This is a genomic window from Actinoplanes oryzae (assembly GCF_030757795.1).
Lineage (GTDB): Bacteria > Actinomycetota > Actinomycetes > Mycobacteriales > Micromonosporaceae > Actinoplanes.
The window spans coordinates 1-112,140 of sequence record NZ_JAUQWH010000005.1 but is presented as its reverse complement, the minus strand read 5'-3'; the positions used below and the strand labels follow the sequence as shown (position 1 = coordinate 112,140).

The window sequence follows — 112,140 nt, the reverse complement described above, 5'->3', positions numbered from 1 at the left end:
GAAGACCCGCAGCGTCTCGCGCGGCACCGGGTCGGCGTGGCGCAGACCGTACACAGTGGCGAAGAGCACCGGCCACAGCGCGGCATAGGTCACCAGCGTGACCTCCGACCGCAGCCCCGCACCGAGCAGCAGCCCCGCGAGCGGGATGAGCGCCACGGACGGGACCGGGCGCAGGAACTCCAGCACCGGCCGCACCGCGTCGTCGAGCGCCGGCACGCTGCCCAGCAGCAGCCCGGCGCCGATGCCCAGCCCCACCGCGCACGCCAGCCCGGTGAGCCACGCCCGGACCGTGTGGGCGACGCCGAGCAGGAACTCCCGGTCGCCGGTCAGGTCGGCCGCACGCGCCAGCACCGTACCCGCCGGCGGCAGGAAGTCGGCCCGGATCGCTCCCGTCGCCGCCAGCACCTGGCTCAGCGCGACGACCGCGGCGAGCCCGGCCAGCCCCCGCGCCCACCGCCCGGCCCGGCTCATCGTGCCGCGTGGTAGATGATGTCGGCGGCGTTCAGGTCGGCCTTGAGCAGGCCCTGCTGCCGCATCAGATCGATCAGCCGCTGCAGGCGGGCGGGTTCCAGCTCCGACGGGTACGCCGGGAGCCTCAGCGCGGCGGCGGTCGGCCCGTCGACCTTGGCGAACGTCGGCAGCACCCGCTCGACCTGCTTGCGATCGGAGTTGGCGAGGTTCTGCGCCCGGGTGATCGCCCGCTGGAAGGCGGCCGCGGTTTCCGGGTTCTTCGCCACCCAGTCGGCCGTGCTGAGGTAGCCGCTGACGGGCAGGTCGGTCACCGGCTCCTGCCCCGCGTCGAGCAGCTGCGTCGCCTGCACCTTCCGCTTGATGACGGTGCCGAACGGCTCGGCGGTGTGCACCGCGTCGACGTCGCCGCCGGCGAGCGCCTTGTCCATCACCGCGAATTGCACCGCTCGATATCTGATCGTGGCCGGGTCGACACCGTTGGCGCGCAGCACCGCGTTGAGCGTGAGCGACTGGATATTGTTCAGAATGTTGACCGCCACGGTCTTGCCGGCCAGGTCTTTGACGGTCTTGATCGGGGATCCCGGCGCCACGAGCACCTGCATGAATTCCGGGGCGACGGCCGCGCCGTCAGCCACGATCCTCATCGCGAGCGTGCCCTGCTGGTGGGCCTGCAGAAAGGTCACGTAATTGCCGTTGATCACCTCGAGCTGACCATTCTTCAGCGCGGGCAGCGCGGCCAGGCTCTGCGCCACCGGCTGCAGCGTGACCTCGAGGTTCTCGGCGGCGAAATAGCCCTGCTCCTGGGCGATGTAGAGCGCCGCGGCGTCGACCACCGGCAGCACGGCAACGGTGACGTGCTGCTTGCCGGACCCGCCGCCGCCGTCGTCGTCCGGACCGCCGCAACCGGGCGCGGAGATCACGAGAACGGCGGCACACAGAATTGCTGCGATGCGATGCGGTCGCATGGGTCACAGTCAATACCCGAAAGCCGTTCCCGGGCAAGAACTATCGCATCGTCGACACGGATGGCGTCCATTGAGGATCGAGCGGGTCCGGGCGGGCGGGTGATCGGGCCCATAGTGCCGCCGCCCGGCCGGGGCACGCGCATGGCCGGGCGTACGTTGGCCTCGTGACACAGACGTGGTCCCTGCGCCCGGCGACCCATGCCGACGCCCCCTGGCTCGCCGCCCTGCGCGCCGTCGGCCTGCGCCCCGACCTCGAGCGCCTGGGCCGCTGGGACGACACCGCCGAGGCCCGGGTCCGGCAGCGCTTCCTCACCGAGTTCGTGCCCGCCAACACCGACGTGATCGAGCACGAGGGCCGCCCGGTCGGCGCCATCGCCGTCCGCCCCGAGCCGGGCGAGCAATGGCTCGAGCACTTCTACCTCGACCCCGCCGTCCGCGGCCTGGGCCTGGGCAGCCAGGTCCTCGACCACGTCCTGCGCGAGCACCGCGACGACCGCCCCTACCGCCTCGTCGTCGTCCGCGGCAGCCGAGCGGTCCGGCTCTACGAGCGGGCCGGCTTCGTCCACGAATCCGACCACCCCAACGGCGTCGACCTCATCATGTGCGCCACGGGGTCGCGAGGGGTCCCGCACCGGCCCTAGACTCGCCCTCTCCCGGGGCGAGGAGCAGCCGATGGACGAAACGCCGGCCGGACGCTACCTGTTCGAGACGGCCAGCCTGGTGCTCGGGCTCGTGACCGGCATCATCTCGTACGTGTTCCGCCAGGACCTGCAGCTCTCCCTGATCCTCGGCTTCGTGGTGGGCGTCGGCCTGCTGACCGTCAAGGTGCTCGCCGAGCTCACCCGCGTGACCGGCGCCGGGGACCGGGCCGAGCGGACCCTGGCCGGGATCGAGACGTCCCTGCGCCACCGCGACCGCTACCTGACCACCCTCGACCACGTCGGCGGCGACCTGCCGCGGTCGCTGGAACGGATCCACGCCGGGCTGGCGACCGTACCGCCGGAGCTCTTCGGGGTTGCCGCCCAGCTCCTCGAGGACCCGCTCGACCAGCTCGAACGACGCCACATCGTCACCTCGGCCGAGTCCTCGTCGCTCAACACCCACCTGGTCCGCACGTTCCGCTCGGACGTCTTCACCACGTCCGTCCTGCCGATGCACTTCTGGCTGACCCCGTACGGGCAGAACTACAACGACGCCATCTGCGCCCGCCTGGCCGAACTCGCCGCCACCGGGCACCCGGCCCGCTTCCGCCGCGTCTACATCGTCCGCGACTCCTGGGCCGATCAGGTGCACCACGGCCCCTACGCCGACGTCATCCGCCGCCAGCAGGAGGCCGGCATCAACGTCCGCGTCACCGTCGAAAGCCTGCTCCCCACCGACCTGCGCCGCGACTTCGGCGTCTGGGACGCCCGCCTCGAGGTCGAACTCGAGGTCGACGGCGACGGCTACCTGATCCGCCGCCACTACCGCTACTCGGCGGACGCGGTCGCCGCCGCCGAGCGCCGCGCCGAGCAGATCTGGGACCGCAGCACCGACTTCGCCACCTGGACCACCCTCCTGCCCCGCCCCGGCGACACCGGCTCATGACCCCAGCGCACGCTCCTGGCGCGCCGAGACGGTCGCGCCAGCGACCAGCGCCGGTGCGCGCCCGGCGCTGTGTTGATCATGACCACCCCGTCGCACGCCTTCCGCCGTGCATTCCAGCGGGCCGCGGGCAGTCGCCGCTGCGCTACCGCGCCGTGTCCCGGATGGCGCCGGAGCAGCCACCCGGGACCGCGCCGGCCTCAGTCGCTGGTCGCCATGACGAAACCGCGCGGCTCGCCGGCCGGCGAAGCCTTGGCCGCCGCACCGTAAGCGTCCGCCACGATCTCGATCCGGATCTGGTCCAGGTCGCCCTCGACGAGGTTCTGCTCAGTGAGACGCCCGCATTGTTGATCAGCAGCGTCACGTCGCCGGCGGCCTCGGCGGCCGCTGCCACCGACGCCGGGTCGGTGACGTCCAGGCGCAGCGGCACGACACCGGGTAGATCGACGAGCTCGGTGCGTCGCGCGGCCGCGTACACCTTTTTCCCCCGGCCGCAGCAGGTGCTCGGCGAAGAGGCGACCGAGGTCCCGACCGGCCTGCGACCGGCTGCAGCTGGATCCCGCGCCGGACAGTACGGATGCCGCGCAGGGCGACGGGCCGCCCGCCGCGGTGAACGGCTGGAAGGGCGGCGGGATCAGCGCGGAGGCCGCCGTCGTCGAGCGTGACGGCGCCCTGCTCGTGGCGAGCGACGCCGGGCTCACCCGCTATCACGGGACGCGGGACGAGCAGCTGGCGCGCGCCGACTGGTCGACGAGCGGGCTGGAGGGGCAGGGGTCGCGCAGCCTGGTGCGGGGGCTGGCGGAGACCGGCGACGGGCGGATCGTCGTCGACGCCGGCCTGGGTACGGACGCCGGGCCCGCCCTGGCCCTGTCGACCGATCGCGGCCGGACCGTCCGGACGGTCCGGCTTCCCAGCGATCCTGCCCGGACTGAGGCCGAGCGGGGCAGCCGTCAGGTCGTCGGGGCCATCGCCGCGCACGACCGCACGATCGTCGCCGTGGGCTCTGTGCTGCGGCGCGCCACCGTGTAAGTATCCGGCACCCCGCCCGGCGCCGATCGACGCGCTCCGTGCGGATCAGCACGCCAGGAGCGCTGGATCGGCCGATCATGCGTGGCGGGCTTCGGGCGGATCAGGGCGCCCGGAGCCTGACCGTCCGGGCCCCGGGTAGGGGGAATCCGCTCTCGCTCGGGGACGCCGAGCGGGCGGCGATCGGCGGGCGCCTGGCGGGGTGAGCGGTCATGGGTTCGACCGGCGGCCGACGCGGAGGTGGGTGAGGTAGCGGCGGGGGACGCGATCGCCCAGGCGGGTGCGGATGCGGTCGGCGACGGCGTCGAGGAGGGGTTCGCGGACGGCTGGGTCCAGGCGGCGGTAGATCGAGTTCGTGCGCATGAGGTCGGCGTAGTCGGCGCCGGAGAGCCATTGCACGTACGGGTACCAGCGGACCTCCGGCCGCTCGAAGTGGGGGCCCCAGCCCTGGTCGGTGCCGAGGACCGACTCTTCGAGGGGCGGGTGACCCCAGGACGGGTCGCCGGGGGAGAAGTGCTCGTGCAGGTCGGCGGTCTCCGCGTACACCTCGGGCTCGCCGGGGCGGCGGACGACGACGTGGCTGAGCAGGGCCAGGTGGCCGCCGGGGCGGAGCAGGTCGTGGGCCTTGCGCCAGCCGGTGGCCGGGTCGACCCAGTGCCAGGACTGGGCGGCCACGATCGTGTTGAAGCGGCGGCCGCGGTCGTCCCAGTCCTCGAAGGTGGACGACTCGACGGTGAGGCCCCGGGCCCGGGCGTGGGCGGCCAGCGCCGGGCCCGGCTCGAGGGCGAGGAGGGAGCCGGCGCGGGCCACGAGCGACCGGCTGGCCTGGCCGGTGCCGCAGCCGATCTCCAGGACGTCGCCGAGCGGCGGCAGGTCGGCGAAGAGCTCGGCGGGGTAGCCGGGGCGCACCCGGTCGTACAGCGCGGGTACCTCGTCGAAGACACGGCCGAGGTTCATGCGTCCATCCTGCCGCGGGGCGCGGCTAGCATGAAGGCGTGCCGACGATTTTCACCCGCATCATCTCCGGGGAGCTGCCCGGCCGCATCGTGCACTCCGACGAGCAGGTGGCCGCGTTTCTCACCATCGCGCCGCTCACGCCCGGGCACACGCTGGTCGTGCCGCGCGCGGAGGTCGACGAGTGGACCGATCTCGAGCCCGAGCTGGCCGCGCACGTGCTGGCGGTGGCGCACACCATCGGGCGTACGTTGAAGCGGGTCTTCCAGGCCCCGCGGGTGGGCCTGATCATCGCCGGCTTCGAGGTGCCGCACGCGCACGTGCACGTCTTCCCGGCGTCGGACATGGCCGACTTCGACTTCGCCCGGGCGAGTGGCGACGTGCCCGCCGAGGAGCTGGACGCCGCCCACAAGAAGATCCTGGACGCGCTCAGCGGGTAGCCGCCAGGCGGCGGACCGCCTCGTCCATGAGCTCGGGCGGCGCGGCGGCGTAGGTGAGCCGCAGGAACGGTCCGGGCGGCTCGGCGGCGAACCACGGGCGGCCCGGGAAGACCACGACGCCCGCGGCGGCCGCCGCCGCGGTGAGCGCCACGTCGTCCGTGTCGTCGGGGAGCCGCACCCACAGGTGGAGGCCGCCGCGCGGGACCGTCGCGGGGGCCAGCTCGGGCAGGTGGCGGGCCAAAGCGGCCAGCAGCGCCTCGCGCCGGGCGCGCAGGGCGGTGCGCAGCGAGCGCAGGTGGCGAGCCCAGGCCGGGGAGCTGACCAGCTCCATCGTGGCCTGTTGCAGCGGGCCGGCCACGAAGAAGTCGTCGAGCAGCCGGGCCGCGCGCAGCCGGGCGCCGGCCGGGCCGCGGGCGCCGATCGCGGCGACGCGCAGGCCCGGCGCGGCGGGCTTGGTCAGGGAGCGCAGGTAGACGACGTGGCCGTCGGGGTCGCCGGCGGCCAGCGGGGGCGGGGCGTCGCCGTCGATCGTGAGGTCGCGCGCGTAGTCGTCCTCGATGAGGAACGCGCCCGCCTCGCGCACGGCGGCTGCCACGCTGGCCCGGCGATCGGCGGCGAGGGTGGCGCCGGACGGGTTGGCGTGCAGCGGCTGACAATAGAAGACCCTGGCGCCCGTACGGGCGAAGGCCGCACGCAGCTGATCAGGCAGCACCCCGTCGCCGTCCGCGGGCACCGGCACGACCCGCAGCCCCGCGGCCCGGGCGGCGGCCAGCGCGCCCAGGTAGGTCGGCGACTCCACGAGCACGGTGTCGCCGGGGCCGGTCAGCGCGCGCAACGCCGAGCCGATCGCCGCCTGCCCGCCGGAGCAGATCACGAAGTCGTCGGCGCGCAGCCCGGTGCCGCTCTCGCGCGCGAACCAGGCCCGCAGGTCCTCGCGTCCCTCGGCCGGGCCCCGCTGCCAGGCGGCGCTCTGCCGGGCGGCCCGCGTCAGGGCGGCGCCCAGGGCGGCGACCGGCTGCAGCTCCGGGTCGAGATAGCCGCCGGACAGCGGGATCGCGCCCGGCGGCGGGCCGGCCAGCAGCGCCCGCATCTCGTCCTCGCCCGCCGGGCGGGGGCCCAGCGCGACGGTCTGCCAGGACAGGTCGGGCGCTCCGCCGGTCGCGGGTGGCGCCGCCACGAACGTGCCCCGGCCCGGCCGCGCCTCGATCACCCCCTCGGCGACGAGCTGCCGGACCGCCGCCGCCACGGTGACGGGCGAGGCCTGGTGCCGGGCGGTCAGCTCGCGCACGGACGGCAGCCGCGTGCCCGGCGCCGCGGCCGCGGCCGTCGCGCGCAGATTGTGGATAACACGAGCCGCTGCGTTATCGTCATCCATGAGAAGCAAGAGTAACGCTACTGTCCCCGCCGCGGTAACGGCGGGGCTGGGCGTCCTCGGGTTCAGCCTGTCGCTGCCCATGACCCGGCTCGCCGTGGCGGCCCTCGACCCGTGGTTCGTGGCCTTCGGCCGCTCGGTGGGCGCCGCCGTGCTCGCCGCGCTCTATCTGCTGGTGACGCGGGCGGCCCGGCCGGCCGGGGCGCAGTGGTGGCGGCTGGCGGTCGTGGCGCTCGGCGTGGTGGCCGGCTTCCCGCTGTTCACGTCGCTCGCGCTGACCACGCAGACGTCCTCGCACGGTGCGGTCGTGATCGCGGCGCTGCCCGCCCTGACCGCCGTCTTCGCGGTGCTGCGCGCGGGTGAGCGCCCGCCGCCCGTCTTCTGGGCCGCGAGCCTCGCCGGGCTGCTCGCCGTGCTCGTCTTCCTGGCACTCGGCGGCGGGGTCCGCGGCGCGCTGTCCACGGCGGACGGCTACCTGCTGGCGGCGGTCCTGCTCTGCGCCCTCGGGTACGCCGAAGGCGGCGCCCTGGCCCGCGACCTCGGCGGCGCCGGCACGATCTGCTGGGCCCTCCTGCTGGCCCTGCCGGTGACCGCGCCCGTGGCGCTCGCCGCCGCCCGGGGCAACGCGGCGGACCCGGGCGCCGTGCCGTGGGCCGCCTTCGGCTACCTGACGGTGATCTCCATGTTCCTGGCCTTCGTCGCCTGGTACGCGGGGCTGGCCCGGGGCGGCGTCGCGCGCGCCGGGCAGCTCCAGCTCGCCCAGCCGGTCCTCACGCTGGCGTGGTCGGCGCTGCTGCTCGGCGAGGCCGTGACGCCGGCGACGCTCGGGGCCGCGCTCGCCGTCCTGGCGTGCGTGGTGCTGACCCAGCGGACCCGGGCTCAGGTGGCGTCGGCGTGAAGCATCGCCCGGGCCTCGTCGGCGGCCCGGGCGATGGCCTCGGAGACGTACTCGACGAAGCGGGCGATGCTCTCCAGGCGCGCGGCGGCCGGGGTGCCGGGGCCCAGGACGCGCACGCCCTGCCGGGCGATCTCGCCGAGGTGCGCGGTGCCCCGCGCGCCGGACATCGTGGACTGGTACATGACGTCGTCGTCCACGACGTAGCGCTCGCGCCGCCGCTCGTCGCGCTCGCGGCGGACGAGGCCCTGGCTCTCCAGGAACGCGATCGCCTTGGAGATCGAGGCCGGGCTCACCCGCAGCCGCGTCGCCAGCTCGGCGGCGGTGAGACTGCCGGTGTCGGTGCTGTAGAGGGCGGCGAGCGTGCGTGCCGTCATCGTGGGCAGGCCCTGCTGCGCGAACGTGGCGGCGAACGTCTGCTCGTACTCGTGGACGGCCTCCGCGTCGCGCCCGGCGGCCTGCGCGGACACGCCGCCGGGCCCGGGCGACCGGCGGCGGCGGGCGCGGCGCTCGGTGGCGTGGTGGGCCAGGTCGCCGCGATAGGCTCCCGGGCCGCCGTTGCGCATGATCTCGCGGGTGACGGTCGAGGTGGGGCGGCCGAGACCCCGGGCGATCTCCGCGTACGCGAGCCCGTCGGCCAGCCCCGCGGTGATCTGCTGCCGTTCCTGCTGGGTGAGCCTGCCTCCCGGCATCGCGGCCTCCTTCGTGGTCGTGGTCGCCGCCAGCGTAGCTTTCAACCTCATCCCATTGCAACGAAGGCCGACGCCTCGTTGCATTGACATCACACTCATTGCAATGATTTCAACGCTTTGAGCTGCTTAAAGGGAGCGCCAGAGCAACGACGGCGTTGCCCGATGCGTGAAGGCAACGTAGCGTTTCCGGCATGAGAAAGCAGACGTTCGATGCCGTTCTGGACATCCCCGCCGGCCGGATCCACCTCGTCGCCGCCGACCGCACCGACGCCACAGTCGAGATCCTGCCCGCCGACCCCGCCACGAGCCGCGACGTGCAGGCGGCGGAGCGCCTGGCGGTCACCCGCGCCGACGGCGTTCTGCGGATCGAGGCCGCCAAGCCCGCGAACCGGCTCCTCGGCTCCCCGGGTGCCGTCGAGGTCACGGTTCAGCTGCCCGCCGGCTCCCGGGTCCAGGCCAAGGTGGCCGCCGGGGAGCTGCGGGGCGCCGGGCGCCTCGGCGACGTGACCGTCGACAGCGCCCAGGGCTCGATCGAGCTCGAGGAGGCCGGGAGCGCCCAGCTCACGCTGCAGGCCGGCGACATCGTGGTCGGGAGGCTCACCGGCTCGGCGCAGCTCAGCACCCAGAAGGGCGACCTGCGCGTCGCCGAGGCCGTGGCGCCGGAAGGCAGCCTGACGCTGCGGACCCAGGACGGCGACATCACGGTCGGTGCGCGCACCGCGTCGCTGGACGCCTCCACCGCGTACGGGCGGATCGACAACTCACTCACCGGCTCCGGTCTGACCATCCACGCCACCACGTCCCGCGGTGACATCACCGCCCGCGGCATCTGAGAGGGACACCACGATGACCGATCTGCAGAAGGCCCTCGACGCGTTCGTCGCCGCCGGCTTCGCGAGCATCCAGGTGCGCGTCCACGACGAGCACGGGGAATGGGCCGGCACCGCCGGGATACGCGAGCTCGGATCGGCCGAAGCGCCGCCGGTCGACGGCCGGTTCTGGGCGGGCAGCGTCGTCAAGACCTTCACCGCCACCGCGGTCCTGCAGCTGGTGGCCGAGGGCAAGCTGGAGCTCGACGCCCCGGTGGCCGGCCACCTCCCCGGCCTGGCGCTGGACGGCCGGATCACGGCGCGGATGCTGCTGCAGCACACCAGCGGCCTGTTCAACTACACGGGCGAGTACTTCCCGGACGGCACGATCGTCCCGGGCATCCCCGCCACCGGCAAGGAGTGGGTCGAGGCGCGGCTGCGGAGCTATCGGCCGCAGGAGCTGGTGGAGCCGGCGCTGGCGCACCCGGCACGCTTCGAGCCCGGCGCCGACTGGAGCTACTCCAACACCAACTACACCGTCGCGGCGCTGCTCATCGAGCGGGTGACCGGGCAGTCGTACGGCGAGGCGATGCACCAGCGGATCCTCGGGCCGCTCGGGCTGCGCGACACCGTGCTCGACGGCGACGTCACCGACCTGCCCGAGCCGTACGCCCACGGCTACTACCGCTACCAGGACGGCGACGAGTGGAAGGTCGCCGACGTCTCCCGCCAGAACCTGTCCATGCTCCTCGGCGCCGGCGGGCTGATCTCGACCACGCGGGACCTGCGCACCTTCTTCGCCGCGCTCAACGGCGGCCGGGTGCTCCCGGCGCCGCTGCTGGCCGAGATGCGCTCGCCCGTGGGCCCGATCGGCTACGGGCTCGGCGTGTTCGTGCAGGACCTCGGCGCGGGCCTGGGCACGGTGCTGCACCACAACGGCGGCGCCCCCGGCGGGTACGGAGCCCTCATGTACAGCACGCCCGACGGCAGCCGGACCCTGACCGCCGGGCTGACCACGGGCGACGCCGAGGTCAACCCGGCGGAGGCCATGCCCGCCGCCCTGGACGCCCTCATCAAGGCGTGGATCAGCGCGGAACCGTTGCCGGACGCCCCGGATCCAGCCAGCGCAGCGTGACCCGCGCCGCCGCGAAGGCCCGCTCGATCTCCGGGCGGCCTTCGTGGAAGTGCCCCCAGCCGTCGTAGTGCACCGGCACGACGGTGTGCGCCCCGAGGTGCTGCGCGAGCCGGGCGCCCTCCGCGGCGGTCATGGTGTAGCGCAGCGGGCCGGTCACCGGGAACCGCACGGCACCGAAGTGCAGCACGGCCGTGCCGACGGCCAGCCGGTCGGCGACCTGACGCACCCCCGCGTACGGGACCGTGTCCCCGGAGATCCACAGTGCGCCGTCCGCCTGGCCCGGCCACCGCAGCGCGAAGCCCGTGGTCTCGCCGACGACCGGGCGGCTCAGCGGCGGCCCGTGCCGGGCGGGCGTCGCCGTGATCTCGATCGGGGGCCGGTCCGGGTGCTCGAGCCGGGTGGTCGCCCAGGGCCCGAGCCCGGTGGCGCCCAGCCGCCGGCCGCCCGCCCGGGTGGTGATCACCCGGCCGGCGCGGGGCAGGAACGCCCGTCCCGCGTCGTCCAGGTTGTCGGCGTGCTGGTCGTGGCTGAGCAGCACCGCGTCGATCGGCGGCAGGTCGGCCACGGCGACGGCCGGCCCCGCGTGCTTGTGCGAGGCCGTGCCGAGGCCGAACGTGTAGCGCCGCCCGGGCGGGTCGAACGTCGGGTCGGTGAGCAGCGACCACCCGCCGGTCTGCACGAGCAGGGTCGGCCCGCCGATGTGGGTGAGGATCATCGGGCGTGCTGCAGCGCCCAGTCGAGGGCCTTGTCGGCGACCTGCTCCCAGCCGGGCTCCGCGCAGGTCCAGTGCGAGCGCCCCGGGAACTCGAAGTACTCCGTGACGGTCGTCTCGCCCTTGTAGTGGTGGGCGTTCGACTTGTTCACCGACGCCGGCATGATGTGGTCCGCGCCGCCGGCGATGAAGAGCAGCGGCGCCCGGTCCTCGTTGTGGAAGTTCACCCACGTCTCCTGCTTGCCCGGGGTGAAGTTCGCCAGCAGCCCGTACGACCAGACCCAGTTGCCGGGCGCCGGGATCGCGTACCGGTCGTAGACGGCCCGCGACTCCTCGGCCGACAGCGTGTTGGTGAAGGCGTAGTGGAACTGCTCGGGGGTGAAGCCGGCCGCCTGGTGCCGCTTCGCCGGGTTGCTGAGGATCGGGAAGAGCGACTTGATCTGTGACGGCGGGTTGACCCGGATGCCCTCCGGCGGCGCCGAGTCGATGACCACGCCGGCGCTGCCGTGCCCGCGGTCGAGCAGCAGCTGGGTCAGGGTGCCGCCGAACGAGTGCCCGATGATGACCGGCTTCTCGGGCAGCGCCGTGATGACCTTCTCCAGGTGCGCCACGGTCTCCGGCACGGTCACGGTCGCGATGACCGACGGGTCGGCCCGCAGCGCCTCCACCTCGACCTCGAACCCGGGGTACGCGGGCGTGACCACCTGGTGGCCCTTGCTCTCGTAGTAGGGGACCCAGTGCTCCCAGCTGCGCGGGGTCATCCAGAGTCCGTGCACCAGGACGATCGTGCTCATGCGTCGCGCTCCTCGCGTCGGTCAAGGCGGCCGGGTACCCGTGGAGTCGAGCACCCGGGCGGCGGGCGGCGGAAGCTCGGCTGCCCCCTGTGCGCGAAGTCGCACACCGTCCAGATCGGACCCGCCACCGCAGACCGTACGGAGGGCGGCGCCCCGGTCGCGTACGTAGAACTATGTATTCCCGGGCCGGGACAGGCCCGCGCGGGAGCGGATGCCCAGCTTCGGATAGATGCGCGACAGGTGCGTGGTCACCGTGCGCGGGGAGAGGAACAGCCGCTCGGCGATCTCCCGGTTGCTCAGCCCGGCGGCGGCGAGCTCGGCGATCCGCTGCTCCTGCGGGGTGAGGGCGGCGGCCGTGCGGCGGATCGTCTCGCCGGAGGCGCGCAGCTCGGTGCGGGCCTGATCCGCCCACGGCGTCGCGCCCAGGCCGTCGAAGGTGGACTCGGCGGCGCGCAGCACGGCCCGGGAGGCGGCGACGCGGCGGTGGCGGCGCAGATGGGACCCGTACGCCAGCTGCAGCCGTGCCCGCTCGAACGGCCAGTCGTCGGGGGCCTCGGCGAGTGCTCGCTCGTACGCCTCCGCGGTGCCGGCGAGCGCGGCGTGCGCGTACCGGAGTCCCGCCCGCAGCGCGGGTGACTCGCACAGCTCGGCCACCGGGGTCAGCTCCGCGACGAGCGCCCGCAGGTCGTCGTGGGCCCGGCAGCGGACGGCCGCCTCGGCCAGATGCGCCAGGGTGACGAACCGGACCGAGGGGTGATGGGCGATGTCCGCCGGGTCGAAGATGCGGCGCAGCTCCCGGTACGCCTCCGCGGGCTGCCCCGCCCCGAGCGCGGCCACGCCCCGGATCTCCTGCACGCACGCCAGCATCGGCAGCCGGCCCGCGGGCAGCAGGACCTGCTCGGCCTCGCCGGCGACCCGCAGCGCGGCCTCCCGCTCGCCCCGCAGCGCCCACGCGTGCGCCAGCGTCATGCCCGCCGCGAGCCGGTGCCCGATCTGCCGGGTCTCGTCGAGCAGGGCGATGGCCTCGTCGCTGAGCGCCACCGCCCGGCGCGGGTCGCCCCGATAGACCGCGTTGGTCGCCTGGAAGAACAGCAGCTGCCCGAGCGTGGCGATCCGCCCCTGGGCGCGCAGCGCGGGCCCGCAGCCGGCGAAGAGGATCTCCGACAGCACCGGGTCGCCGAGCCAGGACGTGCTGACCCCCGCCCAGAAGTGGTCGATGGGGCTCAGGTCCGGCCGGGTCGCCAGGGTGCGCATCCCCGCCAGCACGGGGGCGCCTCGCTCGATCGGCGCCAGCAGGCCGAGCGCGGCGAGCAGGCGGGGATGCCCGGGCGGGAAGCCGAGGCCCTCCGCCGTGGTCACGAACAGGGCGCGGGTGGCCGCATCGGGCGCAGCCCAGTAGAAGCGCGTCGAGTCGAAGCACAGCCAGTCCAGTGCCAGGTCCTTGTCGTCCTCCTCGCGCAGCGCGGCCGCGTACGCGGCGAAGGTCTCCATGCTGGTGTCGGCGTCCCAGTTCGACCCGATGTGGTGCTCGCGCAGCGCCGCGAAGCGGGCCCGGTCGACGCTGCGCAGGTGCGCCGGCTCCACGGCGTCGAGCAGGCGGCGCACGGTCGCCAGGTCGCCCATGTCCCCGGCCTGGTCGGCGGCCCACAGCAGGCGCCGCCCGCGCAGCGCCGGATCCAGGCTGAGCTGGGCGGCGCGTTCCAGGGCCAGCACCGCGATGCCCGCCGCCTGCCGGCCCTCCGCCCGCACCGCCGCCTCGGTGAGCTCCCGGGCCAGCTCCTCGTCCGGACCGTCCGTGGCGCTGGCCCGGTGCCAGACCCGCCGGTCCGCGCCCACGACGACGGCGGCCAGCGCGGCGTGCACCTCGCGCCGGCGCCCGGGTGCGGCACCCTGCTGCAGCGCCGAGCGCAGCAGCGGGTGGCGGAAACCGATCCGGTACGCCGTCCCCACCCGCACCAGCCTCGTCAGCACCGCGGGCTCGATGTCCGCCGCCCCGACCGGCCCGTGCACGATGCCCGTGGCGGCCAGCGCCTCGGCCAGGTCGTCGCCGTCGTTGAGCGCGGCGCACAGCAGCAGCGTCCGGGTCGCCGCCGGCAGCTCGGCGACCAGGCCCGCGAACGTCCGTTCGACCCGCGTGGTCAGCGGCAGGTACGCGGGCAGCAGCGCCGCGGCGCCGTCGCGGGCGGCCACCGCGCCCAGCTCGGTGAGCCCGAGCGGGTTGCCGGCCGCCTCCTCGAGCACCCGCGCCCGCAACGCCGGCGTCAGCCCCGGCGCGACCGTGTCGAGCAGCGCGCCCGCGTCGGCGGGGGAGAGCGGCTCGACCGCCAGGTCCGGCAGCCCGGTGCCGATCAGCCACTGCTCGACGTCGCCGCCGTCCCGCGCGGTCAGGACCATCGCGACCGGCGCGGCGCCCACCCGGCGCGCCAGGAAGGACAGGACCTCCCGCGACGCCGGGTCGAGCCACTGCACGTCCTCCACGGCGAGCAGGGCGGGGCCGGCGGTTTCGAGCCCGCGCAGCAGCGCGAGCGCGACCCGGAAGGGCGGCAGCTCCGGGTCGTCGCCGGGCCACACCGGGTGCAGGGCGGCGTACGGGACGTGGACCTCGGCCTGCACCCCGGTGACCGTCAGCACCCGCAGGCCGGTCTCCGCCGCCCGCCGGGAAGCCTCGAGCAGCAGCGCGGACTTGCCGACGCCGGCCTCGCCGCGCAGCACGAGCGCCTCACCCCGCCCGCCGGCCGCCCGCTCCAGCAGGGCCGTGAGGGTGCGCGTCTCGTCGTCCCGCCCGATGAGCACGCGTCCACCATAGAGGTCAGACTTGCGCCAGCGGTCGCACCTGCAGCTGGTTGACGACCACGTGCGGGGGCTGGGAGACGATGTGGACGATCGCGGCGGCCACGTCGGCGGCGTCGAGGTTGCGCTGGTTCGCCATGACGCCCTCGACGCTCTCGCGGACGGCGGCGACGGTGATGCCCGCCGGCAGCTCGGTCGCCGTGAAGCCGGGCTCGACGATGCCCACCCGCACGCCGCTGGGCTGGAGCTCCTTGCGCAGCGACTCCGAGAAGCCGTTCACCGCGAACTTGCTCGCGTGGTAGACGGCCGCCCCGGGGAAGGTCTCGCGGCCGCCGATCGAGGAGATGTTGACCAGGTCGGCGGCGCCGGCGGCGAGCAGGTGGGGCAGCGCGGCGTGGGTGACCAGCAGCACCCCGAGCACGTTGGTGTCGAGCGTCCGGCGCCAGTCGGCCACGTCCGCGCCGAGCACCGGGCCGACCGGCATCACCCCGGCGGCGTTGACGACCAGGTCGAGACCGCCGAGTCCGTCGGCGGCCGCGGCCACGGCGGCGCGGACCGAGGACTCGTCGGTGACGTCGAGCGGGAGCGCCACATCCGCGTCGAGGCGGCCGGTGCGGCGGGCTCCGGCGGCGACCCGGGCGCCGGCGTCGCGCAGGGCCCGGACGGTGGCGGCGCCGATGCCGGAGGAGGCCCCGGTGACCAGGGCGCGGCGGTGCTGCAGAGGAAGGGTCATGACGTCGAGCCTGGGCCCGGCGGCGGCGTTTCCCCAGGCCCTGCCGGGGCCACCTTTTCCGGGGCTAGATTGGGGCGATGCGCGGTGACCTGGCGGAGTTCCTGCGCGCCCGGCGGGCGCTCGTCGGCCCGGCGGCGGTGGGCCTGGTCGCGGGCGGCCGGCGGCACGTGCGCGGGCTGCGCCGCGAGGAGCTGGCGCTGGTCGCCGGGATCAGCGTCGACTACTACGTGCGGCTGGAGCAGGGCCGCGACCGCCGCCCGTCGCCCGAGGTGGTGGGCGCGCTGGCCCGGGCCCTGCGGCTCGGCCCCGACGCCACGGCGCACCTGCACCGGCTCGCGGCGGGCGCGCCCCCAGCGGGCACCGGGCAGCGGATCCGGCCGGCCGTGGCCCGGCTCGTCGACACGTCGCCCTGGCCCGCGGTGCTGCTCGACGCGACGCTGACCGTGCTGCGCGCCAACGCGGCCGCCCGGGAGCTCAACCCGCGGCACGAGCCCGGGCGCAACCTGGTCCGCGACGCCTTCCTGGACCCGGCGACCGCCGCGCTGCACGCCGACCTGGCGGCGGTGCGGGCGGAGTGCGCGGCGGCGCTGCGCTCGGCCGGCGGGGCGGAGGAGCTGGTGACCGAGCTGCTGGCGGCGAGTGCGGCCTTCCGGGAGCTGTGGGCCCGCGCGGACGTCTCCTACTGCCGCACGGGCACCAAGCTCTTCGATCACCCGTCCGCCGGCCGGCTCCGCCTGGACTACGAGACCCTGGAGGTCGGCGACAGCGGCGGCCAGCGGCTCCTCGTCTACTCCCGGGCGGGCGGGGATGATCTGATGATCGGATGACCACCGACGATCGGATCGGGCCGCCGCTCACCGGCACCGAGCGCGAGACGCTGCGCGCCTTCCTCGACTACCACCGGGCGACCCTCGCCTTGAAGTGCGCCGGGCTCACCGACGAGCAGCTGCGCGAGCGGTCGTCGCCGCCTTCCACGCTGACCCTGCTCGGGCTGGTGCGGCACCTGGCGGAGGTCGAGCGCACGTGGTTCCGCCGGGTGTTCGAGGACCACGACATTCCGCTGGTGTGGTCGGACGAGATGGACTTTCAGGCCGCGTACGACGCCACCGGCGCCACCCGCGCCGAGGCGTTCACGGCGTGGGAGGCGGAGGTGGCGCACGCCCGCCGGATCGAGCGGGCGGCGGCGTCGCTCGACGTGGCGGGCTACCAGCCGCGGTGGGAGAAGGAGGTCTCGCTGCGGATGGTGATGGTGCACGTGCTGCTGGAGTACGGGCGGCACAACGGGCACGCCGACTTCCTGCGCGAGGGCATCGACGGCGTCACGGGCGCCTGAGGCTCAGGACCGGTTGCGCTCCGCCAGGCCGGCCTTCACGGCGCGGGTGACCTCGTCCGCGATGATCTCGGGCCGGCCCGCGGCGACGCCGTCGAGGGCGAGCTTGGCGACCAGGTCGGGCGCGATCTTCTGGTCGGCGGGGATGTGCGCGGCCATGTCGGTGTCCATGTAGCCCACGTGCAGCGCGCTGACCTGGATGCCCTGCGGGGCGAGCAGCTCGCGGACGGCGTCGGTCTGCGCCCATTCGGCCGCCTTGGCCCCCGCGTACGCGCCCGCGCCGCCCGGGTGCAGCCACGAGAGCGCCGACAGGACGTTGAGGATCGCGCCGCCGCCGTGGCCCGCGATGATCGGGGCGAAGGCGCGCGTGACGGCCAGCGTGCCGAAGTAGTGCGTCTCCATCTCGGTCCGAACGCCCGCCAGATCGCCGGTGAGCAGGTGCGTGCCGGTGGCGCTCCCGGCGTTGTTGATCAGGAGAGTGACGTCGCCGGCGGCCGCGGCGGCCCGGGTGACCGAGCCGGGGTCCGTGACGTCCAGCTGCAGCGGGACGACCCCGGGCAGGTCGACGGTTTCCGGGTTGCGGGCGGCGGCGTAGACCTTGGCGCCGCGCTGCACGAGCTGCTCGGCGAGGTGGCGGCCGAGACCGCGGTTGGCTCCGGTGACGAGGGCGACGGCGTTCGTGATGTCCATGCCGAAAAGATTATGCCCGTCATCTAATCCCGGCAAGATTGGATGACGTACGTCATATATTTGGCCCGGAACCCGGAAAAGTGCTCACGATCCGCGCGTCCTGGCAGCTCAGCACCGTGATCGTGTGTCAGGATCACGCCCGAGAGAGCACCCGGAGGGGAGCGGTCCGTGAAAAAGGTCGTCGGCTGGATCGTGCTCGGCCTCGTCGTCTTCTACATCGGCACCAATCCCGGCCCGGCCGCGGACATCGCGCGGGGCATCGGGGACGGCGTCGCCGAGATGTTCGGCAACATCGGCACGTTCTTCTCCGAGCTCGCCGACTGAGCCGTGGCGCGGCCCCGGATCGTGTGCGTCGGGCTCGCCACCGTCGACCTGATCCAGCGGGTCGAGCGGCTGCCCGGCCCCGACGAGAAGGTCGAGTCGCTGCGCACCGACACCGCGGCGGGCGGCCCGGCCACGAACGCCGCGATCGCCGCCGCGGCGCTGGGGGCCGACGTCACGCTGGTCACCGCGGTCGGCCCGCATCCGCTGGGCGGTCTGATCAGGGCAGACCTCGCCGAGTACGGGGTGAGCCTCGTCGACACGGCGACGGGCGGGGCGCCGCCACCCGTGTCCGCCGTGACGGTGCTGGACGGCACAGGGGAGCGGGCCGTGGTCAGCCGCAACGCCCGGGGCGCCACTGTGGACGTACCGGATGATCGGGTCTTCGCCGGGGCGGACGCCGTGCTGGCGGACGGTCATCACCCGGCGCTCGCCCGGGCGGCGGCGCGCAGTGGACGGCCGCTCGTCCTCGACGCGGGCAGCTGGCGACCGGTCTTCGCCGAGCTGTTGCCGGTGGCGGCGGTGACGGCCTGCTCGTCCGTCTTCCGCCCGCCCGGCACGGACGACGCCGAGGCGGTGCCCGGCCCGCCCGGCGCGCCCGGCGCGCGGGGCGTCGAGGCGGCCTCCGCCCCGCCTGGCGCGCGGGGCGTCGAGGCGGCGCTGCGCCGGCTCGGGGTGGGGGTGGGCGCCATCACGCGCGGACCGGACCCGGTGCGGTGGTGGTCGGGGGCGGAGGCGGGCGAGCTCGCCGTCCCCGCGGTGGAGGCCGTCGACACGGCCGGGGCGGGAGACGCCTTCCACGGCGCGCTGACGGTGGCGGTCGCGCGGGGAGCGGGGCTGACCGATGCCCTGCGCTTCGCGATCGAGATTGCCACCGTGCGCGTCCAGCACCGGGGGCCGCGGTCGTGGCTCGCAGCTCTCCCTGCCTCTTGACCATACCCGGGCGGAGGGGGCTTGCGGCAAGACCCCCCGGTTCGTCCAGAATCGGCCCTCCAGCTGCGGAAACGGGGGATATCGGTGACGGATGCGCTGATCGTGGGGGCGGGGCCGGCGGGGCTGATGCTGGCGGCCGAGCTGTGCCTGGCCGGGGTGCGGCCGCTGGTGCTGGAGCGGCGCTCGGAGCCCTGGGCGGGGGCGCGGGCGGGCGGGCTCGGCGGCCGGGTGCTCGACCTGCTGCGGATGCGGGGCGTGCTGGAGCGGTTCGAGGCCGCGGCGCACCAGCCGCATCCGGCGCCCCGGTTCCCGTACGGCGGGGTGCATCTGGATTTCACCGGTCTGGACGATGCGCCGGTGCGCGCGATCGGGCTGCCCCAGGCGCGGCTCGAGCGCCTGCTCGCCGACCGGGCCCGGGAGCTGGGCGCGGAGATCCGCCACGGGCACGAGCTGACCGGTCTGCGGCAGGACGAGCACACCGTGACTGCCGAGGTACGCGGCCCCGCCGGCCCGTGGACGGCCGAGGTGCCGTACCTCGTGGGCTGTGACGGTCCGCGCAGCCGCGTGCGGGAGCTGGCCGGCATCGGGTTCCCCGGCACGACGTACCCGGAGGTAAACCGGATCGGTCACGTGACCGTCCCCTGTCTCGACGGCGGCGAGCTCGACATCCCGGGGCTGGGCCGGCTGGCGGCGGGGTTCACGCGGACGGACAGGGGCGTGTTCGCGTTCGGCCCGGCGGGCGAGAAGGAGATCTTCCTGTCCGTGACGCTCGACGAGGAGGACACGTACGACGACGACACCCCGATGACCCTCGCCGAGCTGGGCGCCGCCATCCGGCGCGTGCTCGGGGCGGAGCTGCCGATGACGGGCTCCACGCGGCTGTCGCGGTTCACGTTCCAGGCCCGGCAGGCATCGGCGTACCGCAGCGGACGGGTCTTCGTCGCCGGGGACGCCGCCCACCTCTTCCCCGCGACCGGGGTGGCCCTCAACGCCGGGCTGCTCGACGCGGTCAACCTCGCCTGGAAGCTCGCCGCCGCGGTGCACGGGTCGGCGCCGGCCGGGCTGCTGGTCACCTACCACGCGGAGCGGCACCTCGCCGGGGCGCGCACGCTGCTGCACACCCAGGCGCAGGTGGCGCTCCGGCGCGGGCTCGACCCGGCGGCCGACGCGCTGCGCGAGGTCTTCCAGGAGCTGGTCACCGACGAGCAGCCGCTGCGCCGGATGGGCGCGCTGCTCGCCGGCGACGTCCGCTATCCCATGCCCGGTACGCATCCGCTCGTCGGCACCTTCTGGCCGGGTGAGCCGGGCCTGCTGCGCGCGGGCCGGCCGGTGCTGCTCGGTCCGGAACCCGTGCTCGCCGCCGCGGCCGGGTGGAAGGACCGTGTCGATCTGCGGGCCGGGGAGACGCCCCTGCTGCTGCGGCCGGACGGTCACGTCGCCTGGGCCGACGGGCCCGGGCTACGCGAAGCGCTGGCCTACTGGTTCTGAGCCTCGCCGGCGAGGGCGAGGCGGGCGTTGCGCTCGGCGGTCAGGACGCGGTCGGTCGCGGCGGGGGTGAGGCCCGGTTCGCCGGCGGCGACGTCGTAGGCCTCGCGCAGGGCCGTGAGCTGGGCGGCCAGCAGGCGCTCGGCGGCGCCGGGCCGGGTCTCGCGGGCGCGGGCCAGGCCGGCCGTGGTGTGCTCGCACGCGGCGACGGCCAGTTCGAGGTGCTTGGCGGCCACCCTGGTGCGCACCGCGGCCGCGCACAGCAGCCCGATCGCGCAGCCGAGCACGGTCTGCACCAGCCGGTCGCGGAGCAGGTCGAGCGGGGGAGTGGCGGCGCCCAGCTCGCCGACGAGCAGCGCCAGCGGGGTGACCGCGAGCATCGCCAGCCCGTAGTTGCGGATGACCAGCAGCTCGGCGATCACCTGGGCGACGACGATGCCGGCCACCAGCGTCCACGTGTCGCCGGGGACCGCCAGGGCCAGCGCCGCCACGAAGAGGCCGGCGACCGTACCGAGGGCTCGTTGCAGGCCGCGGTGCAGCGAGACCAGCAGGTTCGTGCCCTGCAGCACCGCCACGGCCGACACCGCCGCCCAGTACGGGTGGCCGAGCCCGGTGACCTGGGCGAGCAGCCCGGCGGCGGCGCCCGCGGCGAGCGCGCCGAGGGCGACCCGGGCGGCGGCGATCAGGAGCGGGCCGCCGAGCGCGGTGGTGCGGACCGGGCCGCGGAGCAGGTCCCGGTACGCCGGGGAACCCTCGGCCTGGTGCCGCCCGGTGATCCCGGCCGCCTCGGTGGCCGTGGACGACACCGGCGGTACGGGTCCGCGGCGCGCCACGGCCTCCGCGAGCCCGAGCAGCTCCTCGCGGCTCCCCGCGCCGGCCAGCGCCGACTCGGCCCGGGCCACGAGCGCCTCCAGGTCGCCCGCGCCGCGGGCGGGCATCGCGGCCCAGGCCTGGGCGACGGCGGTGGCGGCCTGGTGGCGTACGCGCAGACCCGCTTCCCCGCCGGGGGCGTCGAGCACCGCGGCCGCGCGGCGCAGGGCCCGGGCCACGGCGAGGCGGCGCGGGGCGTCCCGGTCGATCGCGGCGCCGGCCATGGCGATCACCCAGGCGACGGCGGCCGACCCGGCGGTCAGGGCGGTGTGGCGCCCCAGGTCGGCGGGCGTGGCGGGGACGGCAGCGGACACGGCGGTGGCGAAGGCGAACATGAGCCCGGCGGGCGGCCCGACGCGGAACACCGCGCACAGCCAGGTGGCGGCGGCGCCCACCAGCGAGACGGCCACGATCGCGGGGAGCTCGGGGGCGGCGGCGAGGCCGGCGAGCGTACCCAGGAAGACCGCGAGGGTCAGGCCCGCGCCGGCCGCCGCGACCACCCGCCCGCGCGAGCGGTAGTGCACGTCGCGGGCGTAGAGCGCGGCGAACGAGCCGAACGTGGCGATGCCCGCCCAGGCGGTGTGCCCGGCGAGGACCAAGACGACCAGCGGGAGGGCGACGGCGAGCCCGGCCCGCAGCGCGAAGGCCCAGGCGGCGTCGGCCGGGCGCAGGCGGGCGGCATCCCGTACCCACGACCCCGGCCTGGCAAACGGTTGACCGCCGGCGCGTCTGGGTACGGCCGCGGCATGCCTGATCACGTCCTCGCCGCGGAGGCGATCACCTCCGCCAGTGACGGCCACCTCGTCCTCGCCGCGGTGCTCGGCATCGCGGCCGTCATCCTCCTCATCGCCTGGGCCAAGTGGCATCCGTTCCTCGCTCTCATCGTCGGCGCGGCCGTGCTCGGCCTCACCGCGGGTGCCGCCGCCGGCGACACCGTCGACTCCTTCACCGCCGGGGTCGGCAGCACGGTCGGCAGCGTCGGCCTGCTCATCGCCCTCGGCTCCATGATCGGCGCCCTGCTCGCCGAGTCGGGGGGCGCCGACGGCATCGTGGGCACGATCGTGCGCCGCTTCTCGGGCAACGCGCTGCCGTGGGCCCTCGCCGGCGTCGCCGCGCTGATCGGCCTGCCGCTCTTCTTCGAGGTCGGCGTGGTGCTGCTGGTGCCGATCGTGCTGCTCGTCGCCCAGCGTACCGGGATGAACCTGCTGAAGATCGGCATCCCCGCCCTGGCCGGGCTCTCCGTCCTGCACGGCCTCGTGCCGCCGCACCCGGGCCCGCTGGTGGCGGTGTCGAGCCTCGGCGCCGACCTGGGCCTGACCCTGGCCTTCGGCCTGATCTGCGCGATCCCGACGGTGATCGTCGCGGGCCCGGTCTTCGGCAACTTCATCACCCGGTACGTCCACGTGCCCGTCCCGCCCCGGGTGGCCGACCCGGTCGACACCGTCAAGGAGGAGGGTGTCGCGGAGCCCGCCCGGCGCCGGACGCCGAGCTTCTGGGCGGCCGTCGGAACCGTGCTGGTGCCGATCGTGCTCATGCTGCTGCGGGCGATCGCCGAGCTGACCATGGACGAGGGCACCCGGGTGCGGACCGTCTTCGAGATCCTCGGCGAGCCGGTCGTCGCCCTGCTGCTCGGCCTGCTGCTCGCGATGGTGACCCTGGGCCGCGGCGCGGGCTTCAACCGGGCGGAGACCTCCGCGGTCATCGGCGGCTCGCTGCCCCCGATCGCGGGCATCCTGCTGATCGTGGCCGCGGGCGGCGGCTTCAAGCAGGTGCTGGTCGACGCGGGCGTCGGCAACGTGGTGGCCAACGCGGCCGAGTCGGCGAACATCTCGGCCCTGCTGCTCGGCTGGCTCGTCGCGGTCGGCATCCGGATCGCCACCGGCTCCGCCACCGTGGCGACGATCACCGCCGCGGGCATCGTCGCGCCGCTCGCCCAGACGCTGGACAAGCCGGAGGTCGCGCTGCTGGCCCTGGCGATCGGGTGCGGGTCGCTCTTCTTCTCGCACGTGAACGACGCGGGCTTCTGGCTCGTCAAGGAGTACTTCGGGATGACCGTGGGCCAGACGATCAAGACCTGGTCGGTCATGGAGACGATCATTTCGGTCGTCGGATTCGGGTTCGTCCTGCTCCTCAACCTCGTAGTGTGATCTTCGGCTCGCCCGTTTCTCAAGGTCAGCACAGGTAAACGGGCAAGACTGTCGGCATGCGTAGACGGACTCTGTTGCTCGCCCTGGCGGGCGCCGCGGGGGCGGGCAGCCTCACCGCGTGCACGGCGGAGACCGACATCGGGATGTCCGGCGCCACCGTCGCGTCGGCGTCGGCCCTCCCGATCCTCGCCTCGACGACCTCCTCGTCGCTGGCCGCCCAGGACATCACCGCGACCTACACGCCGTTCCCGGGCGCGGCGCCCGCCCGGGCGTACGCGCTGGGCCGTCGCGTGCTGGACTTCAGCCGCGACGGCCGGGCGCTGCCGACGACCGTCTGGTATCCCACGGCCGGCACCGCCCCGGCCGCCGGCCCGGCGCCGGTCGCCGATGCCACGCCGCTGGACGGGCGCTATCCGCTGGTGCTCTTCAGCCACGGGCTCACGTCGCAGCCGGCCGACTACGCGGACATGCTCACGCGCTGGGCCCAGGCCGGCTTCGTGGTGGCGGCGCCGACGTATCCGTACACGTCCTACGCCGCGGACGAGGCCGGCCGGCTGAACGCCGACGACATCGTCAACCAGCCGGCGGACGCCTCGCACGTCATCGACCTCATGCTCGCCCAGGCCGGCACGGTCACGTCCGTGATCCACCCCGGGCGGCTCGCGGCGGCCGGGCACTCGGCGGGCGGCATCACCACGGTGGGGCTGTTCAGCGCGCGCCGCGACGAGCGGCTCAAGGCCGGGATTGTGTTGAACGGCACCGATTTCCAGGGCGCCGAGTTCACCGGGCCGGCCGCCGCGATGCTGTTCGTGCACGGGCGCAAGGACACCACCGTCACGTACCGGGCGGGGCACACGGTCTTCGTGGCGGTGCCGTGGTCGCGGGCGATGCTGTCGATCACCGACGGCGGGCACGTGACCGAGAGCGCCGACTTCGAGGCCACCACACAGACGTCGGCCGAGTTCCTGCGGTACGCGCTCTACGGCGACGCGGCGGCGAAGGCGCGGCTGCCGGCGGCGGCTGCCACCGACGGCGTCGCCACGTTCGAGAACGAGCTGTGACGAACGCCGCACAGCCCCTCGCCGGGCGAGGAGTGACGGGGCTGAGCAGCGGGGCATAGAGGGCCGCGGCCGGTCTCCCGTGGCGCAGGTCACGCGGGGCGCGCGGACGGTAGCAACAAGTGGGCAAAAGGGGTGACCCTGAGAGGTGGTGCTGGATCTCCGTGGCTAACGTGGATCGGGTGACTTTCTGGACCCGAAAACGCGATCGCTCCCTTTTCGCCAACAGTGGATCGTTGGTGATCTGCGGGCTGCTGGCCGGCGTGGTGGTCGCGGCCGCCTCGTTCCCGGCCGTCGCGATGTCGGGCCTGGCGGCCAAGGCGGGCTCGGAGGGCTTCGCCGAGCTGCCGAGCCAGCTGGCCCAGCCGGCCGCCCCGCAGGTGACGCGCATCTTCGCCGCCGACGGCAAGACGCAGATCGCGGTGATGTACGACGAGTTCCGCAGCGATGTCGCGCTCGACGACATCTCCAAGAACATGCAGAACGCGATCGTCGCGGCCGAGGATCACAAGTTCTACGAGCACAACGGCGTCGACTTCAAGGGCGTGGCCCGCGCGTTCGTCAACAACAACAAGGGCGGCTCGCAGCAGGGCGCCTCGACGCTGACGATGCAGACCGTGCGCATGACGCTCGCCTACACGGCCAAGACGCCGCAGGAGGCGATCGACGCCACCAAGGACAGCCCGGAGCGCAAGGTCACGGAGATCAAGTATGCGATGCAGCTCGAGAAGGAGCTGACCAAGCAGGAGATCCTCCAGCGCTACCTCAACATGGCGCCGTTCGGCAACGGCGCCTACGGCATCTACGCCGGCGCCCAGGTCTACTTCCAGAAGAAGCCGAAGGACCTGACCATCGCCGAGTCCGCCCTGCTGGCCGGCATGGTGAAGGCGCCGACGGCGTTCGACCCGACCACCGCCAGCGGCTATCCGCAGGCGCTGGACCGGCGCAACTACATCATCGACAACATGCTGAGCCTGAAGATGATCACCGCCGACCAGGCGGCGCAGGCGAAGAAGGTCAAGCTCGGCCGCGACACGAAGCGGCCCGGCAACGGCTGCGTGTCGGTGGCGAAGAACAACTGGGGCTTCTTCTGCGACTACTTCTCCCGCTGGTGGCTGAGCCAGGAGGCGTTCGGCGCCAACTCCTACGAGCGGGAGCGGCAGCTCAAGACCGGCGGTTACCGGGTCGTGACCTCGCTCGACCTCAAGGCGCAGGCCTCGGCGCGCACCGAGATCCTCGACGTCACCAGTGACAACAGCAAGAATGCGCTGCTGATCGCCGCGGTGCAGCCGGGCACCGGCCAGGTGCAGGCGCTCGCCGCCAACCGGAAGTACAAACTGGACGACCCGTCCGACCCGAAGAACCCGCTGAGCTCCAACCCCGAGCTGGCGGACCAGGGCGTGCGGGCGACCTATCCCTACACGACCAACCCGATCATCACCGGCGGCACCGGCCTGCCCGGCTACCAGGCGGGCTCGGTCTTCAAGATGTTCACCATGGTGGCCGCCCTGGAGAAGGGCATGGGGCTCGACCACTCGATCACGGCCGGCTCGACGTACAAGTCGATCTACCCGATCTCGCCGAGCTCCGACGCGGCCTGCCCCGGCACGTCGTACTGGTGCCCGAGCAACGCGTCGGCCAAGGAGGCGGGCACGTTCAACATGTGGACGGGCTTCGGCAAGTCGGTCAACACGTACTTCGTGCCGCTCGAGGAGCAGGCCGGCGCCGAGAACGTCGTCGACGTGGCCAAGCGCTTCGGCATCCAGTTCCGCGCCAAGTCCGACGCCGACCTGGTCGCCACGAAGGAGTCGGCGCACCTGTTCGGCGCCTTCACGCTGGGCGTGACGCTGTCCACGCCGCTGGACATCGCGAACGCGTACGCGACGCTCGCCGCCGACGGCATGTACTGCAAGCCGACCCCGGTCAAGTCGATCACCGCGGCCGACGGCTCGAAGGTCGCCGCCGGGCAGCCCAGCTGCACCCGGGCCACCACCAAGGACGTCGCCCGCTCGGCGCTCGACGCGGCGCGCTGCCCGCTGGGCGACCAGGCGCAGCTCGGCAGCTGTGGCGGCGCCACCGCGCCGCAGGTGCGTGACGTCGTCGGGCACCCCGTCTTCGGCAAGACCGGCACCACCGACGGCGACAAGACCGCCTCGCTGGTCGTCGGCACCAAGGACACGGTCATGGCCGGTTACCTGGTGAACCCGGACTACAGCAACCACAGCGACCGGATGGACCACGATGTCGTCAACCCGGCGGTGTACCGGACGGTGGCCGACTACATGAAGGACAAGCCGGAGGAGGAGTTCAAGAAACCCGGCGAGTGACCTCCGGAAGTTTCGGACGGCGGCGCCGGTGACCTGCATGGTCACCGGCGCCGCTTTTCTGTCTTGCGCCGTGGCGACCGGACGGGAGAGACTGCGGGCACCGTCCGGAAGATGTCCGGAACTTTCGGTGGGGAGTGTCATGACCGCAGTGCAGCCGGCGCCCGTGTGGGCCGATCCGGACCGTTCGAGCGCCGAGCGGGCCGACGCGCTCCTCGCCGTGATGACCCTCGAGGAGAAGCTCGCCCAGCTGGGCAGCGCCTGGCCCGGCTTCGCCACGGAGAGCACCGGCGAGGTGGCGCCCATGCAGGAGGTCTTCGCCGCGGGCAACCGGCCCCTGGCGGAGCTCGCCGAGCACGGCCTCGGCCACGTGACCCGGCCCTTCGGCACCAACCCGATCAGCGCCGCCGACGGCCGCAAGCGGGTGGCCGAGCTGCAGGCCGTCGTCATGGCCGGCAACCGCTTCGGCATCCCGGCGATCATGCACGAGGAGTGCCTGACCGGCTTCACCACGCTCGGCGCCGCGGTCTATCCGACGGCGCTGGCCTGGGCCGCCACGTTCGACCCGGCGCTGGTCGAGCGGATGGCCGCCGCGATCGCCGCCGACCTGCGCGCCGTCGGCGTCCACCAGGGCCTGTCGCCGGTCCTCGACGTGGTGCGCGACTACCGGTGGGGGCGGGTCGAGGAGACGCTGGGCGAGGACCCGTACCTGGTGGCGATGCTCGGGGCCGCGTACGTGCGGGGGCTGGAGACCCACGGCATCGTCGCGACCCTCAAGCACTTCGCCGGCTACTCCGCCTCCCGCGCGGCGCGCAACCACGCGCCGGTCCCCATGGGCCCCCGCGAGCTGCGCGAGATCATCCTGCCGCCCTTCGAGACCGCGATCCGCTCCGGCGGTGCCCGGTCGGTCATGCAGTCGTACGCGGAGGTCGACGGCGTCCCGGCGGCCGCCGACACCGACCTGCTCACCGGCATCCTGCGCGACGAGTGGGGCTTCACCGGCGTGGTCGTCTCCGACTACTGGGGCGTGCCCTTCCTGCACACCATGCACCGGGTGGCGGGCGACTTCACCGAGGCGGGCGCGCTGGCCCTGACCGCCGGCGTCGACGTCGAGCTGCCGCACACCGCCGGCTTCGGCCCGGACGTGCTCACCCTCGTCGACCCCGCCCTCGTCGACCGCGCCGCCCGCCGCGTCCTCATCCAGAAGGCCGACCAGGGCCTGCTCGACCCGGACTACGCCGTCCCCGGCGGCCCCGTGCCGGACCTCGACGCGCCGCACCACCGCGCCCTGGCCCGCGACCTCGCCGAGCGCTCGATCATCCTGCTCGCCAACGACGCCGGCACGCTGCCGCTGACCCTCGGCGCCGCGCCGCGCCGGATCGCCGTGGTGGGCCCGTGCGCCGACGACGCGCAGGCGTTCATGGGCTGCTACTCGTACCCCAACCACGTCCTCGGCGACTACCCCCAGTACGGCATCGGCGTCGAGGCGGACTCCCTGTGGGCGGCGCTGCGCGCGGAGCTGCCCGACGACTCGTTCGTGCTGGAGGCCGGGTGCCCGGTGCGCGACGAGGACCGTACGGGCATCGAGGCCGCCGTGGCCGCCGCGCGGGACGCGGACGTCTGCGTCGCGGTGGTCGGCGACCGGGCCGGCCTCTTCGGCCGCGGCACCTCGGGCGAGGGCTGCGACGTCCCCGACCTGACCCTGCCCGGCGTCCAGGCCGAGCTGGTGACGGCCCTGCTGGCCACGGGTACGCCGGTCGTCCTCGTCGTGGTCTCCGGCCGCCCCTACGCGCTGGGCGACTTCACCGGGGCCGCCGCGATCGTGCAGGCCTTCATGCCGGGGGAGGAGGGCGGCCCGGCGCTCGCGGGCGTGCTCAGCGGCCGCGTCAACCCCAGCGGCAAGCTCCCGGTCCAGGTGCCGCGGCTGGCGGGCGGGCAGCCGGGCACGTACCTCCAGCCGCCGCTCGGCACGTGGAGCGAGGGCGTCAGCAACCTGGACCCCCGCCCGCTCTTCGGCTTCGGCCACGGCCTGTCCTACACCCGCTTCGAGTACGCCGACCTGGGCCTGAGCGCCACGGAACTGGCCACGGACGGCACCGTCGACGTGTCCCTCGTGGTCCGCAACACCGGCCCCCGCGACGGCGCCGAGATCGTCCAGCTGTACGTCCACGACGTCCAGGCCTCGGTGACCCGCCCGCTGCGCCAGCTCGCCGGCTTCGCCCGGGTGCCCCTCGCCGCCGGCGCCACCGCCCGGGTCACCTTCACCCTGCACGCCGACCGCACGTCCTTCATCGGCCGCGACCTGCGGCGCGTCGTCGAGCCGGGCGCCCTCGCGCTGTTCGCCGGGCCGTCGGTGACCGACCTGCCCCTCTCCGCCACCGTGACCCTCACCGGAGACCGGCGCGTCGTGGGCCCGCACCGGGTCCTCGACACGCCGGTCACGATCACGCCGGCGCAGTGAGCCCGGCGCTTCGGTCTGCTACCAGAAACGGCGCTTCTTGTAGTGCCCGTGGTAGCGGTAGTGGCCGTGATAGCCGCCGCGCTGCCGGTAGTGCCCGTGGAACCCGCCGCCCCGCTGCCGGTAGTGGCCGTGATAGCCGTGCTGGTAGGGGCCGGCGGGGCCGCCCTGCCAGCCGGGGTGCCCGTACTGCCCGTAGTGGTGCTGGCGTCCGAGGCGGTGATTGACCTCGCGCAGCATGCCGTTGACCACCGGGTTGTGCCCGTGGTGGGCCTTGCGCTCCAGCTTCGAGGCCACCATGCCAAGCACGAACCGCTTGAAGAAGCCGCTCACCGTTCCCTCTCCCTCGGTCTAGCCGTCCATCACCCAAGGTAACCCCGGCTGTCGAGCCCACCCTGAAACCGGCCTGGCACTTTCCTGAGAGCCCTACGCTGAGGCGGTGCTCATAGCCGCCGTGGTCGTCGCCGCCGTCGTCCTGGTGACCGATCTCGTCCTCGTCGTCCGCCGTGGCGGCGGCGAGGACCTGGTCGGCGCCCAGATGACCAGGGCCGCCACGCCCACGACGCGCGCACAGCCGCTGGTTCTGGAGGACGACCTCCGCCGGCAGGTCGCCGAGCTGGCCCTCCGCGGCCACCGCCTCCAGGCCATCGAACTCCTCCGCGCCGCCACCGGCTGCCCGATGACCGAAGCCAAAGCCGTCGTGGACAGCATCCCGCGCGGCGACTCCTACGCCCCGGCGGAGACCGTCCTCGCCGCCAACCGGGTCTTCGACGAGGTCCGCGAGCTGATCCGCCAGGACCGCCGCCCCGAAGCCGTCCTCCACCTGCACCAGGCCGCGGGCCTGACCCTCGCCGAGGCCGAAGCGGCGGTCCGCCGCCTGAGGTCTCGCTAGCCGGAGAGGTTTCCCGTGGCGGTGCGAGCCAGCCGGAGCACGTCCTCGGGCGGAGCGAAGCCTCGCGGCGGAGTCACAGTGATGTTACGGTGAGGACGCGGGTCCCGCGCAGGACGATGACCCAGCCGGGTAGCTGGCGAGCCTGGTCGCCGAGCCCCGGAATCAGGCTGGGCGTCTGCAGAGGCGCAACTCCCTCGTTGGCATTGCGCACGACCGACTCGAACATGATGGACGCGTCAGCGCTGGTCCGGGTCGTGAGCACCTCGATCTGCACCTGCGGTCCCAGCGTGCACCGGTCGTCCTCGTAGGGCACGCCCTCGACACCCATGATCCGGTCGATGTGACCCGAAGGCGCGGCCCAGGAACCTCCGGCCGCCTCCACGTCCTTCCTGGTCACCAGATGGCACGAAGGAGTCGGTCCGGTCGCCTCCGGATGACCGACGGAGACCGAGGGGCTCGCCGCTACCACTGCGCCGGAGGTCTCGGCCGCTGCGGGAGCACGAGACGAGGAATCGGTGCAGCCCGCCAAGCTGAGCATGGCGGCGCACGGAAGAAGCCATCCTCGCCAGGCGTCGTGGCCTGAGGTCACGGGAGTTCCTCCCATTTTCCGTTGCGGAACTCGACCCGGACGGAGCCGATGCCGGCGGTCGTCTCGAAGGGTTTCTGCGACGGATGGTCCGCGCCCGAACCGATCGAGTGGCCCTCCGGGCCGATGGTCAGCTTGTGGTCGGTCTTGTCGTCGATCGTCAGCTCGAGGCGCCATCTCAGCCAGGACCGGCTGAGGTGGGCCGAGATGAGGAAGGTCTCCGTGGTGTGCGGGGCGATGCGGACGTTCATCGTGGTGGGCGGCTTCGCCTCGGCTTCCAGGAAGAAGACTTGGAGGCTGTCGAGGTCGACATCGATCACGTGGGGCGGCTCGTTACCGCCTCGCCCCGGGCAGGTGATCAACGTTCCGGCGAGAGGCTGGGAGCTTGCCTTGTCGACGTGTACCTCCGCACCTGTGACCCGTACGGGATGGTCATGGGCGGTCAGGGACAGGAGCGCGAGGGTGCTGTCGGCGTCGACGCCGTTGACCGGCTCACCATGCGCCCAGTCGTGACGTCCGACGCAGGAATTGGCGTCGAGCGGCGGATCCGGGAGAGCGTCCGGCGCCAGCCCGGTGACATACGAACCGCCGGGCCGGGCGAAGGCCTCGCTGAGGATCAAGGTGTCAGGATCGGCATTGAGATCGACCTCATAGGTCGGCTCGGCGGGGCGCGGCGTCACGAGATGCCGATAGGCGGTGAACCCGGTGCCCGTCAATACGACAATGGCAAGCGCGGTGAGGAGTACGGGCCCGGAGCGGCTCCGCCTCGTGGATCCCGCTGCCTCCGGCCGCGCGCGGGGAGGCCCTTCCGGCGCAGGGGTTGCGCGGGGCGCCTGCCGCTGCTCCGTCGGCGTGATGTGGTGACATTTCCCGGCGGTCACGGGCTGCTCACCTCGATCGGAGCTGCGGAGAACTATCTCCGGACGCTGTTAGCCGAATACGAGTCCTTCTTGCCGACCGCGAAGCCGGGCAAGGAAGTCAAGCTGGCAGAGCTGCCGGTGCTCGCCGATCTGGTCGGTCCGTACGACGAGTCCGTCGGCTTCCGTCTGACGTTCGTCCATCCCGTCCAGCAGGCGATGCTGGACCTTCGGAAGCTTGTGCTGACGCGCGAAGACCGTTGATGGCGGAATTGCCGTCAGGCGGGACGGTACTCGACCTCGGGGCGGCCCGGGGCGCCGTAGCGGGAGTGCCGGGCCACCCGCCCGGCGTCGGCCAGGTGCTCCAGATAGCGGCGGGCGGTGACGCGGGAGGTGCCGATGCGGGCGCCCAGCTCCGCGGCGGACAGGCCGGTGTTCGGGGCGAGGCCGCGCAGGGCGGTCAGGACCAGGTCGAGGGTGTGGGCGTCGAGGCCCTTCGGCAGGGAGACGTGGGCCGGGCCGCGCAGCGTGGCGAAGGCGCGGTCGATCTCGTGCTGGGCGGCCACCTCGCCGGTGCCGGGCAGCTGGGCCCGGTAGCGCGCGTAACTGTCCAGCTTGTCCTTGAAGGCCGCGAACGTGAACGGCTTGAGCAGGTAGTGCGTCACCCCGAGGGCCACGGCCTGGCGTACGGTCGCCACGTCGCGGGCCGACGACACCGCCAGCACGTCGGTGTGGCTGCCGGCGGCCCGCAGCGCCCGGGCGATCTCGAGGCCGTGCTTGTCGGGGAGGTGGAGGTCGAGGAGGACGAGGTCGACGTCGCCGGCCCGCAGGAAGGTCATCGCTTCCCGGGCGGTGTGCGCCACGCCGACGACGGTGAAGTCGTCGAGCTTCTCCGTGTACGCGCGGTGGGCCTCGGCGATCAGTGGTTCGTCCTCGACGACGAGCACCCGGATCTCCGTCATGAGACCGGCAGCCTGACGGTCAGGGTGGCGCCCCGCTGGTCGCCGCCCGTGGCGATCGCGTAGCTCCCGCCGTACCTGTCGGCGACCTGCCGGACCAGCGACAGGCCGACGCCGCGTCCCGGACCCTGCTTGGTCGACCAGCCGCGGCGGAAGGCCGCGTCGGCCTGGTCCGCCGGGATGCCGGGGCCGGTGTCGCTCACCCGGACCAGCACCTCGCGCTCGTCCTGGCGGACCAGCACCCGCACCCGGCGCGGCGGTTCGGCGAGGGCGACCGCCTCGAGGGCGTTGTCGACCAGGTTGCCGACGACGGTGAGCAGGTCGCGGGTGGGGACGCGCTCGCTGTCCAGCCGGGAGTCGGGCTCGACGGTGAGCTCGACGCCGCGCTCGCCCGCCTGCGCCGACTTGCCGAGCAGCAGGGCGGCCAGGGCGGGCTCCTCGACCGCGCCGACGACCTGGTCGGTGAGCTGCTGCGCCAGCGCCAGCTCGGCGGTGGCCAGGGCGATCGCCTCCTCCGTACGCCCCAGCTCCACCATGGTCAGCACCGTGTGCAGCCGGTTGGCGGCCTCGTGCGCCTGGGCCTGCAGGGCGGCCGTGAGCCCGCGCACCGACTCCAGCTCGCCGGTCAGCTCGCGCAGCTCGGTGTGGTCCCGCAGGGTCAGGACCGTGCCCAGGCTGCGGCCCTCGAAGCGGGTCTCGCTCTGGCTCGCCACGAGCACCCGGTCGCCGGCCAGCACCGGCTCGTCGACGGTGGTACGGCGCGAGGCGATCAGGTCGGCGGCCTCGGCGGGCAGGTCCAGCTTCCCCTCCGGTACGCCCAGCAGCCGCCGCCCCTCGTCGTTGATCAGCGCCACCTGCCCGTCGCGGTCGACGACCACGAGACCCTCGCGCACGCTGTGCAGGACGGCGTCGTAGTACTCGTACATGCGGGTCATCTCGGCCGGGCCCAGCCCGTGCGTCAGCCGCCGGAGCCGGCGGCTGAGCAGCCAGGCGCCCAGGCCCGCGAGCAGCAGCGCGACGCCGGTGGCCACGGCGACCGCGGGCACCTGGCGCAGCAGGCTGCGGTTGATGGTGTCGGTCGTGATGCCCACCGAGACGAGACCGATGATCCCGTCGTCGCCGCGTACCGGCACCACGGTGCGCCAGGAGTCGCCGAGGCTGCCTTCGTACTCCTCGATCACCGTGCCGCCGGCGAGCGCCGCGCCGACCGTACCGGCGAAGGGTTTGCCGATGAGGGACACCGTCGTGTGCGTGTAGCGGGTGCGGTCGGGGGCCATGACGACGATGAAGTCGGTGCCGGTCGCCTTGCGGGTCGCCTCGGTGTAGGGCTGCAGCAGGGCCGTCGGGTCGGGGCTGCGCAGCGCGCCGGCGACGAACGGGGAGCGGGCGATCGCCTCGGCCACCCCGGTCACCTCCTCCACCGCCGCGTTGCGGGCGTCGCGGCGGGCCAGCAGCACGGCGCCGGCCGTCCCGGCGGCCACCAGCAGCGTCACGATCAGCACCTGCAGGGCGAACAGCTGCCCCGCGATGCTCCAGCGTCGCCTCATCGGACTCCCGTGTCTCGCCGCTCTTCGTTACGCCGCGAACTTCGCGGCGTTTCCGATCGATGAACAGAATGAACGCAAGCGTGCCTCGTAGTGAGACCCAGACCACAGTCTGCGGCATGGCATACCAGACCACCGCTCCGGCCAGGCGGGACCGCACGCACTTCCTCTATCTGGCGGTGATCGCTGCCGTCCTGCTCGGCATCGCCGTCGGCTTCATAGTCCCGGACTTCGCCGTCGAGCTGAAGCCGATCGGCACCGGCTTCGTCAACCTGATCAAGATGATGATCAGCCCGGTCATCTTCTGCACGATCGTGCTCGGCGTCGGATCCGTGCGGCAGGCCGCCAAGGTCGGCAAGGTCGGCGGTCTCGCGCTCGGCTACTTCCTGCTCATGTCGACCGTGGCGCTGGCGATCGGCCTGGTCGTCGGCAACATCATCCACCCCGGCTCCGGCCTGCACCTGAGCCCCGAGGCCGCCGCGGCGGGCCAGAAGGCGGTCGGCGACAGCGGCGGCGAGGGCACGGCCGACTTCCTGCTCGGCATCATCCCCACCACCCTGGTGTCCGCGCTGACCGAGGGCTCGGTGCTGCAGACCCTGCTCGTGGCGCTGCTCGTCGGCTTCGCCATCCAGAGCATGGGCGAGCGGGGCGAGCCGATCCTGCGCGCCGTCGGCCTGTTCCAGCGGCTCGTCTTCAAGGTCCTCTCCATGATCATGTGGCTGGCCCCGATCGGTGCCTTCGGCGCCATCGCGGCGGTGGTCGGCGAGACCGGCGTGGACGCCCTCAAGAGCCTCGCCGCGATCATGCTCGGCTTCTACCTCACCTGCGCGATCTTCGTCTTCGTGATCCTCGGCGCGCTGCTCTGGCTGATCGCCCGGATCAACATCTTCGCGCTGCTCAAGTATCTCGGCCGCGAGTTCCTGCTGATCCTGTCGACCTCGTCGTCGGAGTCGGCGCTGCCCCGCCTGATCGCCAAGATGGAACACTTCGGCGTGAGCAAGCCCGTGGTCGGCATCACCGTGCCGACGGGCTACAGCTTCAACCTCGACGGTACGGCCATCTACCTCACCATGGCGTCGCTGTTCATCGCCCAGGCCCTGGACGACCCGCTGTCGGTCGGCGAGCAGATCTCCCTGCTGCTCTTCATGATCATCGCGTCGAAGGGCGCCGCGGGCGTCACGGGCGCCGGCCTCGCCACCCTCGCCGGCGGCCTGCAGAGCCACCGCCCCGAGCTCCTCGACGGCGTCGGCCTCATCGTCGGCATCGACCGCTTCATGTCCGAGGCCCGCGCCCTCACCAACTTCGCGGGCAACGCGGTCGCCACGGTCCTGATCGGCACCTGGACCGGCGAGTTCGACCGCGACCAGGCGCAGCGCGTCATGGGCGGCGGCGACCCCTTCGACGAGTCCACCATGAACCCCGACGCCCACGGCGGCGACCCGATCCCCCCGAAGGTCGAAGCCGCAGCTCCGTCCGCGTCTTCCGCGCCGGCCTCGCCCTCCGCGCCGTCGGCGCTGTCCTCGCCGTCCTCGCCGTCCTCGCCGGAGAAGCCGCCGGCCGCTTCCTGAGCGTCACCCCCGCCGCGCGGGCCCCTCGGGCGCGGCAGCAGGCCCTGGGCGACCTCGCCCGGGGCCTGCCCTCATCAGCCGCTGTTCCTGCCGGTCAGCCACACCGACGCCTTCGCCCCGATGACGGCCCCGAGCAACAGCCCGGCGACGAACAGCGTCTGCTCGTTCAACAGGCCCACCAGGAACCGCGCGGTGGCATCGTCGATGGTGACCACGAAATAGCTGTCCGGCTGAGCCGTGCCCACCTCCCACAGCACCGACCGCGGTTTCGGGCGGCCGTCGGGGTCGGGGGCCGCCTCGGCGATCCGCTCCCGGTCGGCGTCGAACTCGACACCCAGCGTGCGGAGCGAGGCATCCACCTCGGCGATGTCCAGACTGTAGGCGTGGGCGCCGTCGAACGCCGGATGGCTCTTCGTGTACGCCATGCGCAGCTTGCGCCGCCCGATGCCGGCGTCGATCAGCGCGTCGTCCGGGCGCCAGAGGAAGTCGACGCCGAAGAACAGCGAGGTGTCGATGGCGGGAACGGTCAGCACGGTCGCGACCGACTCGGCGCCACCCGCGCGTACCACCTCGGTGGACATGGTGACTTGCGGATCCGTCTCCTCGAGCAGGGTGACGTCGCTGGTCCCCCCGGGCGTGACGAGCACGATCCGCGCCGGATCGGTGCCCGCCTGGCGGCCGGTGAGGGTGCCGAGGAGCTTGCCGACCAGCAGCTCCGGGTCCGAGCTGTCGTACTGGAGAAGCAGGCTGTTGGGACAGGAGGTCGAGCACGACAGCTCCTCGAAGGAGCCCTCGTCCATGCCGACGCTGAAGAACTGGCCGGCGGAAGTCGCGTCGCCGGAGTCGACGGGGTCGACGTCGAGCGGGCGGTCGAGATAGCGCAGGGCGATGCCCGCGACGAAGAGCACCACCCCCAGGAACGCCAGGACGACGATGTGCCTCGGCCGGTGATCCCCGCTCGGCCTCGCCATGGCATGTCCCCCTCGCTCAGCTCCGCCTTCCCTCGACTTGCCTCGCCGCAGGAGGGTCGCTCGCCGGCGCCGCGAGTCATGCCGGCGCCGCGAGTCATGCCGTCGCCGCGAGTCATGCCGCGTCGCCGCGCCGAAGGCACGAGGATAGGTCCGCCCGCACCGGGTCCGACAGCGCTGCGGTGGCCGATCCCCCCAACTGATGAAGATCCTCCCCGCGGCCCTACGCCATGGTGTAGACGACCACGCGCAGGTCGCCGGGGGTGAGCGTCAGGACGTCCAGGTCCAGGTCGAGGTGGCCGTGGACCGGGCTCGGCACGCGCAGCCGGTCCGCGTGGCCGCCCTCGGCCGGCGGGGCGTCCCACAGCCGGCCGAAGTCGGGGCTCCGGGCGTGCAGGTCGGCGATCATCGACGCCAGCTCGGTGTCGGCCGGGTAGCGCCGGGCCGTGTCGCGCAGCTCGGCCACGACGGTCGCCCGGAAGCCCGCCAGTCGCTCGGGCGCCCGGAACACCGAGGGGCCGGCCTCCGTGAACGCGCGCCACACCACGTTGCGCTCTCGCCCCGGCGTCTCCGGCACGGTGCAGACGTCGGTGTGCCAGAGCTTGTTCGCGTCCAGCACCGTCCAGCTCGCGTCGCAGACGCACACCGCGACCTCGGTCAGCCGGTCCAGCATCCGCCGGGCCGTCTCGGTGACCTCGTGCGGCACCAGGCCGTCCGGCTCGGGAGAGGCGGCGAAGCCGGCCAGCGCCCGCAGCCGATCGTGCTCGCCCGGGGACAGCCGCAGCGCCCGGGCGAGCGCGTCGACCACCCCCGGCGACGGCCGGCGGCGGCCCTGCTCGAGGCGCTTCAGGTGCTCCTCGGAGACGCCCACCAGGCCGGCGAGCTCGTCCCGGCGCAGGCCGGGCACGCGACGGACGGCGAGCGACGACGCCGGGATCCCGGCCGCCGCCGGGGTGAGCCGCTGCCGCAGGGACCGCACCGCGCTCCCGAAGTCGTCGTCCCTCCGCACCGCCCCATGATGTCAGTCGCGGGCCAGCCGGGGCCCGCCCGGCACCGCGGCGTCCGCCGCGTCGACCGGCTCCATGTAGAACCGCGACCGCCGGATCGACCCCTCACGCACGGTGATGACGATGACCCCCTTGAGGTCCTGCCCGGCCGCCCGCGTGTAGTGCCACTCACCCCACGTCTCGTCGCCCACCTCGACCGCGTTCGTCATCGCGATCGTGATGTCCGGCGACGTCGCGAAGATCATCTCCCAGTTCCGCCGGACCTGCTCCGGCCCGTGCACGTCCCGGGCCGGATGCGCCGGCCACTCACCCACGAAGTCCGCGCCGAAACAAGAGGCCACGGCGTCGAGGTCACGGCCGTTCAAGGCGCCGATCAGGCGCTCCACCACAGGATTGCTCATGACGCCCGACGCTAGTCACGAAGCCGCCGCCCCGCCTGGTCCAGGATGTACCACCTGCGAGCCGGGGCGCCCCGCACGGCGCGGGATCAGGCTCAGCACGGGAGCGGACCGGGGCTGGGACGGAGAAGAAGCCGGGCGACACGCCCGGCTTCTTCCCGCGCCCAGCCCCTCAGCCAGGCACCCCTCACCACAAGGGTCTGTGTCCTGCCCTACTTGCCGAAGCCGGCCGTCAGGCCGCTCAGCAGCTGCCGCCGCCCGAGGGCGTAGAGCACCACGATCGGCAGCGTCGTCAGCACCACCGACGCGGCGATCGCCGGGACGTTGATGCTGTACTGGCCCTGGAAGGCCGCCAGGGCCAGCGGGAGCGTCCGCTGGTCCGGGCTCTGGGTGAGGATCAGGGGCAGCAGGAAGCCGTTCCAGGTGAGCAGGCCCTGATAGATCGTCACGGTGACCAGGGCGGGCCGGGTCAGCGGGAAGACCAGGCGCCAGAGGGTGCCCCATTCGGTGGCGCCGTCCATGCGCATGCTCTCGAAGAGCTCGCGGGGGACGTCGCGGATGAAGTTCGCCAGCACCAGGACGCTCAGCGGGATGGCGAAGGCGATGCTGGGCAGGATGATCGCGAGCAGGGTGTCGTACAGCTGCAGGCGGATGATGATCAGGTAGACCGGGATGATCACCGCCTGCAGGGGGATGGCCAGGCCCATCAGGAGCAGCGAGTTGACGCCGCGCAGGAAGCGCTGCCCCGAGCCGCGGACGACGGCGTAGGCGGCCATGAAGCTGATGAGCACGGCCGGGACCACGGCGCCCACGACGACGATCACGCTGTTGACGAAGTAGCGCGGGAAGTCGGACTCCAGCACCATCCGGTAGTTGTCCAGGGTGGGCTCGCTCGAGGGCGCGAGCGGGTTCTGGACGAAGTAGTTGCTCTGGGTCTTGAAGCTGGTGACGACGATCCAGTAGATCGGCACCAGCACGATGACCAGCCAGATCAGGCTGCTCACGCCGGCGGGCCAGTTGCCGGGCCGCCAGCGGCGGGCACTCCGCGCCGGCGGGGGCGACTCGACGCGGGTGGGACGGCCGGTGGTCATGGTCGCCACCTCAGGCTCCTTCCAGCTGGCTGTCGTCGGCCTTGCCGCCGAGCCGGCGCAGCAGCAGCGCCAGGGCGAGTCCGACGAGGACCAGGATGACCGCGATGGCGCTGGCCGGGCCCATGAGGCTGGCCTTGAAGCCGCGCTGGTACATGTCGAGGGCCAGGGCCCGGGTCGCGTCGCTCGGGCCGCCGGCGGTCAGCACGTAGATGAGATCGAAGAAGGTCAGCGACCCCACCACCATCAGCGTCGACGAGGTGATGATCGTGTACTTGAGCTGGGGCAGCGTGATCCGGAAGAACTGCCGGACCGTGCCCGCGCCGTCCAGCTGCGCGGCCTCGTACAGGGACACGGGGATCTGCCGCACCCCGCCCTGGTAGATCAGCGAGTGGAACGGGATGAACTGCCAGGACACCACGAAGACGACCACGCCCAGCGCCAGGTTGCCCCGGCCCAGCCAGTCCTGGGTCAGCAGGGACGAGCCCAGGCCCGGCCCGAGGCCGAAGTTCGGGTCGAGCAGCGCCTTGTACGTGATGGCGAGCGCGGCGGAGCTCAGCAGCAGCGGCAGGAAGTAGAGCACCGCCAGCACCTCGCGGTAGCGCTGCCGCCCCGCGAGGAACGTGCCGATGAGCAGGCTCAGCGGCGTCTGGAAGAGCCACGACAGCGCCATGATCAGGAAGGTGACCCAGAGGGCGTGCAGCAGGCCCGGGTCGCCGAGCACGGCCCGCCAGCTGGTGAGGCCGGACGGGTGGATGTCGCCGAGGCCGTCCCAGGTGGTGAAGCTCAGCGCGACGACGCCGAGCAGCGGCACGACCCCGAAGGCGAGGAACATGAGCAGGGCCGGCACCGCCATCCAGGCGACCGGCCCGCTCCGCCCGCCGTTGACGGTGGTCTTTGTCTCCCGTACGGCGGGCGGCGCGAGGGTCGTCATTTGCCGATGACCGCGTTCATGTTGGTGATGAACTGGTCGGGGGAGATGCTGACCTGGAACAGCTTGGCGATGTTGTCCAGCAGCGCCTCGGCGGCCGTCGGGCTCAGCGCCTGGTCCCACGACTGCGCGAAGGTCTTGGCGTTGGCCGACGTGTCGTAGATGAACTTGAGGAACTCGGCGTCCTTGGAGCCGGCGAAGGACGCGTCGGCGCCCTTGACGATCGGCACCTGGCCGGCGTCGACCCAGCCCTTGACCTCGGTGTCGTCGAGCACGCCGTTCGCGAAGAACTTCTTGGCCAGCTCCTTCTGCTCGGGCGTGGCCTTCGACGAGATCGAGTAGTACTGCCCCGGGTTGCCGACGGTGTCGCTCGGGTCGCCCTTGCCGCCCTCGACCGGCGGGAAGTTCATCCAGCCCAGCTTGCCGTCCTTGACGAAGCTGCCGCCGTCGTTCTGCATGCTGCCGTACGTCCACGCGCCGTGCACCATCATCGCGGCCTTGCCGGTGTAGAGCAGCGCCTGGTCGGCGTTGGAGTCGGCGGTGATCGACGAGAAGCCCTTGATGAAGCCGTTGGCGTTGATCAGCTTCTGCATCTCGGTGAGCGCCTGCTTGGCCGCGGGGTTCGACCACGCGTCCTTCTCGCCCTCGAAGACGGCCTGGAAGACCTCGCTGCCGCCGATGCGGTCGAAGAGGAACTCGAGCCACATCATGTTCGTCCAGCGGGACTGCCCGCCGAGCGAGAACGGCGCGATCTTCTTCGAGTTGAAGAGGGTCACCAGGTTCATGATGTCGCCCCAGGACTGCGGGGGCGTGGCGCCGGCCTTGTCGAAGACCTCCTTGTTGTAGAAGAGGACGATCGGCGCCACCGTCTCGGCCGGCATCGCGTAGATCTTGTTGTTGATCGTGGCCGGGCCGAAGGAGGTCGGGAAGAGCCGGTCCTTGACGGCGGCGTTCTGGCCGAACCAGTCGGTGAGGTCCTCGACCTGACCGGCGTCCACGTAGCTCTTGAGGCCGCCGCCGCCCCAGCCCCAGATGATGGTCGGCGCCTGGCCCGCGCCGATCGCGGTCTTGATCTTGTCCTTGTACGCGTCGTTCTGCACCGCGTTCGGCGTGATCTTGCCGCCGTTGTCGCCCTTGTTGAACCGTTCGACGGCGCCGCCGCGGATGGTCTCGCCGGGGGCGCCGCTGAGGAACCAGTAGGTGGCGTTGGCGCCACCGTCCGAGGTGGTGCCGGGGCCGGAGCTGCCACAGGCGGCCAGGGCCGCCGCGGCACCCGTGCCGGCGGTGAGGGTGAGGAACGAGCGCCGGGACATCGGTATGCGTGTCACGAGAGTCTCCATACGAAGGGCGGCACGGCCGCTGGCGGACGGTCTCCGGAAGTTCCGAAAGAAGCCCGTAAGTTATCGGGAGGTTTCGTTAACGTAGGGTTTCGCCAGAGGTGTGTCAAGAGTCTCAAGGGCGGTTGTGCGCGGCTGCTGAAACGCCATCCCGGTACGTTTGGGAACGCTCCCACGCGAACCCGCTCATCCTGCGGTTCCGTACCCCGGGAGATCGACAACCGCACTCCGAAACTTCCGACCGCAACGGACGCCCACCCGTCATGCCGTGGTCGCCATGTGGACACGCGGCGGCCGGACACGATCTATTGGATCGGCATCGGTCTATCTCTTCTCGAGTGGGAGACACGCATGTCCGTACGGAGGATCGCGGTGGCCCTGGCCGTCGCCCTCGGCTGCACCGGCCTCGCCCTGCCGGCCCCGGCCCACGCCGCGGTGAGCCGGTCGCAGCTCGCCCTGCGCTGGGCGCCCATCCACTACCAGGACGTCGACGCCACCGGCAGCCACGCGCTCGGCGGCAGGAGCGACTACCTCACCAAGGTCGACTTCGACGGCGACCTGACCGGCCGGAACAACTGGGACAACGCGGCCACCGCCGGTGCGAGCTTCGGCGCGGCGGCCTACTACTCGGTCGTCGAGACGAGCAGCCACTGGTACATCACGTACTTCTTCTTCCACCCGCGCGACTGGGTCGACCACCCGTTCTTCGAGACCGAGCACGAGAACGACGGCGAGGGCCTGCTGCTGGCGATCGAGCGCGACGGCAGCGACTACGGTGTGCTGCGGTCGGCGGTCACCGTGGCGCACAGCGACTTCTACTCGTACGCCCCGGCGGGCAGCACCTGGACCAACGGCGGCGAGACGATCGACGGCACCCTGCAGCTGCAGTCCTCCCCGCACGACTCCTTCCAGCACCCCGTCACCGCCCAGGAGGCGCAGGGTCACGGGCTGAAGGCCTACCCGCAGTACACGATCAACGGCGACGGGCTGGTCTACTACCCGTCGACCACGAGCGAGACGCCGGGCAGCACCAACGACCGGGACGTGCAGTACCAGCTGATCGACATCTTCGCGACCGGCGGCCTGTGGGCGCAGCGCACCAACACGAACCTGTTCGCCTCGCTCGGCACCTTCGCCGGCGACACGTCCGGCGACTGCGGCGTCGGCACCTACTCCTGCGGCACCAACTCCGCCAACGCGCCGTGGGGCTGGGACGACGGCAACGACGTCCCGGCGCGCGGCGAGATCGCGACCGACCCGGCGAAGCTGTCGGCCGCCTACTTCACGGTGCCGGGCACGCTGTCGCGGACGTACACCTACAACCCCTACTCGGCTGCGGCCGCGGCCCTCAAGGAAGCGGCGAAGACCCTCCCGCGCACCATCGACTGACCGGGCGGTCCCGCCCGGGGCGATGCGAAGCGAGCCCGGGCTGACCACTCACGCACGTGGCCCGGTGGGGCTCAGTGCTCTGGACGCGTCAGCGGCCAGCTGAGTCCCGCCGGGCCCTCGGCGTGAGCGACGGTCTGCACCATGCAACCAGCTACGACATCCGCATTTTGATCTTGATCTTCTGCCTCACGAAACGGACGCCGTGCTGTCGCGGACGACCAGGTCGGTGGCGAGCTCGAGACGCGGGGTCTCGATCTCGCCGCCGGCGGCGAGCCGCAGCACCGTGCGCGCGGCCAGCGCACCCATGTCCGCGAGCGGCTGCCGCACGGTCGTCAGCGGCGGCGACGTCCAGCGCGCCTCGGGCAGGTCGTCGAAGCCGACCACACTCACGTCCTCGGGCACCCGCAGGCCCGTGCGGCGCGCGGCCTCGTAGACGCCGAGCGCCATCGTGTCGCTGGAGGCGAAGATGGCCGTCGGGCGGTCGGGGCGCCGGAGCAGGGCCAGCGCGCCCTCGTAGCCGGACTTGTAGTCGAAGTCGCCCTCCACGATCAGGCTCTCGTCGACGAGGGTGCCGAGGGCGGCGCGGAAGCCGGCGAGCCGGGCCTGGCTGCACACCATCTGCATCGAGCCGGTGATGAAGCCGATCCGCCGGTGGCCCAGCGACGTCAGGTGCTGCGAGGCGGCCATCCCGCCGGACCAGTTGGTCGCGCCCACGACCGGGATGTCCGGCGGGGCGCCGCCGGCCGGGTCGACGACGACCACGGGGATGTTGAGACGCTGCAGTTCCCCGTACGCCGCGGTGTTCGGGCTGGAGATGACGAAGATGACGCCGTCGGAGCGCCGGGCGTACAGGTTCTGCAGCCACCGCCGCGTGTCGGCCGAGCGCTTGTGCACCGCGGACAGCACGGTCCCGACCCCGGCGCCGTGCATGACGTCCTCGACGCCGCGGATGAGCTCGACGGCCCACGGGCTGTCCAGGTCGTTGAAGACCAGGTCGATCAGGTTGGCGCGGCCGGTCTGCTGCCGGGAGGTGCGCCGCCGGTAGCCGTGCTGCTTGAGCAGCTTCTCGACCAGCTCACGGGTCTGCGGCGCCACGTCGGCCCGGCCGTTGAGAACGCGGGACACCGTGGGCACGGACACGCCGGCCTCCTCGGCGATCGCGGCGATGGTCACGCGGGCCACGCGTCCTCCTCGGAAGTTTCGGGGACAGTTCCCGGAAGTATTCCACACCGCGCGCGGCTTTCCCCGCCACCCATTAACATCAGCGCATATCAATGTGGAGGTGGCCGGTGCGCCTGCTCAGTGTTCTCCTCTCCGCCGTGCTCGTGCTGACGCCGGCGCCCGCCGCGGAGGGATACGAGGTCGGCGTCGGGATCGGCGACATCACCGGGTCGCCGGCCGAGGTGGGCATGCTCGGGTATGCCGACCCGGCCCAGACCACCGCCGGGCTCGCCTCCCGGCAGTGGGCCCGGGCGTTCCTCGTCCAGGACGCCGGCGGCAGGCGCGTCGCCTTCGTCAGCGCCGAGGTCGACTTCATCACCCAGGCCGTGCACACCGAGGTGCTGCGCCGGCTCGGCCCGCCCTACGACGTGTCCAACCTGGTCCTCACGGCCACGCACACGCACTCCGGGCCGGGCGGCTTCGACGAGCATATCCTCTACAACCTGACGACGCTCGGCTTCGAGGCGCAGACCTTCGAGGCCCTGGTCGCGGGCATCGTCCGGGCGGTCGAGGAGGCCGAGGCCGGGCTCGCGCCGGGCACGGTCAAGATCGCCGAGGGTACGCTCACCGGCGCGAACGTGAACCGCTCACTGCCCGCCTTCGAGGCGAACCCGGCCGCCGACCGCGCGAAGTTCCCGGGGGCCGTCGACACGCGCATGTCCGTGTTGCGGTTCGAGCGGGGTGGCGTACCCGTCGGGCTGCTCAGCTTCTTCGCCACGCACGGCACGTCCATGCGCCCGGACAACCACCTCATCAGCGCCGACAACAAGGGGTACGCGGCCCACGTGGTGGAGTCCCGCCACGACGGCCTGGTCGCCGCCTTCGCGCAGACGAACGCCGGCGACATGTCGCCGAACCTGCGCAACGGCGGCGCGCAGGGCCCGACCGACGACCAGTTCGAGAACACGCGGATCATCGGACAGCTGCAGGCCGACCGGGCCGAGGAACTGTTCGACGGCGCGACCGAGGAGCTGACCGGCCCGATCGACGCGCGCGGCCGGTACGTCGACTTCTCGGACGTCGCCGTCGGCGAGCACCACACGTGCCCCGGCGCGCTCGGGCAGAACTTCACCGCGGGCGCCGAGGACGGCCCCGGCCCGGACATCGTGGACGAGGGCGACCTGACCACCAACCCGCTGCTGCTGGTCGCGGGCATCGTGGTCAACCCGACGCCGCCCGCGGTCCGCGCGTGCCAGGCGCCGAAGGACGTGTTCCTCGGCTCCGGCAGCCAGCACCCGCCGTGGACCCCGCAGATCATGACCCTGCAGCTGCTCCGGATCGGGCAGCTCGCGATCAGTACCGCGCCCGGCGAGTTCACGATCGTGGCCGGGCAGCGGGTACGCGAGGCCGTCGACGCGCAGCTCGCCGGGGTGACGACCCACCAGATCCTGGCCGGCTACGCGAACGCCTACGCGGGCTACGTCACGACCCCCGAGGAGTACGACCGCCAGCACTACGAGGGCGCGGCCACCCACTTCGGGCGGTACACGGGTCCCGCGTACGAGCAGGAGCTGGCCCGGCTGGCGGCGGCCCTGCGCGCGGGGGAGCCGACGCCGAGCACCGCGGGGCCGGCGTCCTACCCGCAGAACCGGATCAGCGTGCGCCCGGGCGTGGTGCTCGACACGCCGCCGCTGGGCAAGTCGTTCGGCAGCGTCCTCGTGGAGCCCGCCGCCTCCTACCGGCCCGGCGCGGCGGTGGAGGTGGCCTTCGTGACGGGACACCCCAACAACAACCTGCACACCGAGGGTACGTACCTCGAGGTGCAACGCCTCGACGGCGACGCCTGGACGACGGTCGCGACGGACTCGGACTGGCAGGCCACGTACGAGTGGAAGCGCGAGTACCTCGGGGTGTCTACGGCCACGATCACGTGGACGGTGCCGGGGGACGCGCGCGCCGGGACGTACCGGATCATGCATCGCGGGGACGCGAAGGGCGTGACCGGGGCGATCAAGCCCTTCACCGGCACCAGCCGGCCCTTCACGATCATCCGATAGGGCGCTTGTTCTGCCCGTTACGGGCATGTCCGGATTTGTGCCGGGACCGTTGAAGCCCTCGTGCGCAAACTGACTTCAGCCCTACGCCGGACGCTGCTGATCGGCACGGCGACCGCCCTGGTGTCCGTGGGCGGCGTCGCGCTGGCCGACATCGTCGCCGGCACGCCGACACCGTCCCCCTCGTTCAACGGTCCCGTCTACGCGATCGCCCACCGCGGCGACGTCGTCTACGTCGGCGGCTCGTTCACCGGCGCCCTCGTCGCCGGCAAGACCGTGGCGCGGCCCCGGCTGGCCGCCTTCGACGCGCGGACCGGCAAGCTGCTCGACTGGAACCCGGGCGCCGACGCGACCGTGCGCGCGCTGGCCGTCGAGGGCGGCACCGTCTACGCCGCGGGCGACTTCGACCGGGTCGCCGGGATGTCCCGCGACGCCGTGGCCGGCCTGGACGCCGCGACCGGCGCACTCACGCCGCTCAAGCACACCGTGCTCGGCCAGCCGAACGCGCTCGCCGTCGGCAACGGCCGGCTCTACGTCGGCGGGCGGCTGACCTCGGTCGACGGTGTCGCCCGGGCGAACGTCGCCGCCTTCGACACCGCCACCGGCGCGCTGTCCTCGTGGGCGCCGACCACGGACGACACCGTCAACGCGCTCGCCACCGCGGGGACCCGCGTCTACCTGGGCGGCAGCTTCCACAAGACCAACGGCGTCAGCTCCACGCTGCGGCTGTCCGCGGTCGACGGGGTCACCGGAGTGCTCGACAAGACCTTCCTGCCCAAGCCGGTCTCGCAGGTGTTCGCGCTGGCGGCCGACGCGAACGGCCTGTACGCGGCGCTCGGCGGGCAGGGCGGGCGCGCGGTCTCGTACACCTTCGGCGGCCAGGCCCGCTGGACCCGCGTCTTCGACGGCGACGCCCAGGCCATCGCCGCCCTCGACGGCACGGTCTACGTCGGCGGCCACTTCGACAAGGCCTGCACGACGACCAACAACGGCGCCAAGGGCCTGTGCACCGACGGCTCGGTCCCGCGCGTGAAGCTCGCCGCGATCGACGCCGCGGGCAACCTCACGCCGTGGGCGCCGATGGGCAACGGTGTCGTCGGCGTCCGTACGCTCGCGTCCGCCCCGGCGCTGAAGCTGCTCAGCGTCGGCGGCGACTTCACCACGATGGGCGGCAGCGCGCAGAAGCGCTACGCGTCGTTCACCGTGTCCGCGACCGAGGGCACCAAGGTTCCCCCGGCGCCGCCGTCACCGTACGCGGCGTCGTACAACTTCGACTCGACCGTCCCCGACGGCAGCTGGGACGACGGCTCCGGCAACCGCCACACCCTCAGGGCCGCCGCGGCCAACGGCGGCGCGGTGCGGATCGGCAAGCACGGCTCCGGCCAGGGCGTCCAGTTCCCCGCGAAGTGCACCGGCGCCAACTGCCCGCGCGTGGTCCTGCAGGCCGCGTCGGCGCCCGGCCTGAACCCGGGCACGCGCAACCTGCGCTACGGCGCGTACATCCAGCTGTCGCAGGCCGAGACGTCCGCCGGCGAGAACATCCTGCAGAAGGGAACGTCCACCGCGCCCGGCGGCCAGTACAAGCTGCAGGTCGACGGCGTCTCGGGCAAGCCCAGCTGCGTGCTGTCGGGCAAGGGCTCGAAGGACCTGCACGTCGCCAAGAGCCCCAAGTCCATCGCGGACGGCGAGTGGCACACCCTCGAATGCCGGCGCACCGGCGACAAGCTCGAGATCGTCGTCGCCGACCAGGTCGAGGGCAGCGCCACGGTGCCGGCCGACCTGACGATCGACAACACGCAGCCGCTGAGCCTCGGCGGCAAGGGCACGGGCGTCAACAACGACCAGTTCCATGGCGGCCTCGACGACGCCTGGGTCGCGATCGGCTGACCCCTGGCCCCGGGGCGGCCCACCGGCCGCCCCCTTACTTCGGGGCCGGTCGCCCGTTCCGCGCCGCCGGTCGCCCTAGGTTGCCGCCTGTCTCGGGCGGTTGCCTCGGACCGTCGCTCGTCCCGGCCGCCGTCAGCTGATCTGCGTCAGATAGCTGATGCCGGTCAGCAGGAAGGACAGGAGTGGCCCCGATCCCGCTCGCCGGTGCCGGCACCGGCGCCGGCGTAGCGGCGCTCGGCCTCGCGCCTCGGCATGATGCGGGTGACCAGGCACATGACGGCGCTCGTGATCGACGCGGCCAGCGCGACGGCCAGCAGGGCGAGGGCGCACCAGGTGTGCCACGCGAAGGCCTGCACGGTCTCCCGGGTGTCGCTGCTCTTCACCAGCACCGAGCCGGTCAGGAACGACGTGAAGATCCCGGCCGGCGAGAGGATGACCTGCGCCTTGGTCTCGGCGACCTGGTACCAGTCGACCACGTTGGAGTAGAGACGCCGGGAGTACTCGAGGGCCGCGTCGCCGGGCACCTCGTTGTCGTCCTCGCTCATGCGGGGGTGCTTGCCCGCGATCGCGGCGGCTCGAAACGCGGCCCCGAGCTCCAGGGACACCGGGGGGTGCTTGCCCGCGATCGCCGCGGCTCAGAACGCTGCCCAGAACTCCAGGGACACCGCCTCGGTCGGCAGGTTGCAGCCGGCGAAGGCGCTCGGCATCGGGTCCTCGTCGAGCAGACGGAAGCGCAGCGCCAGCCGGATGAACTCCTGCTGCTGCTCGCCCAGCTCGCCGAAGCTCGCCGTGTCGGGCAGCGGGCCGCCGGGGAAGAGGGTGCCCAGGAGCAGCTCGACCATCGAGTAGTAGACGCGCTCGGGGCGGTGGTTGCGCAGCTGCTCGAGCAGGATCTCGGCGAGCAGCGGGTTGTCGGCCGGGCACAGCGTCTCGAGGGCCCAGTAGGCGCCGCGGGCGGGCTCGCCGAAGAAGGGCCAGTCGTCGGCCGGGTCGTCCGGCTCGACGACGCGCTCGGCGAGCTCGGTGAGCAGGTGGACGTCGGGGGAGTCGGTGAGCTGGGCGATGCCGGTCAGGGCCGAGAGGTGGGCGAGCGGGTGGGCCGTCTCGCGCCAGCGGCCGAGGACGTCGAGGAGCGCCGCGTCGCCGGTCTCGCCGCACTGGCCGGCCGCCACGCACAGCGACGCCGCGGCCATCGGGCTCGTCTCGGCGGCGAGCTGCGCGGTCAGCGCCGGGACCGCGGCCGGTGACGGGTGGGCGGCGACCAGGTGGGCGGCGCCGATGCGCAGGCGGGGGTCCGGGTCGTGCAGCAATCGCACGTACGCCGACAGGCCCGCACCCACCGCCTCGTAGGCCCGCCGCTCCCAGCCGTGCGCCCCGCTCGACGGCGGGTCGAAGTGCCACGGGTAACGGTCCGCCGGGTCGTCGGGCGCCCGCGACAGGCGCCACTCGAACCGGCTGCGCGTCAGCTCACCGAGCGCCGGGCCCGACCGCCGCGTGCGGTGCCGGGGCGGCTGATCGTTGTCGGAGATGAGCGCCAGCAGCTCGTAGGCCTCGTGCCGCCCGTGCCCCTCGCCGCCGAGGATGTCGACGAGGAACGGCACCGCCGCGACGCTGGCCTCGAACTTGGCACCGTGCTGCGCCAGCATGTGCTCCAGCTCCGAGCGCGCGAAGCCCCGCCGCCCCGGGTCGTCGGAGCGCAACGCGGTCAGCAGGCCGGGGACCTCGGTCGCCGGCCCGTAAGCACTCGTCAGCGAATCGAACACGGCCAGAAGCTATCAGCCCCCTGCGACAGAATCCGCCGGGGTCAGGACGCGCCGGCGAAGCGGCGGCGGTAGTCGGCCGGGCTCACGCCGAGGTGGCGCTTGAAGAGGGCGCGCATGGTCGCGCCGGTGCCGAGGCCGGCGCGGCGGGCGACCGTTTCGAGGCCGGGCGTGCCCTGCTCGATCAGGCGGCAGGCCAGGGCGACGCGCTCGGTGGTCAGCCAGGCCAGGGGAGTGGTGCCCAGCTCGGCGCGGAACCGGCGGTGCAGGCTGCCCACGCTCATCCCGCCGCGGCGGGCGAGGTCCGCGACGGCGATCGGCTCGTCCAGCCGCTGCTGGGCCCAGGCGAGCACCGGCGCGAGGGACTGGTCGCCGGCCGGCGGCATCGGGCGCTCGACGAACTGGCGCTGGCCGCCGTCGCGGTAGGCGGCGAAGACCAGGCGGCGGCTGACGTGGTTGGCGATCTCGGCGCCGTGGTCGCGCCGGACGATGTGCAGGCCCAGGTCCAGGGCGGCGGCGCTGCCGGCCGACGTCAGCAGCTCGCCGTCGTCGACGAACAGCACCTCGGGCTCCAGGCGTACCGCGGGAAAGCGCTGCCGGAACTCCTCCGCCAGCGTCCAGTGGACCGTCGCCCGGCGCCCGTCGAGCAGGCCCGCCTCGGCGAGCGTGAACGCGCCGGTGCACAGGCCGACCAGCCGGGCGCCCCGGGCGTGGGCGCGGCGGAGGGCGGCGAGCAGGGCCGGGCGGGAGGGCGTCTCCACGTACGGGCGGTTCGGCACGATGACGGTGTCGGCCCGGTCGATCTCGTCGAGCCGGCCCACTGCGCCGATGCTGAACAGCGCGTCGCGCATGGGGGTGGACCGGCGCGGGGCGGCCACGCGGAGGTCGTACAGCGGAAATCCGATCTCGGGCCGCAGCGGGCCCCCGAAGATCTCGCAGGCGCACCCCACCTCGAAGGGGTTGGACTGCTCGTCGACCACGAGCACGACCCGGTGCGAGGATCCTTGCGGCATCGGTCATTCCTACCACTGCTGTCCGCGCCGGCGCGCGGGCACGATCAAGGCATGCTCACCAAGTACGCCGTGGCCGGCGAGGCGGCCGCCCTCACCGAGTTCTGGTCCCAGAAGGTCCTCGCCGCCGCCAACGGCAACCTCCTCAAGGTGGCCAAGGGCACCCGCTCCACCACCTGGCACTCCCACGACGACCAGGACGAGACCTTCCTCCTGCTCGCCGGCAAGCTGACGATCCAGCTGCGCGACGGCGACGTGCCGCTGGAACCGGGCGACCTCCTGGTCATCCCGCGGGGCGTCGAGCACTGCCCCCGCGTCGACGGCGACGAGGCCCACTTCCTGCTCATCGGCCCCGACGTCACCTCCACCGCCGCCGGCGGCAAGCCCGCCTGGAGCTGAGCCGGGGTATTCGGTTGACAGGCCGGGGCGGGCTGGCGAACGTGGGGGGCGACCGGGACGGACGAGGAGGCCGGCATGAGGACGACAGGGATTCTTCCGACCCTCAGCCGATCGAGTGCCCCGGAGGGCATCCTTGTTGTTCCGACTTCTCGAGCGGGCGGACGACCCGTTCTCGGACCCTGATCTCAGCACGCCCCCGGCCGGGGTGCGTGCGTTCCTGCTCCACGAGCTGCGCCCGCTGCGGCGGGTGATCGCGGCCGGCCTGATTCTCACGGTGCTCGGGCAGGCCGTCGAGGTGTGGCTCATCGGGTACGCGGGCCGCCTGGTCGACACGCTCGCGTCCACCGTCCCGGGCCGGTTGTGGGCCGAGCACGGCGCCGGGCTCGTGGTGGCCGCCGGGCTGATCCTGGTCGTGCGGCCCCTGCTCGGATTGCTGAACGAGGGCGTCGACGACATCGGCTACCGGCCGAATGCTCAGGCCCGGCTGCTGTGGCGCCTGCATCGGCACGTGTCGCGCCAGTCGGTGGGGTGGTTCCGGCGCAGGCTGGCCGGGACTGTGGCCACGGACGTGCGGGAGGGGGCCGCGGCGGCGACCGATGCCGTCTACAGCGTCATGCACACCGTGGCGGCCGTCACCGCGTACATCGTGGGGTCGGTCGTGCTGCTCGGCGCGACCGATCCTCGCCTGATCCTGCCGCTGCTGGGGTGGATTGGGCTCTATGCGGGACTGATGGCGTACGTGATCCCGCGCTACCGCGACGCCTCGGACCGGCTGCAGCTCCGGAACGCGGCGGTCACCGGGCTGCTCGTGGACTCCTACGCCAACAGTGACACCCTCGCCCTCTTCGCCGACCGGGCCGGGGAGGACGAGCACGCGCGCCGGGTGCTGGCGGCGGCGCGGTGGGCCCGGTGCGACGTGCAGCGGGTCGAGGTGACCATCAACTCCGGGATGCTCTTCCTCAGCGGGGTGCTGCTGGTCAGCCTAGCGGGGTGGGGCATCGCGCTGTGGCAGACGGGCGCCGCGCCGCTCGGGCTCGTGGCGGCGGCCCTGGCGCTCAGCTTCCGGATCACCGGCATGGCGGAGTGGCTGATCGACGGCGTGTCCGGACTGTTCGGCTCGGTGGGGACGTTGCGGCGCTCCCTGCGTACCGTGGCGCAGCCGTGGCTGGTCGCCGACGCGCCCGGCGCCCGGGCACTCAGCGTGCGCGGCGGCGGGATCCGGTTCGACGGGGTCTCGCACCACTACGGCCGGGCGGGCGGCGGCGGCCTCGACGGGGTGAGCCTGACCGTGGCGCCGGGCGAGCGCGTCGGGCTCGTCGGGCGCTCCGGGGCCGGGAAGTCCACGCTGGTCGGCCTGCTGCTGCGCTTCCACGACGCGGAGGCGGGCTCGATCACGATCGACGGGCAGGACGTCCGCGGCGTCACCCAGGAGAGCCTGCGCCGGCAGATCGCGGTGGTCACGCAGGACACCATGCTGCTGGCCCGGTCGGTACGCGACAACATCGCCGGCGCGGCGCTCAACGGCTCGGTGCGCACCGCCGCCCGGCGCGCTGCGGCCGACGGCTTCATCGCGGGGCTGCGGGACACCGACGGCAACACGGGGTACGACGCCCAGGTCGGCGAGCGCGGCGTGACGCTCTCGGGCGGCCAGCGGCAGCGGGTCGCGCTCGCGCGGGCGTTCCACAAGGATGCGCCCATCCTGGTGCTGGACGAGGCCACGTCGGCGCTCGACTCCGAGGTGGAGGCCGCGGTGCACGAGACGCTGGACGAGGTGCTGAGCGGGCGTACGGTGATCGCGATCGCCCATCGCCTGTCCACGATCGCCCGGATGGACCGCATCGTCGTGCTCGACGCGGGGCGGGTCGCCGAGGAGGGCACGCACGCCGAGCTGCTCGCCCGCGACGGCTTGTACGCGGCGTTGTGGGCGCGGCAGTCGGGGGGCTTCCTCTGACCGGCTAACGGAACGTGTCGATGAGGTCGGCGGACCAGCCTTCCGGGGGTACGGCTCCGGGGCCGATGACGTTCATCGCGCCCAGCACGGTGAGGAGCATGCCCGTGGCCATGAACTCGCCGGCCTCCTCGACGCTCGCCCCGGTCAGCTCGCGCACGGACGTGTAGATGCGGCCGAACAGCTCGCGCACGACCGGGCCGAGCGCCGGGTCGGAGCCCGTCGTGAAGCCGTGCAGCAGGATGACGATGACCTCGCGCTCGCCGAGCAGGGCGGCGTAGGCCTCGCCCAGGGCCTTGAGCGTCGGATCCTCGTCGGCCACGGCCCGGAAGTGCTGCTCGACCCGGCCGCACGCGTGCTGCAGGGCGGCGACGAAGAGGTTCTGCTTGCCGCCGAAGAGCCTGATCACGTACGGCTGGGAGACGCCGGCGAGCCGGGCCACCTGGTCGGTCGTCGTGCCCTTGTAGCCGCCCTCGGCGAAGGCGGTGACGGCGGCGCGGACGACCTGGTCGTAGCGTTCCTCGGCGGTGAGGCGTGACCTGGTCATGGTGCCAGGTTATCAGCCGATGACTTGCTTAAGTAATCAGCCGATGCTTAACTCTGGTTATCAGCGAATAACAACTTCGTCGGGGGTTACGATGTCCGTCCTCGAGACGCCTGTCCCGCAGCAAGAGCACCGCCGCCGCGCCGCCCCTCTGGCCGCCGTGATCGCCGCCGTCGGCATCCCGACGTTCATGGTCACGCTGGACAACCTGGTCGTGACGACCGCGCTGCCCGTCATCCGGTCCGAGTTCGGGGCCTCACTGACCGACCTCCAGTGGTTCGTCAACGCGTACACGCTGCCCTTCGCCGCCTTCCTCCTCACCTTCGCCGCCCTCGGCGACCGCCTCGGCCGCCGCCGCATGTACCTGGGCGGCATCGTCGTCTTCACCCTCGCCTCCGCCGCCGCGGCCCTCGCCACGGAGCCGTGGATGCTCACCGCCGCCCGCGCCGTCCAGGGCCTCGGCGGCGCCGCCGTCGCACCGCTGTCCCTCACGCTGCTGTCGCAGGCCGTCCCCGACAGGATGCGCAACGCAGCGGTCGGCATCTGGGGCGGCATCAGCGGCCTCGGCGTCGCCGTCGGCCCGGTGGTCGGCGGCGCGGTCGTCGAGGGCCTGCACTGGTCCTTCATCTTCTGGATCAATGTCCCGGTCGGCGTCGCCGCGGTCGTCCTCGCCTTCACGGTCCTGCGCGAGTCCCACGGCGGGGCCCGCCGCCTCGACCCGCTCGGCCTGGTCCTCTCCGCCGCCGGCATGCTGCTGCTCGTCTGGGGTGTCGTGGACGGCCCCGACCGCGGCTGGACCTCCGCCCGCATCCTGTCGATGCTGATCGGCGGCGCGGTCCTGCTGCTCGCCTTCGTCGCCTGGCAGCGCTTCTTCCGCGACCCGATGCTGCCGCTCGGCCTCTTCCGCTCGCGCGGCTTCAGCCTCGTCAGCCTGGTCACCCTGACCTTCTCGGCGGGCGCGTTCGGCGCGGTCTTCCTGCTCGCCCAGTTCTTCCAGGTGGTCCAGGGCCTCAGCCCGCTCGACGCCGGCCTGCGCACCCTGCCCTGGACGGCCGCCCCGATGATCGTCGCCCCGCTCGCCGGCCTGGTCGCGAGCCGCGTGGGCCTGCGCACCCTGATCGTCGCCGGCCAGCTCTTCCTCGCCGCGGGCGTCGCCTGGATCGGCCTCGCCACGACCACCACCGTCCAGTACGGCGACCTGGTCACCGCCTTCGCCCTGGCGGGCATCGGCATGGGCCTGACCTTCGCCCCGATCAGCACCATGGCCCTGGCCAGCGTCACCCCCGAGCGCCGCGGCGTGGCCTCCGGCGCCAACAACACCATCCGCGAACTGGGCGTGGCCGCCGGCGTCGCGGTCCTGGCCAGCATCTTCGCCGAGCACGGCGGCTACACCACCCAGCAGTCCTTCGTGGACGGCCTCCGCCCCGCCGTCCTGGTCGGCGCCGCCATCATCGCGGTGGGCGCCGTGATCGCCTGCTTCCTCCCCAACCGCCGCGACTGACCCCTACCCCGGCCGCTCTACCTTGAAGAAATGAGCGACGAGCTGCGCCAGTCCGTCGTCCGGGCCACGATCCCGCTGCTGGGTGAGTACGAGACACTCACCACGGCACGGATCGCCCGGGCGGCGGACATCGCCGAATCCGACCTCCTGGCCCACTTCGCCGACAAGGAAGCAGTCGTGCAGGCCTGCGCCGCCTGGCTGACCGGAACCGTACGCGAAGCCATGAACCCCGCCCCGGAGATCCAGCGGCTGATCGCGATCCCGCCCGGCCGCCCGCTCGACGCCCGCCTCGTCGCGGTGATCGACATCCTCGACGACTACCAGCGCCGCGTCCGCGCCGAGCTGGACGAAATCCTCACCGGCCCGGCGGCACCCGAGGTCACCGGGAGGCGGCCGGCCATCCCCGACGGCGAGCTCCGCCAAGCGGTCGCCACGGTGCTGGAGCCGGACGAGCAGCACCTGCGCCTGCCCGCCGGCGTCCTCGCGGAGGCGTTCGTGGGCATGGCGTACGGCGGAATGCGCCCCGTCGACCCGCAAGCCCCGCCGATCCCCGCCACGCAGCTCGTCGACCTCTTCCTGCACGGCGCCCTGCGGACCCGGTGACCAGGGTCGCCGCCTGTCATCATGAGGTGATGGCAGGACGGATCATCACGTTCTACTCCTACCGTGGCGGCGTCGGGCGCACCATGGCCTTGGTGAATACGGCCTGGTTGCTGGCCGGGGCCGGCTATCGAGTCCTTGTCATGGACTGGGATCTCGAAGCGCCGAGCCTGCACAATCACCTCCATCCCTTTCTGCGCGACAGCAACTTGCGCCGCACGACGGGCCTGCTCGACCTGATCCTCGGATCGGCTACCGGGCCCACGCCGCTCTGGACGTCGGCGGTCGCCATCGACTGGGAATTCCCGGAAGGGGGCATCATCGATCTCGTGCCTGCCGGCTTGCAGGATGCCGGTTATGCCCAGAGCGCCAGCGAGATGGATTGGGACGCACTGTGGCAGAGCGAACGCGGTCGCGGTTTCCTGGACGACCTCCGCACCCAGATGGTTGATCACTACGACTTCGCGCTGCTCGACTCCGCTACCGGAACAGCGGCTGCCGCGGGCATCGCCACGATTCACATGCCAGATGCCGTCATCATTCTGTTTGGACTCAGCCGCGGGGGCATCACCGGCACGGCGGCTGTGGCGAACTCCATCCGCCGTCAGGAGCCCGGCATCAGCATCTTTCCCGTGCCGGCGATGCTCAGCGCGGACCGGGCCGACGCGGTGAGCGTAAACCCCGAGGGCCCTGTCCGGCGGATGCTCGACGGTGTGCTGACGGGCACGGGTGTGCCGGACGTTGCGGATTACTGGCGATCGATGGCCGTTCCGTACGACCCGGAGTATGCCTACGGCGAGGTACTGGCTTCCTTCGTGGAGCCCAAGGTCCGACCGGGGTCGGTGCTCGCCGCGTACAGCCGGCTTGCCGAGGCGATCGCAGGTCATCCGGTGCCGATGGCCGCCGTCGACGACGCCGCGCGGACCAAGGTGCTGGCCGAGTTCCGGGCCTTCTCGGCGGGTACTCAACCGCGCAGCCGCGTGTTTCTGTCCTACATCCGTGACGACGCAGTCCCGGTAGACCGGATCGCGGCCGAGTTGAGGCGCGTCGGCGTCGATGTGTGGATGGACCGCACCCATCTTCGTCCCGGGCAACGGTGGGCGGACGTCATCAGGAACGAGATTTCCGAGCGCGACTTCTTCATCGCGTGTTTCTCGACGTCGTACACGAATCGGTCGAGTACCTACATGAACGAGGAACTGCAGCAGGCTATCGAGCAGATCCGGCGCCGGCCACGAGAGCTCAGCTGGTTCATTCCCGCGAAGCTGGACGACTGCACCGTGCCCGCCGTCCCGGTCGGCGGAGGCGACACCCTGCGCGACTTCCAGAGTGTCGACTTCGCCGCGGACTGGGAGGGAGCTCTCGAAGCGCTGACTCTGGTGCTGATCAACGCCAGGTGACGAGCGGCCGCTCGGCGGGTAGCGGAACCGGCGGCCAGCAGCGGCACCCGGCGGCCAGCAGCGGCACCCGGCGGGCAACGGCACCGGCGGGCAGCAGCGGACCCGGCGGGCAGCGTCGCGTGGCGACGGCGGAACCCGGTGGCAGCGGAACCCGGTGGCGGCGGGACTGGGTGGCGGCGGGACCCGGCTGCAGCGCGTGGCGGCTCGCCGGGGCAGCGGCGGCAGGGGGAGCGTGTGGCGGGCTAGGGCTGGGTGACCTCGATGACGACCTTGCCGACGGCGTGGTTCTCGACGGCTTCGTGGGCCTCGGCGATGCGGTCGAGGGGGAAGCGGAGGATCGGCAGGCCCGCCTCCGGGCCGCTGCGGAAGGCGCCGGCGTTGACTGCTTCGGCGACGGCGGCCACGGCGGCGTCCTTCGCGGCGGCCGGGGTCGTGTAGGTCAGGACGAAGTGGATGCCGACGTTCTTGAGCATGGCCTTGAAGGCGGGGGCCTTGATCTCGCCGGGGGCGTAGAGGGCGATCGTGCCGTGCGGGGCGATGAGGTCGAAGTCCTGGCGGAGGTTGTCGTTGGCGACCTCGACGATCAGGTCCGGCGCCTGGGCGTGTTCGCGGACGCGGGCGGCGACGTCCTCCTCGCGGTAGTTGATGACCACGTCGGCGCCGGCGGCGGTGGCGAGGGCGGCCTTCTCCTTGGAGGAGACGGTGGTGAGGACCGTGGCGCCGGCCCACTTGGCCAGCTGGATCGCCGCGTTGCCGACGGCGCCCGCGCCGCCGGTGACCAGGACGGTGCGGCCGGCCAGGGCGCCGGGAGCCAGCCGGGCCGGGCCGTCGGCGGCCAGGGTGAGGCACCGGTGGGCGGTGAGCGCGGGGATGCCCAGGGCGGCGCCGGTCTCGTACGACACGGTGCCGCTCATGCGCACGACCTGGCGCCGGGGCAGCACGACCAGCTCCTGCGCGGTCCCGTCGGCCCGGCCGTAGGCGGCGTCCCACACCCACACCCGGTCGCCCGGGGCGAGGCCGGACACCCCCTCGCCGATCGCGTCGACGATGCCGGATCCGTCCTGGTTGGGGACGCGGGGCGGGGTCACGCCGTCGGGCACTCCCCGGCCGGCGCGGGTGCCCGTGTCGGTGGGGTTGACGGCGGACAGGACGATCCGGACGCGCACCTCGCCGGGCCCGGCGGGCGGCACCTCCCGGTCGGTGATGCTCAGCACGGACGCGGGACCCGGGGAGGTGAACACAGCAGCACGCATGAGCCCCACACTAGGCCGGTTCACGCCATGTTGTGGCGGGCGTAGGCGGGAGGCCGCCAGCCGAGCATCGCCTCGGTCATGCGGACCGCGTCCACGGTGGCGCGGACGTCGTGGACGCGGACGATGCGGGCGCCGTTGAGCACGCAGAAGACCACGGCGGCCAGGGTGCCGGCGAGCCGTTCGTGCTGCGGGGCGTCGAGGGTCTCGCCGATGAAGTCCTTGTTGCTCACGGCGGCCAGCAGGGGGTGGCCGATGTCGGCGATCTCGCGCAGGCGGCGGGTCAGCTCCAGCGTGTGGAACGTGTTCTTGTTGAGGTCGTGACCGGGATCGATCACGATCTGCTCCGGGCGTACGCCATGGTCGAGCGCGACCGCCACGCGCGCGCGCAGGAACGTCACGATCTCGGCCGTCACGTCGGCGTAGGACGGGGCCGGGTAGGGCGTCCGCGGCGGGGCGAGGCTGTGCGTGATCACGAGCGTGGCGTCGGTGCCGGCGACCGCGGCGGCCAGGCCGACGTCGCGCAGGCCGGACGTGTCGTTGACCACCCCGGCGCCGGCCTCGATCGCGGCACGGGCGACCTCCGGACGGTACGTGTCCACGGACACCACGGCGAGATCGCGGGCCGCCTCGACGACGGGCAGGACGCGGTCGAGCTCCTCGGCGACGGAGACCGGCTCGCCCGGGGCGAACGGCACGCCGCCGATGTCGATCCAGTCGGCGCCCGCCTTGGCCGCGGCGCGCACCGCGTCGATCGCCTTCTCCAGCCCGTACGTCCGGCCGCGGTCGTGGAACGAGTCGGGCGTGCGGTTGACGATGGCCATCACGGCGACGCGGCGGGCGAAGTCGAACGACCGGCCGCCGATGATCCGGTCCGCGCCGATCAGCGGCGGCTCGTAGTGACTCACGCGGTGAGCGTATACGGGGTGTGGCGAAGGGCGGCCGGGCGTCGCCGTCGGCACAGGCCCCTCGGGTCGCGGCGGGCGGCGAACACGCCCGGCGACGGGATGGTTGCAAACGGGGCTTCCGGTGGATGATCGCGGGGTCATAGGGTGCAACGTGTGACGGATTCGGGACTCGCGGTGTCTGCCCTGCGAGGTCCGGCCCGGTACCTGTGGTGGCTCGTGCGGTGCCAGAAACCCCGGATCGCCCTGGGCGCCCTGGTCGGGTCGGCGTGGATGGCCGGGCTCACGCTTCCGCCGTACCTGCTGTCGCAGGCCGTGGACAACGGCCTGCAGCGGCGCGACCTGCCGGCGCTGACCGCGTGGGTGGCCGTGCTGTTCGCCGTGGGCGTGGCCAACGCCGTGCTGGCCATCCTGCGGCACCGGACCATGACGCTGATCCGGCTCGACGCCGCCTACCGGACCGTCCGCGCGGTCGTCGCGCACGCCACCCGCCTCGGCGCGGCCCTGCCCCGGCGCGCCGGCACGGGCGAGGTGGTCACCGTGGGCATGGCCGACGCGTGGGTGCTGGCGCAGGCGCTGACCGCGACCGGCCCGGGCCTCGGGGCCGTCGTCGCGTACGCGATCGCCGCCGTCCTGCTCTTCGGGATCTCCCCGCTCCTCGCCGTCGTCGTGCTCGCGGGCGTGCCGGTCCTCGCGGCGGTCGTCGGCCCGATGCTGCGCCGGCTCCAGCGGGCCGGAACCAGCTACCGCGAGCAGCAGGGCGTCCTCGCCGAGCGCCTGCTCGACATCGTCGGCGGCCTGCGGGTGCTCAACGGGCTGGGCGGCAAGGAGCTGTTCGCGCGCCGCTACCGGGCGGAGTCCGGCAGGCTGCGCCGCGAGGGCTACCGGGTGGGCGCGGTGACCAGCTGGATCCAGGCGCTCGGCGTGGGGCTGCCCGGCCTGTTCCTGGCGGTGGTCATCTGGCTGGCCGCGCGGATGGCCGCCGACGGGCGGATCACGGCGGGCGAGCTGGTCGCGGTGTGGGGGTACGCGGCGATGCTGGCCGTACCCGTCGCGTTCTTCATCGAGGGCGGCTTCGACATCGGGCACGCGCTGGTCGCCGGGCGGCGCGTCGTGGCGTTCCTCCGGCTGTGCCCGGACCCGCAGGGTGCCGCGCTGCCCGCCGGGCCCGCCGAGCTGTGGGACCCCGAGTCGGGCGTGGTCGTGGCGCCCGGTCTTCTCACCGCGCTGGCCACCGCGCGCACGAGTGACGCCACGGCTGTCGTGGACCGGCTCGGCGGCTACGGGCCCACCACCGCGATGTGGGGGGACGAGCGGATCGACACCCTGGCCGTACGGGATCGGATCGTCGTCGCCGACAACGAGTCCTACCTGTTCGCGGGCGCCCTGGGCGGCGTGGTCGCCGGCCGGCACGAGCCCCGGGAGGCCGCGGTCGAGCGCATGCTGGCCGCGGCGGCGGCCGGCGACATCGTGGCGGGACTGCCCGGCGGCGCGACCGGCCTGCTCGACGACCAGGGGCGCAACCTCTCCGGCGGCCAGCGGCAGCGGATCCGGCTGGCCCGCGCCCTCTACGCCGACCCCGAGGTGCTGCTGGCCCTCGACCCCACGTCCGCCGTGGACGCGCACACCGAGGCGGCGATGGCCGAGGGGCTGCGCCGGGCCCGCGCCGGGCGCACCACGCTGGTGACGACGACCTCGCCGGCACTGCTCGAACGCGCCGACGTGGTGCACTGGCTCGTCGAGGGCCGGGTCGCCGCCGCCGGCCGGCACCGCGACCTGCTCGCCACCCAGCCGGGCTACCGCGCCCTGGTCGACCGGGCCTCGGGCCTGGCGACCGGCTCGTGATCTCCCTCCCCGCCGCCGGGCGTGACCAGGTCCGGCGCGCCGCGCTCGGCCTCGTGTGCCGCGACGGCCGCAGCGTCGCCCTCGTCATCGTCCTCAACGCGCTCGCGGCCTTCGCGGGCCTCGCCGGGCCGTGGCTGCTCGGCGGCATCGTGGACGCCGTCGCCGCCGGGCGCGCCACGGCGTCGGCGGTGGACCGCGCGGCCCTGGCCATCCTGTTGTGCACGATCGCGCAGATCGTGATCGCCCGGACCGCGCTGATCACCGGCTACCGGTTCGGCGAGCGGACGGCGGCCCGGGTGCGCGAGCGCTTCCTGGACCGGGTGCTCGGCTTCCCCGCGGCGGTCGCCGAGCGGGTGCCGGCCGGCGACCTGGCCGTCCGCGGCACGAGCGACGTGAACGCCGTGGCGACGACCCTGCGCGACGCGCTGCCCGAGGTGCTCATCGCGGCCGTGCAAGCGCTGTTCGTCCTCGTGGCGGTGTTCTTCGTGTCCCCGCTGCTGGGCGTGATCGGGGTGCTGGGACTGTCCGGGGCCGCCGTGGCGACGCGCTGGTACCTGCGGCGCGCCCCGGCCGCGTATCTGGCGGAGCAGGCCGCCGGGTCCGCCTTGGCCGACGAGCTGACCGCGACGCTGGCGGGTGCCCGGACCGTCGAGACGCTGAGCCTCGGCGACCGCCGGCTGGCCTCGGGCCGGGCGGCCATCGAGCAGGCCTACCGGGCCCGGCGGCGGACGCTCGCGCTGCGCACAGTGTTCTTCCCGGCGGTCGACGTCTCGTACGTGATCCCGGTCGTCGCCGTGCTCCTCACCGGCGGCATGCTGCACATCCGCGGCGACATGTCGCTGGGCGCGGTGGCCGCGGCCGCCCTCTACCTGCGTCAGCTCGCCGCGCCCCTGGACGCGATCCTCATCTGGCTGGAGCAGGTGCAGAGCAGCGGCGCCTCCTTCGCCCGGCTGGAAGGCCTGGCCGCTCTGCCGCTGGTCGCCCCGCCCGCCCCGGCGCGGCCGCCGGCCGGGGACCGGATCGAGGTGCGCGGCGCCCGGTACGCGTACGACGGCGGGCGTGACGTGCTCCGCGGCGTCGACCTGACCGTGCGCCCGGGGGAGCGGCTGGCCGTCGTCGGACCGTCCGGGGCGGGCAAGTCGACGCTCGGCCGCCTGCTCGCCGGGGTGGACCGGCCGCGCGCCGGGGCCGTCACCGTCGGCGGGGTGCCGATCGCGGACCTGCCGCCCGGCCTCCAGCGCCGGCAGGTGGTGCTGGTGACGCAGGAACACCACGTCTTCCGGGGCACGCTGCGGGACAACCTGATCCTGGCGGCCGAGGCTCCCGACCATCAGCTCTCGCGGGCGCTGGCCGTGGTCGGCGCGGACTGGGTTGCCGAGTTGCCGGCCGGGCTCGACACCGTGCTCGGCGGCGACGGGGTGGTGCTCGACGGCGCCCGCGCGCAGCAACTGTCGCTGGCCCGGGTGGTGCTCGCCGACCCGCACACGCTGGTGCTCGACGAGGCGACCGCGCTGCTCGACCCGGCGCAGGCCCGGGCCACGGAACGGGCGCTCGCGGCGGTGCTCCAGGAACGTACGGTCATCGCGATCGCGCACCGCCTGCAGACCGCCCACGACGCCGACCGGGTCGCCGTGATGGAGGCCGGGCGGCTGGTGGAGCTGGGCACGCACGACGACCTGGTCGCGGCGGGCGGCACCTACTCGGCCCTGTGGCGTACGTGGCACGGCTGACCGGCTTCACCCGGACGGGGGAGGCGCGGCGGCGGGCCGGCGCGGCGGGCGTACCGGAAAGTTAGGGTTTGCGGGGTGTTGCGCCGTGCCCTGACCGCTGCCCTGACCGTCCTGGCGCTCGGGGCGTGCACGGCCGACGCGCCGCCGCCGCCCGCCCGGTCCTTCCCGGCGCGGCCGAACATCGTCTTCGTCCTCACCGACGACCTCACGCCCGACCTGCTGCGCTTCATGCCGCGGGTGCGGGCGCTGATGCGGGCCGGAACCAGCTTCGCCCAGTACACCGTGACCGACTCGCTGTGCTGCCCCTCGCGCGCGTCGATCCTGAGCGGCAAGTATCCGCACAACACCGGCGTCTTCACGAACACCGGCGCCGACGGGGGCATCGGCGCCTTCCGGCGCGGGGCGGACCGCTCGACCTACGCCACCGACCTGCGCGCGGCGGGCTACCGCACGGCCCTGTACGGCAAGTACCTCAACGGCTACACGGTCCGCTCGGGCCACGTCCCGCCCGGCTGGCTGGAATGGGGGGTCGCCGGCCCCGATGGCTACGCCATGACCGATTTCGACCTGCTCGAGAACGGGCGCGCCGTGCACCACGGCGGCTATCTCAACGAGGTGCTGACTGCCAAGACCCAGGATTTCGTACGCCGTGCCGTGGCGGCCCGCCAGCCCTTCCTGGTCCAGTTGTCCACGTTCACGCCGCACCGCCCGTACACGCCGGCGCCCCGGGACGCCCGCCTCTTCCCCGGCCTGACGGCGCCCCGCACGCCCGCCTTCGACCGGCTGCCCACCGCCGCGCCCCGCTGGCTGGCCGGCCGCGCCGCGCTGAGCACGGCATCGATCGCCCGGCTGGACGCCGCCTATCGCAAGCGCGCCCAGTCCGTGGTCTCCGTCGACCGGATGCTGGGCGAGGTGCAGGCCACGCTCGCCGAGCGGGGCGTCGCCGGGAACACGGTGGTCGTCTTCAGCTCCGACAACGGCTACCACCTGGGCGAGCACCGGCTCAACCCGGGCAAGCAGACGGCCTTCGAGACCGACCTCCGCGTGCCACTGATCATGGCCGGCCCCGGCATCCGCGCCGGCGCCACGGTCCGCGCGCCGGCCCTCAACGCCGACCTGCGCCCGACCTTCGCCGCCCTGGCCGGCCTGACCCCGCCCGCCGACGCCGACGGCCGCGACCTGACCCCGCTGCTCAGGGGCGAACGCCCGCCGGCCTGGCGCACGGTCGCCCTGGTCGAGCACCACGGCCCGCCCACCGACCCCACCGACCCGGACCGCCAGACCTGGGCCGCCGGCAACCCGACCACCTACTCGGCCCTCCGCACGCCCCGCTGGACCTACGTCGAGTACGCGGACGGCTTCCTCGAGTACTACAACCGCACGCGGGACCCCCACCAGCTCCGCAACATCGCCGCCGCCCTGCCGCTCGCCCGCCGTGCGGCCCTGCACCGCAAGCTCGCCACCCTCACCGCCTGCCGCGGCCCCGCCGCCTGCCACGCCGCCGACCGCTAGCGGGCAGGCGGCTCCCGCGAACCCTGCTCATCCGCTCGTGTTCGCAGAGGGTTGTCGGCTCCGGCAAGGGGCAGCTTGGCCGGCGCGTCCGCCTCGGACGGAACGCCGGCGAGCCGTCGCAGAACTCGGATCCGTCGTCGCGTGGGAGGATCTTGCTGCTCGTCATCGCCCATGGTGCGAGTCTGCGCCGGCGCGAAACTACTCACCAGGGGTGTCCGTGGGATCGGCACATGTCGTTGCGTTACGTGGGCCGGCTGCCCGAGCTCGAGTGCCAGGCCCAGCTCCGCTTCCCCGCCGGGCGGCCCGTGCACGTGGCCGCCGTGCGGTCCGCCCTGCCGCTCGACCGGGTCGCCTCGGCCTCGGGGCCGGCCAGAGCGGCGACGGCCGACGGGTGCGGCGTGGTCCTCGCCGCGGCGGGGTGCGGCGTGGTCCTCGCCGCGGCGGCGCTCGACCCGGCCCGGCTGCCGCCACGGTGGCTGGCCGGCCGCGCACCGCTGACCGTGGCGGCCAGGGCGCAGCTGGATCTCGCGTACCGCAAGCGCACTATGTCGAATACGCGGACGGCACCGCCGAGTACTACAACCGTCGCCGGGACCCGTACCAGCTCCGCAACATCGCCGGGGCGCTGACGCCGGCCGGTCGCGCCGCCCTGCACCGCAAGCTGGCGACCCTCACCACGTGCCGGGGCCCCGCGGCCTGCCACGCCGCCGACCTTCAGCCCTCCTCCTTGCGGCGCAGTTCCTCCTCGCGGCGGCGCAGGTCGGCCTCCCACTTCTTCATGAGGTCCTCGTCCTCCTTGCGGGAGGCGGCCATGCCGCGCAGGAACTCGGGGTCGTCGTCGGGGCCGCGCGGCGCCGGGCGGTCGCTTTCCGGGAAGCCGCGGCCCGGGCGCCACAGCTCGCCGTTGCTCATGCGGATCGGGCGCGGGGGACGGCCCGCGACGAACCAGGCGATGGCGCCGATCGGGGAGAAGAGCAGGATGAGGAACACCCAGACGGCCCGGGGCAGGGCTCGGATGCCACCCTCGTCGGCGGAGAGGCAGTCGATGAGGGCGACGACCAGCAGTGCCAGGTCGAGCAGCACGAACAAGGAGTAGAAGCGGACCATGGCGGAGATGCTCCCAGAAAGTTCCCAGCTTCGTGGTACCTCTGAACGGACAGTCCGCCGGGCGCGTCCGGCTGATCTGCCCGCCCTGTACGACATCTGCGTCCGCACGGCCGACGCCGGCGCCGATGCCCGGGGCCACTACACCTCGGACGCTCTGATGGGTGACCTCTTCGCCGCGCCCTACGCGATCGTCGAGCCGGACCTCACCTTCGTCCTCGACGACGGCCCCGGCACCGCGGTGGCGGCCCGGAAGTTCTACGACCGGGTCGGCTTCACGGAGCTGACCGTGGCGGACGCGGGCGACATCACGTACCTGGGCCGCTCGACGCAGGTGTGACGGGAGGCAGCGTGGCGGCGTAACTGCGCGCCACTGCCCGGAGCGCGTCGTCGAGGGCCGTCGCCGCGTCGCTAGGCGCCCCTGGCCGGTCGGGCAGGTCGGGAGTCACGCGCGCGGCCATGGCCTCGCGGAGGAGCCGCAACGTGTCCGCCGGCTCGGGGTCGCGGGTGCGCGTACGCACATAGGTGTGCACCGCCCGGGCCAGCGCGCGCATGGCGTCGATGGCGTCGGCCGTGCGCGCTCCCGTGCCCACGGGGCGGGCCAGGATCCGGGCGGCGTGGACCGCCGGGCGCAGGGCGGTGAGGTCGGCGAGGGCCCGGTCGAAGCGGACCAGGTGCACCCTCGAGGCCGGCTCCGCCAGGAGATCGGTGAGCGCGGCGAGGGCGTCGGCGCGGCGGCGGCGCATCACGTCGGTGGTGCGGACCGGCAGGACGACCCAGGCCGCGGCGACGGCGGCCAGCCCGCCGAGCACGATGCCCGCCAGCCGGGTCCGGAGCAGGTCGCTGCTCGGCTGCCCGAAGAAGCCGGTGAGGAAGGCGAGCGCCGCCGTGATGCACGCGGCCCAGTAGGCGTAGCTCCACGGGCGCAGGAAGCAGGCCAGCGCCAGGATGCCGAACAACACGGTCAGCGCGCCGTGGCTGCCGGGCCCGAACACCCCGTCGAAGAGCCAGGTTGCCGCCGCGGTGCCGGCGAGCGCGCCGAGTACGCGCAGCACCCCCTTGTACGCGACGTCGGCGCGCCCGCGGTTGCCGCTGGACACGATGTACGCCGTGAGCACCGGCCACACGTAGTGCGCGGGATACCACTGGCGGCCGATCACGAAGCCGGCGGTCAGGGCCACGGCCAGCTGGAGTGCCATCCGGGTGCTGGCGCGCACCCGGCCCGGGGGCTGCGGCGTGGCCTGCGACCGCAGCTCGCGGACGATGCGGGCGTGCTCGGGGGAGGCTGGTGGCGTGGCGGCGATCCACAGCAGGTCGACCCAGGCGAGCGCGATCAGGCCGGCCAGGGCGGTCCAGGCGATGTGGGACACGCTTGTGGGCTGGGGGACGGGCTGGATGAGCGTCGCGACGAACGGCACGGTGATCGCCGAGCCGGCTCGGGAGAAGCCGGTGCCGAACCGGCGGATCCACACCGCCGCCGTCAGGGCGAGGACAAAGACGGCGTCCCCATAGCCGTGGTGCTCCTGCAGCAAGCCCCCGACCCAGGCCGCGGCGGCCGACGCGGCGGGCACGGCGACCAGGGCGGCCAGCCGGTCGGCGGGCTCGGCGCGCTGCTGCGTGCGGCCGAGCATCAGGGCCAGCGCCGTGGCGAACACCAGCACGTCGAGGCTGAAGTGCGCGGCCGCCAGCACCTCCCGCACCGACCAGAAGGTCAGCAGGGTGGCCGCCATCATGGTCGCGGTCGACCGCAGATTAGTAAGCATCGCGTAACATACTAGCGCCCGTATGAGCGCATAATGAACGGTGCTAACGCTGTAAAAACTAAGTGATAGCATCGTTTTCGTGCAAGATCGAACCCTGTCCGGCGACCCTCCGATCCCCCTGACCGCGGCCCAGGTGCGCCGCGCGGTGACGCGGCTCGCCCGCCGGCTGCGGCCGCACGGGTCGCTCAGCGCCACCAAGATCTCCGTGCTCGGCCACCTCTACCGCCACGGCCCGTCGACCGCGGGGGAGGTGGCGGCCGCCGAGCACCACCAGCCGCAGTCGCTGACCCGGGTTTTCACCGAGCTCGTGACCGAGGGGTTGATCTCGCGCAGCCGGGGGGATGTCGACCGGCGGCAGTCGGTGCTCGAGCTCACCGAGGCCGGGGCGGCGACGCTGCGCGGCGAGGTGGCCGAGCGCGACGAGTGGCTCGCCGCGGCGCTGGGCAAGCTGACGGGCGCCGAGGTGCAGATCGTCCACGTGGCCGCCGCGCTGCTGGAGCGCCTCGCGGAGCACGACGTCGCCGGCCGGTCCGAGGCCGGGCGCGACGACATCCGACACGTCGAAGGAGTGTGACGGTGACCGAGCCTGACTGGGTGCGCCACGCGGTGTGGTGGCAGATCTATCCCCTGGGCTTCACGGGGGCGGTGCCCGCGCCGGGTCCGGCCGCCGCAGCGAACGAGGCGGTGCCCGCGCCGGGTCCGGCCGCCGCGCCGGGCGGGCCGGGCGGGTTGCGCCGCCTGATTCCCTGGCTCGACTATGCGCAGGAGCTCGGGACCAACGGCATCGCGCTCGGGCCGATCTTCGCGTCCGAGACCCACGGGTACGACACCGTGGACTATTTCCGCGTCGACGAGCGGCTCGGGTCGCAGGACGACTTCGCCGCGCTGGTGTCCGAGGCGAAGGGGCGCGGGCTGCGCGTGCTCCTCGACGGGGTGTTCAACCACGTCGGGCGCAGCTTCCCGGCGTTCGAGCGGGCGCTGGCAGGCGGGCCCGAGCGGGCGTGGTTCCACTTCGACGGCGACAAGTACGCCGACTTCGAGGGACACAGCGCCCTGGTGAAGCTCAACCACGCCGAGCCGGCCGTCGCCGACCATGTGACGCGCGTGATGACCCACTGGCTCGAGCGCGGCGCGGACGGGTGGCGGCTCGACGCGGCCTATGCGGTGCCGCGCGAGTTCTGGGCGACGGTCCTGCCCCGGGTCCGCAAGGAGTTCCCTGACGCGTGGTTCGCCGGCGAGGTCATCCACGGCGACTACAAGGCGATCGTCGCGGAGTCCACGCTCGACACCCTCACGCAGTACGAGCTGTGGAAGGCCATCTGGAGCTCGCTCAACGACGGCAACTTCTTCGAGCTGGCGTGGGCGCTCGACCGGCACAACGGCTACCTGGGCGACTTCGTGCCGCTGACCTTCACGGGCAACCACGACGTCACCCGGCTGGCCACGCGGCTGTCCGACGAGCGGCACCTGGCGCACGCCCTCGCCGTCCTCTGCACCGTCGGCGGGACGCCCAGCGTCTACTACGGCGACGAGCAGGCGTTCCGGGGCCTCAAGGAGGACCGGGCCGGCGGCGACGACGCGGTCCGGCCGGCCTTCCCGGCGGCCCCCGGCGACCTCGCGCCCTACGGGTGGCCGGCCTACCGGCTGCACCAGGACCTCATCGGCCTGCGCCGCCGGCACCCGTGGCTGCACACGGCCCGGGTGCGCCCGATCGAGCTGCGCAACGAGCACCTCGTCTACGAGACGACCGGCGACGGCGAGCGCCTCGTCGTCGCCCTCAACGTGGCCGCCGGGCCCGCCAAGGTGGTGGTCCCGGGCGTGCGCCGGGTGCTCGCGGGCACCGGCACCCTCGCGGGCACGGCGATCACCCTTCCTCCGCACGGCTGGGCGATCATCGGCGACAAGTGACCGGGCAGTGACAGTCATGTCTGAAATCTCACAGTGACCGGCGCGGGGACGGCGTCGTTCCCGCGCCCGGCCGATAATTGAAGAGGGTCAATGGTGATCAGGCGCCGTCGCCTGCTCGCCGTCCACCATTTCCCGCTCGTTGACGACGGGCGCCGTCCCCGGTGTGCGGGACGGTCTGCCAGAGCTTTTCACCGGGGGTGGCATCCGTGCGCGTGCTCATCGTGGAAGACACTGCAGAATTGGCCGACGAAATGGCCGCGGGCCTCGCCGAGCACGGTTTCCGGACGGCGACGGTGGGGACGGGCCATGCCGCCCTCGACCGCTATCGCGACGCCGACGTGGTCCTGCTCGACCTGAGCCTGCCCGACCGGGACGGCCACGAGATCTGCCGCATGATCCGGGCCGTCTCGGCGGTGCCGATCATCGTGGTGAGCGGGCGCGCCTCGGAGCACCAGAGCGTCCGGGCGCTGCGCTCCGGCGCCGACGACTACGTGGTGAAGCCGGTGCGGCTGCTCGAACTGGCGGCGCGGGTCGAGGCGGTGACGCGCCGGGTTCCCGCCGCCCGGCCACCCGCTCCGCTCCCGGCGCCTGCCCCGCTGCCTGCGCCTGCTGCGCCGCCCGCGCCCGCCGCGCTGCCCGCGCCTGCTGCGCCACCCGTGGCCGATGCGCCGCAAGCTCCCGCGACGCCGCTCGTGCCCGGCTCTGTGCCGCCGGGCAGCCGGCGGGTCGGGCCCGTGCTGATCGACCGGGTCCGCCGCCGGGTGGTGGTGCAGGGGCGGCGGCGCGAGCTCACCCGCAAGGAGTTCGACCTGCTGATGCTGCTGGCCAGCGAGCCGGGGCGGGTGTTCAGCCGGGCGGCGATCATGGACGCGGTGTGGGGGCACGACGGGGCGGGCGACACCCGGACGCTCGGGGTGCACGTCGCCAACCTGCGCAAGAAGCTGTCCATGCCGGCGCTCGTCGAGACCGTGTGGGGCATCGGCTTCCGGCTCAACGAGGACGCGGGCGTGACGGCCGCGGCCCTGCCCACCATCATCGCCAGCCTCACCCAGTGAGCGACGCCGAGCTGCTCGCCGAGACCGCGCACCAGCTGCGCAATCACCTGCAGCTGCTGGCGCTGCGCCTGGACCGGCTCGGGCGGCACGTGCGGGATCCCGGCGAGCAGGTGTACGCCGCGGCGGTCGCCGACGTGCAGAACCTGCGCGAGACGGTCGAGGCCCTGCTCGGCGATCCCGCTCCGGCGGTGGTGGACGCGGCGGCGGTCGTCCGCGAGCGCATCCGTGGCTTCGGCGACGCCGCGGCGGGCCGGATGCGCGTCGGCCCGCTCGTGGCCGCCCCGGTGCGCATCGCCCCGGGGCGGCTCGAGCAGATCGTCGACGTGCTGGTCGACAACGCGATCCGGCACGCCGACCCGGCCGTCTTCACGGTGTCGGTGCACGCGGAGGGGCGCTCCGCCGCCGTCGAGGTCGCCGACCTGGGCGCCGGTCTGAGCGAGGCCGAGCGCGGGCTGGCGCCGGGGCGGGGCTGGCGGGGCAGCGGCTCGCCGGCCGGGGGCACCGGGCTCGGGCTCACCCTGGCCGCCCGGCTGCTGGCGGAGGCGGGCGGACGGCTCGATCTGGCCGCCGGGGCGCGCGGCGCCGGCCTGAGAGCCGTGGCGCGACTGCCGCTGACCGACCCGCCCGGATGACCGTACACAGGAATTCTTTGCATTTATTTGATGTCCCCTTGGCCACGTCGCGCTTAGCTCATTCTTTGACTTTCCTTTCTTGTTCCGGGGCGCCGCGCCATTCCATCATCAATGGTGTCCGGCGCCGTTCGAGGGGCCGGCGGAAACGGAAAAGGGGACCACCATGACCACGTCCGTCGACGGCACTTTCGACGCCCTGGTGAAGCTCATCCGCGAGGTGAAGCCGGGCATCGGCGAGCGGCCCATCGCGCCGGCCGACCTCGTCACCGACGAGCTGGGGCTCGACTCGCTGGACCTGCTCCAGCTCTCCCGCATGATCCACCGCGACCTGGGCGAGACCTTCGACCTCGACGAGTGGGGCGCCACCGCCGAGCCGGGTCAGCAGTCGGTGCAGTCCATCCTCGACAACCTCGCGGCGAACCGGTGACCCTCTCGTCGCGGGCGGCCGTGGTGACCGGCGGGTCCCGGGGCATCGGCGCGGCGATCTGCCGGCAGCTCGCCGCCGACGGCTTCGCGGTCCACCTGGTGTACCGCGACGCCGACGAGGCGGCCAAGGCGGTCGCCGGCGAGATCGAGGCCGACGGCGGGACGGTGACCACGCACAAGGCGGACGTCGCCGACGAGGCCCAGGTCACCGAGCTCGTGGACGCGGTGACCCGGACCGGTGCCGGCGTCGACGTCCTGGTCAACAACGCCGCGATCATCGACGACAAGTTGCTGGCCACCACCCGGCTGACGCAGTGGGAGCACGTCCTGCGGGTCAATCTCACGGGCCCGTGGCTGATGTCCCGGGCGGTGCTGCCGGTCATGCTCGAGCAGGGCCGGGGCCGCATCATCAACATCTCGTCCAACTCGGCGCGCATCCCCGGGCCCGGCCAGACCGCGTACGCGGCGTCGAAGGGCGGCCTGGAAGCGCTGTCCCGCGGCCTCGCTGTCGAGGTCGGCCGCAAGGGCATCCGGGTCAACGTGGTGGCGCCCGGCCGGGTGCGCACCGACATGACCGGGCCCGTCGCCGGGCAGCTCGGCGACGAGAGCCAGTCCCGCTGGGGCGTGCCGGAGGACATCTCCGCGCTGGTCGGCTTTCTGGCGAGCGAGCAGGCCGACTACATCCAGGGACAGGTCATCACGGCCGACGGCGGCCGGCTGGTGCACCGCCCGCGGGCCGGCCGGGGCGGCAAGTCGTGAAGTACTGGGAGGACCTGCGCTCGGCGCCCGTCCGCCGCTTCGGGCCGCTGACCTTCCCGACGGCCCTGCTCGACCAGCTGCTCGACCTGATGGGGGAGAAGCACCCCGTCCACGACAGCGACTCGTTCGCCGCGCTGACGTCGCGGCGGCAGCGCATCGTGCCGGGCGGGTTCATCCACTCGATCACCTCCGGCTGGACCGTGCGGCACGGCTCACCGGCGGCCGTGGTGGGGATGCGCACCCTGGCCTGGGACTTCGTCCGGCCGCTCTATCCGGACGTGCCCTTCTGGTTCACGACCGAGACCGTCCACAGCACCGAGATCGACGAGCGGCTGGGGCTGGTCGACAGCGTCCGGCGCGTCGTCGACGAGAACGACCGAACGTACGCGATCGGCCGCATGAGTGTCGTCATGCTGCGCCGCGCGACCGTCGCAGCGGAGGGGAAGTCATGAGTCTGCAAGCCGAACCGCTCAAGGGGAAGACCGCGCTGATCACCGGGGGCTCGCGGGGCATCGGGGCGGGCATCACCCGCAAGCTCGCCGCGTGGGGCTGCACGGTGGCGGTGAACTACGTCGACCGGCCCGGCCCGGCCAAGCGGATCGCGGCCGAGCTGGAGGAGCAGGGCACGAAGGTCACGCTGCACCGCGCGGATCTGAGCGAGCCGGCCCAGATCGAGGGCCTGATGCGCGAGATCGGGGAGCAGCACGGCGACCTCAACATCCTGGTGCACAACGCGGGGGCCACGAAGTTCGCGATGCTGGAGAACGCGTCGCTGGAGGACTGGCAATTCGTCCAGGACACGAACTCGCGCTCCACGTGGCTGCTGGCCAAGCACGCGATCCCGCTCATGCGCGAGCGCGAGGGCGCCCGCTACATCACGATCACCAACTCGACCACGACCCGGATCATCCCGCGCGCCGGGCTCTTCTCCGCCGCCAAGGCCGGGATGGAGGCGCTCACCAACTATCTGTCCTACGAGCTCGCGCCCTATGGCATCGTCGCCAACTGCGTGCGGCCGGGTCTGGTGCAGACCGAGGTCTTCAAGGTACGCCCGGATTTCGCGCACGGCGTCAACCACGAGCTGGCCGTGTCGCCGTGGCCGGGCGAGCGGATGACGACGGTCGAGAACAGCGCCGACGTCGTCGCGATGCTCTGCCTCGACGAGGCGAGCTGGATCGCGGGCCAGACGATCACCGTCGACGGCGGCTACCGGCTGTGGGGCGGCGTGGGCAGCACCCGGAGGTCCCGTGCCTGACATCGTCATCACCGGCACCGGACTGATCACGGCCGCCGGCCGGGGCGCCCGGCCCGTGCTGGACCTCATGGACAACGACCGCACCGCCGTGACGGACCGCAGCGGCATCTGGCCCGCCGCGACGATCCGGCTCGCCGAGCAGCCGTGGCCCGAGGGCTCCGCGTGGGCCAACGTCGGGAAGTACGCCAATGCGGCCGCCCACGGTGCGGTCGCCGCGGCGGGGCTCGCCCTCGACCGCGCGGGCCGCTCCGATACCTCGGTGCGCGCCGGGACGGTCATGGCCGTCGGCAGCACCGGCTCGGACGAGCTGGCCGAGGAGATGCCCCGGCTCGCCGCGCTGGCCCGGACCGACCCGCGGCCCCTGGCGCGCATGCTCTACGAGGAGGTTCCTGACTACTCGTACATCCGGGGCATCCCCTCGCAGCTGGGCCAGTTCGTGTCCCTGGCCGCCGGGTTCCGCGGGTCCAACGTGGCCGTCTACGGCGAGGCGGGCGCGGGCGGCATGAGCGCCCTCGCGGTGGCGGTCCGGCTCCTCGAGGCCGGCGAGCTGGACAGGGTCCTCGTCGCCGGCGTGGCGCCGCCGCTGTCGGCCACGGCCACCGTGACGCTGGACCAGGAGGAAGCCGTCGCCCTCGAGGCGCAGCCGGGCGCCGGGCCCTTCGACCTGACCCGGGCCGGGACGCTGCTCGGGCAGGCGGCCGCGGCGGTCGTGCTCGAACGCTCGGAGACCGCGACCGCCCCGCCGCTGGCCCGGGTGCTGGCGGCCGAGACGATCGGCGCCCGGGACCGGGTCGTGGCGGCCCGTGAGGCCGTGGATCTCGCGCTCGCCGCCGGCCCCCGCCGGGCCGATCTGTGGTGGGCCCATGGCGCCGGCACGGTCGGGGCCGACGCCGACGAGTGCCAGGCGGTGCTGCCCGCGGTGCCGGGAGTGCCGGTGACCACGAGCAAGGCGACCATCGGGAACCCGTTCGAGTGCAGCGGCATCGTCGACCTGATCCTGGCCGTCGCCACTTTGCGCCGGGGCGTCGTACCTCCGGTGGGGTTGTTGCAGAAGCTCGACCCGGCCCTCGGCTCGCCCGACGTGGTGCAGGGTGACCCGCGTGCGGTGCCGGGTCTCGGCACCGTGCTGCTCACGACCCTGAGCCACGGCACGGCGGCGCCCACCGCCGGGGCCGCTCTGATCACCCGGGAGGGACTGTGACGACGGACGACGACCGGATCGTGGTCACCGGCATGGGCGTCGTGACGCCGATCGGCGCCTCGGTCGAGAGCTTCTGGCAGGCCAATTTGGACGGCGTCTCCGGCATTCGCCGCGAGGACCGGATGGACCTGGCGGAGCTGCCCTGCGGCTGGGTCGCCGGGCTCATCCCCGAGGAGATCAAGAGGGACGTGCGCGAGCGGTACGGGCGGCCGGGCCGGTCGTGGGGCGACGCGCTCATGCACGCCGCGATCGACCAGGCGGTCGGCGACGCGGGCCTGACCGGCACCTCGGCCCGGCGCGCGGGACTGGTCTGGGCGCGCGTCTGGCCCGGCCCGAGCGGGTCGGAGCCGGCCGACTACGTGACCCACCTGCGCGAGCTCGCCGACCGGTACGAAGCCGTCGGCAACGACCCGGAAGGCGTCGTCTCCCGGCTGCGCGGCAAGCAGCTCCCGCTGGAGGTGGCCGACCTGTCCGCGTTCCCGGCGGAGGTGTCGGAGCGGCTGGGAGTGCCGGTCGTGCCGATGCGGCTCGAGGCGACCTGCGCCGGCGGCCTGCGGGCCATCGCGGAGGCCGCCCGCATGCTGCGGCTGGGCAAGGCGGAGGTGGCGATCGTGTCGGCCAGCGTCTCGCGCAACACCCCGTACGTGCTGTCCCAGTACGCCCAGCTGATGGCCCTGTCCCGCTGGAAGGGCGACCCGGAGCAGTCCTCGATGCCCTTCGACCGGCGCCGCTCCGGCATGGTCATCAACGAGTCCGCCGGTGCCGTCGTGCTCGAGACGGCGGGCCACGCCCGGCGCCGGGGCATGGACGAGGCGCACGTGGTTGTCGGCGGATGGGGTCTCGCGGTCGGCACGGATCACATGACGGCGCCCAACGCGGGAGCGGTCGAGCGGGTCATGCGGACCGCCCTCGCCGAGTCGCGCACCGCGCCGGAGGACATCGGCTCCGTCAACGCGCACGGCACCTCGACCCGGCTCAACGACGTCACCGAGGCGCGCGCCCTGCGCCGGGTCTTCGGGGAACGGCTGGCCACGCTGCCGGTCGCCGCGGTCAAGTCGCTCACCGGGCACGGCTCCGCCGCGTCCGGGGTCGTGGAGACGGTCGCCTCCGCGCTCACCCTCACCCGCGGGGTGGTGCCTCCGGTCGTCACGTGCACCGAGCCCGACCCGGCCTGCGGCGTGGCGACGGCGCTGGAGCCCCGCGAGGTGCCGGCCCGCAAGCTGCTGAAGAACTCGTTCGGCTTCGGCGGCCAGTACGCGTCCATGGTGTTCGAACGACCCGACCGGCCCCGCTCGTGAGCCTGCCGGCCGAGGTCGTCGAGGCCGCCGGGGCCCCGGTCGTCAGCATCGTCTGGCTGCACGGCATCGGTCAGGGCCCCGGGGACCTGATGCCGGTGGCCCGGCGGCTCCGGCTGCCGGAGCAGGGGGTGCGCGGGGTCTTCCCGCGCGCTCCCGGGCAGGTCGGCCCGATGCTCGGCGGCGCCGTGGCCAGCGCCTGGTTCTGGCAGCGCATCCACCGGCTGCACGAGTCCGACCTGACATCCGTCCTGGCCGCCGAGGACGCCCTGCGCGATCTGATCGGCAAGGAAGCCGCCCAGCTCGGCGGCGCCGACCGGGTCGTCCTGGCGGGCTTCTCCCAGGGCGCGGCGATGGCCCTGGTCACGGCCTTGCGGTATCCGGCCCGGCTGCGCGGCCTCGTCCTCTACGCGCCTTATCTGGTGCACACCGATTGGCTGGCGGGCAGCCGTTCGCCCGCCGGCGCCGGGCTGCCGGTCTGGATCGGCCACGGTGCCCGCGACTGGATCGTGCCGGAGGCCAGGGGGAGACGGGTACGCGACGTGCTCACCCGGTGGGGGCACGAGGTGACCTGGCAGCGGTACAGCGGCGGGCACGAGCCGTTCGCCGGCGTGCGGGAAAGTCTGCCCCGGTTCCTCGCCCGCCTCCGATGATGTCCGGCGGGTTCACACCGCCCGGACGAGCTCCTTGACCAGCGGGATCAGGGGCGGGGCGACGCTCAGCTCGCGGACGCCGGCGGTGATCAGGCGCGGGGCGGCCTGCTCGTCGGCGGCCAGTTCGCCGCAGACCGCGACCGGAGTGCCCCGGGCGTTCGCGCAGACGAAGGTGATCAGGTCGAGCACGGCCGGGTGCAGGCCGTGGCTCAGCGCCCCCAGCGCCGGGTTGCCCCGCTCGGCGGCCAGGGTGTACTGGGTGAGGTCGTTCGTGCCGATGCTGAGGAAGTCGACGTGCGGGGCGAAGTCCGCCGCCCGCAGCGCCGCCGCCGGCACCTCGACCATCATGCCGACCCGCAGCCCCGGCGGCTCGGCCCCGGCCAGCGTGCCGGCGAGGAGCCGCCGGGCCGCCAGCAGCTCGTCGACGGTCGTGATCATCGGGAACATCACGCTGACCGGCGTCTCGCGGGCGGCGCGGGCGATGGCGCGGAGCTGGGTCGTGAAGACGGCCGGGTGGGCGAGGGAGTGGCGGATGCCGCGGACGCCGAGGAACGGGTTGGCCTCGGCCGGCGCCGGGAGGTAGGGCAGCGGCTTGTCGCCGCCCGCGTCCAGGGTGCGCAGGGTGATGCGGCGTCCGCCCAGGGCCCGCGCCACGCCCAGGTAGGCGGCGGTCTGCTCGTCGGCGTCGGGGGCGGTGGCGCGGCCGAGGAAGAGGAACTCGGTGCGGACCAGGCCGGCTTCGTCCGCGCCGTTCGCCGCCGCGGCCCGCGCGTCCGCGAGGGAGCCGACGGTGGCGCCCACGGTGATCGGGGTGCCGGATCTGGTGCGCGCCGGGGCCGAGGCGCGCCGGAGCGACTGCGCGCTGCGGGTCGCGGCTGCCTCGGCCCGGGCGCGGAAGGAGGCCAGTGTCGCGGGCGACGGGTCGACGGCCACCTCGCCCGCGCCGTCCAGCGCGATCAAGGTGCCGTCGGGCACGGACAGGATGCCGGGGCCCGCGCCGGTGACGGCGGGGATGCCCCGGGCCCGGAGCAGGATCGCCGCATGGGAGGTCGCGCTGCCGCCCGCCAGGACCACGCCGGCGATCCGGGCCGGGTCCAGCGTCGCGGCCTGGGCGGGCGTGAGGTCCGGCGCGACGAGGACGCCCGATCCGGCGGGCGTGGCAGCGGGCAGCCCGAGCAGGGATCGCAGCACCTGGTCGCCCACCGCGCGGACGTCCGCCGCCCGCCCGCGCTGATAGGGGTCGCTCAGCGCCTCGAACCCGGCGGCGAGCCGGTCGACCGCCGCCGTCCACGCCGGGGGAGCGGGGGTGCCCTGTGCGATGCGGTCCCGCGCGACGGCGGCGAGATCGTCGAGCAGCAGCAGATGCGCGTCGAAGATCGGCGACCGGAACCGGGCGAGCTCCTCCCGCACGGCCGTCAGCGCCCGCTCCGACCGCTCCGACTCGGCGGCCACGTCCCCGGTGGCGCCGTCGGCGGGCGGAACGACGGCCGCGGGACTCCAGCGCAGGGCCGGCCCGATGCCGATGCCGGGGGAGCCGCCGGTCGGGGCGCCGGGCGGGGTCTCCGGGGCGTGCCCGACGAGCGCCACGATCGCGGCGACCGCTGCGTCGGCTGCCGGGCCCGAGGCGCGTACCGCCAGGTGGTGACCTTGCAGGGCGCCGAGCGTCGCCACCGCGGACAGGCTCGACGCCGGCACCCACCCCGAACCCGTGGTGGCATTGCGCAGCGAGACCCGCGCGTCGTGCCGCCGGGCCTCGGTGACCAGGCGCGCGGCGGGACGGGCGTGCAGGCCGTGCGGATCGGCGACGGTCACGGTGACCTCGGGGCCGGGCGCGGCCGGCGTACCTCCGGAAGGAGCGGAACCACCGAGATGCGCGAGCTTGCCGGCCAGGCCCGCCCCCGCCTCCTCGGCGACCTCCCGGCGATCGGCACCCGACGCGGCGGCCACCGTCGCGGCGACCAGGCCCTCGACCAGCGGTCCGGGGCACAGGGTCACGCCGCCGGCATCGTCGAGCAGCTCAAGGGCCAGCTCGGCGGAGAGCACCGCGCTGCCGAGGTCCATGAGGACGACCACGCCGTCCCCGGTGTCGGCGGCGGCGATCGCCGCGGCGATGGCCACGGCGTCGGTGCCGAGGGTGGACTCGTCCAGGCCGGCGGCGATCTCGACGGTCACCGGGGCGGACGCCATCTCCGCGGCCAGGGCCGCCGCGGCGCGGGCCAGGGGGCGGCTGTGGGAGACCACCACCAGGCCGACCGTCATGGGCCGGCGAGGGTGGCCGCGGCGGCGGTCAGCAGCAGGGTCACCGAGGTGGCGCCCGGGTCGGCGTGGCCCGCGCTGCGCTCGCCCAGGTAGCTGGCCCGGCCCTTGCGGGCGACCAGCGGGATCGTCGCCTCGCGGCCCTCCTCGGCGGCCTGGACCGCGGCGGCCAGGGCGCCGGTGAGCGGTTCGCCGGAGGCCAGGGCGTCGTCGAGGGCGTCCACGGCGGGGGTCAACGCGTCCACCATGGTCTTGTCGCCGGGCGCGCTCTTGCCGCGGGCGATCACGCCGTCGAGGCCGGCGCGGAGCACCTTGGCGAAGCCGGGGGCGTCGACGACGGTGTCCGCGGCGGCGGCCATGCGCAGGAAGGCCGTGCCGTAGAGCGGGCCGCTCGCGCCGCCCACCTTGCTGATCAGCGTCATGCCGACCTGCTTGAAGAGGGCCGACGGGCTGTCCGGCGGGTCCTGGTCGAGGGCGGCCGTCACCGCGGTGAGGCCGCGGTCCAGGTTGAGGCCGTGGTCGCCGTCGCCGATCGCCGCGTCGAGGTCGGTGAGCAGCTCTCTGTTCTCCCGGACCAGCCGGGCGAACTCCCGCACCCACGCGGTCAGGGCCGCCGTCTCCATCGGCTCAGACCCCCCACCGCAGCGCCGGGGTCCGCACGGGAGCGTCCCACAGGCGCAGCAGCTCCTCGTCCGCCTTGAGCAGGGTGACCGAGCATCCGGCCATGTCGAGGCTGGTGATGTACGGCCCCACGAGCGACCTCGCCACCGGCACACCGGCCTTGGCGAGCAGCCGGCCGACCTCGTGGAACATCACGTACAGCTCGATCAGCGGCGTGGCACCCATGCCGTTCACGAACGCGATGACCGGGCCGCCGCTGTAGTCGAGGTCGGCGAGGATCGGCGTGACGAGCAGGTCCGCGATCTCGCTCGCCGGGGCGACCGGGACGCGGCGGCGTCCGGGCTCGCCGTGGATGCCGATGCCGACCTCCATCTCGCCGTCCGGCAGGTCGAACGTCGGCCTGCCCGCCGCGGGCACCGTGCACGAGGTGAGGGCGACGCCCATGCTGCGCCCGTGGGCGTTGACCCTGCGGGCGACGCCGGCGACCTCGGCCAGCGGGCGGCCCTCCTCGGCGGCGGCCCCGGCGATCTTCTCGACCAGGACCGTCACGCCGACGCCGCGGCGCCCGGCGGTGTAGAGGCTGTCCTGCACGGCCACGTCGTCGTCGGTGACCACGGTCGCGACGCTCACGCCGGTCTCGGCCTCGGCGATCTCGGCGGCCATGTCGAAGTTCATGATGTCGCCGGTGTAGTTCTTCACGATGTGCAGCACCCCGGCGCCGCCGTCCACGGCCCGCGTCGCGGCGACCATCTGGTCCGGCACGGGCGACGTGAAGACCTCCCCGGCGCACGCGGCGTCGAGCATGCCCGGCCCGACGAACCCGGCGTGCAGCGGCTCGTGCCCCGATCCACCCCCGGAGACCAGACCCACCTTCCCCCGTACGGGCGCATCGCCGCGCACCACGACCCGGTGCTCGTGGTCGACGCGCAGCTCGGGGTGGGCGGCGGCGAGGCCCAGCAGGGCGTCGGGGACGACCTCGGCGGGGTCGTTGATGAGCTTCTTCATGGGTGGCTCCTCCCCGCCCCTCAAGCTACGCCGCCCGCCCGCGCGTTTCGAGGTCTTGTTTTCACGACATTCCGTCGCTATGGGTCACATCGCCGCCCGGGCCGGGCTGGCGCGCAACACGCTCTACAACTACGGCGCGGACAAGAGCGCGCTGGTCCTGGCGCTGGTCGAGCGGGCGGGCCGGCCGGCGGTCGAGCGGGTGGCCGCCGTCGCCGGGCGTCAGGAGGCCCCGGCGCCCGCACGGCTCGGGGAGATCGCCGGGGTGGTGCTGGAGGCCTTCCGTGACCCGGTGCTGCAGCTGATGTTCCGGCCGGTCCTCGCCGGGCCGAAGGGCGCGGGCGGCCCGATGCACGAGATCGTGGCCGGGGTCGCCGCCGTCGTCCGGCAGGGCATCGCGCGCGGCGAGTTCCGGGACGTCGGCGACGTGCCGCTCGTGGTGGAGCTGCTTTCCGGGGTCATGCGCGCGGGCGCCGAGCGCATCGGGCGCGACCCGGCCGCCCTCCCGGCCACCCTCGGCGCGGCGCGGGAGGTCGTGCTGCGGTCGCTGGCCCCGTGAGCGTCACGCCGCGACGACGGGGTGCCGGACTACGGCGTCGAAGAGATAGCCCAGCTCGTTGTAGGTGGCGACGTCGGGCTGCACGTTCCCGTGGACGTCGGCGGCCCGCGCCAGCAGGGTGTGCTCGCCGGCGGCGGGCCGCCAGTCGAGCTCCCAGCTCTGCCAGGCGACGCCGGGGCCGGTCTTGCGGGCTCGGCGCCACGTGGCGCCTCCGTCCGTACTGATGTCGGTGTGCTTGATCGGCCCGGCGGCGGACCAGGACCGTCCGGTCAGGCGGGTGGTCCGCCCCGCGGGCAGGGTGGTGCCGCGGTCCAGCTCGAAGGCGCTCTTGATGGTCTGCCGGTCGAACGGCTGCCCCTCCGCGGGGAAGCCCGGGCCGAAGAGCCGGTAGAACTGCGTGTTCCACGGCGAGAAGAGCGGCTCGGCCGACACCTCGATGCTGCCCAGCCACTTGATCGAGGCGATGCCGATCCAGTGCGGGACGATCAGGCGGACCGGCGCGCCGTGGTCCGGGGGCAGGGGCTCACCATTCATCTCGTACGCCACCAGGACGTCCCGCAACGCCTTGCGCACCGGCAGCGGGCGGCGGACCGGGCCGAGGTCCACGCCGCCGGTCACGTAGTGCGGGTCCAGGCCGGACGGCAGCACGTCGACGGCGTCGGGGCGCAGGCCGGCGTGGTGCAGGAGGGTGGCCAGCCGCACCCCGCGCCAGCGGGCGACCCCGATCGCGCCGAGCTGCCAGGCGGTGCCCGACACGGTCTGGCCCTGCTGCGTGGTGAAGAAGCTCCGGCCGTTGCCCGCGCACTCGACGGCGGTGGTCATGGTGGTCGCGGGGAGGGCGCGCAGCTGCCCGTACGTGTAATCGACCGGCCCCCGCCGCAGCCCGGCGCCGGTCAGGTGCAGCCGCCACGACGCCTGGTCGATGATCGGGGTGCTCGTGTGGTTGCGCACGAAGAAGCGGTCGATCGGCACCAGGGGGCCCTGCCCGGCCAGCGCCGACCAGCGGGTCTCGGCGTTCGTGCCGAAGACGGTGAACAGCTCCGGAGGCAGCGGCTTGACGATCGGGGCGGCGGCGGCGGCAGCGGCGGCCGCCGTGGGGGCCAGCGCCATGCCCGCACCGGCGAGCGCGCCGAGTCTGAGCAGGTCACGACGGGAGAAGCCGCGTGCCTCGCCGGCCAGCCACTGGCCCAGGCGCCGCCGGTCGTACGTGCCCTCGTCCATCGCTGACGCTCCTCTGTGTACGCACGGTCATCGCCACGAGCATGGTAAACCGATCGGCGCGATAGGAGAAGAAAACGGCCTCGCGCATACCCGTCCTCAGGGGCTTCATGCAGGCGATTCCTGCCAGAATTTGCACAACGGCAAGGAGGTAGTACGGGCGATCGACGGGGTAGGTGAACGGGCGTAGCACACACGGACGAACCACCTTGGAGGTTGCCATGAGTGACCCGTACACGGGCGCACGCGCACCGGACGAGTCGCAGCCGTACGGCGAGGTCCCGATCACGCCGGCATATCCCGCCACCACCGTTCCCGCCGAGCCGGTCTACGCGACCACGTACCCCGCGGCGACGACCACCACGGGTGACGACAGCACCGGCGGCGGGGTCAAGGAGAAGGCCTCGGAGGTCAAGGACCAGGCCAAGGAGGTCGCCGGCCAGTCGAAGCAGGCCGCCGGCCAGGCCGCGGGCGAGGTCAAGGACACGGTCAAGGAGCAGGCGCACCGCGTCGGGTCCGAGGCGAAGACCCAGGCCCGCAGCGTCGCCTCCGACGTGCGCGACCGGGTCACCGGCGAGGCGAAGAGCCAGACCGACCGGCTCTCCGGCACGGTCCGCGAGATCGCCGGCCAGCTCGACGAGATGCGCGGCGACCGCGCCGAGGGCCCGGCCGCGGCCGTGGTCTCCCGGGTCGCCGACGGCGGCCGCCAGTTCGCCGACTACCTCGACCGCAACGGCCCCGAGGGCGTGCTGCGCGAGGTCGGCGACTTCGCCCGCCGCCGCCCCGGCGCCTTCCTCGCGACCGCGCTGGCCGCCGGCTTCGTCGTCGGCCGCCTGGGCAAGGGCGTCATGAAGGCCGACGAGGTCTCGCACGAGGACGCCAAGCCCTCGACCGACCAGTTCAGCTCCTACGAGCAGGCCTCGTACGACCAGGCGTCGTACAACCAGGCCACGCCGGCCACCGGCTACCCGGCGACCACCACCGGCTACACCACCACCACGGGTACGGAGTACGCCGCGACCGGCACGGGTACGCCCGCCGTCGTCGAGGAGGACTACGTCGTGGTGGAGGAGCGTCCGGGCGGTCTGCGATGACCGCGCCGTACCCGGCCGACCGCGAGGAGCAGGTCACCAACTCCTCCGTCGGTGAGCTCATCGGCAACATCAGCGACGACCTCTCGCAGCTGTTCCGCCAGGAGGTCGAGCTGGCCAAGGTGGAGCTCAAGCAGGAGGCGTCCAAGGCGGGCAAGGCCGCCGGGATGCTCGGCGGGGCCGGGTTCGCCGGCTACCTCGCCGTCGTCCTGCTCAGCTTCGCGATCGTCTTCGGCCTGGGCAACGTGATGGACCTCGGCTGGGCCGCGCTCATCGTCGCGGTGCTCTGGGGCATCGCCGGTGCCGTGCTCTACAGCATCGGCCGCAAGCGGCTCAAGACAGTCGACCCCGTTCCGCGGCGTACCGCCGACACGTTGAAGGAGGACGCCCGATGGCTGAAGAACCCGACCGGCTGAGGCAGGAGATCGAGCAGACGCGGGCCAAGATGACGCGCGACGTCGACCTGCTGGCCGAGAAGACCAGCCCCAAGCAGGTCGCCCGCCGCCGCTGGACCGCGGTGAAGGAGAAGGTCATGGGAAGCACCGAGACAGTGCAGGACAAGGCCGGCTCGGCCGCCGGGACGGTCAGCGACAAGGCGCATGCCGCCGCCGGGACCGTCAGTGACAAGGCGCACTCCGCCGCCGGGACCGTCCAGGACGCGGCGAGTTCCGCGGCCGGCACGGTTCAGGAGAAGGCGCATGACGTCGCGGACGCCGTGAAGGGCGCGCCGTCGGCCGCCAAGCAGCAGGCGCAGGGCAACCCCCTGGCCGCGGGCATCATCGCCTTCGGCGTGGGCCTGCTCGCCTCGACGCTCATCCCGGCCACCGAGGCCGAGAAGCGCGCCGGGGAGCAGCTCAAGGAGCGCAGCGGGGACCTGACCGACAAGGTCAAGGAGGTCGCCACCGAGATCAAGGACGACCTGCAGGGTACGGTCCAGCAGGCCGCCGGTCAGCTCAAGGAGACCGCGACCGACGCCGCGCAGACGACCAAGCAGCAGGCGCAGTCCTCGGCGCAGGACGCCAAGGAGACCAGCCGCGACGCGGTGCAGAGCGCCCGATCCTGACGGCGTGACACCAACGCCGGGCCGCCCTCGCGGCCCGGCGTTTGTCGTGTCCGACGGCGGGAACCACCCGGGTCGAGAGAGGGGATCATCATGAAGCTCGGATACAAGCTGTCGGCCGAGGGTTTCGGCCCCAAGGAGCTGATCCGGCAGGCCGTCCGCGCCGAACAGGCCGGCTTCGACTTCGTCGAGATCAGCGACCACTACCACCCGTGGCTGGACGTGCAGGGGCACTCGCCGTTCGCCTGGACCGTCCTCGGGGCCATCGCGGCGAAGACCGAGCGCATCGGCCTCGCCACGGGCGTCACCTGCCCGACCGTCCGCTACCACCCGGCGATCATCGCCCAGGCGGCGGCGACCCTGGCGATCACCTCGGACAACCGCTTCACGCTCGGCATCGGCTCCGGCGAGCGGCTCAACGAGCACGTCGTCGGCCAGGGCTTCCCGAGCGTCCGCGGGCGCCAGGAGCGGCTGCGCGAGGCGCTGGAGATCATCAAGCTGCTGTGGCAGGGCGGCTACCAGTCGTACGAGGGCAAGCACCTGCAGCTCGAGGACGCCCGCGTCTTCGACCTGCCCGACGAGCTCCCGGTGATCGCGGTCGCCGCGGGCGGCAAGGACGCCGCCAAGGTCGCCGCCGAGCTGGGCGACGGCCTCTTCGCCACCGAGCCGCGCGCCGACCTCGTCGAGGCCTACGGCGGCGCCGGCGGCTCCGGCCCGAAGTACGCCGAGGTGCCCATGGCCTGGGCCGAGACCGAGCAGGCCGGCATCGACGAGGTCCTCAGGACGACCCGCTGGGCGCTCACCGGCTGGAAGGTCATGAGCGAGCTCCCCAACCCGGTCAACTTCGACGCCGCGTCGCAGACCGTGCGCGCCGAGGACGTCCGGGGCCAGTTCGCCCTCGGGCCCGACCCGCAGCCGTACGTGGACTCGGTGCGCGAGTACACGAAGGCCGGCTTCGACCACATCGTGCTGCAGAACGCGGGCCCCGACCCGGACGGCTTCATCGACTTCTTCGCCAAGGAGCTCGGCGACAAGCTCCGCGCCCTCTGACCGTCGTCACTCACCGCGCGTCCCGGACCGTTCCCGGTCCGGGACGTGTGTCGTCAGCCGCCCTCCGCGACGGTCAGCTCGACCGGAACGCTGACCAAGGTGGCCAGCCGTTGGTGGAGCTGGTACCGGCCGGGCTCGGGGAGCGGGCCGCTGGCCTGGCCGTCCGCGCAGAGCGCGGCCCGCGTAGCAGTGCCCCGTCCGGCGCCGGGTTTGAGTGACCTTGCCGTGGGAACCCCCGGATCCGGTCAGGCGTGGGAGGTCAGATGCGGCTCAGGCGCAGCAAGCTGGACAAGCCCGGGTACGGGCGGCGGCGCAGCGGCAAGGGCTTCCGCTATGTCGATCAGCACGGCGACCCGGTGCGCGAGACCGGCGAGGTGCGGCGGATCAAGGCGCTCGTGATCCCGCCGGCCTGGGAGGACGTGTGGATCAGCCCGGATCCCCGCGGGCACATCCAGGCCCTCGGGACCGACGCGGCCGGGCGCAAGCAGTATCTCTACCACCCGGAATGGCGCGTCGCCCGGGACGAGAAGAAGTTCGAGCACGCGGCCGAGGTCGCGGAGCGGCTGCCCGAGATCCGGCAGCGGCTCTGCCACGACCTGAGCGGACGGGGGCTGACCCGGTGCCGGGTGCTCGCCGCGATCGCCCGGCTGCTCGACATGGGCGCCTTCCGGGTCGGCAGCGACCAGTACGCGCAGCGGGAGCAGGACCCGTCCTTCGGGCTGTCGACGTTGCGGCCGGAGCATGTGCGTACGCAGGGGGCCTGTGTGGTCCTGGAGTTCGTCGGCAAATCGGGCAAGGAGCACGCGACGCCGGTCGAGGACGGCGAGGTGTGCCAGGTGCTGCGCGACCTGCGGAGGCGGCGCCGGGGCGAGGAGCGGCTGTTCGCCTACTGGGAGCCGGGCGCCCGGCGCTGGCGGGAGGTGCGCGCCGACGAGGTCAACGAGTACCTGCGGGAGATCAGCGGCGAGCAGATGAGCGCCAAGGACTTCCGGACGTGGCACGGGACGGTGAAGGCGGCCGCGGAGCTGGCGGATGCCGGGCCGGCGTCGTCGCCCACCGCTGCCCGGAGGAACGTCTCCCACGCGATGAAGGAGGTCGCCGAGCTGCTGGGCAACACGCCCGCCGTGGCGCGCAGCTCGTACGTCGACCCCCGGGTGGTCGAGGCGTACGAGAAGGGGGAGACCGTCGACGAGCCCACCGACGAGGCCGTGCTGGATCTGCTCGGCCGGTAAAGTTCACTTTCCCGTCACCGGTGCCGATGGGCTGGAACGCTACGGTTGCCGGACCAGCGGGAGGGGTGAACCGCCAGTGGCTCATCTGCTGATGGACTTCGGAGAAGTGATCAGCGTCGCCCAGCACGAGAGCGACGTCCGGTCGATGGCCCTGGCCGCCGGGGTGCCCCCGGCCGAGTTCACCACCCGCTATTGGGAGTGCCGCCGCGACTACGACTGCGGGCTGAGCGCCCTCGGCTTCTGGACCGACGTGCTCGACGGGCCGCCCGGCGGCCAGCTGCTCGCCCACCTCGTCGAGCGGGACGTCGCCAGCTGGCTGCACCTCAACCCGGCGACGATGCAGCTGCTCGGCCGGGTGCATGCGGCCGGCGTACCCACGTCGTTGCTGTCGAACGCCCCGCGCGAGCTGGCCCGCGAGCTGGACCGGCACCCGGCCCTGACGACCTTCGCCCACCGGCTCTTCAGCGCCGACCTGGGCGTCGCGAAGCCGGACCCGGCCGCCTACCTGAAGGCGCTGGCCGTGCTCGGGGAGGACCCGGCCGACGTGGTCTTCGTCGACGACCGCGCCGAGAACGTGGCGGCCGCGGCCGCGCTGGGCATCCGGGCGATCCGCTTCGAGGAGACGGCCGACTGTCTCACCACGATCGAGAGGGCCGTCCTCGGCCCGGCCTAGGCTCTCTTCCTCCGGACGGCCAGGGCCAGGGGAACCAGCGTCGGGCCGGTCACCGCGACGAACACGGCGATGACGCCGAGGTCCGGCCACGTCGGCTCGCCGTCGACGGCCCGGGCCAGCGGGTGCAGCGACAGCATGCCGACGGGCGTCGCGAGGATCAGCAGCGCCCAGCCGCCGCGCCTGCCGGCCACGGCGAGCGCCGTCACGACCACCAGGAGAGCGGTCCCGGCCACGGCGAGCACCCGGGTGGGCTGCGGGCCGTAGTAGTCGCCGCCGGGCAGCAGCCACACGGCCGCGATGCCGGTCACCGTGCCGAGGGCGGCGGGCAGCACGCGTACGGTGGCCGGCGCGCGCCCGGACACGGCCAGCGCGACCACCCCGAGCGCCACCTGCGGCACCAGCACGAACACCGGCGGCCGCGGCAGGCCCGTCAGCGCGGCCACCGGGAGCACCGCGACGGTCAGCGCGAGAGCCCCGCCGACCGCGACCCGCGTCCACGCCCCGCCGACGGCGTAGCCCAGGGCGGCGACCAGCCACGCCAGCCAGGCCACGATGCCCAGCGACGCGAACGGCCCGGCGCCGGGCCGGAACGGCAGCGGCTGCACCTCGACCACCGACCAGGCCGCCGCGAGCGCGGTCGCCGTCAGCAGCGCGAGCGCCGCGGCCAGCCGGAACCCGGGCAGCAGCGCGGCGGCACCCGTCGACCGCAGATGCTGCCGCACGCCACCGGCGGCGAGGTCGGCCACGTCCGCGGCGGACGGCCAGCGGCGGCCCGGCTCGGCCAGATCCAGGTACGTGCCGACGACCTCCCGCCCCCGGCCCAGCCAGTGGTCCGCCGGGTAGCACAGGCGCACGAGAGCCAGGTACCGGCGCTCCAAGTCGTCCATGGCGCGTCAATATAACGGCATCAGGCGCCCACCAGCGCGGGGCTGAGGCGGCCGTCGCGCAACTCGAGGATCGCGGACACCTCGGTCAGCCCCTCCGTGCGGTGCGTCAGCAGCAGGACGGTACGCCCCCGGGCCGCCGCGAGCAGGTCGGACATCAGCGCGGCGGCGGCCGCCTCGTCGAGGCCCTCGGTCGGCTCGTCCAGGATCAGCAGCTCCGGATCGGCCAGCAGCGCCCGCGCGGTCGCCAGCCGCCGGCGCTGACCGCCGGAGATCGTGCTGCCGCCGGACCCGAGCCACGTGTCCAGGTCCCACGTCGGGAGGCCCACCCGGGCGAGCGCCGCGCGCAACTCACCGTCGGTGGCGTGCGGCCTGGCGAGACGCAGATTCTCCCGTACGGTCGACGCGAACACGTGGTCGGCGGCGTCCCCGACGAGAATCGTCCGCCCGGGTCTCGTCACGTCACCGGCGCGCGGTTCGAGGAGCCCGGCCAGCACGGCGGCGAGGGTCGACTTGCCGCCGCCCGAGGGGCCGAGGATCGCCACGCTCGTGCCGCGGGGGATGTCGAGGTCGAGGCCGTGGAGGGCCGGGGGCTGGTCCGGGTCCCAGCCGGCGACAAGGGTGCGTACCCGGGTGTCGCCGGTCTTGATCCTGGACGCCCGGACGGCGGGCGGCTGCTCGATCCCGGCCAGGCGCTCGTCGGCTCCGCGGGCGCGGCGGCGGGCGACGGCGGCGTCGGGCAGGGTGGCGATCGGCTCGCCCAGCGCGACGACGGCCAGCAGCAGGACCGCGGCCCACTCGGCGTTCGCGGCCGGCAGCAGCACGAGGGCCGTACCGGCGACGGCGACGCCCCAGCCCAGCACGCCGACAGCCGCCGCGGTCCCCGCGGACCGGGCCGCCCGCGCCTCGAGCCGTTCCAGGGCCCGGCTGCGCTGTGCGGGCACCGGCGAATCCTGCCCGGCCAGCTCCTCGATGCCGTCGACCGTCTCCACGACGGCGTCCCGCAGCTCGGCGCGCGCCCGGCCGGTGGCGGCGTCCACGCGTCCGGCCTGCCAGGCGGCGAGCGCCGGAGCGAGCACACCGGAGATCAGCAGCCCGGCGCCCAGCGGCACGGCCAGCAGCGGGCTGACCCCCACGGCGACGCCGGTGCCCACGAGCAGCGTGATGGCGGCCGTGAGCAGGGGCAGCCGGCCGCGCAGCAGACCGTCCGTGCGGGCGTCCACGTCGTCGGCGACCTTGGTGAGCAGGTCGCCGCGCCGGTGCATCGTGGGCCCCGGCACGCGGGGGATGAGCCCCGCGTACACCCGGGCGCGCCACTCGCCGAGCCGGGCGAAGGCGGCGTCGTGGGCGACGAGACGTTCGAGGTAGCGCAGCAGGGGGCGGGCCACGGCCGAGCCGCGGACCAGCACGACCGCCGTGGACAGGGTGAGGACCGGGGGCAGTGAGGAGGCGCGGACCAGCAACCACGCGGCGGCGCCGGTCAGGACGATGCCGGCCAGCGAGGACGCCGCCCCGAGGCCGACCGCCGCCGCCGGCGTGACCATCGGCCGCCGGCGCGGCCTTCGGGCAACGGCCTCGATCGTGTCGGCGGCGCGGCCGGCAACCGGTGTGGTCCCGTCGGCGGCGCGGCCGGCAACCGGTGTGGTCCCGTCGGCGGCGCGTCCGGCAACCAGCGTGGTCGCGTCGGTGGCGAGTCCGGGGGCCGGCGTCATGACATCGTCGCCCGTCGATCCACCCCGCCCTCCCAGGGGGAGCCCCCGCTGGTCAGTGTGGGGCAAGGACGCGCCCTCGCGCTCCACCTCCTGTGGACAACCGGCCGCTGTGGACAACTCCGCCCCCTCGTCCGCCCGCGTGACCAGCGCAGATGCCTCCACGGGCGGCGTCGCGCCCTCCGGCGGGGTCACGTCCACGATGCGGTCGGCGGCGGCGAGCAGCGCCGGTCGGTGCGCCACCACCAGCACCGCGCACCCCCGCGCGGCGGCGGCCCGGAGCTGGTCGATCACCAGCTGCTCCGACGCGGCGTCCAGGTGGGCGGTCGGTTCGTCGAGGAGCAGGACGGCCGGCTGCCGGGCCGCCGCGCGGAGCAACGCCGCCAGGGCCAGCCGCTGGCGCTGGCCCGACGACACGCCCGCGCCCGCCTCGCCGAGCACGGTCGACGGGGTCAGCTCGTTCTCCAAGCCGACGGTGGTCAGGGCGGCGTGGACGCCGGCCTCGGACAGGCCGGGGAAGACGTCGGCGACCGTGCGGGTGTGGGGGAGGGCCGGGCGCTGCGGCAGGTACAGGACGCCCGGCCCGGTCAGTTCGACGCGCCCGGCGGTGAGCGGCTGAAGGCCCGCCAGCACGCGCAGCGTCGTCGTCTTGCCCGCGCCGGACTCGCCGCGCAGGGCCACGATCTCGTGGTCGCGGACGGCCAGCGCCGGCAGGTCGAGCACCGGGCGGTCGCCGTGGCTGACGCTCAGGCGGGCGGCGTACAGGCCGGGCCGCCCGGCGGAGAAGGCCACGGGTGAGACGAAAGCGTCGTCGGTCAGCACCTCGTTCACGTCTCCGATCACCGCGGACGCGTCCGCGCTCGCATGGAAGCGGGCCGCCATCTCGCGCAGCGGCCGGTACGCCTCGGGGGCCAGCAGGATGACGAGCAGGGCCGCGCCGAGGCCCATGGAGCCGTTCGCCACGCGCAGGCCGGCCTCGACGGCGATGAGGCCGACGGACAGCGTGCCCACGAGGTCGAGGGCGGTGGAGGAGAGGAACGCGACGCGGAGCACCCGTACGGTGGCGGTCCGGTGTTTGTCGGTCATGTCCCGCACGACCTCGGTCTGGCGGGCGGCGCGGCCGAAGATGCGCAGGGTGGGCAGGCCGCGGACCACGTCGAGGAAGTGGCCGGCGAGGCGCGCGTCGGCCTGCCACGCCTGCTGGGCGCGGGCCGCGGTGGCCCAGCCGATGAGGGCGCCCAGCACCGGCAGCAGCGGCAGGGTGACCAGGGCGATCAGCGCCGACGCGGGGTCGACGAGGAACATCGCGACCAGGACGAGCGGCGGCAGGGCCACGCCGAGCACGAGCGCCGGCAGGTAGCCGGAGAACCACGGCTTGAGCGCGTCGAGCCCGGACGTGAGCACGGCGGTGAGGCGCCCGCTGCCGTACGAGGCGACCCAGGCCGGCCCGTGCCGCAGGGTGGCCGCGAGCACCGATCGGCGCAGCTCACCGGTGACGCGGGCGGCCGTGCGCTGGGCGACCACCTGCTCGGCCCAGGTGAGCGCGCCGCGCAGCGCGAAGGCCGTCACGAGCAGGCCGATCGCCTCGCGCCCGGTGACGATGCGGGCCAGGGCGACGGCGAGGGTCACGGTGGCTGCCGCCTGTCCGGCTCCGATCAGGGCGGAGACCCCGATTCCCGTACGTCCGGAGCGCGCGTGCCGCAGCAGCCGCGGATCGATCGGCGCCCGGCTGACGGCGGCGCTCACGAGGGGACCCGTTCGCTGGCGACCCGCTTGCGGAACACCCAGTACGAGAACGCCTGGTACACCAGCACCCCGGGCAGCACGACCGCCCCGACGACCGTGATCAGCTTGAGGGCCGAGTCCGTCGCCGCGGCCCCGTCGCGGGTCAATGACCACGCGTCGTTCAGCGTCGACCGCAGGACCACGTCGCCGTGCACGGTGAACACCGCGACGGTTCCCAGGGCGACCCCGGCGGCGGTGACAGCGAAGGCGAGCAGTTCTCGCCGGGAGATCACCGCGACAACCGCTGCCAGGGCGGCGGCGACAAGCATCAGCCGATGATTAGTGAGCAGGCCCAGGGCGACCAGGGCAACCGCGCCGGCCACAGCCAGCCGCACGGCGAACGTGCGAGCCCGTGCGCGCACCGGGCCGCTGGTCCGCAGCGCGAGGAACGTGGATCCCAGCAGGAGCGCCGCGAGGAAGGCGATCAGCGCGCCGACGAGGGCGGGCATCGAGAACAGCGGCCCGAGCGTGCGGCCGAGACCCGTACCGGTGACCTGTCCGTCGGCGCCCAGGGCCAGGCCGTGGGTGAGAATGCCGAGGACCGCGCCCCACAGCAGCACGATGCCCGCCGAGGAGGCGGCCAGGGCGGCGTCGGCGCGGCGGCGGTAGCGCTCGCCGTCGCCCTTGCCGCGGAACTCCAGCGCCACGCCGCGCACGGCGAGCAGCAGCAGGATCGCGACCATGGGGAGGTAGAGCGCGCTGAGCATGGCCGCGTACCAGTCCGGGAACGCGGCGAAGGTCACGCCGATCGCCGCGACCAGCCAGACCTCGTTGCCGTCCCAGAAGGGGCCGACCGTGCGGACGATCGCGCCGCGCTCGTGGTCGTCCCGGCCGAGGGCCGGGCCGAGGATGCCGACGCCGAAGTCGAAGCCCTCGAGCACGAAGAACAGCACCCAGCAGAGGACGACGAGCGAGAACCAGAGGGTGACCACGACGATCTCCTAGTAGACGGGGGCCGGCTCGTTGTCCTCGGCCGGAGCGGTCTCCGGCGAGGGGTGCAGCCGCTGGCGGGAGAGGTGGCGGACCAGGCGGTACCAGACGACGGCGAGGATGCCGTAGATCAGCGCGAAGCCGGCCAGGGACGCGAGCACCTCGCCGCTGGTCAGCCCCGGCGAGATGCCGTCGGCGACCTTGCTGATGCCGAAGGCGATCCACGGCTGGCGGGCCGTCTCGGTGAAGATCCAGCCGAAGGTGTTCGCCGCGGCGGGCAGCAGGGGGATCAGCGGCAGGAAGCGCATGAGCTGCCGGTCGTACCAGCGCTTCGGCTCGCGGCCCTTGCGGGTGAGCCACAGGTAGTACGCGGCCACGAGCATCGCCACCATGCCGATGCCGATCATCGCGCGGAACGTCCAGAAGGCAACCGGGATCATCGGGATGTAGCTGCCCGCGCCGTACTGGGCGGCGTACTGCTCCTGCAGGTTGTTGATGCCCTGCACCTCGGAGTTCCAGTCGCCGGTCGCGAGGATCGACAGCAGGTGCGGGATGTCGATGGTGAAGTAGGGCTCGCTGCCGTCGAGCTTGCCCAGCGCGAAGGCGGAGAAGGGCGCGCCGGTCGTCGTCTCGTAGAGCGCCTCGGCGGCGGCCATCTTCATCGGCTGCACCTCGGTCATGACCTTGCCGAGGTGGTCGCCGGTGATCGCGGTGAACGCACCACCCACGACGGTCAGCCAGGCCCCCAGCCGCGCCAGCGTACGGAACCCCGCCTCACCGGCAGCCTTGAAGCGCCACACGCCGATCGCCAGCAGCAGCGATCCGCCGGCCATGAGCGCGCCCGCCATGGTGTGCGGGAAGGCCGCCAGGTTGACCTTGTTGAGCAGCAGCGCCCCGAAGTCGTCGAGGTGCGCGCGCCCGGTTTCGGGGTCGAGCGAGTAGCCGACCGGGTGCTGCATGAACGAGTTCGCGGCCAGGATGATGAAGGCCGACAGGACCGTGCCGACCGCGACGATCACGATCGTGGCGGCGTGCACCTTGCGGGGCAGCCGGTCCCAGCCGAAGTACCACAGCGCCAGGAACGTGGCCTCGAGGAAGAACGCCAGCATGCCCTCGATCGCCAGGGTCGGCCCGAAGACGTCGCCGTAGAACTTGGCGAAGTTGCTCCAGCCGAGCCCGAACTGGAACTCCTGGACGAGGCCGGTCACCACGCCGACGGCGAAGGTGACGATCAGCAGCTTGCCGACGAACTTCGTCAGGTCCTTGTACTTGTCGTTCCCGGTGCGCAGCCACGTGAGCTGCAGGCCCGCCGCGGTGGCGGCCAGGCTGATCGACAGCGGCACGAAGAAGTAGTGGTAGATCGTCACGACCGCGAACTGCAGCCGGGTCAGGTCGAGCACGTCCACGGAATGCCCCCTCTACGACGTCTCGTAGTAGATACTACGCGTCGTAGTACGACGGCGTGCAGTAGACTCCCTCACATGGCACTCGGCGACCTCGAACGCGACATCATGCAGCAGCTGTGGACGGCGAAAGAGCCGCTCACCGTGCGGCAGGTGCACGAGGCGCTCAGCGGGAGCCGCGAGCTGGCCTACACGACCGTCATGACCGTGCTCGACCGGCTCGCCAAGAAGGGCGTGGTCACCCAGCACAAGAAGGACCGCGCCTACCGGTACGCGCCGGCGCAGTCCCGCGAGGAGATGACGGCGGCCCTCATGCTCGACGCCCTCAGCGCGGCCCCCGACGGCGTGCGCGACGCGGCTCTGGCGCATTTCGTCGGCCGGCTCGACCCGGGTGCCCTGACCGCCGCGATCGACGCGGCACGGAAGGAATCGGCCCCCGGCTCGTGACGGCGCTGCTGCTCGGCGCCCTCGGTCTGACCCTGTCCCTGCTGGTGCCGGGCTGGCTCGCGCGCGCCCGGTGGACCTCCCGGGCGCCGGGCGCGGCGATCGTCCTCTGGCAGGCGATCACGCTGACCGGCATCCTGTGTGCCCTCGGCGTGGCCCTGGCCGGCCCGCAGGAGCTGGTCGACGAGCTCGGCTCCGGCCGTCCCGTCGGCTCGGCCGCCCTGATCTTCGCCCTCGCGGTGGCCACGCTGATCATCGTCCGGCTGCTGGTGTCGCTGGTCCGGGTCAGCCTGCGCTCCCGGGCCCGCCGCGCCCGGCATCGGATGCTCGTCGACCTGCTCGACAGCGCGACCGGCCGCGACGAGCTCCCCGCCGAGCTGCGCATCCTGGACGGGCCGCTGCCGTTCGCGTACTGCGTGCCGGGGCGCAGCCCGCGGGTGGTGCTCAGCGGCTCCGCCCTGAAGGTGCTGGACGAGCGGCAGGTCGCCGCGGTGATCGCCCACGAGCAGGCGCACCTGCGGCAACGGCACGAGCTGGTGATGGAGTCGTTCACGGCGTTCTACCGGGCGGTGCCGCGGCCGCTGCGCAGTCGCGTACCCCTGGAAGCGGTCCATCTGCTCCTGGAGATGGTCGCCGACGACGCGGCCCGGCGCCGCAGCGGGCCGGCCGCCCTGCGCTCGGCGCTGGAGGTGCTCGGCGACGCGGTGAGCCCGGCGGCCCCCGAGGACCTGAGCGGCTCCGCGGCCGCGGAGCGGGCCCGGCGGCTGGAACGGCTGTCGGGGGCGGACACCCGGTCCGTCGTCGTGGAGGCGTGCGCGGGGGGCCTCGCGGCCGGATTGCTGGTGCTACCCACAGTGATCCTGGTGGTGCCCTGGCTCGACCGGGCACTCACGGCATGGCCCTGGTGACTACTCACCGTCATAGTCGGTGACGTGAAGTACGGGGTGCCGACCAGCCGTTCAGTTCGGCAAAGATCCGGAGTACGGTGGGTCCGGCCTGTCGGTCCCCCCTCGCTCGAGCCCCGGGCGAACCGGCACGGCACCGCCTAATCCAGCAGCGCTCGGCGCTGCAGTTATGAGCCGGGGACCCACCGTTCCTGGGGTGAAGCCGCAGCAGCATCGCGGCCGGGCGCGCTTCCCGTCCGAACCCGTCAGCTAACCCGGTCGGCGGCTGAGGGAAGAAAGGACACTGCACCTAGGTGAGACGGATTGGGGCGCGGCGCGCCACGATTCTGCGCGGGTTGCTCGGTGTCGTCGCGGCCGTCGGGGTGCTTCTGGTGCCCACCGCGGCTCATGCGACGCCGTCACCCGGGAGCATCGAGAAGCAGATCGATGAGCAGTGGAACAAACTCGAGCCCATCATCGAGGAGTACAACAAGGTCCACGTCGAGCTGGGCAAGAACCAGGCCCAGCTCAAGAAGGTCAACAAGAAGCTGGCCCCGCTGCAGCTTCAGGTCGACCTCGCCATGGCGCAGGTGGGTGGCATGGCGGCCGACGCGTACAAGCAGGGTTCCCCGGGCGCGCTGAAGGCGATTCTGCTGGAGGGCAACCCGACGGGGCTCAACGACAAGCTGCTGTACCTCGACCTGATCGCCGCCCACCAGGAGGCGCAGATCGCGGACGTGCGGAAGCTGCGCGACGAGTACGCGGCGGATCAGCAGGAGCTGCAGACCCTCACCAACGCGGTGGCGGCTCGCGACAAGGACCTGTCCGCGAAGAAGAAGCAGATCCAGGGCAAGGTCGACGATCTGCAGAAGCTGCGGATCCAGGCCTACGGCGCCAGCGGCGTGAAGGACAAGAACTTCCGCCTCGGCACCGGCGCCTGCCCGGTGGTGTACGACCAGTCCCCGGGCAACCGGGCGGCCCAGAAGGCGTGCAGCTTGATCGGCAAGCCGTACATCTTCGGCTCGGCCGGCCCGACCGGCTACGACTGCTCGGGCCTGACCCAGGTCGCCTGGGCGTCGGTGGGCGTGAGCCTGTCCCACTTCACCGGCTCGCAGGTCAACGCGGGACGGGCGATCAGCCGCTCGGAGCTCAAGCCGGGTGACCTGATCTTCTACAGTCCGAGCGGGATCCACCACGTGTCGATGTACGTCGGCAACGGCTACATCGTCCACGCCCCGCACACCGGGGACTACGTCCGGATGAGCACCATCGACGGGCCAGGCACCCCGGCCGCGTACCGTCGCGTGGGTTAGTTCTTCCGGCACCACCACGCAGAGGCCGTCACGACGTCGTGGCGGCTTCTTCGTGTTCCGGAGCCGCATTACGCCGTTGACCTCGTTCTCTTTCGCCGGCCGGAGTCCGCCATCGGCTGATCGGGCGTTTCGGCAGGCGTGTAAGCCACCCGAAAGGCGGACACCAAGGGAGACCGAACGCGCTGGACACGAAACCTCCTCGACCCGCAGAGTGGAGGACCGCCGTCCAGCCCGCGAGGAGCTTCGGTGCCACCCTCCCGTTCCGACGATGGACCGCTGCCATGCGCCCCGGTTCGCATCAGCCGCTTCGCATGGCCGAGTCACGAGACGGCGCTGCCCGCGCCGGGCGGCGCCTTCCGGCTACGTCTGGGCACGCGGATCAACGGCGACGCCGGCATCTTCCCCGAGGCTGCCGAGGGCGAGCATGAGCTGGCCAGATTTGTGATCGGTTACTGCCGGGCCGTTGTCCCGGTGGGGACTGACGGGCGTCCCCTGGCCTTCGGGAAGGACGGCCCCCTCGGCGAGGTGTGTGTCGGCGGCGGCGAGATGGTGCTGACGGGCAGTCGCTTGTGCCTCGTGCTCATCAAGGCGACCGGCGCGCTCGGCAAGGCCGACGACGAGCGGGGCAGCGTCATCTGTGTCGACGTGCCCTTCGGGTCGATCGGCTCGATTGCCTTGCTGCGCAGGAAGCGGGCTTTCCGCGGGATCAAGGACCGGCAGCTCCGGTGCTACCTCAGCCGTCCCGCAGGTGCGCTCGACATCGAGCCTGTCGCCGTCTTCGTAGCGGGCGAGAAGCGGCCCGTGCGTATCGGCCTCGCGGCGGCCTACGACCAGATCGTTCGAGCCGTGTGTGAGGACGCCCTGAGCGCCACGCTCCTGGAAGCCGGCGAGCGGGACCGTCTCCGGCTCGTCCGGGACGGGGCCCGGACTTACGACGAGCTGGACCTAGTCGCCGACATCACGAGGTGAATCGATGAATCGCCGCAAGCCGTCGCCGTTCGACGAAGCCGTCACCCGCGCCGCCCGGGCGGCGGTTCAGGCAACGGATCCCGATGAGATGCCGCTGCTGGACGATCTGCTGGATCCGCCTCGGCACCTCTTCCGCTGGCGTCGCCCGGACGCGGTCGGCTTCGGGGTCGACGATGCTGTTCACTGGGTGTCCCCATACGCGCTGGCGGCGGCTCTGTGGTTCGGCAGAACCGTCTTCGACGAGGGCAGATCTGTGGTGGAGGAGCGCACCCGGGCGACCGTCCGGAACCTGCTGCAGCGCAAGAAGACGGATGTTCCGACAGCAGAACGGGCAACGGCCGGCACTCGGCCCGTCGCCGCAGAGCACGCCGAGCACGTCGAACAGGTGCGTGACTACGCCATCAGTCTCGGCCTCGACCCCCAGCGTGCCGAGATCCTGGCCGAGGCGGTGGTCGGATCGATCCTCCGGACAGCGGCCAGGTCCGATGCCGGCGAATGAGCCCGCACCGCCCGTGGAGCTGGCTCACGTCTACCGGCGCGCCGGACGCCTGCGTGGTCACGCCGCGGTTCTGCTGAGCCTCGGGAGTGTGCTGCTCTTCTGGCGCGTGACCTTCATGCCCGCGCAGACGCCTACGCCGGCGCTGAGCGGCTGGCTGCCCGGCTCGGTGGGTTCCGTCGCGCTCAATCTGGCGCTGATCCAGACGGTCGCCCGCTTCTTCGCGCGGAGACCGCGTCTCCATGTCCGTGAGGCGACGGACCATGTCGACGCCGTGCGACGCTGGAGTGCCCGATTCCGGATCCCGCCGCCCCGTCTGTTGGTGAGCCGGTCGCGTTTCATGTCACCGGTCGGCCTGCGGGGCTGGCGCGGCGACGCCGTCGTGGTCATCACGACAAAGACGCTCGTGCGGTGGAACAAGAGCGACGACACCCGCACGGTCCACTTGGCGCACGAGCTGGCTCATGCCTGGGCGCGCGATCAGGTTCTCTACTACTGGACCCGATCGCTCAGCGTGGTCGCCATGCTGTTTCTGCTGCTCATCGCGTACCTTTTCGCATGGAACGGTGACGAGGCCGGCGACGTCGGAACATTCCTGCTGAGGGTCGCGGTGCTGGCGACGCTGACGTTCGTCGCCGGCCGTGCCTACCTCCGGTACCGTGAGCACGTTGCGGATGTGACCGCCATGATGGTCACGGACGACGTCGTCAAGGTGCGGGCCGAACTCGTCGACGCGCGAGATCAGACCCTCTTGGGGCGCGTCGTGGGCACGCATCCGGGCCGCGAGGCCCGGCTCGCGGTGTTGTTCAATCCGATGCTCCTGCTCAAGTCGGAGCGCTGGACCTTCCTGCTGCTGGGGCTTTCGACCGGGTTCTTCACCTCGGCAACTGCCTATTTCCTGACTCCCCTGTTCCGCGGCGCCGACCTTGCCCCGCGGGGTGCGGGCTGGGCCGCGGCGGTGATTTCCGCGGTCCTGCTCGCTGCCGCCCTGCCCGTCACGATCACGGAGCAGTTCGCCTTCCACAGCAGGTCGATCAGCACCACATTGCTGCGCGGGATGCTTCTTCTGATCGGGACAAGCGTCGGCTACCTGGTCCTGTCCCCGATGCAGCTGATCCCCGGCGCCGTGCTGCGCCCGGCGGGCTGGCTTGTCATTCTGGGAGTGGTCATCCTCGCCGCGGTCGTCGTCACGGCAGGATGTCTGATCGTCGTGCTGACGGCGAACGAAGGGAAGCCGCGATGGTACGGCTGGCTCACCTTCCGGGCGTTCATGCTGATGGCTGTGCTGGGCACGCTGTGGCTGACGAACGAGACCTTCGCGCCTTGACCGCTGGGCGGGGCTTACGTATCCATGCAGTTGGTTGCGTAGGGTGGTCTGCGTGTCTGACCTGGTGCGCAACGTGACCGCTAACTGGGGTGAGGCCGGCGTCCGCTGGCTCGGGGAGCTGCCGGAGCTCACGGCGGCGATCGCCCGGGAGTGGGGGCTGGAGCTGGGCGAGCCGTTCCCGCTGACCTTCCACTGGGTGGCGCCGGCGGGGGAAGGGCGCGTGCTCAAGCTGGGCGTGCCGGGCTCGCCGCATCTGGCTGCCGAGGCTGCCACGCTGACCTTCTGGGGTGGCGAAGGCGCGATCCGGCTGCTGCGCCACGATCCTGGACGCGGCGCCCTGCTGCTCGAGCGCGCGACGCCCGGCACGACATTGCGCTCGCTCGTGGCCGGCCGGGACGAGCGGGCCACCGCCGTCCTCATCGACGTGATGCGACGGTTGCACCGGCCCGCCCCGGGCGACCTTCCCGTCGAGCACCTCGCGGACCGGGTCGCCGACTTCACCGCCCACCTGGCCCGCTATCCCGGTGACGATCCGGTGCCGCGCGACCTCGTCGAGCAGGCCCGCGAGCTGTATGTCGCGCTGTGCGCATCCGCTGATGACCATGTCCTGCTGCATGGCGACCTGCACCACGAGAACGTGCTGCGGGCCGAGCGGGAGCCGTGGCTGGCCATCGACCCGCACGGCGTCGCCGGGGACCCGGGCGCGGAGATCGGCCCGGTCCTCTGGAACCCGCTGACCGGCCCGGAGCCCACTCTGGCCCTGCTCGACCGGCGGCTGGAGCAGCTCGCCGACGGGCTGGGCATGCCGCTCGACCGGGCCGTGGCGTGGGGCTTCGCGCAGGCGGTGCTCTCCGAGGTCTGGGACCAGGACCACGGGCCCGTGCCGACCGGCCGCGCCCTGCAGGTCGCCCTCGCCCTGCGCCCCCGGCTGTCCTAGCCCCGGAAGTTGGCCGCCGCGCTCACGTGCGCGTCGATCGTGGTCTGGTGCGCCTGGTCGAGGACGGCCGCCGACTCGTCGGACAGCGCGGTGAGGGCGGCGACCTCGGCCTCGGTGAGCTGCCCGGCGATCCCGGCCGCGGCGACGTTGGCGCGCAGGTGCCCGGGGTTGCTCGTGCCGGGGATGGCCACCACGGCGGGGGAGCGGCGCAGCAGCCAGGCCAGGGCCACCTGCGCCGGGGTCACCTCCAGCCGCCCGGCCGGGCCGGTCAGCTCCGCGACGGCGGTGAGCCGCCCCGAGGCCAGCGGGAAGTACGGCACGAACCAGATGCCGTGCTCCTCGCAGTCGGCGAGCACCTCGACGCCGCTGCGGTCGAGCAGGTTGAAGCGGTTCTGCACGGCGGCGATCGGCGTCAGCCGCCGTGCCCGGGCCAGCATCTCGCGCGACGCGCCGGACAGCCCGATGCGCCGGATCAGTCCCTGGTCGCGCAGCTCGACGAGGACGCCGAGCGAGTCCTCCAGCGGCACCTGGCTGTGCGCCCCCGGCAGGTCGCCGCCGAGTCGCAGATAGGTCAGCTCGCTCACCTCGGCGCCCAGGTCCTCGAGCGCCTCGTGCACCTGCCGGCGGACGGTGTCCGGGTGGTCCGTGACGATCCACGACCCGTCCGGTCCGCGGCCGGCGCCGACCTTGTTGCCGACGATCAGATCCTTCCCGTACGGCCGGAGCGCCTCGCCGATGAGCTGGTTCACCGTCCGCGGCCCGTACGCGTTGGCGGTGTCGAAGAACGTGACCCCCTCCTCGACCGCCAGCCGCAGCACCCGCCGCGCCGCCCCGGGGTCCTCCGGCAGCCCCCACACGTTGGGCCCCGCCAGTTGCATGGCGCCGTATCCGATGCGATTCATGACGTCTCCTCGTCGTATCACTGCCACGCCGAAACACGTAGCGGTGTTCCGTCTCAGTGATACGCCGATTGGCGTAGCATTGCAACATGGCCCCGACCCGGCAGCAGATCATCGACGTGGCGGCCGCGATCCTGGAGTCCGACGGCGTGCAGGCCGTCTCGACGCGCACGGTCGCCGCCGCGGCCGGCATCCGCGCGGCCTCGCTCTACCAGCTCTTCGGGGACAAAGACGGCCTGCTCGAGGCCCTGGCCCTGCACGCCTTCGACCTCTATCTGGCCGAGAAGAGCGCGCTGACCGAGACCGGCGACCCGATCGCCGACATCCGCCGCGGCTGGGACATGCACGTCGACTTCGGCCTGCGTCACCCGGCCCTCTACGTGCTGATGTTCGGCACCGACCGCCCCGGTCGCCGCCCGCCCGCCGGCGCCGAGGCGCAGGGCCTGCTGCTGCGCTTCCTGGAACGGATCGCCGCCGCCGGCCGGCTGCGGGTGCCCGTCGGCCTCGCGGCCCAGCTGGCCATGGCCGCCATCACCGGCGCGACGCTGACGCTGATCGGCACCCCCGAGGCGGACCGCGACCCGGAGCTGGCCACGCGGATGCGTGACACCCTGGTGGACTCCCTGGTCACCGACCCGCCCCCGGCCGCCGGCACCGGCCTGGCCGCCCGCGCGCTGGCCCTGGACGCCGCCCTGGCCACCGCCGAGCCGGGGCCGCCGCTGCGCCCGGCCGAGCTGGCGCTGCTGCGCGACTGGCTCGACCGGCTCGCCCGATAGCTGCCGCCGTGTGGTGGGATGGGCGCATGAAGGACCGGCCGTTCGAGGGGCTCGACCCCGCCACCCTCGCGGTCCGCGACCTGATCGGCGGCTCACGCCAGCTGGTGGGCCGGGTGGCCCAGCGGATGGGCCTGAGCGTCAACGACATGTCGGCGATCGGCGAGCTCGTCCAGCACGGCCCGATGGGCGCCTCCGAGCTGGCCGACCGCCTGGGCATCCGCACCGCCTCGGTCACCCTGATGATCGACCGCCTCGAGCAGGCCGGCCACGTCCGGCGCGTCCGCGACACCACCGACCGCCGCCGCGTCACCGTCAGCGTGACCGACGCCGCCCGCCGGGCCTCCCACGCGGCCTGGGCGCCGCTGATCCTGGCCATCGATGACTACTGCGCCTCGCTCGCCCCGCCGGAGCGCGCCGCCGTCCTGACCTTCTTCGAACACCTCACCGCCGTGGTCACCGCGCCGGCGGACTGGGCGGCGGGGCCGGCATGAACCCTGCCGAGAGGGTGCGCCTCGGCCGCACCGAGGTCACCGTCACCCGGCTCGGGCTGGGGCTGGCGCCGCTGGGCGGGCTCTACGCCGCGGTGGGGGAGGAACAGGCCGCCGCGACGGTGGAGCGCGCGTGGGAGCTGGGCATCCGCTTCTTCGACGTGGCGCCGCTCTACGGCAACGGGCTCGCCGAGCGCCGGGCGGGGCCGGTGCTGGCCGGCAAGCCCCGGGCGGAGTTCGCCTTCTCGACCAAGGTCGGGCGGCTGCTGCGCCCCGGCGGGGGCGGGGAGGACATCTGGGCGGAGGCGACCGGGGAGACGCCGGTGTTCGACTTCTCCGCGGCGGGCGTGCTCACGTCGTACCGGGAAAGCCTTGCTCGTCTGGGGTTGGACCGCGCCGACGTCCTGCACCTGCACGACCCGGACGAGCACTGGGCGCAGGCCTCCGGCGAAGGGCTGCGCGCGCTCGCGGGGCTGCGGGCGGAGGGCCGGATCGGGGCGGTGTCGGCGGGCATGAACCAGGCGCCGATGCTCGCGGACTTCGTGCGGACCGGGCTGGTCGACTGCGTGCTGCTGGCCGGGCGGTTCACGCTGCTCGACCAGTCGGGCGCGGAGGAGCTGCTGCCGCTGTGCGCCGAGCGCGGGGTCTCGGTCGTCGCGGCGGGCGTGTTCAACTCGGGACTGCTCGCCGACCCGCGGCCGGGGGCCACGTACAACTACGCCCCGGCCGGTCCGGAGCTGGTCGAGCGGGCGCTGGCGCTGCGGACGACGTGCGAGCGGCACGGGGTGCCGCTGCGGGCGGCGGCGATCCAGTTCCCGCTGACGCATCCGGCCGTGGCGAGCGTGCTGGTCGGCGCGCGGTCGCCGGAGGAGGTCGCCGACGCGGTCCGGATGGCGTCCGTGCCGGTGCCCGAGGCGCTGTGGAAGGACCTGCGGTCCGCAGGGCTGATCAGCTGACCATCGACGGGAGATCGAGTGAGATACCTGCGCGTGGGCCCCGCCGGACAGGAACGTCCCGTGGCCGCGGCCGCCGGCCGGTACTACGACCTGTCGGCGGTGACACCCGACATCACCGGTGCGTTCCTGGCCGCCGGGGGCGTGCCGTCGGTGGTCGGACTGCCCGAGATCGACATCGCCGGGCAGCGGCTCGGCGCCCCGATCGCCCGGCCCGGCGCGGTCCTGTGCATCGGCCAGAACTACGCGGCGCACGCGGCCGAGTCCGGAGCCACCCCGCCCACGACGCCGATCCTGTTCTACAAGGCGCCCAACACGGTGGTCGGCCCGTACGACGACGTCCTCATCCCGCGCCGGTCGGTCACGACGGACTGGGAGGTCGAGCTCGGCGTCGTCGTCGGGCGCACGGCGCGCTACCTGGAGTCGCCCGCCGACGCCGCCGCGCACATCGCCGGGTACGTGCTGTCCGACGACGTCTCGGAGCGCACCTTCCAGATGGACGAGTCGGGCGGCCAGTGGTCCAAGGGCAAGTCGAGCGAGACGTTCAACCCGCTCGGCCCGTGGCTGGTCACCCCGGACGAGGCCGGCGACCCCGGCGCGCTCGGCCTGCGCAGCTGGGTCAACGGCGAGCCCCGGCAGGACTCCACCACCGCCGACATGATCTTCGACGTGGCGTTCCTGGTGTGGCACCTGTCGCAGTACACCGTGCTCGAACCGGGCGACCTGATCAACACTGGGACGCCGGAGGGCGTGGCGCTGTCCGGCCGGTTCCCGTACCTGCGGGCCGGTGACATCGTGGAGGTCGAGATCGACGGCCTGGGCCGGCAGCGCAACGTGCTGCGCCACGCCCGATGACGACGCAGGGGTAGCCCGTTTGCTCGCCCGCGGTCACATCCAGGGTGCCGGGGTCTCCTCCTCGAGGTAGACGACGGCGCCGTTGCGGCCGTTGCGCTTGGAGCGGTACATCGCCGCGTCGGCCTTGCGCATCAGGGTCTTGGCGTCGGTGCCGCCCGGGTAGGCGATGGCCACGCCCACGCTGCAGCCGACGTCGAGCTTGAGGCCCGCGACCGCCGCGTTGCCGGCGATGCCTTCGATGAGGCGCTGCGCGACGTTGAGGGCCTCCTCCGCGTTGCGGACCCGGGTGAGGACCACGCCGAACTCGTCGCCGCCGAGCCGGCCGGCGGAGTCGGTGTCGCGGGTGGTGCGCTTGATGACACCGCTGATGGTCTGCAGCAGCCGGTCGCCGACGTCGTGGCCGTACGTGTCGTTGACGGACTTGAAGCCGTCCAGGTCGCAGAAGAGCATGGCCACGGCGTGCTGGTAGCGGGTGCCCTGGGCCAGGGCGCGCTCGAGGTCGCGCTTGAGGGTCGGGCCGTTGGCCAGGCCGGTGAGGCTGTCGTGCGAGGCCGCGTACGCGATGCGGTCCTGCGCCGCGCGGCGCTCGGTGATGTCGCGCTGGTGCGAGACGATCGCGTGGACGGCCGGGTGGGCCAGCATGTTGCGGGAGATGATCTCGTGCCAGTAGAAGGTGCCGTCGGCGTGGCGCACGCGCAGCTCGGCCGAGTGCTCGACGGTGCTGTCCGAGGCGAGCAGGCGGGTGAAGAGCTCCATCGCCGCCACCTCGTCCTCGGGGTGGTAGAGCCCGCGCAGCACCTGGCCGTGCAGCTCCTCCGGCTTGTAACCCATGACCGGCAGGGCGGCCGGGCTGACCCAGGAGACCGCGCCCTTGGCGTCGCTCATGGTGATGACCTCGGAGCCGTCGCGGACCAGGGCGCGGAAGCGGTCCTCGCTGAGCCGCGCGGCGGCCTCGGACCGCTCGCCCTGGGCGACGAACTGGCCCAGCGACCGGGCCGTCGTGACCGAGATGATCAGGACGAGCAGGGCCACCACGTGCGACAGGCCCACCGGCAGGTACGAGCCGACCAGGCCGAAGGCCACCGCGAGCTGCCCTGCCACGATCGCCGCCGCGCTCGCCACCGCGGACGGCTGCCACGCCGCGGAACCGGCCTTGCGCAGGAACTGCGTGCGGATGTGCACGTGCAGGATCGCCAGCACCGCGCCCCAGCCGGTGAGGTACATCGCCGCGGTCCAGATCGCCGTGTGAATGGCGATGCGCAGCTCGAGGCGGCCGTTGGGGTCGTGGCCGGCCAGGAAGCGCTGGACGGGCCTCTGCTGCACGACCACGCCCAGGCCCAGCAGCACGAGCAGGTGCCACAGGGGCACGTCACCGGCCAGGCCGAACTGGTGCAGCACGACGACGGCGACCAGGGCCAGGAGGGATTCCATCCCGTCTCGGGCGAAGGCCTGCATCAAGCGCATGGGTACGTCCTCGTGCTCGCGGATCGGCGTTGGTTCCCTCTCCATCGGTCGCCGCGGCGCGCAGCAAAGCATCCGGCGGCGGAAACTGGAATCATGCGACTTGATCTGACGGGAAGAACCGCCCTGGTGTCGGGTTCGACGCAGGGCATCGGCCACGCGATCGCCCAGGGGCTGGCGGCGGCCGGGGCGCGGGTGGCGGTCAACGGCCGGGACCGCGCGGCGGTGGAGAAGGCCGTGGCCGAGCTGCCGGACGCGATCGCCGCCCCGGGCGACCTGGCCACGGACGAGGGCGTCGCGGCCGTGCTCGACGCGGTCCCGGCCGCCGACATTCTCATCAACAACCTGGGCATCTTCGGCGCCAAGCCGGCCCTGGAGATCACCGACGACGAATGGCGCCGCTACTTCGAGGTCAACGTGCTCGCCGCGGTCCGGCTCACCCGCGCGTACCTGCCGGGCATGCGCGACCGGGGCTGGGGCCGCATCCAGTACATCGCCAGCGACTCCGCCGTCGTCGTCCCCGCCGAGATGATCCACTACGGCATGACGAAGACGGCGCTGCTCGCGGTGTCGCGCGGCTTCGCCAAGGAGGCGGCCGGCAGCGGCGTCACGGTGAACAGTGTCATCGCCGGTCCCACCCACACCGGCGGAGTCGAGGAGTTCGTCTACCAGCTGGTGGACAAGAGCCTGCCGTGGGAGGAGGCCCAGCGCGAGTTCATGCGGCAGCACCGGCCGCAGTCGCTGCTGCAGCGCCTCATCGAGCCCGCGGAGATCGCCAACATGGTCGTCTACCTGGCCTCGGACCTCGCCTCGGCCACCACCGGCGGGGCGCTGCGCGTCGACGGCGGCTACGTGGACAGCATCCTGCCCTGATACGGCCGCGCCGGCAGCCCGGTCGCGCCGGCCGCCGTGACCATGACGGCGCCGTCCGCGTCGGCCGGGTCGTCGAGCCCGCCGCGCCCGCTCGTCACGACCAGCGTGTCCCCGGCCAGGCACACGCTGGTGGGCTGCCGGGCGGGGACCGGGATCCGGCGGTCGGGCCCGCCGTCGGGCCGGAAGCGCTGGACCGCCCCGCCGCCGAAGAGGGCCGCCCACACGTACCCGTCGGAGTCGACCGTCAGGCCGTCCGGCGCGCCCTGGTCCGGGTCGAGCCGGGCGAACGGGCGGCGGTTGCTGAGCTCACCCGAGTCCGACACGTCGAACGCGTCGATGTGCCCGAGCGGGGTGTCGGACAGGTACATGACGCGGCCGTCGGGGCTGAACGCCGGGCCGTTGGCGATGGTGAGACCGCGCAGGACCGTACGGACGGTGCCGTCGGGGTCGAGGCGGTAGAGCGCGCCGTTGCCGGGGCTCTGGTCGTACGCCATGCTGCCCGCCCACAGCCGACCCGCCGGGTCCGCGACGGCGTCGTTCATGCGCCACTTCCGGCCGGTGACCGGCTCGGGCTGCGCCAGCTCGGCATCGTCGCCGAGCACGGTGAATCCGGTGCCCGCGGCCGCGAGATAGACGCCCGGGCGGCCCGCCACGGGCGCGATCGCCGCGAGCGGCACGTCGAGGTGCGCGATCTCGGTGAGCTGCGTCATATCGCCGGCCGGGGTGCTGTAGAGCCGGCCGGCCGGGATGTTGACGAGGAGCACCTGGTCACCCACCCACCGGCCGCCCTCGCCCAGCTCGAACCGGTCCTCGCTCAGCACGTCGACGTCAGCCATGCCACCCCTCTTGCCCCGTCGCCGCTCGATTCACCCGTGCGGCACCCAGGGCATAATCGCTGTTCATGAGCGACGCCCTGATCGACAGCCTCGCCGCCGCCGTGGCGGCCAGCCCGGACGACCTGCCGCTGCGGCTGCACCTGGCCGAGCTGCTGGTGGCCGCCGGGCGGACGACCGAGGCGATCGGGCACGCGGCGATGCTGCTCTCCCGGCATCCCGCCGATGCGGACGCGCAGCGGGTGATGGCCGCGGCGCTGGGCACTTCCCCCGCGCCTTCCAGCCCGTCTTCCGCTTCGCACTCTTCCGCTTCGCCGTCCTCCACTTCGCCGTCTTTCGCCTCGCCCTCTTCCGCTGCGCCGGGTTCCTCGGACAAATCGGGCGTCGACTGGGCCGCGCTCGAAGGGGAGTTCGCGGACGTGGTGCCGCCGCGGTTCGCCCCGGCGTCGCCGGACGAGAGCGAGCCCGTCCGAGGCCATGGCGACCGGGCCTTCGACGTCGAGCGGTCCGCGGTCACGCTGGCCGACGTCGGCGGGATGACCGAGGTCAAGGAGCGGCTGGAGATGTCGTTCCTCGGGCCGTTGCGCAACCCGAAGCTGCGCACCCTGTTCGGCAAGAGCTTGCGCGGCGGCCTGCTGCTCTACGGCCCGCCCGGCTGCGGCAAGACCTTCCTGGCGCGGGCGGTGGCGGGGGAGATGGGCGCCGCGTTCGTCTCGCTGTCGATCACCGACGTGCTGGCGATGTGGCTGGGCAGCTCCGAACGCAACCTGCACGAGCTGTTCGCGGCGGCACGCGGGCACGCCCCGTGCGTCGTGTTCCTCGACGAGATCGACGCGCTCGGGCACAAGCGCAGCCAGCTCGGCTCGTCGGCGCTGCGTACCCTCGTCAATCAGCTGCTCACCGAGCTGGACGGGGTCGACGGCAGCAACGACGGGCTCTTCGTGCTCGCGGCGACGAACGCGCCGTGGGACGTGGATCCGGCGCTGCGCCGGCCGGGGCGTCTCGACCGTACCCTCCTGGTGCTGCCGCCCGACCAGGCCGCGCGCGCCGCCATCCTGGAGTACCACCTGCGCGAGCGGCCCGTCGCGAAGATCGACCTGGCCCGGCTCGCGCAGGCCACCGGCCACTTCTCCGGCGCCGACCTGGCGCACGTGTGCGAGACCGCCGCCGAGCGCGCGATGCGCGACTCCGTCGCCACCGGCGAGGTGCGGATGATCACGCAGGAGGACATGCTGGCCGCCGTGCGCGAGGTGCGCCCGTCCACCGACGCGTGGTTCGCGACCGCCCGCAACGTGGCCCTGTTCGGCAACAGCGGCGGGGAGTACGACGATCTCGCGGCGTACCTGAAGAAGCGCAAACTGCTGTGACCCCGGCGTACGGCCAGGCCCGCTCGCTGCTCGAGGTGGGGCGCGACGAGCAGGCCGAGGCGACGCTGCGGGCCGCCCTGATCGAGGCGCCGGACGATCCGCGGCTGCTGCTCCTGCTCTCCTACACGCTGCGCCGCCGCCGCGAATACCCCGCCGCGGTGCAGGCGGCCGACGCGGCGCTGGCGCTCGATCCGGACAGCGCCGACGCGCACGTCGAGCGCGCCGAGGGCCTGCTGGCGCTCCTGCGTGCCCGGGACGCGGCCGAGGCGGGCGGGCAGGCGGTGCGGATCGCGCCGGACGACCCGGCCGGCCACCTGGTGCAGGCGCGGGCGCTGGCCGCGGTGCGGCGCTTCCCGGAGGCCCGCGAGGCGGCCGGCCGGGGGCTCGCCCTCGCGCCCCGATCGGCGTACGCCCTGCTCACGGCCGCCGACATCGAGCGGGACGCGGGCAACCGGGCCGAGGCGGAGCGGTACGTGCGGGCGGGGCTCGCGATCAACCCCGACGACGGGTACGGGCGGTGGCTGCTCGCCATGCTGGACGCCGAGCGGCTCCGGGTGCGCCGGTCGCTGCGTACGCTGGGTGATGTCGCGCGGGACAACCCGGCCCGACCGGACGTGCTCTCCATGACATGGCCGTTGCGGAGCCTGCTGACCGCGCTGCGCCGCTGGTTCTCCGCCGCGCTCGCCGTGGTGCTCGTGGCAGCGCTGCTCGCCCTGCGGTGGGACGTCGTGACAATGCCGGCACGGGTCTACGCCGGGCTGGTCAGTGCGGTGGTGCTCGGGTTCGGGGTGCGGGTGTGGGCGCCGGCCGGGCGCGTGCCGTGGCGGGCGTTGCGCCTGGTGCCGCGGCTGCTGCGCCGCGCGGTGCTGGCCGGGGTGGTCACGGTGAGTGCGCAGGTTGCGCTCCTGCTGGGGTACGCCGTCACGGGCGCGTGGTGGCTGTGCGTGATCAGTGCCGGGGCGGTGCCGGTGCTCTGCGCGCTCGGACTGGTCGAGGCGATCGGGGCGAGGATCGAGGACCCCGGCTACCGGTACGCGATCGCGGACGTGGCGCAGGGGCTGCGCGACTTCCGGGCCGAGCTGGCGCAGTGGTGGCGCGACACCCGGCGCGAGCTGCGTGAGGTGTGGCGGGAGGATCAGCCCCGGCGGTGACCGCATGGGGCGGCGGCTCATCGGTGGCGGTGGTCTCCGGGCCGCGGTCGGCTCATTTGGGGGCGGCGGTCCACGAGCCGCGGCTGGCTCATCGGTGCCGGTGGTTTCACGGGTCGCGGCTGGCTCGTCGGTGCCGGTGGTTCGCGGGTCGCGGCCGGCTCATTGGCGGCGGTAGTCGCGTGGGCTGCGGCCGGTGACCCTTTTGAAGGCCGTGCTGAGGGCGCTTTCCGAGCCGTAGCCGACCGCCCGCGCGATGGTGCTCAGCGTGTCGTCCGTGCCGGTGAGGCGCTGCGCCGCGAGTTCGATGCGCCAGCCGGTCAGGTAGTCGAGGGGGCTCGTACCGACGAGGTCCTTGAACCGGCCCGCGAGGGTGGAGCGGCTCACCCGGGCGGTGCGCGCGAGCTCCGCCACGGTCCACGGGTGCTCGGGACGGGTGTGCATCGCCCGCAGGGTCGCCGCGACGACCGGGTCCGCGAGGCCGGCCAGCCACCCGGCGGTCCGCCCGCTCCGCAGATGCAGCCGCAGCACCTCGACGAACATCACCATCGCCAGATGCTCCGCCACGACCGTCGCGCCGACGTCACCGCGGGCCAGCTCGGCGCCGATCCGCTGCAGCACCCAGCGCACGGTGGCCGCCTCGGGCGCGTCGCCCGGCACGTGCAGGATCGGCGGCAGGTTCGGCAGCAGCAGCGTCCGCCCCCGCTCGTTGAAGGTGAACCCGCCCCCGATCACCTCCACCTCGTCGCCCACCCCGGCATGCGCCGCGGGCTCCTGGAAGATCAACTTCGCCGGCACCGGGGGTACGCCGGTCGCGCTCGCCAGCGTGAAACCCCGCGGCTGCGTCAGCAGGAAGGCGTCGTCCTCCCGCAGGACGATCGGTTCGGTGCCGTCGACGTGCACCTGGCAGGTGCCGCGGCGTACCGAGTTGAACTTGACACCGGCCGGCGGCTCGAACCGGACCGCCCAGCGGCCACCCGCCGTCATGCCGGCGGAGACGTAGCTCGATGCTCCGGCGAGCGCGAGCACGTCCTCCAGGGGGTCCACGCTGGGCAGCTTACGCATCCGCCGGGGCGTGTCCGTGGTCCTGCCGTCTTCTCCGCTCTCCGGCTGTCCTCCCCGGGGCATCCTCCCTTTCTCCAGGCGGCTCGTGCTTCCTCCTCCCGCGCGGCTACATGCCTCCTGTTTCCCTCGCGTGGCTACGTGCCTCCTGTTTCTCTCCCGCGGATGCGTGCTTCCTGTGCTGTTCGTGCTTCACGGTAAGGACCGGCGCCATCGTGTCGAACAGAGTGACGTGAGGTGTCGCAAGTTCCTCGGGTTCATCGCCGTGGCGCTGGGGGCCACGGCCGCCTGTTCCTCCCCGGCGCAGCCGCCGGCGCGTCGTGTGCTGCCGCCCGTCCCGGCAGTGTCATCGGCCCTGCCGACGTCCCTCGCTCCCTCGGCGTCGCCGGCTCCAGTTTCTCCGGGGCGGGCTCGCAAGGTGGTGCGGGTCATGCCACTCGGCGACTCGATCACGATGGGCGCCGGGTCGCGCCGGGGCGACGGCTACCGCGCCGGCCTCTACCGGGTGCTGACCCGTTCCGGGCTCCGGGTCGACTTCGTCGGCTCCCAGCACGACGGCGGCGGCCCGGACCCGGATCACGAGGGCCACTCCGGCTGGACGATGAGCCGCCTCGGCGAGCACCTCGACGGCTGGCTGTCCCGGTCGCGCCCCGACGTGATCCTGCTGCACGCCGGCACCAACGATCTGCGCACGTCCACCGCGGCCGCCCGCGCGCCCCAACGCCTCGCCCGGCTGCTCCTCACGATCTCCCGGGGCCGCCCGAACGCCGAGGTCTACGTAGCCAAGATCGTCGGCAACGCGGACCGCGGCGACGGCCGGATCCGTCAGGAGCGCGCGGACGCCTACAACGCGCTGGTCCCGGGCGTGGTCGCCGCGGCCGGGACGCACTTCCACGTGGTCGACCTGAGCGCCGTCCGGGACCGCGACATGGCCGACAAGCTGCACCCCAACGACGCCGGCTACGCCCGGATGGCGGCCGCCTGGGGGACAGCCCTGCTTGCACAGTTCTAGAACTCATGACACGCTACCTCCAAAGTTCTAGAACTCTGGAGGCTGAAGTGTCGGGAAGGTACGGCCCGTTCGGCGGGCGATACGTTCCGGAGTCCCTGGTGCCCGCGTGCGCCGCTCTGGCCGAAGCATTCACGTCGGCGTGGGCCGACCCGTCGTTCCGCGCCGAGCTCGCGTGGTACTCGGCCGTCCACGCGGGCCGTCCCACCCCGCTGACCCCGGCCCGCACGCTCTCCGCCCAGCTGGGAATCAACCTGGTGCTCAAGCGCGAAGATCTGGCCCACACCGGCTCCCACAAGATCAATAACGTCCTCGGCCAAGCCCTCCTGGCCCGCCGCATGGGCAAGACCCGCCTGATCGCCGAAACAGGCGCCGGCCAGCACGGCGTGGCCACCGCCACCGCCGCGGCCCTCTTCGGCCTGCACGCCACCGTCTACATGGGCGCCCGGGACATCGAACGCCAGCAACTCAACGTCTTCCGCATGCGCCTCCTCGGCGCCGAGG

Annotated in this window: 109 protein-coding genes and 1 riboswitch (1 of these 110 only partly in view); of the genes, 66 read left to right on the top strand and 43 right to left on the bottom strand. The window is 73.4% G+C overall.

What is annotated here, in order from left to right:
- A protein-coding gene (locus RBH18_RS03710) for an ABC transporter permease (RefSeq protein WP_306204448.1) crosses the window boundary here: on the bottom strand, nucleotides 1-471 show its 5' portion. 294 nt of this gene lie to the left of the window's left edge; 471 of the gene's 765 nt are visible here — the first part of the coding sequence; the start codon lies at nucleotides 469-471; the stop codon falls past the left edge of the window.
- Complete coding sequence (locus tag RBH18_RS03705; protein ID WP_306204447.1) at nucleotides 468-1,436, bottom strand: ABC transporter substrate-binding protein; 969 nt, start codon at nucleotides 1,434-1,436, stop codon at nucleotides 468-470. The genes RBH18_RS03710 and RBH18_RS03705 overlap by 4 nt, the downstream gene beginning before the upstream one ends.
- Nucleotides 1,437-1,600: 164 nt before the next feature.
- Between RBH18_RS03705 and RBH18_RS03700 the strand changes: the two genes are divergently transcribed.
- The 3 genes from RBH18_RS03700 (at nucleotide 1,601) to RBH18_RS03690 (ending at nucleotide 4,049) form a co-directional block, all read left to right on the top strand.
- Nucleotides 1,601-2,077 (top strand): GNAT family N-acetyltransferase, encoded by a 477-nt coding sequence (locus RBH18_RS03700; protein WP_306204446.1) that lies wholly within the window; start codon nucleotides 1,601-1,603, stop codon nucleotides 2,075-2,077.
- Nucleotides 2,078-2,108: 31 nt separating this feature from the next.
- The gene (locus RBH18_RS03695; protein ID WP_306204445.1) at nucleotides 2,109-3,023 is read left to right on the top strand and encodes a DUF6879 family protein; all 915 of its coding nucleotides are present in this window, start codon (nucleotides 2,109-2,111) and stop codon (nucleotides 3,021-3,023) included.
- Nucleotides 3,024-3,629: 606 nt separating this feature from the next.
- A complete protein-coding gene (locus tag RBH18_RS03690; protein ID WP_306204444.1) occupies nucleotides 3,630-4,049 on the top strand; it encodes a hypothetical protein in 420 nt (139 codons plus the stop codon).
- Nucleotides 4,050-4,256: 207 nt separating this feature from the next.
- Here RBH18_RS03690 and RBH18_RS03685 read toward each other — a convergent pair whose 3' ends face one another.
- Complete coding sequence (locus RBH18_RS03685; protein ID WP_306204443.1) at nucleotides 4,257-5,003, bottom strand: class I SAM-dependent methyltransferase; 747 nt, start codon at nucleotides 5,001-5,003, stop codon at nucleotides 4,257-4,259.
- 38 nt (nucleotides 5,004-5,041) lie between these two features.
- On the opposite strand from RBH18_RS03685, the gene RBH18_RS03680 reads away from it, so the two are divergent.
- Nucleotides 5,042-5,440, top strand: coding sequence for an HIT family protein (locus tag RBH18_RS03680; protein ID WP_306204442.1), 399 nt, complete (start codon nucleotides 5,042-5,044; stop codon nucleotides 5,438-5,440).
- Here the strand turns inward: RBH18_RS03680 and RBH18_RS03675 are convergent.
- A complete protein-coding gene (locus RBH18_RS03675) occupies nucleotides 5,430-6,815 on the bottom strand; it encodes an aminotransferase-like domain-containing protein (protein WP_306204441.1) in 1,386 nt (461 codons plus the stop codon). The genes RBH18_RS03680 and RBH18_RS03675 overlap by 11 nt on opposite strands.
- Here RBH18_RS03675 and RBH18_RS03670 point away from each other — a divergent pair.
- Nucleotides 6,814-7,710, top strand: a complete 897-nt coding sequence (locus RBH18_RS03670) for a DMT family transporter (protein WP_306204440.1) — start codon at nucleotides 6,814-6,816, stop codon at nucleotides 7,708-7,710. The genes RBH18_RS03675 and RBH18_RS03670 overlap by 2 nt on opposite strands.
- Here RBH18_RS03670 and RBH18_RS03665 read toward each other — a convergent pair.
- Nucleotides 7,692-8,399 carry a GbsR/MarR family transcriptional regulator gene (locus tag RBH18_RS03665; protein ID WP_306204455.1) on the bottom strand — a complete coding sequence of 236 codons (708 nt, stop codon included), beginning with the start codon at nucleotides 8,397-8,399 and terminating at the stop codon, nucleotides 7,692-7,694. The two genes, RBH18_RS03670 and RBH18_RS03665, sit on opposite strands and share 19 nt — an antisense overlap.
- A 191-nt stretch (nucleotides 8,400-8,590) precedes the next feature.
- On the opposite strand from RBH18_RS03665, the gene RBH18_RS03660 reads away from it, so the two are divergent.
- Nucleotides 8,591-9,232, top strand: a complete 642-nt coding sequence (locus RBH18_RS03660) for a DUF4097 family beta strand repeat-containing protein (RefSeq protein ID WP_306204439.1) — start codon at nucleotides 8,591-8,593, stop codon at nucleotides 9,230-9,232.
- Between the two features lie 13 nt (nucleotides 9,233-9,245).
- The gene (locus RBH18_RS03655; protein ID WP_306204438.1) at nucleotides 9,246-10,343 is read left to right on the top strand and encodes a serine hydrolase domain-containing protein; all 1,098 of its coding nucleotides are present in this window, start codon (nucleotides 9,246-9,248) and stop codon (nucleotides 10,341-10,343) included.
- On the opposite strand, the gene RBH18_RS03650 is transcribed toward RBH18_RS03655, so the two are convergent.
- The 4 genes from RBH18_RS03650 to RBH18_RS03635 form a co-directional block, all read right to left on the bottom strand.
- Entirely contained in the window at nucleotides 10,294-11,058 is a 765-nt protein-coding gene (locus tag RBH18_RS03650; protein WP_306204437.1) for an MBL fold metallo-hydrolase, read from the bottom strand. The two genes, RBH18_RS03655 and RBH18_RS03650, sit on opposite strands and share 50 nt — an antisense overlap.
- Nucleotides 11,055-11,849: an alpha/beta hydrolase gene (locus RBH18_RS03645; protein ID WP_306204436.1), complete on the bottom strand. Its 795-nt coding sequence runs from the start codon at nucleotides 11,847-11,849 to the stop codon at nucleotides 11,055-11,057. Before RBH18_RS03645 ends, RBH18_RS03650 begins: the two co-directional genes overlap by 4 nt.
- Before the next feature lie 171 nt (nucleotides 11,850-12,020).
- Nucleotides 12,021-14,642, bottom strand: a complete 2,622-nt coding sequence (locus RBH18_RS03640) for a helix-turn-helix transcriptional regulator (RefSeq protein ID WP_306204435.1) — start codon at nucleotides 14,640-14,642, stop codon at nucleotides 12,021-12,023.
- A gap of 16 nt (nucleotides 14,643-14,658) precedes the next feature.
- The gene (locus RBH18_RS03635; RefSeq protein WP_306204434.1) at nucleotides 14,659-15,372 is read right to left on the bottom strand and encodes an SDR family oxidoreductase; all 714 of its coding nucleotides are present in this window, start codon (nucleotides 15,370-15,372) and stop codon (nucleotides 14,659-14,661) included.
- Nucleotides 15,373-15,449: 77 nt separating this feature from the next.
- Here RBH18_RS03635 and RBH18_RS03630 point away from each other — a divergent pair, with 77 nt between their 5' ends.
- Both RBH18_RS03630 and RBH18_RS03625 read left to right on the top strand, forming a co-directional pair.
- Nucleotides 15,450-16,199, top strand: coding sequence for a helix-turn-helix domain-containing protein (locus tag RBH18_RS03630; RefSeq protein ID WP_306204433.1), 750 nt, complete (start codon nucleotides 15,450-15,452; stop codon nucleotides 16,197-16,199).
- Entirely contained in the window at nucleotides 16,196-16,705 is a 510-nt protein-coding gene (locus RBH18_RS03625) for a DinB family protein (protein WP_306204432.1), read from the top strand. The genes RBH18_RS03630 and RBH18_RS03625 overlap by 4 nt, the downstream gene beginning before the upstream one ends.
- 3 nt (nucleotides 16,706-16,708) lie before the next feature.
- Here RBH18_RS03625 and RBH18_RS03620 read toward each other — a convergent pair whose 3' ends face one another.
- The gene (locus tag RBH18_RS03620) at nucleotides 16,709-17,392 is read right to left on the bottom strand and encodes an SDR family oxidoreductase (RefSeq protein WP_306204431.1); all 684 of its coding nucleotides are present in this window, start codon (nucleotides 17,390-17,392) and stop codon (nucleotides 16,709-16,711) included.
- A 168-nt stretch (nucleotides 17,393-17,560) separates the two neighbouring features.
- On the opposite strand from RBH18_RS03620, the gene RBH18_RS03615 reads away from it, so the two are divergent.
- From RBH18_RS03615 to RBH18_RS03605, 3 genes are all read left to right on the top strand, one after another.
- On the top strand, nucleotides 17,561-17,716 hold the full coding sequence (locus RBH18_RS03615; protein WP_306204430.1) for a hypothetical protein: 156 nt from the start codon (nucleotides 17,561-17,563) through the stop codon (nucleotides 17,714-17,716).
- A gap of 3 nt (nucleotides 17,717-17,719) precedes the next feature.
- Nucleotides 17,720-18,646 carry a PfkB family carbohydrate kinase gene (locus RBH18_RS03610; RefSeq protein ID WP_306204429.1) on the top strand — a complete coding sequence of 309 codons (927 nt, stop codon included), beginning with the start codon at nucleotides 17,720-17,722 and terminating at the stop codon, nucleotides 18,644-18,646.
- 84 nt (nucleotides 18,647-18,730) lie between these two features.
- Nucleotides 18,731-20,134 (top strand): FAD-dependent monooxygenase, encoded by a 1,404-nt coding sequence (locus tag RBH18_RS03605; RefSeq protein ID WP_306204428.1) that lies wholly within the window; start codon nucleotides 18,731-18,733, stop codon nucleotides 20,132-20,134.
- Here the strand turns inward: RBH18_RS03605 and RBH18_RS03600 are convergent.
- A complete protein-coding gene (locus RBH18_RS03600) occupies nucleotides 20,122-21,759 on the bottom strand; it encodes an FUSC family protein (RefSeq protein ID WP_306204427.1) in 1,638 nt (545 codons plus the stop codon). The two genes, RBH18_RS03605 and RBH18_RS03600, sit on opposite strands and share 13 nt — an antisense overlap.
- On the opposite strand from RBH18_RS03600, the gene RBH18_RS03595 reads away from it, so the two are divergent.
- The 4 genes from RBH18_RS03595 (at nucleotide 21,748) to RBH18_RS03580 (ending at nucleotide 28,991) form a co-directional block, all read left to right on the top strand.
- Nucleotides 21,748-23,148, top strand: coding sequence for a GntT/GntP/DsdX family permease (locus RBH18_RS03595; protein ID WP_306204426.1), 1,401 nt, complete (start codon nucleotides 21,748-21,750; stop codon nucleotides 23,146-23,148). The two genes, RBH18_RS03600 and RBH18_RS03595, sit on opposite strands and share 12 nt — an antisense overlap.
- Before the next feature lie 56 nt (nucleotides 23,149-23,204).
- Nucleotides 23,205-24,209: an alpha/beta hydrolase family protein gene (locus RBH18_RS03590; protein ID WP_306204425.1), complete on the top strand. Its 1,005-nt coding sequence runs from the start codon at nucleotides 23,205-23,207 to the stop codon at nucleotides 24,207-24,209.
- Between the two features lie 179 nt (nucleotides 24,210-24,388).
- Entirely contained in the window at nucleotides 24,389-26,533 is a 2,145-nt protein-coding gene (locus RBH18_RS03585) for a transglycosylase domain-containing protein (protein WP_306204424.1), read from the top strand.
- A 139-nt stretch (nucleotides 26,534-26,672) separates the two neighbouring features.
- Entirely contained in the window at nucleotides 26,673-28,991 is a 2,319-nt protein-coding gene (locus RBH18_RS03580; protein WP_306204423.1) for a glycoside hydrolase family 3 N-terminal domain-containing protein, read from the top strand.
- Nucleotides 28,992-29,009: 18 nt separating this feature from the next.
- On the opposite strand, the gene RBH18_RS03575 is transcribed toward RBH18_RS03580, so the two are convergent.
- Complete coding sequence (locus RBH18_RS03575; RefSeq protein WP_306204422.1) at nucleotides 29,010-29,321, bottom strand: hypothetical protein; 312 nt, start codon at nucleotides 29,319-29,321, stop codon at nucleotides 29,010-29,012.
- Between the two features lie 106 nt (nucleotides 29,322-29,427).
- Between RBH18_RS03575 and RBH18_RS03570 the strand changes: the two genes are divergently transcribed.
- A complete protein-coding gene (locus RBH18_RS03570) occupies nucleotides 29,428-29,880 on the top strand; it encodes a hypothetical protein (protein WP_306204421.1) in 453 nt (150 codons plus the stop codon).
- Between the two features lie 73 nt (nucleotides 29,881-29,953).
- On the opposite strand, the gene RBH18_RS03565 is transcribed toward RBH18_RS03570, so the two are convergent.
- Both RBH18_RS03565 and RBH18_RS03560 read right to left on the bottom strand, forming a co-directional pair.
- On the bottom strand, nucleotides 29,954-30,277 hold the full coding sequence (locus RBH18_RS03565; protein WP_306204420.1) for a hypothetical protein: 324 nt from the start codon (nucleotides 30,275-30,277) through the stop codon (nucleotides 29,954-29,956).
- 188 nt (nucleotides 30,278-30,465) lie between these two features.
- On the bottom strand, nucleotides 30,466-31,182 hold the full coding sequence (locus tag RBH18_RS03560; protein WP_306204419.1) for a hypothetical protein: 717 nt from the start codon (nucleotides 31,180-31,182) through the stop codon (nucleotides 30,466-30,468).
- 144 nt (nucleotides 31,183-31,326) lie between these two features.
- Here RBH18_RS03560 and RBH18_RS03555 point away from each other — a divergent pair, with 144 nt between their 5' ends.
- Nucleotides 31,327-31,587: a hypothetical protein gene (locus RBH18_RS03555; protein ID WP_306204418.1), complete on the top strand. Its 261-nt coding sequence runs from the start codon at nucleotides 31,327-31,329 to the stop codon at nucleotides 31,585-31,587.
- Nucleotides 31,588-31,601: 14 nt separating this feature from the next.
- Here the strand turns inward: RBH18_RS03555 and RBH18_RS03550 are convergent, their stop codons facing one another.
- Complete coding sequence (locus RBH18_RS03550; RefSeq protein ID WP_306204417.1) at nucleotides 31,602-32,285, bottom strand: response regulator; 684 nt, start codon at nucleotides 32,283-32,285, stop codon at nucleotides 31,602-31,604.
- Nucleotides 32,282-33,829 carry a sensor histidine kinase gene (locus tag RBH18_RS03545; RefSeq protein ID WP_306204416.1) on the bottom strand — a complete coding sequence of 516 codons (1,548 nt, stop codon included), beginning with the start codon at nucleotides 33,827-33,829 and terminating at the stop codon, nucleotides 32,282-32,284. Before RBH18_RS03545 ends, RBH18_RS03550 begins: the two co-directional genes overlap by 4 nt.
- A gap of 116 nt (nucleotides 33,830-33,945) precedes the next feature.
- Between RBH18_RS03545 and RBH18_RS03540 the strand changes: the two genes are divergently transcribed.
- Nucleotides 33,946-35,394 carry a cation:dicarboxylate symporter family transporter gene (locus tag RBH18_RS03540; protein WP_306204415.1) on the top strand — a complete coding sequence of 483 codons (1,449 nt, stop codon included), beginning with the start codon at nucleotides 33,946-33,948 and terminating at the stop codon, nucleotides 35,392-35,394.
- A 74-nt stretch (nucleotides 35,395-35,468) separates the two neighbouring features.
- On the opposite strand, the gene RBH18_RS03535 is transcribed toward RBH18_RS03540, so the two are convergent.
- The 6 genes from RBH18_RS03535 to RBH18_RS03510 form a co-directional block, all read right to left on the bottom strand.
- Nucleotides 35,469-36,365 carry a hypothetical protein gene (locus RBH18_RS03535; RefSeq protein ID WP_306204414.1) on the bottom strand — a complete coding sequence of 299 codons (897 nt, stop codon included), beginning with the start codon at nucleotides 36,363-36,365 and terminating at the stop codon, nucleotides 35,469-35,471.
- Between the two features lie 220 nt (nucleotides 36,366-36,585).
- Nucleotides 36,586-37,371, bottom strand: coding sequence for a helix-turn-helix domain-containing protein (locus tag RBH18_RS03530; RefSeq protein WP_306204413.1), 786 nt, complete (start codon nucleotides 37,369-37,371; stop codon nucleotides 36,586-36,588).
- A gap of 12 nt (nucleotides 37,372-37,383) precedes the next feature.
- Nucleotides 37,384-37,770 carry a nuclear transport factor 2 family protein gene (locus RBH18_RS03525; RefSeq protein ID WP_306204411.1) on the bottom strand — a complete coding sequence of 129 codons (387 nt, stop codon included), beginning with the start codon at nucleotides 37,768-37,770 and terminating at the stop codon, nucleotides 37,384-37,386.
- Between the two features lie 209 nt (nucleotides 37,771-37,979).
- Entirely contained in the window at nucleotides 37,980-38,858 is an 879-nt protein-coding gene (locus RBH18_RS03520) for a carbohydrate ABC transporter permease (RefSeq protein ID WP_306204454.1), read from the bottom strand.
- 10 nt (nucleotides 38,859-38,868) lie between these two features.
- Complete coding sequence (locus tag RBH18_RS03515; RefSeq protein WP_306204409.1) at nucleotides 38,869-39,789, bottom strand: carbohydrate ABC transporter permease; 921 nt, start codon at nucleotides 39,787-39,789, stop codon at nucleotides 38,869-38,871.
- A complete protein-coding gene (locus RBH18_RS03510) occupies nucleotides 39,786-41,114 on the bottom strand; it encodes an extracellular solute-binding protein (RefSeq protein ID WP_306204408.1) in 1,329 nt (442 codons plus the stop codon). The genes RBH18_RS03515 and RBH18_RS03510 overlap by 4 nt, the downstream gene beginning before the upstream one ends.
- A 360-nt stretch (nucleotides 41,115-41,474) precedes the next feature.
- Here RBH18_RS03510 and RBH18_RS03505 point away from each other — a divergent pair, with 360 nt between their 5' ends.
- Nucleotides 41,475-42,512 carry a hypothetical protein gene (locus RBH18_RS03505; RefSeq protein ID WP_306204407.1) on the top strand — a complete coding sequence of 346 codons (1,038 nt, stop codon included), beginning with the start codon at nucleotides 41,475-41,477 and terminating at the stop codon, nucleotides 42,510-42,512.
- A gap of 186 nt (nucleotides 42,513-42,698) precedes the next feature.
- Here the strand turns inward: RBH18_RS03505 and RBH18_RS03500 are convergent, their stop codons facing one another.
- Nucleotides 42,699-43,694, bottom strand: a complete 996-nt coding sequence (locus RBH18_RS03500) for a LacI family DNA-binding transcriptional regulator (protein ID WP_306204406.1) — start codon at nucleotides 43,692-43,694, stop codon at nucleotides 42,699-42,701.
- A 107-nt stretch (nucleotides 43,695-43,801) separates the two neighbouring features.
- Between RBH18_RS03500 and RBH18_RS03495 the strand changes: the two genes are divergently transcribed.
- Entirely contained in the window at nucleotides 43,802-45,730 is a 1,929-nt protein-coding gene (locus tag RBH18_RS03495; protein WP_306204405.1) for a neutral/alkaline ceramidase, read from the top strand.
- 60 nt (nucleotides 45,731-45,790) lie between these two features.
- Nucleotides 45,791-47,614, top strand: coding sequence for a LamG domain-containing protein (locus tag RBH18_RS03490; protein ID WP_306204404.1), 1,824 nt, complete (start codon nucleotides 45,791-45,793; stop codon nucleotides 47,612-47,614).
- A 164-nt stretch (nucleotides 47,615-47,778) separates the two neighbouring features.
- Here RBH18_RS03490 and RBH18_RS03485 read toward each other — a convergent pair whose 3' ends face one another.
- From RBH18_RS03485 to RBH18_RS03475, 3 genes are read right to left on the bottom strand one after another with little or no spacing between them, the layout of a single operon-like run.
- The gene (locus RBH18_RS03485; RefSeq protein ID WP_306204403.1) at nucleotides 47,779-48,219 is read right to left on the bottom strand and encodes a hypothetical protein; all 441 of its coding nucleotides are present in this window, start codon (nucleotides 48,217-48,219) and stop codon (nucleotides 47,779-47,781) included.
- 30 nt (nucleotides 48,220-48,249) lie between these two features.
- Nucleotides 48,250-49,377, bottom strand: a complete 1,128-nt coding sequence (locus RBH18_RS03480; RefSeq protein ID WP_306204402.1) for a HEAT repeat domain-containing protein — start codon at nucleotides 49,375-49,377, stop codon at nucleotides 48,250-48,252.
- A 41-nt stretch (nucleotides 49,378-49,418) separates the two neighbouring features.
- Complete coding sequence (locus RBH18_RS03475) at nucleotides 49,419-50,387, bottom strand: GlxA family transcriptional regulator (RefSeq protein ID WP_306204401.1); 969 nt, start codon at nucleotides 50,385-50,387, stop codon at nucleotides 49,419-49,421.
- Nucleotides 50,388-50,438: 51 nt separating this feature from the next.
- On the opposite strand from RBH18_RS03475, the gene RBH18_RS03470 reads away from it, so the two are divergent.
- Both RBH18_RS03470 and RBH18_RS03465 read left to right on the top strand, forming a co-directional pair.
- Nucleotides 50,439-50,783, top strand: a complete 345-nt coding sequence (locus RBH18_RS03470) for a cupin domain-containing protein (RefSeq protein WP_306204400.1) — start codon at nucleotides 50,439-50,441, stop codon at nucleotides 50,781-50,783.
- Between the two features lie 136 nt (nucleotides 50,784-50,919).
- Nucleotides 50,920-52,734 carry an ABC transporter ATP-binding protein gene (locus tag RBH18_RS03465; RefSeq protein ID WP_306204399.1) on the top strand — a complete coding sequence of 605 codons (1,815 nt, stop codon included), beginning with the start codon at nucleotides 50,920-50,922 and terminating at the stop codon, nucleotides 52,732-52,734.
- A 4-nt stretch (nucleotides 52,735-52,738) separates the two neighbouring features.
- Here the strand turns inward: RBH18_RS03465 and RBH18_RS03460 are convergent, their stop codons facing one another.
- Complete coding sequence (locus RBH18_RS03460; protein WP_306204398.1) at nucleotides 52,739-53,278, bottom strand: TetR/AcrR family transcriptional regulator; 540 nt, start codon at nucleotides 53,276-53,278, stop codon at nucleotides 52,739-52,741.
- Between the two features lie 91 nt (nucleotides 53,279-53,369).
- Between RBH18_RS03460 and RBH18_RS03455 the strand changes: the two genes are divergently transcribed.
- The 3 genes from RBH18_RS03455 to RBH18_RS03445 are packed head-to-tail and all read left to right on the top strand — an operon-like array spanning nucleotide 53,370 to nucleotide 56,776.
- Nucleotides 53,370-54,776, top strand: a complete 1,407-nt coding sequence (locus RBH18_RS03455) for an MFS transporter (protein WP_306204397.1) — start codon at nucleotides 53,370-53,372, stop codon at nucleotides 54,774-54,776.
- Nucleotides 54,777-54,806: 30 nt separating this feature from the next.
- Complete coding sequence (locus tag RBH18_RS03450; protein WP_306204396.1) at nucleotides 54,807-55,379, top strand: TetR family transcriptional regulator; 573 nt, start codon at nucleotides 54,807-54,809, stop codon at nucleotides 55,377-55,379.
- A 29-nt stretch (nucleotides 55,380-55,408) separates the two neighbouring features.
- On the top strand, nucleotides 55,409-56,776 hold the full coding sequence (locus RBH18_RS03445; RefSeq protein ID WP_306204395.1) for a KGGVGR-motif variant AAA ATPase: 1,368 nt from the start codon (nucleotides 55,409-55,411) through the stop codon (nucleotides 56,774-56,776).
- Between the two features lie 242 nt (nucleotides 56,777-57,018).
- Here RBH18_RS03445 and RBH18_RS03440 read toward each other — a convergent pair whose 3' ends face one another.
- Together RBH18_RS03440 and folP are read right to left on the bottom strand one after the other, a co-directional pair.
- Nucleotides 57,019-58,029 (bottom strand): NADPH:quinone reductase, encoded by a 1,011-nt coding sequence (locus RBH18_RS03440; RefSeq protein ID WP_306204394.1) that lies wholly within the window; start codon nucleotides 58,027-58,029, stop codon nucleotides 57,019-57,021.
- A 20-nt stretch (nucleotides 58,030-58,049) separates the two neighbouring features.
- On the bottom strand, nucleotides 58,050-58,934 hold the full coding sequence (gene folP, locus RBH18_RS03435; protein ID WP_306204393.1) for a dihydropteroate synthase: 885 nt from the start codon (nucleotides 58,932-58,934) through the stop codon (nucleotides 58,050-58,052).
- Between the two features lie 237 nt (nucleotides 58,935-59,171).
- Between folP and RBH18_RS03430 the strand changes: the two genes are divergently transcribed.
- The 4 genes from RBH18_RS03430 (at nucleotide 59,172) to RBH18_RS03415 (ending at nucleotide 64,647) form a co-directional block, all read left to right on the top strand.
- Nucleotides 59,172-60,776, top strand: a complete 1,605-nt coding sequence (locus RBH18_RS03430) for an ABC transporter transmembrane domain-containing protein (protein WP_306204453.1) — start codon at nucleotides 59,172-59,174, stop codon at nucleotides 60,774-60,776.
- Nucleotides 60,773-62,506 carry an ABC transporter ATP-binding protein gene (locus RBH18_RS03425; RefSeq protein WP_306204392.1) on the top strand — a complete coding sequence of 578 codons (1,734 nt, stop codon included), beginning with the start codon at nucleotides 60,773-60,775 and terminating at the stop codon, nucleotides 62,504-62,506. The genes RBH18_RS03430 and RBH18_RS03425 overlap by 4 nt, the downstream gene beginning before the upstream one ends.
- Nucleotides 62,507-62,581: 75 nt before the next feature.
- Nucleotides 62,582-64,018: a sulfatase family protein gene (locus RBH18_RS03420; protein WP_306204391.1), complete on the top strand. Its 1,437-nt coding sequence runs from the start codon at nucleotides 62,582-62,584 to the stop codon at nucleotides 64,016-64,018.
- A 230-nt stretch (nucleotides 64,019-64,248) separates the two neighbouring features.
- A complete protein-coding gene (locus RBH18_RS03415; RefSeq protein ID WP_306204390.1) occupies nucleotides 64,249-64,647 on the top strand; it encodes a hypothetical protein in 399 nt (132 codons plus the stop codon).
- 85 nt (nucleotides 64,648-64,732) lie between these two features.
- On the opposite strand, the gene RBH18_RS03410 is transcribed toward RBH18_RS03415, so the two are convergent.
- On the bottom strand, nucleotides 64,733-65,125 hold the full coding sequence (locus RBH18_RS03410) for a PLD nuclease N-terminal domain-containing protein (protein ID WP_306204389.1): 393 nt from the start codon (nucleotides 65,123-65,125) through the stop codon (nucleotides 64,733-64,735).
- On the opposite strand from RBH18_RS03410, the gene RBH18_RS03405 reads away from it, so the two are divergent.
- Entirely contained in the window at nucleotides 65,124-65,462 is a 339-nt protein-coding gene (locus RBH18_RS03405; RefSeq protein WP_306204388.1) for a hypothetical protein, read from the top strand. The two genes, RBH18_RS03410 and RBH18_RS03405, sit on opposite strands and share 2 nt — an antisense overlap.
- Here the strand turns inward: RBH18_RS03405 and RBH18_RS03400 are convergent.
- Complete coding sequence (locus RBH18_RS03400; protein WP_306204387.1) at nucleotides 65,431-66,885, bottom strand: FUSC family protein; 1,455 nt, start codon at nucleotides 66,883-66,885, stop codon at nucleotides 65,431-65,433. The two genes, RBH18_RS03405 and RBH18_RS03400, sit on opposite strands and share 32 nt — an antisense overlap.
- Before the next feature lie 79 nt (nucleotides 66,886-66,964).
- Between RBH18_RS03400 and RBH18_RS03395 the strand changes: the two genes are divergently transcribed.
- The 11 genes from RBH18_RS03395 to RBH18_RS03345 all read left to right on the top strand — a co-directional run bounded on the left by RBH18_RS03395 (nucleotide 66,965) and on the right by RBH18_RS03345 (nucleotide 76,069).
- Nucleotides 66,965-67,459, top strand: coding sequence for a MarR family winged helix-turn-helix transcriptional regulator (locus RBH18_RS03395; RefSeq protein ID WP_306204386.1), 495 nt, complete (start codon nucleotides 66,965-66,967; stop codon nucleotides 67,457-67,459).
- 2 nt (nucleotides 67,460-67,461) lie between these two features.
- Nucleotides 67,462-68,793 (top strand): alpha-amylase family glycosyl hydrolase, encoded by a 1,332-nt coding sequence (locus RBH18_RS03390; protein WP_306204385.1) that lies wholly within the window; start codon nucleotides 67,462-67,464, stop codon nucleotides 68,791-68,793.
- Between the two features lie 206 nt (nucleotides 68,794-68,999).
- Entirely contained in the window at nucleotides 69,000-69,848 is an 849-nt protein-coding gene (locus tag RBH18_RS03385; protein WP_306204383.1) for a response regulator transcription factor, read from the top strand.
- Entirely contained in the window at nucleotides 69,845-70,480 is a 636-nt protein-coding gene (locus tag RBH18_RS03380) for a sensor histidine kinase (protein WP_306204382.1), read from the top strand. Before RBH18_RS03385 ends, RBH18_RS03380 begins: the two co-directional genes overlap by 4 nt.
- Nucleotides 70,481-70,643: 163 nt before the next feature.
- Complete coding sequence (locus tag RBH18_RS03375; RefSeq protein ID WP_306204381.1) at nucleotides 70,644-70,907, top strand: phosphopantetheine-binding protein; 264 nt, start codon at nucleotides 70,644-70,646, stop codon at nucleotides 70,905-70,907.
- Nucleotides 70,904-71,665 (top strand): SDR family NAD(P)-dependent oxidoreductase, encoded by a 762-nt coding sequence (locus tag RBH18_RS03370; protein WP_306204380.1) that lies wholly within the window; start codon nucleotides 70,904-70,906, stop codon nucleotides 71,663-71,665. The genes RBH18_RS03375 and RBH18_RS03370 overlap by 4 nt, the downstream gene beginning before the upstream one ends.
- Nucleotides 71,662-72,117: a MaoC family dehydratase gene (locus RBH18_RS03365; RefSeq protein ID WP_306204379.1), complete on the top strand. Its 456-nt coding sequence runs from the start codon at nucleotides 71,662-71,664 to the stop codon at nucleotides 72,115-72,117. The genes RBH18_RS03370 and RBH18_RS03365 overlap by 4 nt, the downstream gene beginning before the upstream one ends.
- Nucleotides 72,114-72,920, top strand: coding sequence for an SDR family NAD(P)-dependent oxidoreductase (locus tag RBH18_RS03360; RefSeq protein WP_306204378.1), 807 nt, complete (start codon nucleotides 72,114-72,116; stop codon nucleotides 72,918-72,920). The genes RBH18_RS03365 and RBH18_RS03360 overlap by 4 nt, the downstream gene beginning before the upstream one ends.
- Complete coding sequence (locus RBH18_RS03355; RefSeq protein ID WP_306204377.1) at nucleotides 72,913-74,121, top strand: beta-ketoacyl synthase N-terminal-like domain-containing protein; 1,209 nt, start codon at nucleotides 72,913-72,915, stop codon at nucleotides 74,119-74,121. The genes RBH18_RS03360 and RBH18_RS03355 overlap by 8 nt, the downstream gene beginning before the upstream one ends.
- Complete coding sequence (locus RBH18_RS03350) at nucleotides 74,118-75,419, top strand: beta-ketoacyl-[acyl-carrier-protein] synthase family protein (RefSeq protein ID WP_306204376.1); 1,302 nt, start codon at nucleotides 74,118-74,120, stop codon at nucleotides 75,417-75,419. The genes RBH18_RS03355 and RBH18_RS03350 overlap by 4 nt, the downstream gene beginning before the upstream one ends.
- A complete protein-coding gene (locus RBH18_RS03345) occupies nucleotides 75,416-76,069 on the top strand; it encodes an alpha/beta hydrolase (RefSeq protein ID WP_306204375.1) in 654 nt (217 codons plus the stop codon). Before RBH18_RS03350 ends, RBH18_RS03345 begins: the two co-directional genes overlap by 4 nt.
- Nucleotides 76,070-76,081: 12 nt before the next feature.
- Here the strand turns inward: RBH18_RS03345 and ptsP are convergent, their stop codons facing one another.
- The 3 genes from ptsP to dhaK are packed head-to-tail and all read right to left on the bottom strand — an operon-like array spanning nucleotide 76,082 to nucleotide 79,951.
- Entirely contained in the window at nucleotides 76,082-78,328 is a 2,247-nt protein-coding gene (gene ptsP, locus RBH18_RS03340) for a phosphoenolpyruvate--protein phosphotransferase (RefSeq protein WP_306204374.1), read from the bottom strand.
- Complete coding sequence (dhaL, locus tag RBH18_RS03335) at nucleotides 78,325-78,948, bottom strand: dihydroxyacetone kinase subunit DhaL (RefSeq protein WP_306204373.1); 624 nt, start codon at nucleotides 78,946-78,948, stop codon at nucleotides 78,325-78,327. The genes ptsP and dhaL overlap by 4 nt, the downstream gene beginning before the upstream one ends.
- 4 nt (nucleotides 78,949-78,952) lie before the next feature.
- A complete protein-coding gene (gene dhaK / locus RBH18_RS03330; RefSeq protein ID WP_306204372.1) occupies nucleotides 78,953-79,951 on the bottom strand; it encodes a dihydroxyacetone kinase subunit DhaK in 999 nt (332 codons plus the stop codon).
- 79 nt (nucleotides 79,952-80,030) lie between these two features.
- Between dhaK and RBH18_RS03325 the strand changes: the two genes are divergently transcribed.
- The gene (locus RBH18_RS03325) at nucleotides 80,031-80,507 is read left to right on the top strand and encodes a TetR/AcrR family transcriptional regulator (protein ID WP_306204371.1); all 477 of its coding nucleotides are present in this window, start codon (nucleotides 80,031-80,033) and stop codon (nucleotides 80,505-80,507) included.
- Nucleotides 80,508-80,510: 3 nt separating this feature from the next.
- On the opposite strand, the gene RBH18_RS03320 is transcribed toward RBH18_RS03325, so the two are convergent.
- Complete coding sequence (locus tag RBH18_RS03320) at nucleotides 80,511-81,728, bottom strand: sulfite oxidase (protein WP_306204370.1); 1,218 nt, start codon at nucleotides 81,726-81,728, stop codon at nucleotides 80,511-80,513.
- Between the two features lie 218 nt (nucleotides 81,729-81,946).
- Here RBH18_RS03320 and RBH18_RS03315 point away from each other — a divergent pair, with 218 nt between their 5' ends.
- From RBH18_RS03315 to RBH18_RS03290, 6 genes are all read left to right on the top strand, one after another.
- A complete protein-coding gene (locus RBH18_RS03315; RefSeq protein WP_306204369.1) occupies nucleotides 81,947-82,819 on the top strand; it encodes a hypothetical protein in 873 nt (290 codons plus the stop codon).
- Nucleotides 82,816-83,232, top strand: coding sequence for a phage holin family protein (locus RBH18_RS03310; RefSeq protein ID WP_306204368.1), 417 nt, complete (start codon nucleotides 82,816-82,818; stop codon nucleotides 83,230-83,232). Before RBH18_RS03315 ends, RBH18_RS03310 begins: the two co-directional genes overlap by 4 nt.
- Nucleotides 83,208-83,879, top strand: coding sequence for a DUF3618 domain-containing protein (locus tag RBH18_RS03305; RefSeq protein WP_306204367.1), 672 nt, complete (start codon nucleotides 83,208-83,210; stop codon nucleotides 83,877-83,879). The genes RBH18_RS03310 and RBH18_RS03305 overlap by 25 nt, the downstream gene beginning before the upstream one ends.
- 90 nt (nucleotides 83,880-83,969) lie before the next feature.
- Complete coding sequence (locus tag RBH18_RS03300) at nucleotides 83,970-84,926, top strand: TIGR03557 family F420-dependent LLM class oxidoreductase (RefSeq protein WP_306204366.1); 957 nt, start codon at nucleotides 83,970-83,972, stop codon at nucleotides 84,924-84,926.
- 263 nt (nucleotides 84,927-85,189) lie between these two features.
- Nucleotides 85,190-86,158 (top strand): DNA topoisomerase IB, encoded by a 969-nt coding sequence (locus RBH18_RS03295; RefSeq protein ID WP_306204365.1) that lies wholly within the window; start codon nucleotides 85,190-85,192, stop codon nucleotides 86,156-86,158.
- Between the two features lie 76 nt (nucleotides 86,159-86,234).
- Nucleotides 86,235-86,831: an HAD-IA family hydrolase gene (locus RBH18_RS03290; protein WP_306204364.1), complete on the top strand. Its 597-nt coding sequence runs from the start codon at nucleotides 86,235-86,237 to the stop codon at nucleotides 86,829-86,831.
- Here the strand turns inward: RBH18_RS03290 and RBH18_RS03285 are convergent.
- From RBH18_RS03285 to RBH18_RS03270, 4 genes are read right to left on the bottom strand one after another with little or no spacing between them, the layout of a single operon-like run.
- The gene (locus RBH18_RS03285) at nucleotides 86,828-87,718 is read right to left on the bottom strand and encodes a hypothetical protein (protein WP_306204363.1); all 891 of its coding nucleotides are present in this window, start codon (nucleotides 87,716-87,718) and stop codon (nucleotides 86,828-86,830) included. The genes RBH18_RS03290 and RBH18_RS03285 overlap by 4 nt on opposite strands.
- Before the next feature lie 20 nt (nucleotides 87,719-87,738).
- Nucleotides 87,739-91,170 carry a thiol reductant ABC exporter subunit CydC gene (gene cydC, locus RBH18_RS03280; protein ID WP_306204362.1) on the bottom strand — a complete coding sequence of 1,144 codons (3,432 nt, stop codon included), beginning with the start codon at nucleotides 91,168-91,170 and terminating at the stop codon, nucleotides 87,739-87,741.
- A complete protein-coding gene (cydB, locus tag RBH18_RS03275) occupies nucleotides 91,167-92,141 on the bottom strand; it encodes a cytochrome d ubiquinol oxidase subunit II (protein ID WP_306204361.1) in 975 nt (324 codons plus the stop codon). Before cydB ends, cydC begins: the two co-directional genes overlap by 4 nt.
- Before the next feature lie 9 nt (nucleotides 92,142-92,150).
- Entirely contained in the window at nucleotides 92,151-93,545 is a 1,395-nt protein-coding gene (locus tag RBH18_RS03270; RefSeq protein WP_306204360.1) for a cytochrome ubiquinol oxidase subunit I, read from the bottom strand.
- Between the two features lie 75 nt (nucleotides 93,546-93,620).
- Here RBH18_RS03270 and RBH18_RS03265 point away from each other — a divergent pair, with 75 nt between their 5' ends.
- From RBH18_RS03265 to RBH18_RS03235, 7 genes are all read left to right on the top strand, one after another.
- Nucleotides 93,621-93,989 (top strand): BlaI/MecI/CopY family transcriptional regulator, encoded by a 369-nt coding sequence (locus RBH18_RS03265; protein WP_306204358.1) that lies wholly within the window; start codon nucleotides 93,621-93,623, stop codon nucleotides 93,987-93,989.
- A complete protein-coding gene (locus tag RBH18_RS03260) occupies nucleotides 93,986-94,894 on the top strand; it encodes a M56 family metallopeptidase (protein WP_306204356.1) in 909 nt (302 codons plus the stop codon). The genes RBH18_RS03265 and RBH18_RS03260 overlap by 4 nt, the downstream gene beginning before the upstream one ends.
- A 124-nt stretch (nucleotides 94,895-95,018) precedes the next feature.
- A riboswitch (cyclic di-AMP (ydaO/yuaA leader) is annotated at nucleotides 95,019-95,170 on the top strand.
- 14 nt (nucleotides 95,171-95,184) lie between these two features.
- Nucleotides 95,185-96,183 carry a C40 family peptidase gene (locus RBH18_RS03255; RefSeq protein ID WP_306204355.1) on the top strand — a complete coding sequence of 333 codons (999 nt, stop codon included), beginning with the start codon at nucleotides 95,185-95,187 and terminating at the stop codon, nucleotides 96,181-96,183.
- 246 nt (nucleotides 96,184-96,429) lie between these two features.
- Nucleotides 96,430-97,152: a hypothetical protein gene (locus RBH18_RS03250; protein ID WP_306204354.1), complete on the top strand. Its 723-nt coding sequence runs from the start codon at nucleotides 96,430-96,432 to the stop codon at nucleotides 97,150-97,152.
- Between the two features lie 4 nt (nucleotides 97,153-97,156).
- A complete protein-coding gene (locus RBH18_RS03245) occupies nucleotides 97,157-97,651 on the top strand; it encodes a hypothetical protein (RefSeq protein ID WP_306204353.1) in 495 nt (164 codons plus the stop codon).
- Between the two features lie 88 nt (nucleotides 97,652-97,739).
- Nucleotides 97,740-98,975 (top strand): M48 family metalloprotease, encoded by a 1,236-nt coding sequence (locus RBH18_RS03240; RefSeq protein WP_306204352.1) that lies wholly within the window; start codon nucleotides 97,740-97,742, stop codon nucleotides 98,973-98,975.
- 52 nt (nucleotides 98,976-99,027) lie between these two features.
- Entirely contained in the window at nucleotides 99,028-99,912 is an 885-nt protein-coding gene (locus tag RBH18_RS03235) for an aminoglycoside phosphotransferase family protein (protein ID WP_306204351.1), read from the top strand.
- Here the strand turns inward: RBH18_RS03235 and RBH18_RS03230 are convergent.
- Nucleotides 99,909-100,814 (bottom strand): aldo/keto reductase, encoded by a 906-nt coding sequence (locus RBH18_RS03230; RefSeq protein ID WP_306204350.1) that lies wholly within the window; start codon nucleotides 100,812-100,814, stop codon nucleotides 99,909-99,911. The genes RBH18_RS03235 and RBH18_RS03230 overlap by 4 nt on opposite strands.
- Nucleotides 100,815-100,900: 86 nt before the next feature.
- Here RBH18_RS03230 and RBH18_RS03225 point away from each other — a divergent pair, with 86 nt between their 5' ends.
- From RBH18_RS03225 to RBH18_RS03210, 4 genes are read left to right on the top strand one after another with little or no spacing between them, the layout of a single operon-like run.
- Complete coding sequence (locus tag RBH18_RS03225; protein WP_306204349.1) at nucleotides 100,901-101,587, top strand: TetR/AcrR family transcriptional regulator; 687 nt, start codon at nucleotides 100,901-100,903, stop codon at nucleotides 101,585-101,587.
- Between the two features lie 26 nt (nucleotides 101,588-101,613).
- Entirely contained in the window at nucleotides 101,614-102,078 is a 465-nt protein-coding gene (locus RBH18_RS03220; protein WP_306204348.1) for a MarR family winged helix-turn-helix transcriptional regulator, read from the top strand.
- A complete protein-coding gene (locus RBH18_RS03215) occupies nucleotides 102,075-103,031 on the top strand; it encodes an aldo/keto reductase (RefSeq protein WP_306204347.1) in 957 nt (318 codons plus the stop codon). The genes RBH18_RS03220 and RBH18_RS03215 overlap by 4 nt, the downstream gene beginning before the upstream one ends.
- A gap of 18 nt (nucleotides 103,032-103,049) precedes the next feature.
- Nucleotides 103,050-103,883, top strand: coding sequence for a fumarylacetoacetate hydrolase family protein (locus tag RBH18_RS03210; RefSeq protein ID WP_306204346.1), 834 nt, complete (start codon nucleotides 103,050-103,052; stop codon nucleotides 103,881-103,883).
- Nucleotides 103,884-103,916: 33 nt separating this feature from the next.
- Here the strand turns inward: RBH18_RS03210 and RBH18_RS03205 are convergent, their stop codons facing one another.
- Nucleotides 103,917-105,347, bottom strand: a complete 1,431-nt coding sequence (locus tag RBH18_RS03205; RefSeq protein ID WP_306204345.1) for a sensor domain-containing diguanylate cyclase — start codon at nucleotides 105,345-105,347, stop codon at nucleotides 103,917-103,919.
- Nucleotides 105,348-105,440: 93 nt separating this feature from the next.
- Between RBH18_RS03205 and RBH18_RS03200 the strand changes: the two genes are divergently transcribed.
- Nucleotides 105,441-106,217, top strand: coding sequence for an SDR family NAD(P)-dependent oxidoreductase (locus RBH18_RS03200; protein ID WP_306204343.1), 777 nt, complete (start codon nucleotides 105,441-105,443; stop codon nucleotides 106,215-106,217).
- Here RBH18_RS03200 and RBH18_RS03195 read toward each other — a convergent pair.
- Nucleotides 106,193-107,053: an SMP-30/gluconolactonase/LRE family protein gene (locus tag RBH18_RS03195; RefSeq protein ID WP_306204342.1), complete on the bottom strand. Its 861-nt coding sequence runs from the start codon at nucleotides 107,051-107,053 to the stop codon at nucleotides 106,193-106,195. The genes RBH18_RS03200 and RBH18_RS03195 overlap by 25 nt on opposite strands.
- A 65-nt stretch (nucleotides 107,054-107,118) precedes the next feature.
- Here RBH18_RS03195 and RBH18_RS03190 point away from each other — a divergent pair, with 65 nt between their 5' ends.
- Nucleotides 107,119-108,417 (top strand): AAA family ATPase, encoded by a 1,299-nt coding sequence (locus RBH18_RS03190; RefSeq protein ID WP_306204341.1) that lies wholly within the window; start codon nucleotides 107,119-107,121, stop codon nucleotides 108,415-108,417.
- Complete coding sequence (locus tag RBH18_RS03185; protein WP_306204340.1) at nucleotides 108,414-109,568, top strand: tetratricopeptide repeat protein; 1,155 nt, start codon at nucleotides 108,414-108,416, stop codon at nucleotides 109,566-109,568. The genes RBH18_RS03190 and RBH18_RS03185 overlap by 4 nt, the downstream gene beginning before the upstream one ends.
- A 159-nt stretch (nucleotides 109,569-109,727) precedes the next feature.
- Here RBH18_RS03185 and RBH18_RS03180 read toward each other — a convergent pair whose 3' ends face one another.
- Nucleotides 109,728-110,612, bottom strand: a complete 885-nt coding sequence (locus RBH18_RS03180; RefSeq protein ID WP_306204339.1) for an AraC family transcriptional regulator — start codon at nucleotides 110,610-110,612, stop codon at nucleotides 109,728-109,730.
- 445 nt (nucleotides 110,613-111,057) lie between these two features.
- Between RBH18_RS03180 and RBH18_RS03175 the strand changes: the two genes are divergently transcribed.
- Nucleotides 111,058-111,639 carry an SGNH/GDSL hydrolase family protein gene (locus tag RBH18_RS03175; protein WP_306204338.1) on the top strand — a complete coding sequence of 194 codons (582 nt, stop codon included), beginning with the start codon at nucleotides 111,058-111,060 and terminating at the stop codon, nucleotides 111,637-111,639.
- A gap of 5 nt (nucleotides 111,640-111,644) precedes the next feature.
- Nucleotides 111,645-112,140: pyridoxal-phosphate dependent enzyme (locus RBH18_RS03170; RefSeq protein ID WP_306204337.1), on the top strand; the 496-nt coding region annotated here is incomplete at its 3' end.

Coding starts and splice junctions, on each gene's coding strand:
- RBH18_RS03705 (WP_306204447.1), bottom strand. CDS start 1,436: ATGCGACCGCATCGCATCGCAGCAATTCTGTGTGCCGCCGTTCTCGTG.
- RBH18_RS03695 (WP_306204445.1), top strand. CDS start 2,109: ATGGACGAAACGCCGGCCGGACGCTACCTGTTCGAGACGGCCAGCCTG.
- RBH18_RS03685 (WP_306204443.1), bottom strand. CDS start 5,003: ATGAACCTCGGCCGTGTCTTCGACGAGGTACCCGCGCTGTACGACCGG.
- RBH18_RS03670 (WP_306204440.1), top strand. CDS start 6,814: ATGAGAAGCAAGAGTAACGCTACTGTCCCCGCCGCGGTAACGGCGGGG.
- RBH18_RS03675 (WP_306204441.1), bottom strand. CDS start 6,815: ATGGATGACGATAACGCAGCGGCTCGTGTTATCCACAATCTGCGCGCG.
- RBH18_RS03665 (WP_306204455.1), bottom strand. CDS start 8,399: ATGCCGGGAGGCAGGCTCACCCAGCAGGAACGGCAGCAGATCACCGCG.
- RBH18_RS03660 (WP_306204439.1), top strand. CDS start 8,591: ATGAGAAAGCAGACGTTCGATGCCGTTCTGGACATCCCCGCCGGCCGG.
- RBH18_RS03655 (WP_306204438.1), top strand. CDS start 9,246: ATGACCGATCTGCAGAAGGCCCTCGACGCGTTCGTCGCCGCCGGCTTC.
- RBH18_RS03650 (WP_306204437.1), bottom strand. CDS start 11,058: ATGATCCTCACCCACATCGGCGGGCCGACCCTGCTCGTGCAGACCGGC.
- RBH18_RS03645 (WP_306204436.1), bottom strand. CDS start 11,849: ATGAGCACGATCGTCCTGGTGCACGGACTCTGGATGACCCCGCGCAGC.
- RBH18_RS03635 (WP_306204434.1), bottom strand. CDS start 15,372: ATGACCCTTCCTCTGCAGCACCGCCGCGCCCTGGTCACCGGGGCCTCC.
- RBH18_RS03630 (WP_306204433.1), top strand. CDS start 15,450: ATGCGCGGTGACCTGGCGGAGTTCCTGCGCGCCCGGCGGGCGCTCGTC.
- RBH18_RS03625 (WP_306204432.1), top strand. CDS start 16,196: ATGACCACCGACGATCGGATCGGGCCGCCGCTCACCGGCACCGAGCGC.
- RBH18_RS03620 (WP_306204431.1), bottom strand. CDS start 17,392: ATGGACATCACGAACGCCGTCGCCCTCGTCACCGGAGCCAACCGCGGT.
- RBH18_RS03595 (WP_306204426.1), top strand. CDS start 21,748: ATGCCTGATCACGTCCTCGCCGCGGAGGCGATCACCTCCGCCAGTGAC.
- RBH18_RS03590 (WP_306204425.1), top strand. CDS start 23,205: ATGCGTAGACGGACTCTGTTGCTCGCCCTGGCGGGCGCCGCGGGGGCG.
- RBH18_RS03580 (WP_306204423.1), top strand. CDS start 26,673: ATGACCGCAGTGCAGCCGGCGCCCGTGTGGGCCGATCCGGACCGTTCG.
- RBH18_RS03550 (WP_306204417.1), bottom strand. CDS start 32,285: ATGACGGAGATCCGGGTGCTCGTCGTCGAGGACGAACCACTGATCGCC.
- RBH18_RS03545 (WP_306204416.1), bottom strand. CDS start 33,829: ATGAGGCGACGCTGGAGCATCGCGGGGCAGCTGTTCGCCCTGCAGGTG.
- RBH18_RS03540 (WP_306204415.1), top strand. CDS start 33,946: ATGGCATACCAGACCACCGCTCCGGCCAGGCGGGACCGCACGCACTTC.
- RBH18_RS03535 (WP_306204414.1), bottom strand. CDS start 36,365: ATGGCGAGGCCGAGCGGGGATCACCGGCCGAGGCACATCGTCGTCCTG.
- RBH18_RS03525 (WP_306204411.1), bottom strand. CDS start 37,770: ATGAGCAATCCTGTGGTGGAGCGCCTGATCGGCGCCTTGAACGGCCGT.
- RBH18_RS03520 (WP_306204454.1), bottom strand. CDS start 38,858: ATGACCACCGGCCGTCCCACCCGCGTCGAGTCGCCCCCGCCGGCGCGG.
- RBH18_RS03515 (WP_306204409.1), bottom strand. CDS start 39,789: ATGACGACCCTCGCGCCGCCCGCCGTACGGGAGACAAAGACCACCGTC.
- RBH18_RS03505 (WP_306204407.1), top strand. CDS start 41,475: ATGTCCGTACGGAGGATCGCGGTGGCCCTGGCCGTCGCCCTCGGCTGC.
- RBH18_RS03475 (WP_306204401.1), bottom strand. CDS start 50,387: ATGCCGCAAGGATCCTCGCACCGGGTCGTGCTCGTGGTCGACGAGCAG.
- RBH18_RS03470 (WP_306204400.1), top strand. CDS start 50,439: ATGCTCACCAAGTACGCCGTGGCCGGCGAGGCGGCCGCCCTCACCGAG.
- RBH18_RS03460 (WP_306204398.1), bottom strand. CDS start 53,278: ATGACCAGGTCACGCCTCACCGCCGAGGAACGCTACGACCAGGTCGTC.
- RBH18_RS03455 (WP_306204397.1), top strand. CDS start 53,370: ATGTCCGTCCTCGAGACGCCTGTCCCGCAGCAAGAGCACCGCCGCCGC.
- RBH18_RS03450 (WP_306204396.1), top strand. CDS start 54,807: ATGAGCGACGAGCTGCGCCAGTCCGTCGTCCGGGCCACGATCCCGCTG.
- RBH18_RS03445 (WP_306204395.1), top strand. CDS start 55,409: ATGGCAGGACGGATCATCACGTTCTACTCCTACCGTGGCGGCGTCGGG.
- RBH18_RS03440 (WP_306204394.1), bottom strand. CDS start 58,029: ATGCGTGCTGCTGTGTTCACCTCCCCGGGTCCCGCGTCCGTGCTGAGC.
- RBH18_RS03415 (WP_306204390.1), top strand. CDS start 64,249: ATGTCGTTGCGTTACGTGGGCCGGCTGCCCGAGCTCGAGTGCCAGGCC.
- RBH18_RS03405 (WP_306204388.1), top strand. CDS start 65,124: ATGGCGGAGATGCTCCCAGAAAGTTCCCAGCTTCGTGGTACCTCTGAA.
- RBH18_RS03410 (WP_306204389.1), bottom strand. CDS start 65,125: ATGGTCCGCTTCTACTCCTTGTTCGTGCTGCTCGACCTGGCACTGCTG.
- RBH18_RS03400 (WP_306204387.1), bottom strand. CDS start 66,885: ATGCTTACTAATCTGCGGTCGACCGCGACCATGATGGCGGCCACCCTG.
- RBH18_RS03375 (WP_306204381.1), top strand. CDS start 70,644: ATGACCACGTCCGTCGACGGCACTTTCGACGCCCTGGTGAAGCTCATC.
- RBH18_RS03360 (WP_306204378.1), top strand. CDS start 72,114: ATGAGTCTGCAAGCCGAACCGCTCAAGGGGAAGACCGCGCTGATCACC.
- ptsP (WP_306204374.1), bottom strand. CDS start 78,328: ATGACGGTCGGCCTGGTGGTGGTCTCCCACAGCCGCCCCCTGGCCCGC.
- dhaL (WP_306204373.1), bottom strand. CDS start 78,948: ATGGAGACGGCGGCCCTGACCGCGTGGGTGCGGGAGTTCGCCCGGCTG.
- dhaK (WP_306204372.1), bottom strand. CDS start 79,951: ATGAAGAAGCTCATCAACGACCCCGCCGAGGTCGTCCCCGACGCCCTG.
- RBH18_RS03325 (WP_306204371.1), top strand. CDS start 80,031: ATGGGTCACATCGCCGCCCGGGCCGGGCTGGCGCGCAACACGCTCTAC.
- RBH18_RS03320 (WP_306204370.1), bottom strand. CDS start 81,728: ATGGACGAGGGCACGTACGACCGGCGGCGCCTGGGCCAGTGGCTGGCC.
- RBH18_RS03315 (WP_306204369.1), top strand. CDS start 81,947: ATGAGTGACCCGTACACGGGCGCACGCGCACCGGACGAGTCGCAGCCG.
- RBH18_RS03310 (WP_306204368.1), top strand. CDS start 82,816: ATGACCGCGCCGTACCCGGCCGACCGCGAGGAGCAGGTCACCAACTCC.
- RBH18_RS03305 (WP_306204367.1), top strand. CDS start 83,208: ATGGCTGAAGAACCCGACCGGCTGAGGCAGGAGATCGAGCAGACGCGG.
- RBH18_RS03300 (WP_306204366.1), top strand. CDS start 83,970: ATGAAGCTCGGATACAAGCTGTCGGCCGAGGGTTTCGGCCCCAAGGAG.
- RBH18_RS03295 (WP_306204365.1), top strand. CDS start 85,190: ATGCGGCTCAGGCGCAGCAAGCTGGACAAGCCCGGGTACGGGCGGCGG.
- RBH18_RS03285 (WP_306204363.1), bottom strand. CDS start 87,718: ATGGACGACTTGGAGCGCCGGTACCTGGCTCTCGTGCGCCTGTGCTAC.
- RBH18_RS03265 (WP_306204358.1), top strand. CDS start 93,621: ATGGCACTCGGCGACCTCGAACGCGACATCATGCAGCAGCTGTGGACG.
- RBH18_RS03245 (WP_306204353.1), top strand. CDS start 97,157: ATGAATCGCCGCAAGCCGTCGCCGTTCGACGAAGCCGTCACCCGCGCC.
- RBH18_RS03230 (WP_306204350.1), bottom strand. CDS start 100,814: ATGAATCGCATCGGATACGGCGCCATGCAACTGGCGGGGCCCAACGTG.
- RBH18_RS03225 (WP_306204349.1), top strand. CDS start 100,901: ATGGCCCCGACCCGGCAGCAGATCATCGACGTGGCGGCCGCGATCCTG.
- RBH18_RS03220 (WP_306204348.1), top strand. CDS start 101,614: ATGAAGGACCGGCCGTTCGAGGGGCTCGACCCCGCCACCCTCGCGGTC.
- RBH18_RS03215 (WP_306204347.1), top strand. CDS start 102,075: ATGAACCCTGCCGAGAGGGTGCGCCTCGGCCGCACCGAGGTCACCGTC.
- RBH18_RS03205 (WP_306204345.1), bottom strand. CDS start 105,347: ATGCGCTTGATGCAGGCCTTCGCCCGAGACGGGATGGAATCCCTCCTG.
- RBH18_RS03200 (WP_306204343.1), top strand. CDS start 105,441: ATGCGACTTGATCTGACGGGAAGAACCGCCCTGGTGTCGGGTTCGACG.
- RBH18_RS03195 (WP_306204342.1), bottom strand. CDS start 107,053: ATGGCTGACGTCGACGTGCTGAGCGAGGACCGGTTCGAGCTGGGCGAG.
- RBH18_RS03190 (WP_306204341.1), top strand. CDS start 107,119: ATGAGCGACGCCCTGATCGACAGCCTCGCCGCCGCCGTGGCGGCCAGC.
- RBH18_RS03175 (WP_306204338.1), top strand. CDS start 111,058: ATGCCACTCGGCGACTCGATCACGATGGGCGCCGGGTCGCGCCGGGGC.